Source organism: Microcoleus sp. FACHB-SPT15 (assembly GCF_014849525.1).
Lineage (GTDB): Bacteria > Cyanobacteriota > Cyanobacteriia > Cyanobacteriales > Coleofasciculaceae > Symplocastrum > Symplocastrum torsivum.
Genome location: NZ_JACJNU010000053.1, coordinates 173015 through 288357, shown reverse-complemented (window position 1 = coordinate 288357; position 115343 = coordinate 173015). Strand labels below are relative to the sequence as shown.

Below are 115343 nucleotides of genomic sequence, written 5' to 3'. Positions count from 1 at the left end.
CTAAATCTGAAGCAAACTGAGCAAAGGCTTGCAAATCATCAAACTGCGCCAGTTCCAGCTTCAATTTACCCGCAACCTTCTTCATGGCTTTGGTTTGCGCGGCAGAACCCACTCGTGATACAGAAATACCAGGATTAACGGCTGGACGCAAGCCAGAGTTGAATAGGTCTGAAGTTAGGAAGATCTGACCATCCGTAATCGAAATCACGTTGGTGGGGATGTATGCCGAAACGTCACCCGCTTGGGTTTCAATAATTGGAAGAGCAGTCATGCTGCCTCCACCCAGTTCATCACTCAGCTTCGCCGCCCGTTCCAGCAAGCGTGAGTGGATGTAGAAAACGTCTCCAGGATAAGCTTCGCGACCGGGTGGGCGACGCAGTAGTAGAGACATCTGGCGATAAGCTTGTGCTTGCTTGGAGAGGTCGTCGTAAATGATTAGGGTTGCCTTACCCTTGTACATGAAGTATTCGGCAATTGTCGCCCCTGTGTAAGGAGCTAAGTACTGAAGGGTAGCTGGGTCGTTGGCATTCGCGGCAACCACAATTGTGTAATCTAATGCGCCTCGTTCCTGAAGCACATCCACCACCTGGGCAACGGTAGATGCCTTCTGACCAATCGCGACGTAAACACAAATAACGTCTTCCTCTTTCTGGTTGAGGATGGTGTCAACGGCAATGGACGTTTTTCCAGTTTGGCGGTCACCAATAATCAGTTCTCGCTGTCCTCGTCCGATTGGAATCATTGCGTCGATAGCGGTGATTCCCGTTTGCATTGGTTCATGAACTGAACGCCGTGCAATAATCCCTGGAGCCATGGATTCGATTAGACGCGATTCACTTGTCTGAATGTCTCCCTTCCCATCTATCGGACGAGCAAGGGCATCGACTACGCGACCAATCAAGGCTTCTCCCACTGGCACCTGGGCAATCTTACCTGTAGCCGTAACGGGGCTACCCTCTTGGATGCCGCGACCATCGCCCATCAATACAGCACCGACATTGTCTTCTTCCAAGTTGAGGGCAAGACCAACCTCACCATCTTCAAACTCGACCAATTCCCCAGACATGCACTTGTCCAAGCCATAAATCCGAGCAATGCCGTCACCAACTTGTAAGACGGTACCAACGTTAGTGGGCTTAACGTCTTGGTCGTATTGTTCAATTTGCTGCCGAATAATACTGCTGATTTCGTCGGGTCTAATGCTAATCATGTCAGTTGTTCGTTATTTGTTGTTTGTTGTTTGTTGGAGACGAGAGGTAGTATTTCTTATTTTCTTCTAGTCTCTAGGTACTACTGCTCAGGCGCAGACCAATACGACGTAGTTGTCCCCGCAAGCTGGCATCAATTACCTGAGACCCTACTGTGATGATGACACCACCAATTAACTCTGGGTCAATTTTTGTATCCAGTTCTACCTGCTGGGCACCCGTCATGGCGGTGACTTTCTCTCGAACCGACTGCTGCTGAGATTCTGATAGTTCTACGGCTGAAGTGACCTCCGCGAGAACTGTCTGCTTCAACTGTCGTAGAAGAGTCTGATACTGCTTGCAGATTCCTTCTAGAAAAATGATGCGCCGCCGATCAATCAAAATATTCACAAAATTCTTGGTGTAGGGGTCAAATTGATCCCCACTAATTCGTTGCAGTACGGCTTTCTTGTCTTCAGCTTTCACAATTGGACTGCTTAGAAACTCGTCCAACTCCGGTGATTCTTTCAACAGATTCAGTAAGGCTGCAACATCCTCACCAATACGCTCTACCTTATCACTGGACTGAGCCAGAGACATTAACGCATCTGCGTAAGGCTCTAGTATCTCACCACTCACCATACTTCCTTTCACGATCCACCTCCCAGTAGAGCAATGCTGCGGTCAATTAATTGTTGTTGAGCCGAGTCGTCTAAGTGATCTTGAAGCTGCGACTCGACTCGCTGCATTGCCATCGCTGCTACTCGCTCTCGAAGTTCTGCGATCGCACGTTCTCTGTCTGCGTTCAAATCCTGAGTCGCGGTTTTTCTAACGGCTTCAACATCTTTAGCTGCCTTCTCTAGAATCGCCGCTCTTGCTGCCTGGGCATTTTCTTCACCCTTGGCTCGGATTCTCTCCGCCTCGGCTTGGGCTTGTGCTAATTTCTGCTGAGCATCTGCTAGAGAAGCAGCAGCCTCTTTCTGCCGTTTTTCGGCATCTTGAATCGCTTGTTCAATGTTTGAGCGTCTTTCTGATAGGGTTTTACCTAAAAATTTACGCCCAAAGAAAAATAGTACCCCGATAATGATTACGAGGTTAATCAAGTTGGTTTCTAGAAGGTCAAAGTTTAGACCCAAACCTCCTTCTGAACCGCCTTCCGCTGCGACTTCTGCCGCTGCGGTAGCCAGGAATGAGAAAGTACTCATAATATCCATATACAACTCTTGAAGATTGAGTATTGCAAATACTTTTGAAGGATACACGGAAGGCAAAAATAACGTTGCGATTAACGTTTCTAGGAAACATAACTGTCCTACTACCGCAACGGGCAATCTGATGAGAAACGGTTTAGTAATCTAGGGGGGCGTGTGAAGCAAAGCTATTCTTTAGGAAGTCGCTTACTTTTATTGCCTATTTAGAGCCTCGTTTATAGCAATGCCACTTTCACACCGCCACAGGCTTGTATCACACCCACTGCTAAAACGCTTCCACAAGATAATGCCAGCCATCACTTGCTTTACTTAACCAACTCTCGTCCCAAGAGTTTTTCGAGAATCTGGCGACTCAAGGCATCCACTTCTTGTTCAAGGGACGTTAGTGCCTCAGCTTTTTGCTGTTCAATCTCTCGTTGGGCTTGCTCTCGTTGTGCCTGAGCCTCAGCTTGAGCTTGAGCTATTTTTTGAGCCGCAACTTTCTGGGCATCTGCTTGTGCTGCCGCGATTGTCGCTTGCGACTTCCGGCGAGTTTCTCCTAGCTCTTGCTCATACTGCTTGGCTAGATTCTCTGCCTTGGCTAAACGTTCACGCGACTCCAACAAATTCTTGCGGATATAGTCATCCCGTCCATCAATTGACTTGCTCAATGGTTTGTAGAACACTACATTCAACACCACCACCAAAAGCAAAAACTGTAGTGCCATTATCGGCAGGGTGGCATCAAAATCAAACAACCCCCCTTCTTTGGCAGCTTCGGTCGCAGCTTCAGCTGTTTCGACAGCTAGTAAAATTGTCCAATGTGTCATCATTATTTTCAGATCCCACGGCTTAAAAAAGGTCAGCTACTCAGTTGGGATGGGGATACTTTTGGTATAAATTGTGTCAACTTTTCCAGCGCTCAGACTCCATTATTTTGGTAAGCTGAGCGCTGAAAAAGAACCCTACTATTACGAGAAGGGGTTAGCAAACAGCAGGACGAGGGCGACGACCAGACCGTAAATTGTTAGCGCTTCCATGAAGGCTAAGCTCAACAGCAGCGTACCGCGAATTTTTCCTTCGGCTTCTGGCTGGCGTGCAATTCCTTCTACTGCCTGACCCGCTGCATTTCCCTGACCAATGCCAGGACCAATAGCAGCAAGACCAACAGCCAGAGCAGCAGCGATAACGGAAGCAGCAGCAATTAATGGGTCCATCTTGATTTTCCTTAAATTAACTAAACAACTACAGGTTAGACTCCTACCTCGAAAAATCCGCTTCTAAGGCGGACTAATGATAGGAGGTGAGCCAAAACTGAAACATCTTGATAAGTGAGGCGAACTTCACTCATGATGCTCTTCGCCATGATCCTCCATTGCCTCTCCGATGTAAGCGGCTGCCAAAGTGGCGAAGATGAGCGCTTGAATGGCGCTGGTAAATAAGCCCAGTGCCATCACCGGTAGAGGAACAAACAAAGGAACTAGAAACACCAGCACTCCCACTACCAGTTCATCTGCCAGAATGTTGCCGAACAGACGGAAACTCAGGGAAAGAGGTTTGGTGAAATCTTCCAAAATCTTGAAAGGTACCATGATTGGTATCGGTTGGGCGTAACCAGCAAAGTATCCTAAACCCTTTTTGCTCAAGCCAGCGTAGAAATACGCTAAGGAAGTCAGTAGGGCAAAGGCAACTGTTGTGTTGATGTCGCTTGTTGGAGCTGCTAACTCCCCTTCTGGCAGCTTAATCAGCTTCCAAGGAACAAGCGCCCCAGACCAATTTGCCACAAAAATGAACAAGAATAGAGTACCGACAAAAGGTACCCAAGGGCGATACTCTTTCTCACCAATCTGAGTTTTTGCCAAATCCCGCAGAAATTCCAGAGCATACTCCATAAAATTTTGGATGCCGCTAGGAATTCTCTGGATATTTCGAGTTGCTGCAATTGAAGCCGTGACGAGAATGGCAATCACAACCCAAGAGGTAATGAGAACCTGCCCGTGTACTTTCAAATTGCCGAGGTGCCAGTACAAATGCTGACCAACTTCTAATTCAGCAAGTGGCAAAGAATTCAAAAGCGAAAAACCATTTATCATTTCCATTCCGGAGATTTCCCCAGATAGCTGTCATAAGTGGAACGGGCTTAGCTGACTAACAACTTAACCTACTTAGAAGTAGGAAGCAGTGTGCTTTGCAGTACATAGACGATGAGTGCGGCTTTGTAAGTCAGAAATCCTAAAAATATGGGCAAAATCTGCAACTTTTGCCATTGAGTGGCAACGATAAATAGCCCAATAAAAATTGCGAACCGGGCAGGACTCGGACGCCTTTTTTGTTGGCCTAGCCGCTCAACGTCTTTAGCCAACATTCTCAAGTAAACCACACCTGTGCACGCCCCGATCAAATAATTCAAGGCAATGTCAAGCGAGTAAAAAATCCAAACAGAGATAAAGATGATTCCTGCCAATGCAAGTGTGACCAACAACAACGTTTGTTTGAGTTGGTAGAACTCCTGCATGGAGGAACTCATTGGGGAGGGTGGGGAACTCGCTTGAGAAAGTTCCTCTGTTGCCGATGTCGGTTGAGGAGAGTCGTCTGACAAGTTCACAGGTAGCAGCAAAAGCAATTCCACAAAGTTGGCTTGTATTCAACAAGTCCTAGGTAATCATACCACGCAGTAGTAACAATACTTAAAAAATAGTTAATGTTCGGTATTTTTTTCCCAATCAAAGCGACTAACCTAAATTGACACAATCAGTTACTGATAAGGCGATCGCATATTTTTAAGTTTCAGTTTCATCACCATTACTTTCAAATAGTATGCCGTTTGATAGAGACGTATAAGAGCAACCTCACGTAGATTGATTCTGTGGCTTTACAAAACGTAGCATTTAGGAGCTATTGGTTCATGAAAAGTCGAACTCAGTTGCTAGTTGGCATCCTTGGAATGAGTGCCTTCATCAGTCTCCCTGCATTCGCTACACAAAACAATCAACTTGAGCGCTCATCCAGTGGCACCTCTGTCTACACCGCAGATGCTACTCCGGCTTCACCCGCCCCAGAAGCCCAAACTGGTACAACGCCAAATTCTTCCCTAGAACCTGCACCACAAGTTGCACCACCCGCTACAGCGCCAGCCTCACCAGAAGCGTCATCAGCAAGCAACAACATCGTAGAAGCGGCGACTGACCAATTCAAAACTCTTGCCAAAGCGATTGAGGCAGCAGATTTAGCAGAAACCTTATCCTCAGAAGGACCTTACACCGTTTTTGCTCCTACCGATGAAGCCTTCGCTGCATTGCCAGAAGGAGTATTAGAACAGCTACTACTGCCAGAAAACAAAGAAATACTTGTACAACTGCTGAGCTATCATGTGGTTCCCGGTGCAGTGACAAGTTCTCAAATCCAGTCAGGAGAAGTTGAAACTCTTGCTGGAGAGTCGTTAGCTGTACAACTTGGTACAGATGGTACAGTCGCTATCAACAATGCAAAAGTCACTCAAGCTGATATTCAGGCAAGCAACGGCGTTATTCATGCGGTTGACCAAGTGATTCTACCCCGACAAGCTCTACTGGAATTGGGAGTACCACAGCAAGTTACTCAGAACAAAAATTAAGCCTACGAATCTCTTCGTTTCGCTACAACTAGAGTGTTGATTTCTAAGCCTCCAGAGTTTTAAGGAGGCTTATTTTTTAGTCATGCGGTCGTTGAATAATCTTCTCTAGAACCCGCCGCTTCGCTTTGGTGTCAATGCCGATCAAGCGAACATACTCACCCCTATGCTCACCTAAGCTTTCTGCTAAAGTAATGATTGCTTCTGATGCTTCATTACCTTGGAACGAAGTACCACTTTGCCAAGCATTAGTGCGGACTCGACGCTCATTGGCGTACTCGATACTAAGTCGGTAACCTTGAGCCAAAAGCTCACGAATTTGCTCTTGGGTTTCTAGATCTAATGGAATACTCGGTACCTGTTTACTGCTGTTACTAGAATCGCTAAAGCCATTAGAAGCGCTAGTACTTGTTGACTCGTCCCCTAAATTATTAGAAGCGATCGCATTCCCATTTTCCGGCTTTGTCGGGGCAGGACGACTGGAACCTCTTGGTTCTTGAGGAGTTACCCGTAATCCGAGACCTTGATTGTACTCCCTGACTAGTCGCATATCCTCTATCTGCTTCTGTTCACCAGTCAACAGATTGCCAAACTCGATTAAGCGAGGTAGTTGAAAATTCGGCTTGGGAAACTTTGGTGGTTCTTCTGCACTGTTTACTATTCGTGAGGAGACTCTGTCAATTCCAATCTTGTGAATGAACTCACGGATTTGTTCATCGTAAACACGCGATCGCAACGCACTAAAGAAATCAATCGCTTGATTCGAGAACGTCTCAACTAACTGTTCGATCTCGCGGCGAGGTAGTCCATCTTCAGAAAAGATACCTTCAACAACACCGATTTTGTCTTCTCGATTAGGTTCCCAGAAGAACTTCTCCATCCGACCATCCCGAATTAATGGGGCATACAGTGTGGAAAAGTCATTCCCGGTGACAATGATTGGCACACGAGGGAGAGGTGTTGAGTCGTAACTGCCTGGGAGTTGTACATCTGTCGGGTTATCGGCAATGTTCATCAAGGTGCCGTTCACCAACTGAGTATTGACCGTATATTGAGTGCCTTGATCAAAGCGCCCAGCCCCAGCATCTAAATCATTAATCATCAGTACAGCCATCTTGCCTCGTACCTTGATCAATTCTGCCGCTTCCCGATAGCGTAAGCGAATCAAACGTGAAGGATCGCCAGCATCTGGGCTTTCGAGTTCACCCGCTGACATGTGGACAGCTTCAACACCCATGCGCTCAAACACGAGTTCACACTGAAAGGATTTTCCCTCTCCTTTGCGACCATGAATCCCTAAAATGAGAGGAACTCGGACTCCAGGTAAGTCAAGATAATTTTTGGTGATGTGAACAGCGAGTTTGTCAAGGAATCGGGGAGAAATGTAATAGCTCATCGGTGTAGATGTAAATAAGGCATCGCCAAAACTTAATCATACATAAGCGATCGCAGGGGAAGGCGGGGAAGGTAGGGCAGAAATTCTCCCTCATCACCCTGATTCATCTATGGCTGTAGACCTCTTTGTGAGTAATATTGCTTAACTTAGCTGCTCAACGCTTTGCGATCGCCGCTAATATTAGACTAAAGTAAACAAGTGTAAAGAAAATCTTACTTTTACCTGCTCCCTGATTTAAAGCCTCCTTTGGTGTCCACGCTAAAAACTTGGATAAAAACTCACAATGCAGCATCTTTTTCCAAAACGAATACTGGTATCTCTAGCGGCGTTTTTCCTTGCCCTCTCGGTTTGGGCGATCGCGCCTGTAGCACAAGCCTACGACAACCCCGATCTCTTGCCTAATACTCAAACACCAGTAATTGACCTAGCCAACTTCCTCCCAACGCTTCAGGAACAAGCACTCATTAAAGATTTAGAAAATTTCGAGGCGGAAACTGGCTGGAAATTGCGAGTTTTGACTCAGTATGACCGCACACCGGGTCGAGCCGTCAAAGAGTTCTGGGGACTTAACGATAAAAGTGTACTACTGATCGCTGACTCACGCGGTGGTAATCTACTTGGGTTTAATGTGGGTGATGCCCTTTATCCATTCCTTCCACGCACGTTCTGGGTTGAGTTGCAGACGCGCTTCGGCAATCTCTACTATGTCCGTGACAATGGTGAAAACCAATCAATTGTTGACTCCCTAGAGACAATTAAGACCTGTCTGCGTCAGGGGGGCTGTAGGGTTGTCCCCGGTTTGCCAAGGGAACAGTGGCTTCTCACCCTTATTACTTCAACCTTGGGTGGTGTAATTTGCGGGTTTGCTGCTATCCCCCGTAAAGAAGGACAAGTCTTTGCTTGGCAATGGGCATTAATTTTCTCACCTCTGTGGGGTATTCTATTTATTGCTTTTGGGATTGGGCCTGTCATTACACGAACCTCGGATTGGTTACCGCTATTTCGTAACGTTATCGGCTTTGTCCTTGGGGCATTAGTCGCTTACTTATCACCGATCATTAATCAATCCTCCACATCTGAAACCTAAACCGTCGAATACAGTAGATAATTAATTGTTGGTGGCGTCTAGCTTTTTGCGAGAGCTTCACAGCTAGATGCCTTTAGCCCTATGTGAGACAAACCCTTAAAAAAACTCAGAATAATTAACACTATTTGTATAGTGAATTACAGTAAAATAATTAACCTTCTCACACAAGGGCTTAAAAACAGCAAATCAGATTGGGATTGAAAAAGTCATGGAATGGCATGCAACGGATGCCCAAAGTTTGGCAATTATTGACCGAGAAATGGGCGAGCACGTCTTTTCACCAGCAGAATATGAGATTGTGCGCCGAGTGATTTATGCAACTGCTGACTTTGAATATCAGTCTCTAATTCATTTTTCTGAGCGAGCTTTACAAGCGGGAGCAGCAGCGCTAGCGGCTCGTAGCACGATTGTGGTTGATGTCCCAATGGTACAAGTTGGCATTACTCCCCATATCCAAAACACCTTTGCCAATCCCGTGTATTGCAGCATGGAAGCGCTAACGCGACCCCAAAAAGAAAAGACACGAGCGGCTTGGGGTATACAAACGTTAGCCAGACGCTACCCGGAAGGGATTTTTGTTGTTGGTCAGGCTCAGACGGCACTGACAGCACTAGTTGAGTTAATCGAGGCAGAGGAAATTCGACCAGCCTTGGTCATTGGCACACCTTCGGGATTTGTTGAAGTGGATGTCGCCAAAGATCGACTAAAAGACTCGTTTATCCCCCATATTCGGATTGAAGGTCGTAAGGGTAGCGCAGTGGTTGCGGCTGCAATTGTCAACGGTTTAGTAGATTTGGCTTGGCAAGCGTATGGTCAGGACACTAATGGTGTTAGCTGACAGGACTGGTTATTAATAACGATTGGGTCAATTAGAGAGAAAGCTCTAGAAGATTCTGGGAGAACCATTGCAGCAACCACAAAGCGTGATGGTAGAGGAAGGAGGCGATCGCAAATGGTAAAAACACCGACAAAAACACTCACCCTAGATGAGTTTCTGAAACTACCAGAAACGAAGCCAGCGAGTGAATACATTAACGATCAAATCATCCAAAAGCCAATGCCTCAGGGGAAGCACAGCCAGTTACAGGGTAAGCTACTCACTGCCATTAACGAGGTTTTCGAGGCTCAGCAGATTGCCCTTGCCTTTCCAGAACTGCGATGTACCTTTGGGGGACGCTCAATCGTACCCGATGTAGCGATGTTTGCCTGGGAGAGGATACCCCTTGATGAGAATGGGGATGTTGCCAATGTATTTGAGGCTGCTCCTGATTGGACGATTGAAATTCTCTCTCCTGACCAAAGCTAAACCAAAGTTACAGAACAACGAGCAAAGCCCACCTCATTCATGGGTGGGATGTAGCGTTAGCGCTTTTAAGCGCCGTCAGTTTTTTCCTTGAGCTTCAATATACTTTTGAATTGTTGAACTAGCTACATTGCCAGCGGTAGACACAAAGTATGCCCTAGTCCACATACTAGGAAGCTTCATTAACTCAGGAAACTCTTTTCTCAAGAATCTAGCCGTCCGTCCTTTGATTCGATGCATCAACTCTGATGGAGCAATATTGGGTGGGGAGTTGATAAACAAGTGGACGTGTTCGGGTTCTATGGCAAGACTTAAAACCTCGCACTCTAGCGCACTCGCTGCATCATGAATAAGTATGTCTAGTCGCTGTTTGATGCTCCCAGTTAGTACTCTTCGCCTTCTACGGACAATCCAGCAGAAGTGGTAGTTCACCAGTGAAACCGATGTGTGTTTATGTCGATACTCTTGAGCCATGTGTCTATCGCAATAAGTCTATAGACATCGTACAATAGACAACATGAAAACTTTGAAGTTCAAGCTATACAGTCACAAGCGCAATCGGTATCTTAAGCGGTCAATCAATGCTGCTGGAGTTATCTATAACCATGCGATTGCACTTCACAAACGGTACTACCGGATGTGGGGAAAGCGCTTGAACTGTGCGCGACTTCAGAAGCATATTGCCAAGTTGCGCAAGCGTAACCCGTTTTGGCAGTTGGTAGGTTCTCAAGCTGTTCAGGATATCTGCCAGCGGATTGATAAAGCCTACCAACTCTTCTTCAAGCATCACAAGAAAGAAGTTAGACCACCAGGGTTTAAGAAGGTCAAGAAATATAAGTCATTCACCCTTAAGCAAGCTGGCTATAAGTTCTTGGGTGGTAACCGAATCAAGATAGGTAGCAGAGTTTATCAATACTGGAACTCAAGGAAAATCGAAGGGACGGTCAAGACGCTGACCATTAAGCGGACACCTCTAGGTGAGTTGTTTATGGTGGTCGTTGTTGACAGTGTTCTGGAGCCAGAACTCAAAATCATGACTGGTAAAATAGCGGGTTTTGATTTCGGCTTAAAGACATTCCTCACTTGTTCTGAAGGGTTTGGTGTTGACTCGCCTCAGTTTCTGAAGGTTTCACTCAATGCTATTGGCAAGGCATCGCGCCAACACTCTCTTAAACAGAAGGGGTCAAACAATCGAGAGCAAGCAAGAAAGCACTTAGTCCGTCAACATGAGGCTGTCTCTAGCCGAAGACGTGATTGGTTCTGGAAGCTGGCACACGATTTGACCAACAAGTTTGATGTGTTGTGCTTTGAGACTCTAAACCTCAAGGGAATGCAACGCCTGTGGGGACGCAAGATTGGGGATTTAGCATTAGGTGAATTCCTGGCGATTCTAGAATGGGTAGCTAAAAAGAAGGGCAAGCAGGTTGTCTACATTGACCCCTGGTATCCCTCTAGTAAAACCTGTTGTTGTTGTAGCCATGTCTTAGAATCCCTGGATTTATCGGTCAGGCGTTGGCGTTGCCCGTCTTGTCATTCGGTTAATGACCGAGACAGGAACGCTGCGTTAAATATCAAAAGAGTTGGGAGTCCGACTCTAGGCGTAGAGGATGTTAGACAGGATTTAATCCTGCAATCCTTGCTAGATGCCTGAATCCCATCGACTTCTAGCCGTGGGAGTGGCTCAATGGGAATATCCTGCACTGCCTCAAGCACGGTAGTCGGTTAGGTTGGCTGATTGACCCAGATGAACGCTCTGTGCTGGTATACCCACTGGGACAGCAGCCGGAACTGTTTCGAGAACCAAAAGACGTGCTACCTGTCCCAGACCTTGTAGCAGACTGGCAAATCACTGTGGGAGATTTGTTTGGTTGGTTGAGGTTAGGAGGCAATTCTTTTACATAGATGCTACGCGATCAATAGAATAACTTAACGATCGCATGGCAATTCCTTTAGCGAATGCGACGCTTCGTCTTGGCGGCACGTTTTTTTGGAGAAGTTGCCTCTCTAGATTCGCCCAACTGACGGCTAACCTGATCAAAAACATCTCGTTGCACATAGGGATAGTCACTGACCCAAAGATTCAGGCTAGGAATATAGACATCAGATGTCTTAGCGATGCGTCCTAGGTCAGATTGATTGGACATCACTAGCATTTCAGCAATTTGACCAGGAGCAATTCCTTTATGAGTACGACGTAGCGGCACTTGTAGCTGGGTTTCAAATCCTGTCTCATCACCCACATCTAAGTTGAGGCGTCGCTCTCGATTTTCAACAATCAATAATTCACCTCGGTTATTGACATTTTCCTCGGTACCAATCAACTCTTCTGTTACAAAAACATCCAAGACTTCACCACGCCAGAAGCCGCTATATTTGTAGCGTCGTATCTCAAGGTTACGCCTGGTTGCCCAGTAAATAGGTGCCCACAGCCAGTAAAGTGCAGCAATGATACCGAGTAACAAGCGTACAGGATTGAAACCTTCTCCTAATGCTAGTCCCAAAATTAGAACAACGACGACTGCTATCACAGAAATCAGCAGTCGTTTTATAAAAACAGGGAATTTTCCCCAACAGTAGGCGTATTGAGGCCCTGTCGCAAGGATAGGAATGACTTGTTCAAACTTCTGGCGTGTGATGGGAACTAGCATAGTTGTTGTTTGTTGTTTGTTGTTTGTTGTTGGGGATTTGCTAAAAACAAATAACCAACAACGAGTTAGAGGATTTTTTCTAATCCGTAGAGAAGGGATTTAAGCTGGGTGACTTTACGAATTGCCAGCAGTACTCCTGGCATATAGCAGGAGCGATCTGTAGTATCGTGACGTAGAGTGTAGATTTGACCAGGCGCACCGAAGATGACTTCCTGGTGAGCGATAAGACCTGGTAAGCGAACGCTGTGGATACGAATATTGTCATCCGCAACACTGCCCCTTGCCCCTGCTAATTTTTCTGTTTCTTTAACAACAGCCTGATTGTAAGTTTTTCCCAGCCCTGATAGCTGTTGAGCCGTTTGAATAGCCGTGCCGCTAGGGGCATCGGCTTTTTGATTGTGGTGCAGCTCAATAATTTCAACGTGGTCAAAGTATTGAGAGGCTTGAACGGCTGCCTGCTGAAGCAACACCATGCCAATGGAGAAGTTGGGAATAATTAAGGCACCCGTGCTGGCTTTTTCGGCAAAGTCTGCGAGTTCTTGAATTTGCTCTGAACTGAGTCCTGTCGTGCCAACAACAGGTCGAACGCCATATGCGATCGCACTCCGCACATTTTCATAAACACCGCTGGGGTGAGTAAAATCTACCATGACACCCTGCACTTTTTCCTGGGTCGCCATTACTAGTGTCGCTTGTAAGTCATTCAAGATGGGAATCTCAACAGGACCACACCCAGCGACTTCACCCGCATCTTGACCCAGGTAATTTGGGTTACGGTCAATAGCACCCAGCAAGGTCATATCTTCGGCTTCGGTAACAGCCTTAATGACCTCACGACCCATTTTGCCACCAGCACCATTGACCACGACGGGGATGGGAGATTGATTAGACATAATTCCAGGATATCCTTGGGAACGATCAAGCGAATTTTAGACCAAGACGTGGGAACGAAGCGAGTTGGCTGAAAAACAATGCCTTACACGAAGTTGTTGACAGTTGACTGCTGATTGTTCACGGTCGATTACAGGACAAGGTTACCTTTAACTGATGCGGCTTGGTAATAGCTCATCTTGAGTACTGACTGGAAAACTTAGATACAGTTGCAGTACAGTGAAATTTAGGCGAAAAAATGTTTGTGGAGAACAGCACTTTTGGAACGATTTGAGGTAGCTGAAACTGTACCCCTCCCTGTGGCATCAGTTTGGAAAGCCCATGAAGATGTGCAGCTTTTGGAGCGTGTTGCTCCACCTTTTCCCCTAGTCCGGCTTAAAGAATCGAACATTGTTTGTACTCTGGGCACTCAATTTACAGTGCGAGTCGAGTTGTTCGGCATTGGGATTGACTGGCAAGCCAAAATTACTCATTGGGACCCCCCAGTTTGTTTCGTAGACGAACAAGTCAGTGGTCCTTTCCGCATCTGGGAGCATACTCATCAGTTTATGGCAATTACCTCTGAATCAACCCGCATCGTTGATTCGGTGAAATTTGAACTCAATCCCCTGGTGGATGGTACATTGATTCGCCTAGGGTTGGAGACAATGTTTAAGCTGCGGATGCAAAACCTTAAGCAGACGCTTATGTATAGCTAAGTAGCCCTGTGTCTTGGTTAAGCTGAAGTTTTTTTTCAAAAAGCGCCCAAAAGCCTTGTAGCTACAAGGAAAACTGCTATTTTGCCCTGTGCAGTTACTGGGTACATTAGAGGGAGATACCCAATAGCTCAAACGCTTTGTGCTGCAAGGGTGAATGGGTCGAACTTGCAGGTCAACTGACTCTTCATATTCAACCCTGCCTAAATAGTAGCTCTATTCCCGCCGAGGTCTACTAGCCAAATCTGCCTAGCTATACTTGGGTAGCTGAATTTTTGGTGCAAATAAACTTTGCAGACGATGTTGTTGAGCACCACCTTGGTAAAGTAAATCTCCTTTCCCCAACAAATAAGCTGCTGCCGTGAGTTTTCCGCCTAGAACAATGCTTGAATCTGCCTCGCTAGCGGTACGCAGGGCAACTCGTCCTGGTAAATTGGAGCGGATGATTGGTGTGACAACGCTAGCTTCTGGGCGTTGAGTTGCAATAATAAGGTGAATTCCAGCCGCCCTTGCCATAGCACCGAGGCGTTTGATACTCAGTTCCAAAGCTTTGCGGGTGTCTTTTTCTGCCATGAAATCAGCATATTCATCAAAGATACAGACAATACGAGGCAAAGGTTGGGCAACGTGTTGATTATAGGTAGTCAAGTCGGCACAACCAGCAGCTTCAAACAACTGATAACGATGCTCCATTTGTGCTACCAACTCATCCATTAGTTCAATTGCACTATCGCTATCTTTGACAATTGGTGACAATAACCAGGGCATCTGTTCAAATTCTGGAAAGGTAACACGCTTAGGGTCTACCAACGCAATTTTTAGTTGGGATGGGGAATGACGGTAAAGTAGGGAGAGGAGAAGCGATCGCAAAAACTCACTCTTGCCACTGCCAGTTGTGCCTCCTACTAAAAAGTGACAAGTATTTGGATCAGATAAATCAGCCTCTTTCAACTGCCCATCCAAATCCACCCCGATTGCAATTCGTACTCGTACCTCAGCAGAAGATTTTTGGGGCTGAATGTACTGCTCAAAGCTAGCAACTTGCCTGTCTGGACGGGGCAAATCAACACTGACATACCCTGCTTGAGGAGCAATTAGTGGAGGATTTTCTATCCCCAACTGCACTTGCAAATCAGCAGACAATTTCAGGAGAGAGTTTACCTTAACACCCAGATGAGGTTTGAGCTTCACCCGAATGAAAGCAGGGCCAACAGCCGCCCCACAATAATCGACTCCAATATTAAAGGATTGAAGAGTCGCTACCAAGTTTTTCCCAATTGCCTCAGCATCAACTGGCGATAGCGGCGGTGGTAGCTGGGTAGGTACTGATACTGTTGGCGAGTCAATGGAGAACTCCTCTTCTAAAGGGAGAGAGAAGTCTTTCTCCCCCTTCCCTGGCAGGGAAGGGGGTTGGGGGGTTAGGTTTTTTAATTCGCTAGCAACATTAGATACTTCACCACCCACATCAAAATAGGTTTGGCACTTTTTTCGCTGAGGGCAAATATCACAGAATAAGTGTGGATGAGGTGTAGGTGGTGGTGGATTGGGTTCAGGCGGTTCCCAATCGATCCATTGGCGCATCTGTTGTAATTTCTGGGGAATCAACTGATGCACCGTGTTTTCGAGTTCGTGCCAAGTGAAGGTAAGTTCGTCCCAGTTGGGCAAAACACTGTAGACGGCTGAGTCTATAGGTACTCCAAGCTTTTCCCGTAGCATATAGCTGTAGAGGGCAACTTGAGCTAGCTGAGCCGATTTATCTGGTGACTGATAGGTTTTATACTCCACCACGCAGAGGCGGTGGTGTTCAAAGTCATAAACCAGGCTATCAAATCTCCCCTGCACTAATTGCTGCGTACCATCGGACAGTTGGAAGTAATGCTTAACGCTGGGTTTAAAATCGATCAGCGTTTTGCTAAGGACATCCGATGCATTGCAATAGCGCCGATTTTGCACCAACAATTGTGCCCAGCGTCGGATTAGTCCTTTCAATCCTTCCCAAAGCTGGAACAAAGCAGGTGCTTTCCCTGGATCAGTTTGGCTAGCCGCTTGCAGATGGGGATAAAAGGCTAATTCGTAAAATAGCTGCTGTAAGTCTTGAGCGATCGCATCTACATTTAGTTCATCTGCCTCTGGCTCAAGCAAGGCTTGGAACCTCGGTTCCTGTTTAGCCATAAACGCAAAATGGTCAGCTAATTGATGAAATTCCGTACCAACTTTAGGGGGATTACCTGATGGCTGAAACACCGTCTTTCCACCAAAGCGATGTCCCAGATAAAACAAGCGAGGACACTCAAAGGCAACTCGAACTTTGGTAACGCTCAAAGAGTGGTGTTCAGAATGGGAAATCTTAGCCACTGGCTCTGGTTTAATTGGGTTAGTTAGTTCTACTAAACAGCGATGAACATGAGCCAGATAAACCGTGTCCATCTTTGCATACTGTAGCTGCTTTTCGCTCAGAGGTCGCCGTCCCCAGTCGCTTCCCTGTTCTTCTTCATCTACATTGGAGAACTGGCAAATTTCTACTGCTAAGGTTTTGAGTTTCTTGTTGGATACTTTCAGGGGATTGGGGCGACTCGGTTTGGTCAAATTTTTGACCATTTTAAAGGTACAAGTTACATTTTTTGATTGCTCTTTACCTCCTAGATACTTTACATCGAAGCTAGCGTTGTGAAAGACTTTTTCAATATTGGGATTTCCCATGATTTGGTTAACAAAATATTTCACCAAATCAGGCTTATCTAAAACATCCAGAATGTAAGCGGCATCGCCAGTCAAATCTTTAGCATCGGCTAACACCTGAATCAAGGACAGTCTTGGGTTTGTAGTATGCCAGTCAGCGACTTCGGTATCTAACCAGAGAGTTTTTGCAGAAGCAATTTGGTTGATGAGCGCCTGGATATCTGCGACTTGTGTTAGGTAGGACATTGGCTAAGATAGCCTAATTATTTTTAAAGTAAACTTCAGACAATTGACAGCATTAACTAGCTTTCGGTACTAAACAGACTAACTGTGCTTTTGGTTTCGCACGAGGGTCAAGAATTTGAATTTTATCTTCCTGACACAGTTGGTCAATTAATTGGTCAATTTGAGATTCATCAACATCAGGAAACTGGCTGCTAGCATTTTGAATTAATGTTTGTCGCCCTAGAAATTGCTGGGTTATGACAAAATTCAACAAGAAATCTTTGACAGGCTCAAGGGATGGAGGTTTAATAGGGCTACCCGGAACAATTTCTAAATCTTGCAATAAAGGACAATCCTGCAAAACTTCAGATTCACGGATGAGGGCTTGTAAATTTTTCAAGCCAATAGTTTCGCCTCTAATAACGAAGTCTCCCTCACGCGCATCCTTCACCAAGTCGTAATAGGTAACTAAATATTGAACAGAGAGTGGGTTTGGGGTAATTCGGTGATGAGGAGAACCTGTGAAGATTTTCGTATAAAGTTTATAACCCTTATTATTGGGTTTGCCCAGTCCTTCTGCGCGAACCAAGTACAGAGTTTGGCACAAATTTTTCTCAACTGCCTTCCGACAAGCTTCCATTACATGGAAAAAAGTACCCATGTTTTGGTCTTCTGTCCAAACAACTCCTATTCGTTCCGGCTTGCCAGACATTTTATAGCTAAGTGAATGACTAGCAAATTTTGTTCCGGTTAGGAGTGGAGTCTTTACTTCTTCTGCTTGCAATGCAGTTAATCCTTCTTGCAGCATCTGAATTAATTCGGGTGAGGATTCCTGACGAACTTTAGTAATTCTCTGCTGAACTTTATTAAAATCCTCAATCCATTTCAATTTAAAGTTGGCTAGTAGCTCTTCGCGATCGCTTTCATCTGTTTTCTTTTTCTTCGTAGGTTTGAATGAGCCTTGTTGCCCGCCAGCAAGCCATTTTTTATAATCCTGAACTACATCCCGACCAAACATGAGTGCTTCTCTAGGATTAGTTTTACCCCGCTTAAACTCCTCTCCTAAAACTTGCTGAGTTAAAGGATAAATAGGAGAATTGGGTCTGGAATTCGCTTGATGATGCAGTGGGGAGAGACGAGTAGCCAGCAGGAATTCTGCATCCTTCAGGCTAATAGGTTTTAGATAAGCTTCTGTATCAATACGAGCTTTGTGAGATTGGTCAATACGACTCTCATTCTGTCTCCAGGTATCAGTAGTGATACTGATAATAATCAAAAAGTTATTGTTTTCGTCGTGAATTTTAGTTTTAACGCTGAATAAGGTTTGTAAATCAGGAGAGCCATTAAGCAAACGGGCAATACTTTCTAGTTGGTCGAAGCACAATACAATTGGCTGGGTTTCGGCAGAAATTCTACCAAAGTTGGCTAAGGTTTCACTTGCGGCTTCTTCTGTATCAATAGAGCCTTTAACTCCCAGTTCCTTTAGAGACTCTTCACTTAAATCATCTCCTTGTAGCCATTGGCAGGCTGAAGTGTACAATTCTGGATTGGTGAGATCGTGCAGTACTCCAAAAAAGTTGTCTGCATTGTAGATACCTGCTTGTTTGTAAGTGTTTTTGAGGTGATTGATGAAATGTTTCCGATCGCTTGTGAATAATTCCCAAAAGTTATCCTTCAGGACTCTCGCTCCTAGGCTGTGTTTTGTGAAAGCAGATAGACTCTTGAGCCAGAGCATTAACTGAGAATCTTTCTGTCCCTCTGGGACTTGTATCATACTATCTACGGTGTAGCGCAAGATATGCCGCCAGATACGATCGCTCTGTGGAAATGGCTTGATGTAGACAAAAAAGGCTTTATGATTTAGCTTCTTCTTGAGCCGTCCCAATAGATAAGTTTTACCAGAACCCGGATCGCCTTGAAGCATCACAGTGCGAGTGCAATGATCTTGGACAACTTGATCGAGGGTTTCTTCTATAGTAGCGATCGCATCTTGATGAATCGATTCAACTACAGGTTCTGGCTGTTTTTGCGGCTGCCAAAAGTTAACAGAGCGGTAGTTATCAAAAGGGTTGGTACTTTTGAGAATGACGTTATCAATGGATGTCATGTTGCTGATATCTTTGTTGGGCTGATTGCTTTAGAGTGCTAAGAATTGAGATGCTAATTTTTACTTCGTTGTAACCTTAATAAAAAACAGCGGACTACCTGAACGCTGCTTGATTCCTGCACTAATTTGCTCTTGAGAGTAGCGGCTTGCTTCTACCAAGGCACTTAGTTCAATCTGATCATTTCCTTCCAGACGGTAGAGTGCTTCATCGAAACCATCCCTGGACAGCAGTGGTTCTAACTTTTGGCGCAAATGAAAAATCGGCAGATAATTTCCCGTCCCCAGTTCTTGATCTAAATCCCGAATCATCTGCAAAATCTGTTCGTCACTAGGTTGACTCATCGGTGCAGTTGCCGATGGCGTCTGTGGAAGTTCCTGCTGTTTTTCCATCTGAATGCTCAGAGATTTCCGCAAAAAGCGCAGGTAACTGTTCAGCATATCTAGGCTAAGAACAGGTTGAGAGCCTTTGGAGGTGTACTCATCTCGAAGGCACTGTTGTCCTCGCTCAGAAAGTGAGACTTCTTTGACTTTAGTCTCTAGCTCAATTAGTCCCCTGTCTGCCAAGCGCTGAATAATTGCCTCTCGTTCCGCAACTGGAACCCCCGTCTTCCCAGGACTAATCTTTTCCTTTTCACTAGCCCGAAGCACTTTGAGTTCTTTGTCTGTCACTGGCACCCCAGTTGAGTCTGACTTGAGCAGTGCTTTACCTGGAGAAGTAAGCTTGAGTTTGGTCACTTCGTAGGAACACTCAACTAACTCGCGAGTCAGCAGTTTGCGACAAATCCGTTCTCGCTCAGTCGCTGACGTTTTAGAATTTGGCGTAATCTTGGATAAAGGTGCCCGGTAATCGGGAAAACCCAGCAACTTCAAGAGAAACTTCAGCTCATTCGTATCCATTCACCTACCCTCACCTATTTGTAACAACACCTCAGAAGCTACATAAACACCCGAAACCTGACCTGTAGTTATTGTTACGGCAGGTTGACAAAATAGCTTCCGAGAATATACGGAGGTTGGCAGTTGCACTCGCCGCAACTACTAAGTACCCATCTTCTGCTACCCTAACAAATCCTATTTCAAGGTGACAAAAAATAGTGGGCTACCTGCACGTTGGGGGATTCCTGCATCAAATTCCTCTACAGACTGGCACCATGCTCTTGGTAGCCTAAACCTACGTTCCGCTTATAGAAGAGAGCAATATGACAATCCCCTCAGGACTTAACCTGAAGGGATTTTTGGTAGGATGCGATCGCTTGAAGCGCCTTCATAAAGATTGGTAACCCTTGCTACTCTCTTTGTCCCTGATTAGTTTGTTTAGCTAATTGTTCCAACCTAATGATAAGGCGATCGCGCTTTTTCAACGGCTAAGAAAGAGAGTTACTTTGAGTTATACTTTCCTCTCAAGAAAACCTCTTTATGATTCACTTAGGACTCACACTGGGGATTAGGATTATTTAAACACATCCAAGTTCCCGGCTTGAGTCGATCTGAATCCCTAGAATACTGAGTATTCATATTATCATTAGTTTCAGTAGCAGAGGATGGCTCATTCATTTGCATTTGATTATTTTCTTCAGTAATCGGGTCTCCAGGCACTACCCGATCGACGCTTGGGTCACTTGGAGAAGGAGCTGTGGGAACATTTTGATCGCCTTCTGGTCTAGGAGATCCATTGGTATCCATTCCAGCCTGTGCTAAAAATTCTTGGTTCTTCCCATTTGATTCAGCCGAGGAAGTAGGAATTAATGCAAAAGCTGGAAAACTCAGTAAAAGACTAGCAGTAGCAAGTCCTGCTACGCTGAAAAGTTTACTGATTGAATTTTTATTCGACTGTGTACTCATCGGTATTTTCCTTATTGTTAGCTAAAAGAGGTTTAGGATTTCTGTTGTCTTGTTGAATTTCAAAAGCTCTTATTCGCTTCATTCAAACCTGACTAAGTTACCTCAATTCAGTCCAAAGAACTGAAAGGTAAAACTTGTTACTAATATTAATACCCTTAATCACTCAGTTTATCTATCTAAAGAGTTGTATCTCAATATTTTTTTATATCTAAAGTAGGTCAAATTTTTTACATCTATCTACAGCAATAATCAAGTGAAGAGATAAAGTAGAAATTAGATTATATTCAACCTTAAAATAAAGCTTTCAGCCCTTAATACCAATTTTCTAAACTCTTTCTCGACTAGCAAAGTGCGATCGCATTTCACAAAGAATCAACGAGATCGCATACCTTGATCACAACACTTCAGCTTCTTTAGCCTTTTATCACTGAAGAGCTGATGTAATCTATCTTCGCAGCTGAAGTCTGTAACTACCACCCAAAAGTTGAACTACGCGGTAGCGGTTGCGGAACAGAGGTGAGAGTGTTTGTGAACCGCAGCTTAAGCAAAACTTATTTCCATTCGGATTGAAGGGGTTTGAGCAGTTAGGATTGGAACAATAGAGCATATTTGGGAAAGCATCAGCAGATTGTGTCTATACCTAAAGTTTTCCCAAAACTCAGGTGAATAGTGAGCCTCATGCCAACAACTCATCTACCGCTACACTAAAACCCAGCAGTATCTTTTGAGTGCTAACTACCTCACCCGATTTAAACCCTAATATCTGAGTTTGAGTCATCACCAAGACTAAACGACTCTTAGGGAACACTAACCAAACTTCCTCACAACCTGATTGTAGATATTCCTGTGCTTTGATAAATACGTCCTCAGCCACATCAGTAGGCGAAACAATTTCAGCAATTAGCGGGAAACTTTGTGGCAATATATCTGCCTTACTAAACTGCGTGACTAGTTCAGGCGTAAGATAGGCAACATCTGGACGCCGCACTTGCTTAGTCGTGCGACAAGGTACATCAGTATAGACTTTTCCCCCTTGTCCACTGGAGATTGTGTAACTCCTCCAGTAAAAGTACAAATTTCCCTGAATTTCACTATGCTGTAATGTCATCCCATCTTTCTCTATAAATTGCCCATCCACCCACTCCATGTGTTCCGGGAGATTGAACATCAAGTCATCTAAAGAGACATTTTCCGATACAACCGCAGTCGCTACCATAGCTATAACTCCTTTGCAGTCTTGATTCAGAGGAATAGTTCTGCTGCTGTCAGCTTAGCGCTTCACACCCTCTTGCAGCTAACGCCCTAAAATGGAAAGAAAGACTGTTTAGATTTGTGTAGCCTTTCCTGGCGGAAAAATATTTATGGTAGCTGCTGTTTTAATCCAGAACCTCCAGAAGCGCTATGGCTCAGTGGAAGCCGTTAAGGATATTTCCTTTCAAGTGGAACCTGGAGAAATCTTTGGGTTACTGGGTCCCAATGGTGCAGGTAAAACCACGACAATTCGCTGTCTTTGTACTTTAACGACACCCGATGCAGGTAAGGTTGAGATATCGGGGATTTCTGTTATTGCTCAGCCGAGGTTAGCGAGACGACGTTTAGGTTATGTGGCTCAAGAAGTTGCCTTAGATAAGGTACTCACCGGACGAGAACTTTTGCAACTGCAAGCAGCCCTTTATCACCTCCCTAATGCGGCTGCTAAAAAACGGATTGAAGAAGTGATCAATCTGTTGGGCTTAGAAGAATATGCTGATAAAAAGACTGGCACCTATTCTGGGGGCTTGCAAAGACGCATCGACTTAGCCGCAGGATTGCTGCATCAACCGGATGTTTTGGTGCTAGATGAACCAACGGTTGGGTTAGATATCGAAAGCCGCTTCGTCGTGTGGGATTTGTTGCGTAAGCTGCGAGAAACGGGAACCACGGTTTTGATTACCAGCCACTATTTAGAAGAGATTGATGCACTAGCTAACCGAGTGGCGATTATTGATCGGGGAGTTGTGATTGCAGAGGGGACACCTTCCCAATTGAAAGATCAGGTAGGAGGCGATCGCATTACACTTCGCCTCCGTGAGTTTTCTCCCATTGAGGAAGCCCAAAAAGCTAAAGATATGCTTCAAACTCTACCCTTTGTGCAAGAAATCATTATTAATAACGCTCAGGGTAACTCTCTAAATCTTGTCGTGAAACCCCAAAGTGATGCGTTAATGAGCATTCAACAATCGTTGAAAGACGCTGACTTACCAACGTTTGGAATTGCTCAAGCACGACCGAGTTTGGATGATGTCTATCTTGCGGCTACTGGTCGAACCTTACTAGATGCTGAACTCGCCGCTGCCGGGAAACGCGACCCTAAAGCCGAGAAAAAGCAAAATATGCGGTAGTTTAGGCGGTTTTGTAGGAGAGGCACAGCAGCCTACCTTATGTGACACTAGCCGCCAAATTAACGACTCTCCAAAAGACAAAGAAATTCATTTGAAACAAAGAAAAAATTAAGATGAGCGGAACTATTACTCCTTCTAAACCTGACATCAAATTGCAGTCAGAACTATCTAGTCAAATCCCAGCTAATGATACTCCTAGCCTCGGTGAATTTGTCCAAGAAACTTTTGCTTTAACCAAGCGTCTATTCATTCAGCTACAACGGCGTCCTTCCACATTAATTGCTGGAATTATTCAACCTGTTATGTGGCTGGTTCTATTTGGGGCACTATTTCAAAACGCGCCTCAAGGACTATTTGGCAATGAACTCTCCTATGGGCGATTTCTCGGTGCTGGTGTGATTGTTTTCACCGCTTTTGCTGGTGCGCTGAATGCTGGGTTGCCAGTGATGTTTGATCGGGAATTTGGTTTTTTGAACCGTTTACTGGTTGCCCCTCTCGCCTCTCGCTTCTCAATTGTTGCCGCGAGTGCGATTTACATTATTGTCCTCAGCTTGCTTCAGGCTGGGGCAATTGTTGCCGTGAGTGCCTTTTTAGGCGCAGGTTTACCGGATCTTTTGGGTTTGGGAATCATTGCCCTGATTGTCTTTTTGCTGGTTGTGGGTGTCACAGCCTTGAGTTTGGGACTCGCTTTTGCACTACCGGGGCACATTGAGCTAATTGCGGTAATTTTTGTGACGAACTTGCCTCTACTGTTTGCTAGTACTGCCCTTGCACCTCTTTCCTTTATGCCGAGATGGTTGCAGGTTGTGGCAAGTCTCAATCCGTTGAGTTATGCGATCGAGCCAATCCGTTATCTTTATACTCATTCTGGATGGTCGCTCGGTAGTATTGTCATGCAAGCACCTTGGGTATCCATTACGTTTGGTGGCGCACTTCTTGTCCTTTTAGCCTTTGATGCTGTAGTACTAGTGGCAATTCAGCCCCTACTGCGTCGTCGTTTTTCGTAGCCTAGAATCGTTAAAATCAGTCTATTGAGCTGTAAACTGCCATGAAAATAAGCAACCCATTGGTTTCTGGATTTGCCTTAACGTTGCTAGTTCGTCTTGCTTTAGGTGTTGGACTCTCAGCTACCCTAGCCGCAATCTCGTCGGCTATACTACCCCAAACGGCGTTGGCACAACCAGCCGACAGAGTTCAACCCCTACAAGACTTCAACACTCAGCAAAATGAGGTAGATCCTTTCACAGGTAGCGCTGGTGGTGGTGGTTTTAGCGTTTTTGACTTGATTCACAACTCCAGACTGTACAATTCGCGTGACATGAATGACTTCACGACTGAAAGCCGCGAAAACATAGATGATGCGGCTGCACAGTTTCGTCAGCAACAGTTACAGAGATTAGGTAATCCAGTGTCTCCTATGACTCCAGAGACAACGCCGCAGGTAGAAAGCGTACAGTAGACGTTTTGGTTGCAGCCAATTTTCGCCCCCCTAGGGCGTGTTTTCTGGCTTTCCCCGTCAGATTCAGATCCCCCAAAATCCCCCTTTTTAAGGGGGACTTTGACTGAATTCTTCCCCTTTTTTTAAGTGGGGCAGGGGGGATCGAAGGGTTTAAAAACACACCCTTGCCCCTCAATTCAGGGGAAATCAAAATTCAAAGTCCCCCAGAATTGGGGGATTTAGGGCGCATTCCGGGATTTATGCAAGATGTCTAGTTAACTCAGTAAAAGACTTAACACAAATAGGGGCACAGCATCATGCCGTGCCCCTCGTTTATGCAATCTCTCGTTTATTTTCTAAGTGGCTTAGCCCGCAGCAGCCAGAATATCTTGGGCATGGCTAGCGGTGTTGACACTGGCATCAACATGGGTAATTTTGCCATTGCCGTCAATGATGTAGGTGACACGCTTAGCATAACCGCCACCATCAACATCGTAAGCTTTGGTAATGGTTCCATCGACATCTGCTAGCAACTGAAAGGGCAAACCATACTTCTCTTGAAAGAGTTTATGGGATGCCTCGTCATCCCGACTCACACCCAGTACAACCATGTCTTTGCCTTGATATTCGGCGTAGTTGTCCCGAAAACTTTGAGCTTGCTTGGTGCAGCCAGGGGTGTCGTCTTTAGGATAAAAATATAAAACAACAGTTTTACCAGCAAAGTCTGATAGGGAAACGGTCTTTCCCTCGCTATCTTTGGCAGTAAATGCAGGTGCATCCGTACCAACTGCTAAAGCCATAAATCTTATATTCCTGTTGGTTTAAGTGATCGTCCAACTTTAGATATTACAATAAATTAAAATTTTTCCGGCTTTAACTCAGAAGTGGTTGAAAGAAATGGCTAAGTCCTGAACGCTTCTATACCGCCCGTGAGGAATGCGCTTGTTGAAACCGCTTAAGATAGAAAAAATGATTCGCTAATCAGCGTTGTGTTAATATATCAGCCGTTGCAATGACTTTAATTCAGCCTTTAGAGAGCCAATCTATTCAATATCCTGCCCGTACTGTTAAACGAGCAGAACTGGCGATGCGTTGTTTACCATTCCTGCTTCCTCTATTTGTCGCAATGCGCTCAAAGAGTGTTCCCTTACAGGCGATCGCAGGACAAGAGGCTGTCAAACAGCATTATACAAAACGCCCAATGTCAGAGTTGGCAGTAGAAAGCGGATTAATGTGGCTAATCCAAGTCGGTGTTTTGCGGCGAGAAGTTGATGGTCAAGGCATCACTGATAGTTTTCGCTTAACCCCATTAGGACGCCAACTGATAAAAACCTGGGAAGCTCAGGGAGGGACGTTGCCTCCCCCATCTTTTATGGATCGGCTTTATAATGCGTTGAGCCGATGGTTGCGATTACCTATCTAAGCAACATTTTAAGGGTACCTTCTACAAGTCTTGCCTCACCTATCCCCTACCCGTAACCCTGATTTATGAAAGCTATTATGGTCGTGGGGACAACGTCCCATGCAGGAAAATCATTAGTTGCAACAGCATTGTGCCGCATTCTTTCGCGGCGTGGTTGGCGCGTTTCGCCTTTCAAGGGGCAAAATATGGCGCTAAATGCTTATGTAACACCGACTGGGGGAGAAATTGGTCATGCACAGGCAGTACAAGCTTGGGCGGCGGGTGTGATGCCTTGTGTAGAAATGAACCCGATTCTCCTTAAACCTCAAGGAGATATGACTTCCCAAGTCATTCTCATGGGTAGGGCAGTCGGTCAGGTTAGCGCCTCTGATTATTACGAACAGTATTTTGCTAAAGGTTGGCAGGCAATAGAAGAATCCCTACGGCGTCTGGGCAATGAGTTTGATTTGATTGTTTGCGAGGGCGCTGGTAGTCCAGCAGAGATTAACCTCAAGCACCGCGACTTAACGAATATGCGAGTTGCGATGCATTTAAATGCTCCCACATTGCTAGTCGTTGATATTGATCGGGGTGGGGCATTTGCTCATGTTGTTGGGACTCTGGAACTCTTGGAACCAGAGGAACGCGCCTTGATTAAGGGTGTGGTGATTAACAAGTTTCGGGGACAGCGATCGCTTTTGGAACCAGGAATCAAGTGGTTAGAAGAACGCACTGGTATTCCTGTTGTCGGTGTCATTCCCTGGATGGAACAGTTGTTCCCTGCTGAAGATTCTCTAGATTTGCTTGAGCGCAACTTCAAGAAAAAGCAAAATAGTGAACTAACAATCGCTGTAATTCGGCTTCCCCGAATTTCTAACTTTACTGACTTTGACCCCCTCGAAGCTGAACCTAGCGTTACTGTAAGATACATTTCCCCCAATCAATCGTTGGGACATCCCGATGCCGTAATTCTTCCAGGCACTAAGACAACAATCGCAGACTTGATGCTACTGCAAAAAACGGGCATGGCGGCAGAAATTCAAAGCTATGCCGCCGCAGGTGGTACAGTTCTTGGCATTTGTGGGGGATTCCAAATGCTGGGGAAAATGCTAGCTGACCCAGAAGGTGTAGAAGGTCAAGAGGGACGCTATCAGGGGTTAGATTTATTGCCCTTAAAAACAGTCATTACAGGTAACAAAGTTGCACGTCAGCGACTTGTATCGTCCAATTATCCCCAGGTAGGTTTACCTGTTGCAGGATATGAAATTCATCAAGGGCGGTCGCGACTCATCGAATCGGAAAATGCAGACAAACAGTCTTCCTATAAACCTCTTTTTGATGACCCAGGTTTAGGAATTGTTGATGTGAGTCAATCTATTTGGGGCAGTTATCTCCACGGTCTTTTTGACAATGGACCTTGGCGACGCGCTTGGTTGAATTACCTTCGACAGCAACGGGGACTACCCTCCCTCCCTACAGGTGTCGCGAACTACCGCGAACAACGGGAGACAGTTTTAAACTCACTTGCCGATATTGTGGAAGCTCATTTAGATTTAAGTCCGATTTTACCGTCCCAAAAAGCATGAGTATTAGCATTCGATTTTTGCCAGACAATGTGAAAATTGACGCCGAAGCGGGAGAACCGATGCTTCAGGTCGCTGAACGGGCTGGCGTTTTCATTCCTACGGGTTGCCTAATGGGGACTTGTCATGCCTGTGAGGTCGAAATTGAGGATGGTGCAACCATTTGTGCCTGTATCAGTGCTGTACCAGCAGGTCATGAAGAGTTGACGATTAATCTCTACAGTGACCCTACTTGGTAAAATAAGCGCTCAGCTATCAGTGGCTAGCTTTTGAAACATCCTTAGCGATGTGTTTGTTGTAGTCCTTTATTAAGCTTTTGGCTGAAAGCTGAGCGCTGATAGCTACTTCATGAATCAGCTCTAATTGTTTTAGATGATTTACCGTGAAAATGAATTCCTAAAAACACGTCGTATAAAAAACTCCAAAAGTTTTTTGGTTTTAGAAGTCCCAATGTTTGCTCACAACCTTTTTCATCTAAAAGAGGCTTAGTTGCATAGTAAGCAGGTTGATAGTTATACCAGGGAATAGATGGCCATAGATGATGAATCAAATGGTAATTCTGTCCCATGATTAATACATTGAGAATCGCATTAGGATAAACCCTGGCATTTTTCCAGCGATCGCGTTCTTGATGAGGGCGATGAGGCAAGTAATCAAAAAATAATCCCAACGCTAGCCCGACTATTGCAGTTGGGATAAACCAGAAGTTGAGAACGTAACCTAAAAAGTCATACTTGCAGGAAGCATAGACAATACTTATGACAATTAATCGGCTGATAAACCACTCCAACAACTCATACTTTCGCCACAGCCGTCGTTTGAAAAAGAAGATTTCATGATACAGAAAACGCACAAAAATTAGCCAGAGAGGGCCACCTGTTGAAACATAATGGTCAGGGTCATTCTCTGGGTCGTTGACATGAGCATGGTGCTGCAAATGGACTCGCGTGAACACTGGAAACGCAAAACCCAGCATCAGCGCACTGCCATGCCCCATCACGGCATTCATTATCCGATTGCGATGAGCAGCATTGTGGCAAGCATCGTGAATCACTGTTCCTGCCATGTGTATAGCGAGAACATTTATACAAAAGCAGCACCAATCAACCCAGTGCCAGAGCCAGTAACCACAATTAGAGATGACGAGTAACGCGATCGCTACTAGAAACATGAGTAGCGTTGGATTGAACTCATCGGGAGGCCCCAGAAACTCCTTGGGAACTGTTAGCGGCTTCTCTGCCTCCAACATTGTTGTCTTTGCTCCTTCTTCAATCAATGTTATTTGTAGTATACTATACAATCACTGAATTATAAAGTTTTGTGAATATGAATGCGTTTAATCATAAAATCACTAATTAATAAACAAAAGATTTTGAGGCAAAGGCGGCTTATTTCTGGGCTAGCTAGCCTTTAATGAAATGCTTTATTGTGGTTACTGAAGTTTTGCGATCGCACCCCTCTCTACTAATATCTGTCCCGTCAACAAATCTTTCACCGTCACTAATAATACCCGCTGTTCTGATACCGTAAACATTACCTTAATTCGGTCTACGCCTGTTTCCCCCGGTGGTTCTAGATGCGCCACACAAACTTCACTTTGAGTCCCACCCATTGAGCGAAAGCAAGATTGTTGATTGAGGAAACTACTCGTCATCCTACCTTGAGCATCGTAGGTTACCTCAGCGGCTGAGACATCTGCCACTTCCCCAATATCCAAACGTATCTCCCGTTGTCCATTGATAGCTACTTGCAGCGTTAGGGGTTCAGCGCGAGAACAAGGATAGCGCCTTCCTTTTTCAAATAGCGTGAAATAGGAATATTGTCGGGTATAAGGTTCCCACAAACGAATGGCATAACTGTGTCGTAGATAGTCCTCTACTTCAACTAACTCTCCTAAAGCTAAGGCTCCGTAAGCAACAGCTTCAAAAGGCTTGTTTAACTTAACTTTATTCCGTCCAAAGTAAGTATTCACCAACTGCTGAACAGCCGGAATCTGACAACTCCCTCCCACAAGAAGTACCTGTTCAATATCCACTTTACTAATACCCTTTGAGATGGCACGAGCTAAGACTTCATCTATTGCTTGTCGTAGTTCTTCTAATAACTGACTTTCTTCCAGAATTTCTGCTAATTCATGTTGTGTGAGATGCAAATCGTGAGCAAAAAAGTTCTCATCGTCAAACCAGCTTTCAGTTGCTTCGATTGCATTTGAAAGTCGGATTTTTAGCTTTTCTGCTAGTTCTAGCAAATTCTGCCAACCTATTTCTTTTACCTCTTCCCGTGAAGAATTGATTTGCCTTAGGTAATGCTCGACAATCCAGACATCAATATCCACGCCACCGATATAAGCATCAGACTTCGCTAGCACTTCAGCGCGTAAAACCTTCTTTGTATTATCAGCAGCCACCGTCCGAATTAGACTTAGATCCAGCGTCCCGCCGCCAAAATCTACGACCAAAACAACAGAACCAGGACGTTTTACTGCATAACCTAAAGCTGCTGCTGTAGACTCATCCACCAGTTGAACATTTGGCAGACCCAATGAATCTGCGAAGTCACGGAACCAATCAAGATATCGCTCAAAAGCACCAACAGGTACAGTAAAAATGGTGCGAGTGACTGGTGCTTGTTGTAGTACCTGTTGCCAAATCTGTTTTAAAAAGAGTTCACAAATTGTTTCGGCTGTGTAGAGTGTGCCATCTAGTTGACGTGGGGGTGGGCGGTAATCGGCAACTAAGTCCCGTTTAAAAGCTTGAAACAATCGCTCAGGCTGAGTAAATCCGAGACGTTGCGATCGCACTTGTTCGCCAATTACTAATTGATTGGGTTCCTGAACAAATACCAAACTCGGCACGACATTCACCTGATCTGCCCCTGTTTCAAATCGGCGTGATTGATTAAACTTCAGAGTTCTTGGTATCTTCGTCACAGGGTCAGTGGTACAAACAACAGTGTTGCTCGTTCCGAAGTCGATCGCAATAACTGTCATTTGACGCCTCCTGGTAGCGTCCGACTGACTTTCGCAGGACAGAGTATCCGTTCTCCTTCCTTGTATCCGATAAACCGAATATAAACTAACTCTCCAACTTCAATATCACTAACATCTGCTTGATGTAATTGAGGATTGTAGGGAACTTGCTCCCAAGCTTGACCAATCCGTTCATAACCCCAAGTTTCGATGAGATTATCGAGAGGCGTGAATAGCGAAACGATGTTTTTAGCAGGGAGATCGGGTTTCACGTTTATAGAAGCGCGAAGACTGGGATAGTTGGTGAGTAAAGTCTGCAATTGAGAGAATATTGAGTGTTGAAACTCGGTGGTTAATTCACGGCTTAGGTTTTGCAACTCTTGGCGTAGTTGCAAACACTCACGCCGCAGGAGTTCCGTTTCTGACACCTGTTTCCTGGAATTCGTCTTGAATCCACCCAATTCCAAGAGTTCTTCTATCGTCCAGTCCAAAGCAGTGGCAAGCTTAGTCAGATCTTTGAGCTTGAGTAATGATAGCTCTCCACGCCGGACTTGGCGTAGGTGTGTGGACGTTAAACCAGATTTTTGCTGTAAATCTAGAAAGCTACTGATTCCCAGCTGCTTGAGTCGCTCTTTGAGGAGTTGGTCATATTTCAGAGGAGACACTTGAGCGTTTTCTGAGAGTGAATAAATGTACAGCAGCACCAAAAAAAGACCCCCTAAAACCAGTAACGTTCCAAAGCTGGGCACTGGTACCTTGAGGCTGTCAATCATTGTGTTACCTGCTACATCTGGTTAAGAGAAATATCTTCTGATGTGGTGAGGTTTTCTTCCTCTGCGTAATACTCTGGCAATAGCTCTTGATTGGATACTTCCCCTAACGCCTGTTCAATGCCCTTTGTGGTATCGGTACAACTCGCGCCTGTGGCGTTAATGACAGTTTCAAGGATTTTGCCGTCTTTTCCGATACGATACTCAACTTGTTGGTACTCAGCCATAAAGTTACTAGAGAAGTTCAATGCAATGGTTAATCTGATGGTAACTGTTTGAGGGGATTATAAAAGGTCAGAAGGTTTCTCAGTTCCATGAAATAGGCGATTCTCTATGGGGTAGCTGCGCTTCACGTTTTTTGGTTGTGCCAACCGCAACTGAAGCTAAGTGCCACACTGCTTTACTGAAGCTGGGTTACAGCTTGCCGAAATAACTCTGCGCGGTAAGACTCGTGACTTCTGCCGAAAGAGTGTTGTTAAACTGAGATTGCCTAAGGCGAGGCTGTTTTAAATGACTATTAGCAAAAGTCAATTTTACATCTCAAGAGAAGATTATCTAGAGGGAGAACGAGTCAGCCCCATCAAACATGAGTATAGGCGTGGACAAGTCTATGCAATGGTAGGGGCAAAGAAACCTCATATTGTTATTGCTGGCAACTTAGTCACCCTGTTTAATAATCATCTGGATAACACCCCCTGCCTCGTTCTCAGTTCCGATATTAAAATCAGACTTGAGGAAGCCGACTGCTATTACTATCCTGATCTCGCGGTAACGTGTGATGAGCGAGATACAAACTCTATAGAGGATTTCATTCTCTATCCCATTTTGGTAATTGAGATGCTATCTCCCTCAACAGCAGCGTTTGACAGAGGGGAAAAATTTGCTGACTATCAAACGTCGCCATCCTTACGGGAATATGTATTAATTAATCAATCTCAGATGAGCCTTGAGTGTTTTCGCCTTTCTGAGTCAGGGAGTTGGGTTTCTCAAACCTATGGACAAGGAGAGGAAGTCTACTTCGCTAGCATAGATTTTCGCTGCGATATTGCCTCTATCTATCGCAAAGTCCCTGGTATTCAGAATGCTGATGCCTGAAGGTATAAGGAATATTGCTTGCACAGTAAGCTTTTTAACCTTTTTTAACTGGATAGTTATTTCCGCCGTGCTGCACTAGTGATGAAGAAAATTAATGAGAGTTCATACAAATGTATACATCTCACCTTTATGAAACAGATTTTTATGGCTGGACTCAAGAGCAGGTAACGCTGCTCAAAGCTCAGCAGTGGGATCGATTAGACACGATCAACCTGATTGAGGAGATTGAATCGTTGGGCAGGAAAGAGCGACAAGAACTGAGAAATCGACTAGGAGTGTTGTTAGGACACCTTCTGAAGTGGCAATTTCAACCTGACAAACGTAGCAATAGCTGGTTGAGTACAATTCGAGAGCAACGGGTTCAGATTCGGTTACTTTTGCAGGATAGCCCTAGTTTGAAGCCTTATCTCGATGAGGTTTTCCTCGCCACTTACGAACTCGGCTTAGCTCTGGGGATTCGAGAGACTCAGTTGGGCGAACAGGTTTTTCCAGAAGAATGTCCCTACACTCCAGAGCAAGTTATGAATCCTGAATTCCTACCGGAATCGAATCAGGTTGATGATTAAGGAGCGCGATCGCTCTTTACTGATGCCAATCATAAATACTCCTCTAATTTTTATTCATTGTTTGCTTACTAAAAAAAAGCTAGTCATTATTTGCCACCTCTTCTTTATTAGTGAAGATAATTTTCCTAACACCAAAACCCTTTATAGTCTTATAGCCTGAAGAAATTTCTTCTTTAGTAAACGGGATAATAAATTCGGATATAATCTGAATCTTAGGGGTTGTTACGGCTGCAAAATCATTCCAATGATTAACATATGTAAAATCTTCCGGATATTGAAGCTGAACCTCTGAGACTCCATGCATCAACTTCAAAGTTGATTGAATGTTTGAAATAGAAATTGATGCTAGCATTAGCCGTAAGGCAATATCTTTTGGATTCCAGTTTCGGCAATGTTCTTTAAAATAGATGTGATGTTTCTCGCTCCCAATCTTTTCGTTAACTAGGAAGCTTGAACCAAATTGACTATCAGACACTACCTCCATTTTGTCTGCTGGTGGAGGTACGTCTGGTTTATCTAAAAGACCAACACTAAACTTGAAGCCCCCTGAGCGCACCCTTAGCCCGTGCTTTATGCTGTTGTACTCTTGACTATGTTCCTTATCTAGAAAATCCTGAGCAAAATTAGACCAGAGTTGAGCAAAACCTGCCTCCACTGAGGATTTTTGTGCCTCGTTTTCAAAAGGACACTGCTGAAATATAAATGCACAAATAGAAGACCAAGAGGGTGATTCACCCCCTAACAAGGAACGTATCGGCTTTTTGGTGTGAATCTTTTCAACGAGTTGACGAAGCTCATCATTCTTATAGGCATTAATCCAAGCCGGTACACACCAAGGAGCTTGAATAGCAGCACAGATAAGAGCAAACAGAGTTTCAAGAGCTTGAGAATAGGCTGTCCGAAGTGCGAGAGCAGCATATTGTGACTCTTTATCAGTAGATTTGTCTCCCTGGTTTAGAGTCTGCAAATGGACATTCACTATGTAATCAAAATAGCCTGAGTCAATATTTTCAAGAAATTTTAATGTTTTTTGTCTTATATCCTTATCCCAAATACAAAGCGGTCGTTCATCTACAAGAAAGAACCGATGTTGAAGGTTTAAGACATTTGAAGCCAATTCGTTTGGTTCGGGAATGCGCCATTTTGCCTTGGCAAAAAACTCCTCTGATAACGGTGCAATATCAGAGGTATCAATATCCTCATCGGTCATGGCATCGACCCTAGCCCAATCGGTTTTTGAGGTATTGCTCATAGCGTTTTCGTTCATGAGATAGTGCCTTTCGCAGTGAGATGATGCGAATTGTTTCGTCATCAGGCTCAGTGTATACAACAACTACGACTCGTCCATTTAGTAGCCCAATGCCAATCCATCGATCTTCGCCATAGTCTTCTCGCTCATCAAGGGCGACCAGCATTGGTAGATCGAAGATACGAGGGGCATCAGCGAAATTAAAACCATGTTTAGCAATGTTAATCTCGTTCTTTCGCTCGTCCCACTCAAAATTCGTCGCCTCAATCTAACATACCTCATGACTTAGTATCCCCTCTAATCGAAACTGCTTACTATCGGCGTGGCGATGGCAGTAAATTAAGTATTTGTCTGCTAGTCTTGCGAGTGATTTCATTAATATCAGTTCGTTGGTCTTCTGAAAGATTCTGAACCTCGTTTAATCCCTCAACTATTCCAGCACCTCTACGTCTAGCAGACTTGTATTGATTCTGTTGTTCTGGACTAAGCAAGGCTTCGATCTGAGCCACTGCTGCTGCTTGAATTTGATTGATTCGAGCCTGTTGTTGCTGAAGCGGAGATGGAGGTTGTGGGGGACGTGGGGGTTGAGGTAGTTGAGCTAAAGCAGTGCTTGGAGTTGCCAAGAGGATGGCAGCGACAACGAGCCGGGTGCAATTTCGTTTCAGCATAGGTTTCTTGAAGTAAGGCTGTTGAAATCTATCCTACCCAAGAGGTGACGATTATCTTAGCTCGTTAATGTGCGATCGCCTTTGATACTGGGTTCACGCGATCGCTACATCAACCATTCCGACCCTCTGCGCTGTTCTCTATTTCACGACGAATTTGCTCCAATGACCAGCCACAGAAGCCAAGGGAGGGAACCTAAGTGGTTTAGGAAGCTTGGTTCGATTGGCTCTGTGTTGGACTAAACTCTGTGCAAACCCCGGCTGGATCGACTTGAAGATTAAACAAAGCGCTATCTTCACACTGACAGCTTCCCTGACCGAAAAACTGGCATACAGCACAACAATCTTGTCCTGATGCGATCGCTTGTTGTCTTGCTTTTTGTCTGACTAGACTTTGTTGTGTTAGAGGAATCAGTCTGAGCGCTATCCCATCCCACTTGGCGAGGACTGTACCACTCGCTGCAAATATCTGCCAACGAGGGTCAGTCTCTACAATATCTTCTGGAATGCGTAACCACGCTCCCTCTACTTCCGCTTCTATTTCAACTTCAAACTCTTGTGGCTGTTCAATCTTAGTAATTTGCGTCGCACTTAAATGATTCGGTGCTTGACCATATTCCACTTCTTCTCCCACACAGGGGATATGAATGTAGTGCTTAGACCGTAAATCCCCACTTTTGGCAAGTTCATGCAAGGCTTGACCACTACCATGAACTAAAATCAAGTGCTTGGGATTGACCTTGTTAATCACTTGGGTCAAACCTATTTTGTCAGCATGAGCTGAAAGATTAAAGCGCTCAATCCGTGCTTTTACGGTAATCTCTTTACCATCTAATTCAACAGTATCGCCAGTTTGGAGACCTTGTAGCATTCGCCCAGGAGACTCTTCATCGGTGTAACCCGAAATAAAGATTGCTGCATTTTCTCTCTCTAGCAGCACTCCCGCATAATACACACTAGGGCCACCTGTGAGCATTCCTGAACTCGCAACTATCACACTTGGATGGGCAAGTGCTAAGGGTCTTTCTTTATGAGAGCCAATTGGAATAATTGGCGGATTAGGATTTTCATTAAAGAATGGTTCCTCTTGTTTTGCAAAGTTTTGTACTGAAAATGGTAGCAGTTCTAAATTATCTCGAAACGTATCCGTAATTGCCCGTACTAAACCATCGACATAGATAGGAATTTTGAGTTTTTTGAATAAAGCACTCGTCCGAATTGCGAGTAAGATTTCTTGGGCGCGTCCCAAGGCAAAACTGGGTAAAAGAACATTTCCTCCAGCTTCAACAACAGATGCGATCGCATTCATCAATGCTGTTTCTTGATTCCTTCTTGCTGGGTGTGTATCTGCCCCATAAGTAGACTCAGTAATTAGCATCTGCGCTTGAGGCAAATCCGCAAGTTTTAATCCTTCAGTCGTCCTACTAGAGGTTGTATTGTAGTCCCCGGTATACAACAGACTCCTCTCTCCATACTGGAGATAAATACAAGCCGCTCCCACAATATGACCTGCATTGATAAATTGCACCTTTAACCCCGGCAAGGGTTCAAAGTAGGAGCCAATCGGTTTTGTCTCCAAACGAAACAGCGTTCGTTGCAGCTCATTCTCATTAAATAACTCATTTGCATCCTCATTTCTCTGTTGAACTTTCAGACAGTCAGTTAACATTACATGAGCAATTTCACGAGTACCAGGAGTACAAATCATTGGCACTGCTGGATAGCGGCTGTGAAAGACTGGAACAGCCCCTAAATGGTCTTGATGAGCATGAGTAATGAGGAGAAGATCTGGATTTTTGAGGTGTTCTAGTGCTGGTAATGGGTCATAGCCTTTTGGTCTTGTACCGCAGTCCAGAACAACTTCATAAGGTCCGATGAAAACTTGAAAACAACTTGCGCCAATGCCACGAGCAGCACCTAACGGTTTAACAATTAAACGTTCTGTTACATCGTTACTAATCGGTGTGTTACTAGACAACTCATGGCTTTGGTTTTCTATATGTAATGGGTACTGGTAAACACTAGTCTGTAAGCTGAAGTGCCTAACAGTAACTCTTGCTCGATGTCCACTCTCACTTGCCGCTTCCCACTCCCAACCCTTTGAGCGACGTTTAGGTGCGAGAAGTTTCCAGCTATCTACACCTGTTTCTTGCTGTAAGGCGAAAAGAGCTTCTTTTGTTGGCAAGGAGATGTTCGGTAAAACTGTAGTAACAACACTTTGAGGGGGAATATTCTGGTTGTTTGAGGGAACCTTATGCTCTTTTACTGCTTTGGCAGGTGCTTGGTTAGCAGTGACACTGACTTGACTAGGCTCAATAGGATTATTAGCAGTGGCACTGACTTGACTAGCCTCAATAGGATTAGCTGTTTTAACTTTGAGAGTATTTCCGTCTCGTGTAAACACGATTTGCCATAACTGACCAATCTTCATCCGAGGGTCAGGTGATAGCAGGTTGACTTTTAGAGTTTTTTCTCCGGGACGGGGGATTTTGAGTTGCAGGTGACGTTTACCTACTTGCACAACTCTCCCAAGCGCCTCGCCTATTTCGGAATCTTCACTCGCTTCATCTAGCAAGCTGAGGTTTGCAATTACTCCTGTAGAATCTGTACTCGGAATAACTGACCAGAGTCCTTGACTCGCTGGTGGATTGGCTTGAGTTTTTACAATTAATTTTGTTGAGTCAGAACAAATAAGGTAGGTAACATCTTCTACTTTTTCTATAGAGCCATTTATTGTTAATTTAAAATAAAAAGTTACGGTGTCATCCATTGGAACTTTCAGGAATTATAGTTAGCAATATGGTATCGCACTCAATACCTATACAAAGCTATAGCACCAGAAGCCTTGCGATCGCATCTCAAGAGAAAAAGAGATAGCGGTCTCCTGGAGAGATGAGATGCAGCGCCAGCGGTGTGGAAACTAGACCAAAGCAAGGAAAATAAACAAGCTGATAGCTGATAGCTGACAGCTTTCTGCTCTTAAACACGTCTGATTTGACACCAAAATCGGCAAAATAGGGAATCATTAGACTCAGGAGATATACGCGATCGCACTTGACTGGGATGGATTCTACTGCCGATTTGCCTGCTGAACTGACGACTGTTGACCGGATACCTGTGGTGCAGACTGTTGACCTAAGAAAGGTCTATCGCACTGGATTTTGGCTCAATCAAAAAATTGAGTCCCTGAAAAATTGTACCCTTACCGTCTATCAGGGAGAAACCTTCGGCTTACTCGGCCCCAACGGAGCTGGAAAAACAACGCTACTGAAGACACTTCTCGGAATAGTACGCCCAACATCAGGACGAGCCTGGTTACTAGGGAGTCCAATCGGCAACATTAAAGTCAAACAACGAATCGGCTACTTGCCAGAAAACCCCTACTTTTACGACTATCTCACGGGCTGGGAGTTTTTGCAGTTTATCGCTGGGCTATTTGAAATCCCATCTGAAGTACAAAAGCAGCGTATCCCGATGCTGTTTGATTTAGTGGGGTTATCCCAATCAGCGGCTCGTAAAAAGCAGATGCGACAGTATTCTAAAGGGATGCTTCAGAGGGTTGGGATGGCACAAGCCTTGATTAATGACCCGGAAGTCGTGTTTTTCGATGAGCCGATGTCAGGGCTTGACCCGATGGGACGCTACCAGATTCGGGAGATTATTCTCTCACTCAAAGCGCAAGGCAAGACGATTTTCTTCAATAGTCATGTGCTGTCGGATGTCGAGAAAATCTGCGATCGCGTTGCTATCCTTGCTGAGGGAGAATTAATTTGTATCGGCTCCCTCGATGAACTACTTGGCACTTCTGAGATTTACTATGTCAAAGGTCAAGGTGGCAACTTAGAGATTATCAAACGCTGGGTAAAAGACTTCAACTTTGATTCAGGTTACTGGTACGGTAAGCTGCAAGGCGACCCCCAAGAGTTTCTTGCAACACTCCGCCTCACGGGTGGTCAAATCATTGCCATGAACCTCACACGTACTTCGTTAGAAGAGTTTTTTGTGCAGCAGTTGCGGCAACGGGGAATCACATCCAGCCATTAACTACAACTCCAACCTTTGAAAGATGCTTGTTAAATCTTCTATTTGTAACTCTTAACAAGACACACATTTTCAAAGAGACAAAACCCTATGGCTGATATCGTTGAGACTGCCATCAATGCAGGTTCATTCAACACACTGGTCAAGGCGGTTGAGGCTGCCGATTTAGTTGATTTCTTAAAAACTCCTGGTCCCTATACTGTCTTTGCACCTGTTGATGAGGCATTTGAAAGACTGCCAGAAGGCACATTAGATGAATTGTTACAGGACATCCCAAAGCTCAAGAAGATTTTGACGTATCACGTTGTCTTTGGTGATGTCAGAAGTGATAACCTGCTTGAAATTGAGGAAGCCGAAACCGTTGAAGGTTCAATTATTGCCGTTGATACCTCCAACGGCTACAAGGTAAATCAAGCCTTAGTTATTACACCAGATATCCTCACCGACAATGGTGTAATCCACGTTATTGATTCGATCCTGATGCCAGCCGTGCTGGAATTCCAAACACTCTAAACGTCTAGTTGCACTCTTCTTTAGGGTAATCGGAGGTATCAAGATAATTGATGCCTCCGATTTTTTTGCTAAGGTATCAATTAGCTGAACCAAGGATGCAACCTGAGCGCGGTGGCAGTTCTAGGGACAAGTAGTTGGATTCTCCTTCTGTCTTCCACTCTGCCGCTGCGCTACCATACAACATCTGGCTCGGCTGAGACTGTAGACCCGTTACCTGAAAGTTCACAGGCACGGCTGCTGTCCCGATGTTGACGGCAACTATCAGTTCCTCACCGCCTAAAATTCGAGCAAAGACATAAACCGTTCCTTCTGCAAACAGAACTTGGTAACGACCTGTCCGAAGTGCGGGGTAAGCATGACGTAAGGCAATCAGCTTGCGGTGGTACTCTAGGACATCACGCTCCCAGTTAGCTTCCATGGGAAAGCCGCGACGGGAGTCTGGATCGAGGCGACCCGGTAAGCCTACCTCATCGCCATAGTAGATGCTGGGCGCACCGGGAAAGGTTAAGAGTAGCAGCGTTGCTAACTCGACACTGGCTTTATCACCTCCAGCAATTGAAAGCAGCCGCGCTGTGTCGTGACTAGCGAGGAGGTTTAGCTGGGTTAGCTGAATTTCCCAAAGGTAGAGATCCAACAAGTACTGGATTTTTGCCCCATACTCAGCCGCAAATAGGGGTGGATAGGGTTGATAGGAGCGGTCTTGCACTTGTTCCATATCTACCCTGTCGCCTGCGGTAAATGCGATCGTTGGTGCGGTAAAGAGATAATTCATCACCCCATCAAACTGGGTACCATCCAACCACTCTCGCGAATCTTCCCAAACTTCCCCAACAATGTAAGCTTCGGGGTTGATGGCTTTAACGCGATCGCGAAACTCCTGCCAAAACCCTGGCGTTCTAATCTCAAACGGCACATCCAAACGCCAACCATCAATACCAAATTTAATCCAGTGTTCGGCAATCTCCATAATGTATTCCCGCACTTCTGGATTGTCATGATTAAATACGGGCAACGCTCGATTATCCGCCCAGCCAACATAGTTAGCAGGAAAATCTCCGTTGTACGCAGACAGCGGCCAGCCTTCAATTTTGAACCAATCTACCCAAGGTGAATGGGGACCGTTTTCCAGCACATCATGGAAAAAGAAGAAGCCGCGACTGGAATGGTTAAACACTCCATCCAAGACAACTTTGATGTCCCGTTCGTGACACGCCTCTAGCAAATCCCTAAAAGCCGCATTCCCGCCCAACATCGGATCGACTTGGTAGTAATCGTGAGTGTGATAGCGGTGATTGCTGGCGGATTGAAAAATGGGAGTGAAGTAAATCGCATTAACTCCCAACTCCTGCAAGTAATCTAGCTGCTCCACTACACCCCACAAATCGCCGCCTTTGTAGCCTTGGAGCGTTGGCATTTCATCCCAAGCTTCCCAGGAAGCATTCTTTAAAAGTAGCTTTCGTGGCTGCTGGCTGCGAGCAAAGCGATCTGGAAAAATTTGATAAAAAACAGCGTGCTTAACCCAATCTGGAGTTTGAATCTGCATAGATGAGTCCCTAGCTTTCCCTCACTAAGGTACAGATACGAGAAGTTTTCTGACTCAAACTTCTGGTAGAAAATCCTCGTTGAGGTATGGCTGATTCAATTCAAACCAACTTACTTATCTAGGACTTACGCACAAGCACAATATTTTGTAGGGGCGCACAGCTGTGCGCCCCTACAATTGGTGGTTCAAAGGTAGATTTGTCTAAGTCCTGTTATCTAGATGTTCCATAGGAAGAGTACCCATCAGGGTAATGTCAAGGCTTACCCAATTTTCCAAAATAATATAGAACAGATAGAAACTTAGGTCAATCACTTACTAATTAACTCAGTTTCGATCGCATCAGCTTTCTAGCTTGGTTGGTGAATAAAATCTGAGAAGATAAAATTAAGCGTCATTAGAGATACAGTATTCAATCAAATCCTGTGCAGTCTGTTGAACGAATAGGCGCAATATTGTTTTTGCACAGAATTACAAGGGAGGTCAGATATGCAACATGAAAAAATTTCTGCGGGACTGCTAGTTGCCCTACAAGACTACGAAGCAGAAGGACGAGTCGGGATAATTCCCCATACGCGATCGCTAGGGCTAATCTCCACCGTAGGTAGTCCGAAGCCAGCGCGAACTGTAGTCTTTATCTACTGTGATGAAGATGCAGACCTTGGTCATCTGGAACAGCATGGTATCCACGTCAACCAGTCTACAGGCAGAATCCGCACAGCAATTTTGCCAATCCAGAGTTTAGACCCCTTATCAGAAGACCCTGCTGTGCAACGCATTAAGCCATCGCGCTACTTGCAGAAGCGGATGGACGTTGCACCAGAGAAAGTCAATCTACCGCAGTTTCGGGAAGCAAGCGGACTGACGGGACAGGGAGTCGTCATCGGGATTGTCGATACTGGCATTGACCCCAACTACCCTGGATTCCAAGGACGGATTTTGCGAATTTGGGATCAAGCGCTACCGGGTTCAGGTGTGCTGGAGGGAGACTACGGCATTGAATTAACAGGAACGCAACTCACAACCTCTCGCGATACAGACGGTCACGGCACCCACGTTGCGGGGATTGCGGGTGCTGCCGATCCTACCTATGGTGGAGTTGCACCACAGGCAGAATATGTCATCGTCAAGACCGACTTTCAGGACGCTCACATTGCCGACGGGGTTCGCTATATCTTCCGAGTCGCTAGTGAATTGGGACGACCAGCCGTTGTGAATCTTAGCCTAGGTGGACACGCCGATGCTCATGATGGCAGCGATTCACTCTCACAAATTATTGATGCTGAGTCTGGGCCAGGACGAATTGTGTGCTGTGCAGCAGGCAACGAAGGCAACGACAATATTCATGCTCAAACTACCGTATCTAGCGGAATGCGTACTATACGCTTTCGTGTGCCAGATAATTTGGTCGGAATCGCTTGGTTAAATGGTTGGTACTCCGGAGATAACTCCTTTGAAGTGTCAGTGCGTAGTCCTGGCGGCTTCGTGACACCGTTTCAAGGGGTAATCACTGAAGGCAATCCAGCACAAGAGTATACTCTGGCAGATGCACGAGTGCAAATTGTGACACCAGGTCCTGACCCAGCCAATGGCGACCATAACTTCTTTGTTCAAATCCGGGGTACTGGACGGCAATCAGTTAAGGGAGGCGTGTGGCAACTGCGAGTCCGTAATGCTTCTTCAAATGAGGGACGGCTGGACGTGTGGACACTGGACGATCGCTCTGCTGTATTCTTCACTGGCGTAAGTGTACAAGACTCAGTGAAAATTGGTTCACCTGGAGCCTCGAACACTGCCATTACTGTTGCATCCTACACAACAAAAGTGAAGTGGACGGATATCGATGGTAATCCTCAAGAAGTTGGGTTGGAGTTGGATAACATTTCTGACTTCAGCAGCGAAGGCCCTCTGCGTAATGATGTCCAGAAGCCGGATGTCGCTGCACCTGGGGCGATGATTGTTTCTGCGTTGAGTGCTGATTCGGTTCCAGATCCCTCAAATCGGGTGGATGAACAGTATCTGGTTTTAGCGGGTACAAGTATGGCTTCGCCATTCATCGCTGGTCTTGTTGCACTGCTGCTAGAACGTGACCCGAACCTCGATCCTGATACAGTGAAGGCATTGCTGCGGGAAAATAGTTTGATTCCCGATCAGCCAGCCGGAACCTTCGACATAAAATGGGGCTTTGGGTTGATTAATACGGCTGGGTTATAAATTTATAGATTACTTGGTTGAGAGCTTTTCTGAAAGCCTTTCCCCATAGGTCTATACAAGCATTGAGGGCGCAAGGTTTTGCGCCCCTACTGTATTCTGAGGCGAAAATTTCGCGATGAATTATCAGAAACTAGATGCCGCACTGGCAATGGCGCTGAATGACGTTCAAAATCCTGAAGAACGGTGTTTGGTCGTCTTCATTCACACGGAACCAGTGCCAGATGCGATCGCAACCGCTTTTTTAGAAAGTTTAGGTGTTAGGGTTACGAGTGGGCGAGATATCTTTACAGCCACGTTGTCTGTTAATGCAATATCAGAGTTGTCTGATCAACCTTGGGTGCAGTACCTTAAGCTATCTCAGAGGTTGCGTCCGTTGGAACGGAGGTGAGGAACAGGAAATTTATATTAATTGGAACAGGCAAGATGCCCGTTCCACAATAACTAGAGCAAGCATCAATTGGTTAATTGAGATGCACAAAAGGCTATTGATTTGTTGGAAGCTTGCACTTTACCTGTATTTCTAAATTACTTTCAGCCGTGCCTTCAGTGATGTAAGGAATTCCCGCTTTACCACCTAGCTTTAACCCAAATTTAAGCGTTACTTCTTCAATTTCTGCTGCACCAAAATCCTTAAAAGCGTTGAGGGCATACTTGGTATACCCTCGAATCATGTGTCGAGCTTGCTGCATTTTTATAATTGCATCGTTGGATGGAAATCCGTAAGACTCATCATCGTCATCATCTTGAGGACTTTGCGCTACTGGCGGCATTGTCGGAGTCGATTTTGATTCGACGTAAACCTCGTAACTTTCACCGTCCTCTTCTAGCAATAGCCGTTGTACTTCTGCCATAATCGCTGCCTTAGTTAAGTTTTTCGTGTGTTTTGCGTAATATTCCAGGCAATCCCGGAAATCTTTAGATATCCTAGTGTTTGCCTAAAATGGCTAGGGTGCCAATCATCAAGGTTTCGCAATAGTAATATCAATTCTCATAAATGGCTCGTTACGCTCTCGTTGTTGGCATCTCCCAGTATTGCAGTCCCCTGAAAAGTTTAGAGAAGACAGCTACAGATGCGGAAGCTGTCGCACAGGTTTTGGAAGAATATGGCGACTTTGTGGAGGTGAAACGTCTTCCCTCACGGCGCAACCCACAGACTCAGAAACGCGAAATGGTGGCGAAGGCAGTTACGGGGGCTGAACTTGGACAAGCCTTACAAACACTACTACTAGAGCAAGCGTGTCAGAACGAGGCGCTAATCTACTTTACAGGGCATGGTATTACTGTGCCAGGTAACTTGGGTCAGCCGAGGGGGTATTTAGCGACTTCTGATTGTGAGATTGAAGCGGAAGGACAGCAGATAATTAACCAAAAGCACGGAATTGCCTTTGATGATCTCAATGATCTGATTAGTAAGTCTGAGCTGAGCAGTCTAGTTGTTTTATTAGATTGCTGCCACAGTGGTCATTTTCTGGAACGTAATCTGATTGAGCGCACCTTCAGAACCTTCAGTACACAAAAAGATTACTATTTGATTACAGCAGGTCGAAGTTTTCAACCTGTTTATGCTCGAAGAAATGAGCCACACAGCGTTTTCACTGGCGCACTGCTACAGGGACTCGCGGCAGAAAATGCTGATAGCGAACGGCGAGTGAGTGGCGATCGCTTATTTGATCATATTAGTCGAGAACTCCGAGGCAGTGAGCAAGAACCACTGCGTTTGGGATGGGGAAAGTCCCTTACCTTAGTTACTCATCCTCCCTTGGTAGTTCCTCCTACCGCTGACGTTCCTGGAACTACTGCCGTTAATCGAGAAAATCCTTATCTAGGATTACGTGCTTTTGACTCTGGACAAGCAGATTATTTCTTCGGACGAATTTTAGCAGTCCGAGCGTTGTTAGATCGGCTAAACAGTAGTCGTTTCTTGGGGGTGATTGGTTCTTCTGGTTGTGGTAAGTCTTCTTTAGTGAAAGCAGGATTACTGCCAGCACTGAAATGTAATTACATTCCGGGTAGTAGTCAGTGGATTGTTGAGTCGTTCACTCCTGGTACACGTCCTCTTGAATCACTACAGAAAGCTCTAGAACGACAGCGACAAAATCAACCACTTGTAGTGTTTATCGACCAGTTTGAGGAAGTCTTTACTCTCTGCGAAGATGAGACAGAACGGCGAGAGTTTATCTGTCGAATAACACAGGAAGCTACAAATTCTGACCGACTTACGCGAGTAATTGTAGCGATGCGAGGAGATTTTTTAGATCGTTGCGCGGCTTATCAAGAAGCCGCAGTCCTAATAAACCGGACGCAACCTACAACCTACTTTGTAACGCCGTTCACGCTTCCCGAATTAGAGGAAGTGATTGAAAAGCCAGCAGAGAAGCATGGTGTTACGCTTGAGCGAGGATTGGTGCCACAGATTATTGCAGATGTAATGAACCAACCGGGGGGCTTACCACTACTGCAATATGCTCTCGCTGAGTTATGGCGAGTCTGCATTACAGAATCTCCTCCCAACTCTCAACTTACCTGCAAAGGTTATGAACAGATTCGTGGTGTCAAGGGTGCGTTAGAAAAACGAGCGAATGATCTTTATCAAAATCTTGCTCCGGCAGACAAAGTATTTGTACGTCGTCTGTTTCTTGCACTAGTGCAACTTGGTGAAGCTAAAGAAGTGACGCGCCGCCGTGCTACTTGGCAAGAGTTGGAAGTAAGCGCTGATTCCCAAGAACAACTAATACGGGTAACGCGGCAACTAGCGAGTCAAGAGCAACGCTTGATTATCACGGATGAAAAAACGGTAGAAGTTGCTCATGAAGCACTGCTATTAGAGTGGGGGCAACTGAAAGAGTGGATTGAGCAAGATCGGGAAAATCTTCGTCTCAGTCGCCGCTTAGAGGCGGAGTGTAAGGAATGGCAAAGGAATGATTGCTCAGATGGGTTGCTACTAACAGATGCATGGCTGGCTGCGATCGCGGATTGGGTAAAAAAGACTCAACCTAGACTTTCCCCGTTGGAGCAAGAGTTCTTAGGGAAAAGTTTGGAAAAGCGCGATCAGAAGAAACAAGCCGAATTAGACCAAGAACGCCAACTGCGAAAAGCAGCAGAAGCTAAAGCTCGATTTACGCTTGCAGCAGGGATACTTGCAACCCTCACTTTTGGCTTTGGATTCGTAGCCAAACTACAGGAAGAACGAGCAATTAGGGGAGAAGCTTTTGCGGCTGGTGCCTTGGTTTCAAATGCAGTAAACCTTTATGAAAGTCAGAATCAGCTTGACTCACTAATAGAAAGTATAAAAGCACTCACTGCTTTGGGAAAAATTGGTGAAGCAACTCCCGAACAAATAAAAGAACTTCAATCAGTAATCTATAAAATACAAGAGAGAAATCGAGTTAAACATGATAGCAAAGTTTATGGAATAAGTTTTGGTGATAGTGGAGAAACTTTTGTTTCTGCTGGTGACAACAAAATTATTAAATTATGGAGTTTAGAAGGAAAGCTTCTAGATACAAGCAGTATTCAACAAGACAAAATTTATGATGTTAGATTTGGGACTGATGGTAAATTAGCTTCCGCCAGTTTTGATGGAACTGTAAAAATTTGGAAAGTTGAGCAGAATAAACTGATAGACACTCAACTTTCCACAAAAGTCTCAGAATCTGCTTATGGCATTGCTTTTAATCCTAAAAATTCTAATATTCTTGCTATTTCTGATGCTAAAGGAATGGTGAAAATATGGGATACAAATAAGACGGGTATGAATATCGTTGAAGAGATTGATGCCAGAAAATATATAAAAAAAGAGAATCTTAAAAATCTTAAAGGCTATGGAGTTTATAGTTTAGATTTTAGTCCAGATGGAGAAATAATTGCTTATGGTTATGAAGAGGGCGGAGTCTATATTTGGAATTGGAAAACTGGCAAACCTCCTCGCCTAATTGGTGAACATAAAACAGTTATCAATAAAGTTAGATTTAGTCCTGATGGACTCACTCTTGCTTCTGCCAGTCACGATGGCACGATACAGCTATGGAACGCAGAAAAAAACTACGCACTCAAAGGGCAAATTAAAGCTTATGAAAAATATATATTAGGGTTAGCATTTAGCCATAATAGCCAGAAATTGGCTTCTTCTAGCCTTAATGAACCAATTAAAGTCTGGGATTTGAGGCAAACTGAAGAACGTTATAAAATAGGTCAGCCGTTTCTAAGCAATGACCCAATGACTATTGCAGGATATAATTTATCAGTTAGACAAATAGAGTTTCATCCCAAAAATCAGAACCTAATTTTGTCTGCAAGTGATGATACAACGGCAAGGCTTTGGGATTGGAACTATAACAACTCGAATGATAAAGCCTCTCAAGATAGTGAAACCTTGTTAAGGGATAGTTGCAAAGCCGTATGGGATTACGCGAAAACCAATTCTAATCTAAAAGAAGTAAAGGATACTTGTTATAAATACAATAACTCTATGTGATATCGCATTTCTCCGAGTCATGAGGTACACATGATTTTACTATCCAATTTTAAATACGAGAAGAGGGATATAGACTTTATTACTAATAGGAGTTTGACATTTTCAACCCCTTTAAGGGGTTGAAAAGCTCTCTAGGCAGGGAAAAGACATCAATGGTCTAAAAATGCCTAAAACCATTGTGACTATTAGAAATATTAGATTGATGCACATTCGAGTTGAAAGGACTTCTCTATCTGAGTTTGAAGCTATTTTTGCGTCATTTTTTTGTCTAAGTCTCACTAGAGGTATTAGGAGTGCAGTCACAACCCCTTGTTCCAGGCGTACAATCGCAAGCTTCTAAAAGACCATCAGAACTGACTGCCAAACCAAAGCTTTCTGAAGCAACCCACTCACTCTTAACCAGTGACCACCAATCAATAGCTAAACGGTTCAATACATAATCATAGGGAAGCCAGCCATAACCGTCTTTGCCCCATTTTTGTCCCCAAGAATTTCTGATGCGGAAAGCACCTGGAGTTCTGGAACCTCTAATCAGTTTTTTATCGTCATAACCAACCGCAACAACGGCATGACCACCTACCATTTTCTCATCCTTAGCCGGGTAGGGAATTTTACCTGATTTTTCTGTCTTTTCAGAGAACAGCGAACTGTAAGCTGTAAAGCCAAACATCGGAGGGAAGCCAGCCGCCAAAGCGATTCTAATCCGAACTAGTATTTGCTCAGGTGAAAGATTAAATCGGTCAATATTAAAGTAGTTAATGGCTTGATAATTTTGGGCGTAAGCATAGGAGAAGTTTGAAGGCTCTTCGTCAAATGCATCAACATTATAAGGAAAGGCTTCCTCTGGAGGTATCCCAAAAAGTACCATTGCCCTCATTGTGTAACGAATAGATGCGCCACTATCTCCTGTTAGCTGCATCAATCTTCGGGTAGTTTTATAAAGAAAAAGCGGAGAGGCATCAATATATTCTCCAAATGCTCGCCGCTGAAAATATTCCACTAATGCAACACCTGCGTGTGCTGTGCATGAATTAAGTCTTCCTTGCTTCTCAACGGGGGAAAAAAATCCCCTTAAATCCACAGACTTTGGGAGATATAAATCATCTGAAATTTCTGAATCGCCGAAAGGTTGGTAATATTGGTTGGAGTTTGCAGAAGCTTTTAGAGGTAATACTAAATAGGGTTCCTGACGGCTTATTTTTCGTTGATTTTTATGTGTAGGTGTTTGTAATAATTGGATTGCTCTGTTCAATATTGGTGAGTTGTCATCCTCTGCAAAAGTTGCTCTTTTGAGTTGGATTACTTCTTGAGTTGATGGTGTTCCCTGATTTTGCAGTTTTTGAACTGCGGTTTCTATGGAGTAATCTCTAAAGTCAGGACGACTTGGCAACCACCCCATCTGATGCTTTTGCATTCCTATCTCACTATCTTCTATTTATAAAATTTAATCGAGTAAGTTCTCTTGAAGTAAGGTAATCTACTGATTGCCAAACACTACAAGGGAAGGGCTATCTGTTCCGGATAGCTTAGCAAGTCTTTAGAATGACGAGTTTTGCCATGCCATAAATATGAGCTACATTCATATAGCAGCTTTTCACAATAAGAGAATTGAAAAATGCGATCGCACAACTTTCCCAACTCAATAAAGCACTAATCGCCTAATCAAGCCTAAGTGCCAAAATTAGCTGTTGATGATTTGTATGCATAAATCACAACAGCTATAAGAATTCTTAAGAAAAGTTTTATATTTCAGTAATTCTGCTCTGCCTCTTGTGGCTTAGTCCAGAGCATCTTTATACTAAAGGTTTCACTCGAACGGTAGAGGGAGCAACGACTTCTTACCAAGTAAACTGTGGAATCAAACGATAATATACCGTTTACTAACGTCGCATCATGTTGTCCTGTCAGAACCCTGTTTTACGTGTTCTTGTTGTTGATGACCACGAATTAACACGCTTCAGTCTTAAGTTAGCGCTTTCTAACCAGAGGGACATTGAGCTGGTTGGTCTGGCAAGCAACGGGAAAGAAGCGATCGCAATGGTTGAGCGCTATCGTCCTGATGTCGTCATCCTCGATTTACAAATGCCTGTAATGGATGGCTTAAGCGCTTCTACTCACATCAAAGGCATTAACCCAAATACTCAAATCATTGCCTACTCTTCAGTGGATGACCCCCAGATTGAGGTCATGAGCCAAACGGCTAGGGTTGATTTCTTCTGTAAGAAAGACACTGCCACCAAAGATTTAATCAACATCGTCAAGGAAGTAGGTAGCCGCAGTCCTCAATCCCTTGACGGAAATAACAACCAAAGCTACACCGGACAATAAAAATTGCCGCTCTAGCAAAAGAAGTGTAAGAGCGGCAATTTTGAGCAGCTACAGTTAGCTAGCTCCTGTTGTTTCCGGGAAAGTACGCTTGAATTCCTCAATTAGGTCATCTAGCTCTTCCAGCGCCTGATTGACATCAATTCTTAGTGTGCCTAAATCTGGCTTTTCCAAAAGCTGCACTAGAGATTCCCGATGGCTTTCGATCAGGGCAATCCGTTCTTTAAGTGTTTGTGGGTCCATCATTGGCTTACGTTACCTTTCTTTATATCTAGATACTGACAAGACTAGCGCAGGAAAGGCGGACGTTTCGGGTTTGTAGGCTTGTTTTTGATAACTTCTGAGATAAATCGCTTCAGTGCTTTATCACGATTTTTCATAAAAGCAGCCCAGAAGCCTGGTTGAAACTCATCCATGGTCTTGGCTAACGCCCAAACATCTACAGCCAAAATGTTATACAGAGTTTCATCCTCCTGCTTCAGAGAATTGAGCTGGTCGAGGATGGTGCTACTTTTTTCTGTAGCGTGCTGGCGTTCTTCCTTAATCATATTGAAGACTGGGCTAGGGATAAAGGATGGCAGATAAATACAACTATAGGCTAGACACTTCAGAAGTCACCCACAGCCAACGATAATGAATCTGAAGTAGATGCTAGTTGGACAATCAGTGTGAAAATATTACCTCAAACTTCTCTAGGAACATTGGGTTTGTGGGTCGGTGGTGTTCTCACCATCACAGGCTTCATCGCCTATGCTACCGCCAATGCAACGTTAAATCTCGCAGGATTCTTCTACGGAATTCCCCTTTTACTCGGAGGTCTTGCCCTCAAAGCCTCGGAACTAAAGCCGATACCCTTCAGTCAGCCAACCACACCTGAAGTGCTGAAACTGCGATCGCTTAAAGCCACTTCCACTCAAAACCAGATTCGTGATGATGTTACGCGGTATCGTTATGGTCAAGAAGCCCATCTAGATAGTTCCCTTGAAGCTCTCAAGCTATCACCCACCGATGAGGAAAGACCTGTTTTGATCGGCTTACGAGAAACTGAAGTGGATGGTGAGTATGCTTTAGTGTTGGAGTTTAACTCTCCGCTTATTTCCTTTGAGACTTGGCAGCAAAAACGGGAAAAAGTAGAGAAATTTTTTGGTCCTGGTGTTCGAGTTGAGATCACACAGCCAGAAAGCGATCGCGCAGATCGCATTGATGTCGCCTTAATTACCACTCCTCAAGAAGCAACCAGCGTCTAGAGACATTCCCTGTAACCTCTCTACTTTTCCAGCCGCACAACGTACCACTGTAAGTACTGCCCAGGTTCAACATCAAGATCGCAAGACGTTTCCATTAAATACTGAGCTTGTTCCTCTACAGAAGCGAACTTCTGCAAATCTCGCGGCAAGTCATCCTGACGAGTCGCTAAAATTGCCTTGAGTTTTTCTAGTAATTCTTCTGGTGTCAGCAATTGCTCTGGTTGATTGGGTTCCAGAACAACAAAAGCGTCTTCCTGAAACATGATCGAGTCTGGCATTTTTAACTCCTAGCTTGCATGAAACTTAAGTGAACCCTTTCCCTAGAGAGGTTATCTAAGGGTAGGAAATCGCTATCGTCAAGTGTACTGCTATCAACCGATGACCTGAATATGTTCCTCTCCCTCAACTACGAACCCGCCTTGGAATCCTTGGGAACTGACTACTTTGACAAAGTAGCAGCAGCAGAATTTCCTCAGCATATCTTGAGGTTTCGCAATGACCACCTGTTACCCCTACTGGGACTCGACCCCAAAGAAGTCACCGACGCTGATTTTATCCAAGCCTTTGGCAAATTCGAGGGCGTGCGACCCTTTTTGGCACTACGGTACCACGGCTATCAGTTTGGCGAATATAACCCCAGGCTAGGGGATGGTAGAGGCTTTCTCTACGGTCAAGTGCGAGGAACCGATGGCGAACTCTACGACTTTGGGACAAAGGGTTCTGGAACAACCCCCTACTCTAGAGGTGGGGACGGGAAACTCACGCTTAAAGGTGGTGTTCGGGAAGTGCTTGCAGCAGAAGCGCTATACAGCCTCGGTGTTCGCACGTCCCGATGTCTAAGTTTGATTGAGACAGGTGAAGATTTGTGGCGGGGAGATGAACCCTCTCCTACCCGTTCTTCTGTGATGATACGTTTTAGTCGTTCTCACATCCGGTTTGGCACTTTTGAACGGTTGCACTATTTCAAGCGCCCGGATTTAATCAAAAAGCTGTTAAACCATGTGATCGAGCAGTATTACCCGAAGATTACCCCCTTAGCCCCCCTTACTAAGGGAATAAGAGATGAGGAGATTAAGGGGGGGGCAAGAGATGAGGAGCAATATATACAGTTTTATGCCGAGTTAGTAGAACGTGTTGCTCAACTGGTGGCACAGTGGATGGCTGCTGGTTTCTGTCATGCTGTTTTGAACACGGACAATATGTCAATCACGGGGGAAAGTTTTGATTATGGGCCTTATGCCTTTATCCCAACTTATAACCCAGAGTTTACGGCTGCTTATTTTGACTATTACGGGCGCTACAGTTACAGCAATCAACCAGGGATTTGTAAGTTGAACTTAGAGATGCTTCAGCTACCCTTAGGGGCGGTAATTCCCCAACCGGATATGGAAGCGGCGTTAGCAACGTTCGATGATCATTTTTACAACGCTTATGGGCAGTTAATGCTCAATAAGTTAGGGTTTGACGTGCTGCCAGAACCACAAACCGACGCGGTAGTGGGGGAGACAATTCAATTTCTCAAAGATAGTCAAGTCGGCTATCACGCTTTTTTTGCGGAACTCGCGCAACAGTTTAACTCTAGCTGGCGAGATGATAGGGCACAGATTTTCAGTAGTGCATCGTTTTTGGAAACAGATGAGCAGCGTACACTTTTGGACAAATGGCGACAGACATACCATCACGCATTACAGAGTTTATCAGCGGTTGAGTTGGAGAATATTGCTACGCGATTACGGCATCATAACCCTAAAACGGCGTTACTTCGACCTGTGATTGAAGAAGTTTGGGATGCGATCGCACAGGACAATAATTGGCAGCCTTTTTCCGATCTAGTGAAGCGATTACAAACCAAGGATTGATAGTTTTAACTAAAGAATTTAGTATCACTAGCCGTCGCTAAGTGTTTCACTCTCAGGTTTTTGAGCAACTGCACGTCGTTCCTGCCAGACTTGCAAACTAAAAATACAGGTAATTAACCAAACTAAGCCTGCGGCGTACCCAGCAATGATATCAGTCGGCCAGTGAACACCAAGATACAGCCGACTTAAGCCAATCCCTGTTACTAACAGAATCGTTAAGCTGATAATCCCTATCCGCCACAAGGGAAACTTGGAACTCACTAAGTAGCCAATTATCCCAAAAATTACCATTGAAATCATGGCATGACCACTGGGGAAGCTGTACTGTCCGACATCGACAACTCGTTCCCAGAGCATTGGTCTTGCCCGACCAAATAGTACTTTGAGCAAAGTGTTTAACGCAACGGCACCACTGGCGGCAATTATGAGAATTGTAGCTTGCGATCGCTGTCCTCGCGTCAGTAACCAAGTGCCGATAACCAGACACACTATCAGTAAAATCACAGGTTCCCCCAGGAAGGTAAAACCTAGCATGACTTTATCCAGCACCGGGGTATGCAATTCTCTAAGGGTCAGTAAAATTTCCTTATCAAACGTAAAGCTTTCTTTATCGAGGATTTCATCAGCGATCGCACTAAATAACCACAAACCTAGGGCAGCTAGCAAAAATCCAGCCACCCGAATCGTCAATAGTAGTGGCAGCAGGTGTTCTCGCACCCTAGACGGCAAAGCTAAAATTAACTCTCGGCTGAGCTTAGGCATTATTGTGATCTCACAACTGGCGGCAGACTTTCCCAGGCTTGCGCCACAATATCACTGAGCCAGCGTCTTTGCGCCTGGTCAAGCAAAGTATCTTCCGCTAGCACTTCGGCGGTTAAATCGTCTAGAGACTGCCCCTGTTGGCGAGCAATCTGTATAACACCCGCGATCGCTGCCGCCACCAATTCTTCATCGACGGGTTTTTGACGTAGAGCCACAATTTCTTGAGGGCTAACTGGGATGGGATAATTCATGGCTAGTTAACAACGGCACCCCTTACATTAACAAAATGAGAAACGTGTAAACTTTTTTTTCTAATCTTAAACAAATCAGTATCCGGAAGCTTAGCGTATTTTGTCCGCTTTTGACCTCCGTCTTCTTTCGTAATTGACTACCCGATGAGATCACCAAGATGAAAGAACTTTTCTACGTAGAATTACCTACCCCGGATACAGATGCCGTCTGCACCTGGTTACAACAGGAATGGCAGCCTGAGCGTGGGAAGAAAATTATTACTCGTGACGGTATCCGTTTGCAATTCGAGGGTGTAACTTCCAGCAATCAAAATCCTACAGCGGCGACGGAAACGATTCCGGAAATATCCGTATTTGTTTGGTCAGTGCAGCGAACGACCTACCTTAAAGCCTTTCGCTGGGCTGTTGAGTCTATTAGAGGTGAGCATCAAATCTTACAACAGCTTGAGCGTAGTCTGAGACGTCAATTTCCCTACCAATATCCTGAACCACCAGCCGTTGATTTATCCAAGCAATCAATCTTTGAAGCCTTAGCGCCGTATTATCCTCAGACTGTCCATTTCTTTCAAAAAATGCCGAATGGGGAATATGACCTCAACCGCGTCTACTGGTGGGAGAAGCAATGGCGTGAGGGAGTCCGTAATCCCCAAAAGCCTAAGCAAGTCATATTTTCTCAGAAGGGTAAATCGGGAGATGGGGAGAACTTACCTGAACATCCCAGTTACGACTTAATCTATATCGGCGGTGCTTTGGGAGTCATCCATGCTGCTGTTATGGCACGACTGGGTTATCGAGTGTTGCTCATTGAGCGACTACCCTTTGGACGGATGAACCGGGAATGGAATATTTCACGGGATGAGTTCCAAAGCTTGATTGAGCTAGGTTTATTTACGAGCGCAGAGTTTGAGAGCCTCATTGCTAGAGAATACGTTGATGGCTTTAATAAATTCTTTGATGGCAACAATCCACCTCATCTCAAAGCCGCTGTTTTGCATACGCCTACAGTACTCAATATTGCATTGGATTCTGAGAAACTTTTACAGCTATGTAGCGAAAAGCTTAAAAAGGCTGGTGGAGAAATTTGGGATGAGACAGAGTTTATCCGGGCAGATATTCATCCCAATCAAGTCGTCGTTGAACTGCAACACCTACCAACTCAAGCGCATCGACAAGCTAGGGGGCATCTGTTAATTGATGCGATGGGAACCGCTTCACCGATCGCATGGCAATTGAATGGTGGTCGTGCTTTTGATAGTGTTTGCCCAACTGTAGGGGCTGTGGTTGCGAAGGGGTTTGAGCGGGGAGTGTGGGATTCTGATTACGGCGATGTTCTTTATAGCCATGGAGATGTCTCACGAGGGCGCCAGCTAATTTGGGAGTTATTCCCCGGTGCGGGTGAAGAACTCACCATTTATTTATTTCATTACCATCAGGTGAATCCGAGGAATCCTGGCTCACTGCTGGAGATGTATGAAGACTTTTTCACGATTCTCCCAGAGTACCGTCGCTGTGACATGGAAAAGCTGGTGTGGAAGAAGCCGACGTTTGGCTACATTCCAGGACATTTTAGTGTAGGAAGTCGCGATCGCATTGTTGCATTTGATCGCCTTGTGTCCGTCGGTGATGCTGCCTCACTCCAGTCTCCCCTGGTTTTCACGGGCTTTGGCTCCCTGATTCGCAATCTTTACCGCCTTACTAACCTTTTGGACACTGCGCTACGGCATAACCTTCTTAGTGCCCAAGACTTGAATCAGATTCGCGCCTATCAAAGCAATGTCTCAGTCACCTGGCTATTTTCCAAAGGCATGATGGTGCCTACAGGCCGCCACCTGCCACCTCAGCGGCTTAATTCAATGCTCAACACCTTCTTCGGGCTGTTAGCAGACGAACCCCCAGTTGTTGCCGACAACTTCATCAAAGACCGCGCCGACTGGTTCACCTTCAACAGACTGGCACTGAAGGCAGCAGGGAGAAACCCTGCACTCTTACCTTGGATTTGGGAACTGGCGGGTTCAAAAGATATCTTTCGCTGGCTAGGCAGTTACTTCAATTTCACAGCTTACGCCTTAGTTAGCTGGTTACTCAGAGGTTGGTTCCCTAGTTTCATCCGGCGTATACAGCCTTGGGTAGAAAATCGTTATCCTGCTCTCTGGCTCAGACTGTTGGCTCAAAGCTATGCGATTACTGCTGGTTTAGGTCGTCCTGAAAGAGTGAAGATTAAGGAAGTTCAAGTGACCAGTGAAACGCTTAATGAACTGCCCCGTCCTCAATAGGCAGGGGAAGTAGGGGAAGCAGGGGGAGCGAGTTTTTGCTCAAATTCTTCCTTGTCTCTCTTGTCCTAAGCTGAATGGCACTGACTTAAGAAAATTCATCACACCGATCACCATTTGTGCAGGGGGTCTGGGGGAGGCACTCCGTCCCCCAGTGGGGGGTTTGGGGGGAAGCCCCCCAATCCGGGTTTTTCCAACGAACAATTACTTTTCGCTAAGCTAGTGACATTCCATTTTCGCAGAAATAATTATTTATTGCGGGGTGGGCATTCTGCCCGCCCTATAGCTTTGACAGGCTTTCCAGCCTGTCCCACAAGAAAATGTATTTGCACAATTAGGATGCTCCCGAACAAAGTAGCTCTATTTCATCCCAATAAAGGCTGATACAGATAGGGCAGCCAAGCACGTCCGTCTTCCGGAAGAGACGGCAAGTACTCCTAAGGATTACGGTTGTGCCCACTGAGCAAAGTCCACCTTAGAGGGATACATTGTATTTACGAAGTACATAAAACTTTATATAGGGGTGATGTTCAGTTCACCCACTTATTAAACCGCTCGGTAAGGTGAACCCACCATGTTTGAACATTTCACAGATAGAGCCATCAAAGCCATCATGCTCGCTCAGGAAGAAGCACGTCGCCTGGGACACAATCTTGTGGGAACCGAGCAGATTCTCTTGGGGTTGATTGAAGAAGGAACGGGTGTTGCGGCGATTGTGCTGGCTGAGTTGGGCATTAACCTAGAAAACGCACGGGAAGAAGTTGAGAGAACTATTGGTCGTGGCTCTCGCTATGTTCAGTCTGAACTTCCCTTCACCCCGAAAGCCAAACGTATTTTCGAGCAAGCCTTCAAAGAGGCTCGTCAACTTGGACATGACTATATTGGTACAGAACACCTGTTGTTGGCAATTACTCAGGATAAAGAAGGTGTTGCTGCCAAAGTAATTGAAAATCTTGACGTTGACTTAGCGAAAGTCCGCACACAAGTCATTAGGGCATTAGGAGAAGTAGCTGCCGCCTCCACATCGACTAGACAAGACCCTTCAATGATGGGCGGTACCTCAAGGGCTAAAGCCACTTTGGATGAGTTTGGTACCAATCTGACGCAACTTGCCGCAGAAGGGAAGCTTGACCCAGTTGTCGGTCGCGCTAAGGAAATTGAACGTGTAATCCAGATTTTGGGTCGTCGTACCAAGAATAACCCTGTGTTAATCGGGGAGCCAGGAGTTGGTAAAACAGCGATCGCAGAGGGCTTAGCTCAACGCATTGTCAGCAAAAATGTCCCTGACCTTTTAGAAGATAAGCAGGTATTTACTCTGGACATGGGTTCAGTAGTGGCAGGTACTCGCTATCGGGGTGATTTTGAAGAGCGCATTAAGCAAATCATGGCGGAAGTGCGTCAATCTGGGAACATCATCTTGTTCATTGACGAAATCCACACCCTAGTTGGTGCAGGTTCACTGGAAGGCGGTATGGATGCCGCAAATATTCTTAAGCCTGCTCTAGCACGAGGTGAAATGCAGTGCTTAGGAGCGACCACGCTGGATGAATACCGCAAGCACATTGAGCGCGATGCGGCTCTAGAGCGTCGTTTCCAGCCAGTAATGGTCGGAGAACCTTCGGTGGATGACACCATTGAAATCCTGCACGGTCTGCGCGACGCTTACGAGCAGTACCACAAGGTTGAAATCTCTAATGATGCCCTAGAAGCGGCTGCGAAGCTCTCAGACCGTTACATCTCAGATCGCTTCCTACCTGATAAAGCAATTGACTTGATTGATGAAGCTGGAAGCCGTGTTCATTTGAGGCACTTCCAATCGTCTCCTGCAACCAAGGAACTGAAGAAGGAACTGCGTTGCTGCACGAAAGAGAAAGATGAGGCAGTCAAAGCTCAGGATTTTGATAAAGCGGGACAGTTACGCGATCGCGAATTGGAACTTGAAGCTCAACTCAAAGTACTTGTTGAGAACACAGAGGAACAAAACAATTCCCTCACGCCAATTGTTGACGAAGAAGATATCGCCCATATCGTCGCCTCTTGGACTGGAGTGCCTGTAAGCAAGCTGACTGAATCCGAATCAGAACTGCTGATGCACATAGAAGACACCCTACATCAGCGACTGATTGGTCAAGAGGAAGCTGTTACTGCTGTCTCTCGTGCGATTCGTCGGGCGCGGGTAGGCTTAAAGAGTCCTAATCGCCCAATCGCTAGCTTTATCTTTTCTGGCCCGACTGGAGTCGGTAAGACGGAACTCGCCAAATCCCTAGCGGCATACTTCTTCGGTTCAGAAGAGGCAATGATCAGGTTCGATATGTCCGAGTTCATGGAACGCCACACAGTCAGTAAGCTGATTGGTTCGCCTCCAGGATTTGTTGGGTATGACGAAGGCGGTCAACTCACCGAGGCTGTCCGACGCAAGCCCTACACAGTGCTGCTATTCGACGAAATCGAAAAAGCCCATCCTGATGTATTCAACGTGCTACTGCAACTTTTGGATGACGGTCGCTTAACCGATGCTCAAGGTCGCACCGTAGACTTCAAGAACACGTTGATCATCATGACTTCTAATATCGGTTCTAAGGCAATCGAAAAAGGTGGTAGTGGTTTCGGCTTTGACTACTCCGACAACGAAAATGAGGCACGGTACAACCGTATCCGTGAACAGGTGAATGAAAACCTTAAATCATTCTTCCGCCCTGAGTTTCTCAATCGCCTTGACGAGATTATCGTCTTCCGTCAGCTAACCAGAGATGAAGTTAAGCAAATCTCTGACATCATGCTCCGTGAAATCTCAATACGCTTACTTGAGCAGGGAATCACGCTGGAAGTCACTGAACGGTTTAAAGACCACTTGGTGGAACAAGGTTATGATGTCAACTACGGTGCAAGACCGTTACGTCGCGCCATCATGCGCCTCCTGGAAGATAGCTTAGCTGAGGCAATGCTCTCTGGTCAGGTAAACGATGGAGACACAGCATTGGTTGATGTTGATGCTGATGGTCAAGTGAAGGTATTGCCTAGCAAGCGCCAAGAGTTGTTGCTTCAAGCTGTTGGCTAAGATTACCCCCTCTATCTGCTAGTTAGGCAATAAAGACAATTCAACTCATCCGCTCTTGATGCTATGTAGCTAATACAAGAGCGGATTTTTTTGACAATTTCAAAGAAACATTTCAATCAGAAAAGAAACATTGCAGTCAGAGAAAATCATTGGCAAGACTTGCTAATGTGGAATTGAACCTTGAGACTGGCAACTTCCGTAGCTTTTAGACAATCTCTTCTGTCTAGGAAGATTCCAGGAAAAATTAAGTTAAATAGCATTAAGAGGGTTTTAATCGTGGCACAAACCTATGGGTTAGAGCGTGTTTCTGACAAACTGCAACAGATACTGAACCAAGAATCACGTAACCCTTCAGCGGATAGGAGAGATGAGGTGGCAACCCTAATAAATTCTGAGCATTCTATATCTTCCTACAATGCCTGTGTTTGGTGGGATGGCTGCTACTACTGTCAGGATGAGAGTAAGAATTGGTACTGCGTTAAATGCTGCTTCTTTTAGCGATCGCATAGATTAAACACCCAATAAATCTGTCTTGTTGTTGCATTTTAAGTGGCATAGTTGGGGTGTAGGGGAGAAGGAAGAGTTTTCGGTCTACGGCTTGCTTCTCACCTATTTCATGCCCATACATGGAAGCATTAAGTTTAGCGTCTTCCCTGATTTGGGTTCTTGACAAACGCCGAATCTTATCCTATATTTTAATTATTCTTTTTCCAGTGGGTAGCCTAATTTTTATCTGGCAAACGTAATCGTTTCAGAACGCCAGATAAAGAGCGGAGGAACCAAATCGTGGGGCTAATCTTGTAACCAAGAGAGACACCTTCCAGTCTTAGCCCGTCAGCTAACTCCGTCGGCAATGGGAGGAGCACCATAGGCATAAGCTTTTACAAGCCGTAGTCCTTGGGTCTCCTAAGCAGATATCTGTAACATCAGTTGCAGGGATATTCTGCTGCCTGACCCACCTCGTAAACCGCTACAAACTAATGGAGGTTAGGGCAATGATGAGTTACAAGGAATGGAATCTAGTCACGAGCGAAGAATTAAACGGTATCGCTATTGACTATATTGACCCAGAAGGACATTCTTACAGTGCGCCGTTCTGCTTTTACACGCTTGAAGAAGCCTTGAATTACGGTAAACTTTGCATCGACCAATCAATTCGATCCAAGACTTCGGTAAGCGATCGCATTGAGACCGCTAAAGAAGCAATGAGCAATTAGGTTGTATTACGCTATAATTGTTCTTTCGGTAAAAGAGTATGTCTCTTTTCATAGAAGCACTACTCCTGGTCTAAGGGTGTTGTAAGAAAAAACAAAGCTTACTTTGGGTGTATCTGCAAAGTGACTGAGTTTACTTTGCATAAGTAGGCTGAACACAACTAGCCAAGCTATTGTCATAGCTTTACTCCTGGTTTGGGTAGATTGGGAAACGACTGGTACTGTGTCAGCCTATATTTTTGCAAAATCTACAAATAGGCTCATAGAGCTATAAGTCAAAAGCCTCGGTGTAAGTACCGAGGTTTTTTGTTGTCAATATGCATCCCTTCTGCCCTCTGCCTTCTGCTATAGCTACTTGCCTGACTCACTTGAAAGGTTGTTCATGCACAGACTGTTTCAATTACTCCTCAAATTCTGCATAGCTTTTATTCTTGTTTTTTGTGTTACGTCTGCCTGTCAAGCACCGTTGAGCGAAGTTACCGAACATGAAACTCCTCCTTATGGTTCTTCTAGAGGCAATGAGGGAAAAGTTTCTAGTGCTGACGTAATTTATCAAGCGTTTGATATGCGGCTACGGGAGGTCAAAAAACAACTTCCTGAGCTTCAAAAGCAAGGCTTTACCTACATCCAAGTTTCGCCACCTCAGAAGAGTAATCCAGCATCCGATTGGTGGGCGCGATACCAACCGATTGACCATACTGTACTTGAAAGCCCTTTAGGGAATGAAAAAGACCTCAAAGCACTCATTGATTCTGCCCATAGTCGGAAGATGAAGATAATTGTCGATGTGGTTCTCAATCACATGGCGAACTATGGTGAATATGTCAAAACATTGAAGTATCCTCGCTTCTCATCCCAGGATTTTCATCCCAAAAATTGCATCGACTACAGTAACCGCGCTTCCGTTACACAAGGTTGGATTAATTGTAATCTTCCTGATTTGAATACCAATTTGCCTCATGTTCGACAAGAAGCCAAAAATTACCTGAAGAAACTCTTGGCACTTGGTGCTGATGGTTTCCGGTTTGATGCCGCAAAGCATATTGAACCTGACTACTTTCGTGATGTACTGACAGTAGTACCAGCCGATAAATTCGTTTATGGTGAAGTGATTGGACAAACACTTGAAGAAAGCAACGAATATACAGGCGTATTTTCAGTAACAGACTTTCATCTAGTGAGTGCAATGATTGAGGCTTTTAGTTTAGGCGGTGATTTGCGATCGCTTATCAATCCAGCAAGTTCGGGAAAAGCCCTACCGGGAACAAAAGCTGTCACGTTTGCCCAAAACCATGACATAGCAACCAATCAAATCGGCTTCAAATTTTCTAGCCAAGAAGATGCGATGTTAGCCAATGCTTTTGTCCTTGCTCGTCAGGAAGGATTCCCGATTGTCTACCGTGATGATGTACAGAATTCGATTACCAAATCCGGTGTTTACTTCCACCATAAAATGATGGGTGAGGCGCAATACTTTCGTAATGGTAATGAAATCGCACCAGGTGCCGATAATCCCAATATGCTTTTTATTGAACGTGGTGATAAGGGTTTTGCAATCATCAATAAAGCTGGCACATTTTTTGATGTGAAGGCGGCAAAAATGCCAGGTTTAGAAGTTGGCTGTTACCAAGAACTGCGCTATAACTTTACGATGGCAGTTGGTAAAGGTGGTGATGGTCAAAAATACATCACAAGATGGGGGACAAAACAAAGGGGAGGCATTCAAGTTAGCCCCAGAGATGTACTCTTTTTTGTGCCAACCTCTACAAGTAAATGCCAATGATATTTAATACTTCTTCAACTTTCCTAGAAGCGATTAAAGTTCAAGGCTAACATGGGTGAAACTGCCACTTGGAACCGTGGCAACGGTTAGCATTCTAATTGTTGGGGGAAATGCTTATGCCCGCTAATGCTCCGTTACACTCCAAGCCGTCGCTAGGAGGCTTATATGTCAAAACTGGCGAAAAACAGTTAGTCTTCCCGCTGAAACATACGAAAGTTCTTAGCAAAATTGCCGGAAATCTGTCACGAGTAGAGGTGACGCAGACCTTTGAAAATCCCTTCACTGAACCATTAGAAGCCATCTATGTATTTCCGTTGCCAGATGAAGCGGCAGTGGATGACATGGAAATTAAAATTGGTGAGCGTGTTATCAAAGGCAACATCAAAAAGCGGGAAGAAGCCAAAGAAATTTATGAACAAGCGCGACGAGAGGGGCGAACGGCTGGGCTTTTAGAGCAAGAGCGAGACAATATTTTCACCCAATCGCTAGCGAACATCAAACCCGGTGAAGCAATAGACGTTACCATCCGCTACACCGACAGCCTGAAATTCACAGGTGGCGACTATGAATTTGTCTTCCCGATGGTTGTTGGACCCCGATTCATTCCTGGTACACCGATTGATGAAAGTGGTGATACTGACCAAGTTCCCGATGCTTCGCGCATCACTCCGCCTGTGATACCTCCTGAAACTCGTTCTGGGCATGACATCGGTGTGACAGTGGAGATTGATGCGGGTGTGCCAGTTCGTAATGTTCGCTCCACTTCCCACCAACTCACAATTGAACAGGATGGACAAATTGTGCGGGTGAAACTGGGTAAGGAAGACACCATTCCCAACAAAGACCTGATTGTGCGTTATCAGGTGAGTAGTGACAACACTCAAGCAACGGTACTTAGCCAGTCAGATCAACGAGGCGGTCACTTCGCGGTTTATCTTATCCCGGCATTGGACTACCGCAGCAATGAGATTGTACCCAAGGATGTCGTGTTCCTGATGGATACTTCTGGTTCTCAACATGGTGACCCCTTACTGAAATCTCAGGAATTGATGCGTCGGTTTATCAATGGGCTAAATCCTGACGACACGTTCACGATTATTGATTTTTCTGATACCACGACTCAGTTATCGACCCACCCTTTGCCTAATACAGCGCAGAACCGTACTAAGGCAATTAACTACATCAATCAATTGCAAGCGAATGGGGGCACCTACTTACTCAATGGCATTCGTGCAGTCCTGAATTTCCCTGCCGCACCAGCAGGGCGTTTGCGGAGTATTGTGCTGCTAACAGATGGCTACATTGGCAATGACAACGAAATTCTTGCCGAGGTACAACAAAAGCTGCAACCGGGAAATCGCCTTTATAGCTTTGGTGTCGGCAGTTCACCGAACCGATTTTTGCTCAATCGCATTGCAGAGATTGGTCGAGGAACGTCTCAAATTGTCCGCCATAATGAACCGATAGAGGATGTTGCCGAGAAGTTCTTCCGCCAAATCAATAATCCTGTACTGACGAATATTCAAGTTGCGTTTGAAGGTACAGGGGAGGCAGTAATTTATCCTTCTGCGCCTCCTGACTTGTTTACCCAAGAACCGTTAGTTTTGTTTGGGCGAGTTTCCCCTTTACCAGAAGACGATTCGGTTGGTACGCTCCGCGTTACAGGGACGGCGGCACGTGGAACTCGTTACGAAAAGACATTTAACCTGAATTTTGAGAAAGCTGGCAATCCTGCCATTGCCCAGTTGTGGGGACGGGCGCGGATTAAATACTTGATGCAGCAAATGTTCGGCTATGAAACGAAGACTGGGGTTGAGGCAGTTACGAATACAGCTTTGATGTATCAGTTGTTATCACAATATACAGCCTTTGTTGCTGTGAGTGATGATGTGCGTGTCGATCCAGAACGCGAATCTATCTCAATGCAAGTTCCTGTTGAGATGCCCCAAGGCGTTAGCTATCAGGGAATTTTTGGCAGCGCTAATGTTTCTGGTATTCAGCTCCAGAGGGCGAAGCTTCGTGCTTATGGCTTAGCCGCACCGAAGTTTGAGAGTTTCGCGGCTCCAGAACAAGAGTGTCTAGATGCATTGGATACTACCTTAATTGATCCTGGGATGATTGATGATGAGGAAGTTACCTTAATCGGTCAAATGATTGATGATGAGGATTTGTCTTCTTCAAGATCAGTGAGAAGTAATGCCCAACTGCAAGTCGTCATCGTCACGGGATTGGATCAAGCAGCAGTGGCAGATCTAACGCGACATCTACAACAACTAAATTTACCTTCTGGATTCAGTGGTGAAATTGTCTTCGAGTTTGTAGTGAATAAAGGTCGTGTTGGACGAATTGTGTTGGATGAGGAGGCTTCAACGCTCACAGAGTTAGCCGTAATTGAGAGGATTAAGCGATCGCTTATCTCCTGGCGAGTCCCCCAATCTGCTACGGGTACAGTTTGCCTAACGTTGCGTATCCAAACTTAGGAACGCAACCGGAAAGCACTAGAACTCTTCAATTGTGACCAATCCATAACTAGCGGTGGTCTGGGGGTGGATAAGTCTCCCACGATAAATGAGTACAGACGACAGTCAAGGCGATCGCTTCATCGAATCGGCTAACGAGGGCAAAGGCTTTGCAAAAAAAATAAGAGAGTCACTTTAGGCGGCTCTCTCAGTCATCAGGGTGCATCTACTAACCTTATTATTACCTTTAGGAATGAGGGGTGTCACCCCCCCATTCATGAAGAATTAATGAAGTGTAAACAGGCACTCGCCCCCTGTCTTCTGACTCTTCTCTGGAAGCACTTAGATGAAGTTTCAAAGGAGCCAATATATTTGAGAATTAATTCAAGTATCTGTGCCCTGCCTCCACAAGAGCGTCGCCTCCTTTATTGAGGCGTGTCAACCTTGGGTTTAGGCTTAGGCTTAGGCTTAGGCTTGGAGGTAGCACCAGGGTTGGGTTGGGCAGCGTTGTTGCCTGAAACTGGCTTAGAAAAAGGCTTCCGAGCTTTTGATGCCGCAAGTTTTGTCCTCGCTGCCTCTTGCTTATCCTTCTTACCAGCTTTTAGGTAATTAGGTGGCGACTCAGAAGGGATTCCTAAAAGCGATACAAACTCAAAGTTGTCGCTTGCGCTGTTGAACCGGGCTTTGATCTGCACAAAGGACGCTTTGCCCTGAGTCTCTTTATCCAGGTTTTTGTTGAACCGGAATGGGGGCACAGGGGCATCTCGCCAGAGTACCGGAATGTGAGATGCCTTCATGAAGTTTACTTTTTTGTCCAAGGGTGCCGATTTGATGTACTCAAGCCGTTGCTTATCAAAGTTTTTAAATACTGAGATGCACGGCACCCGACAAACCGGAATGAACTGCCATAAACCACAGATTTTGAACTCGTTTTCTTCCAGAACACTCTCAATTCCCTCTCCAGACACAGAGTGACCGACAAACCCTGCCAGTTGGAAGGCTAGGCGGTAGGGCTGTTTTCCTCCAGGGAAGTGAGTAATCCTGGGATAGACGATTAACTTTTGCTGGGTAATCCCGGTACAAGTAATCTCTTTTTTAAGCGCCTCATAAGCCCGCTTGTGGGTGCTGGCATAATAGAGTGCATAGGACTTTTCACCGATTGTCACAAAGGTTTTGTCCTCCTCGCTGGTTATGTTACCGAAGATTATGCCAACCGCTTGAAATAAGACCGCCTCAGCGGGGTCAGAGGCGACTGGGTCGGGTACTGGCGACTGGGTCGATTCTGGGTCAGAGGCGATGGAGTCGGGCACTGGCTCCGGGTTCTGTTCTGGGTCAGAGGTGACTGGGTCGGGGATTGGCGACTGGGTCGATTCTGGGTCAGAGGCGATCGCATTACTCTCAGGGGAAGAGGTGGAAATGGAAGAAGAGGCAGGAGCAAGCTCATCCACTGGGTTGTGTGCCTCTGGCTCCGGGGTAGAGACCGCATCTATTTCAGGCTTTTCAATTTCTACCGTTGTTGGTTGTTCCTGTGACGGCTCGACTTGGGAAGCTGAACGCTTAAGTGCAAGAATATTCAATCCCTTGGTTGGGGGTGTTACTTGTTGTTGTGGACGTTTCTTTTTCATATTTGTGGTTCAACAGAGGATGCTTATCTCAGCCTAAACACTTAGCTGTACCAACTTACTTAATATTGAACTCATTGTGCCGAAAGAAGTCGAGGCGAAACCCTAAAAGTTAGGTTGAGGTAGAGCTAGGTCGGGCGTGTCAGTAGTCGGGACGAGGAAGTTTGTCAAGACAGACTTTTGAATAGGCATTGACAAGAAGCGGCAAAACATCTGTAGCCACCTTAAGTGAAATCCAGACTTGATTTGACATCCTCCCCAACAATCAAGGTGCGGGGATTCCAAAGATCACTCCTTGGGTTTCCTCTTTCCACGAGTTGATTTGCTTGAAGGAGTTTCCCCACTCAAGTATTGATCAGTCTCTCCAGAGGCGTTAGTTCCGACGTGACCCGCCGTACTTAGTCCTTTTTCTAATATGTTCCGCGCCGCGTTCCAGTCCCGGTCTTGGGTATGCCCACAATGAGGACAAATATGAGTTCTGGTGCTAAGAGTCTTTTTGACAACCTCACCACAGTTAGAGCAATTTTGACTGGTGAAATGGGGCGGAACTGCCACAGTTACCACACCAAACACCTTGCCAAAATATTCAACCCACTGTCGAAACAGCGACCACGACGCATCAGTAATCGACTTAGCCAAGCAATGATTCTTGACCATATTTCGCACCTGCAAATCTTCATACGCCACGAGGTCGTTAGACCTCACTACGCACCTTGCTGTCTTAACAGCAAAGTCTTTACGCTGGCGACTTACTTTGAGGTGTTTACGAGCAAGTTTATTTCTAAACTTGACTCTATTGTTGGAACCCTTTTTAGTCTTAGACAAACGGCGTTGCAGTCTTTTCAAAGACTTCTCGGATTTTCGCAGATGCTTGGGATTAGCAACTGTTTCCCCATTACTATCTGTATAGAAGTGGCTCAACCCTACATCAATACCGATGGTTTTACCCGTTGGTTCTCGCCTTTCTACTCGTTCTTGGTCAATGCAAAACTGGGCATAATACCCGTCAGCACGGCGCACAACCCGCACCCTTTTGAATTGCTTAAGTTGGTAGAAGTGCAAATCACGGGTTCCCCAAAGTTTAAAGGTTCCCGCCTTAAATCCGTCAGTGAAAGTGATGTATCTGCGGTCATCAGAAAGTCGCCATCCACAGGTTTTGTACTCAACGCTCCCGTGTGTTTGCTCTTTCTTAAAACGCGGGTATCCTTTCTTTCCTGGTAAGGATTTCTTGCAGTTATCAAAGAATCGAGCAATCGCAGACCACGCCTTTTCAGCGCTAGCTTGACGAGCCATTGAGTTCAGCTTGGCTACCCAAGGAAACTCAGTATTAGCAGCAAGCACAGCACAGAATTTACTCAGGTCATATCGCCCAATTCCCTTGTTATCCATCCAGTATCTCAGGCAAGCATTCCGAACGAAACGAGCAGTTCTAATTGCTTCATCCAGCGCTTGATACTGCTCATCGAGTCCTTCCAGTTTTGCCTCAAATACCAGCATGTTTACGTTATGTTCACTGACGTAATCATACCATGTTACGACCGAATCAATTCGGTTATTCGCTTATATCCCCCGGAGTAGAGCGCGGGGGCTTTACGCATCACGACTCGTAAATTTGAGGCACTGAGCGGGGTCTTACATACACTACATTTTGTGGGAGAACCAGCCTCTACTGTTGCTCCTACAGGAAGCTTATACCATTTATAATGATGGAGGTTTTTCTGGCTCAATGAAGTCAGTCAAAACTTCGTCCGGTTCATCTTCCAATTCATCAAAGCTATTACATCCAAACGTTACCGTAGTCGGCTGTACTAGGTTACGGATATGAGCCTCTTCATTACTTAAAGTAGATAGATCAAGAGCCGCTTGGGTCAGCATAGAACTCGCGATACTCTGGCGAAGTTGTGCGACTTGCTCACTCAAGCGAGTAACTTTTCCCTCAAGTCCTTCCACCTGCGCTAAAGCTGCATAACGCTTCGCCTGATTGCCCCTCTCAAAAAACTGAGTCAGGATTTCGCTGAGTGCGCTTGAAGTCTCCTCCAACCCTTTTTGCTCTTGATAGGACATGAGGGCTTCATAAAGCTCCTCCGGTAGGTAGATGCTAACTAGCTTTTTGTACGTGGTCATGAGCAATGTTTTCAGAACAACTTGGTTGTAGGAGGAAGCAACAATCTCTCAAATTTTAGCCCTGGTCAATTGAACATCCGAAAGTAAGGTTTTCTCATCCTCGCTAGAATGTTGAGTTGGAGATTAATTGAGCCGTCACACATCTCAAGAGTAATTCATGTCTAATTGGGTTTGGTTATCCAGAGTAACGTTACTGAGCTTTGTTGGGACAGGTGCCTTTGCCGTTTTATTGTTCTCAGGACGGGGTTTCAATCAATCAGCAAGTACGCCTAGCGATCGCATTCCATCTACAGTTACCTCTCCAGGGAAGATTGAAGCGGTGGATTTGTCCACATTTCCTCTGCCGACTTCGATGACTGGACGCGATCGCTCAATGAAATTTGCAGGTGACTCAAAAGTCCCCACTCGTCCTTTTGACCTTCAGCAAAGCCTAACAAGCTATTCTCCCCTGTTTGCCGCTCCGACATCATTAGGAATGGTAGCGATTGGTGTGGCAGAGGGAAATTATCGCTTACTTGTAAAAGACGGTACCCTCTATGTGCAGCAGACACCGTTCTACTTTGGACACACCGACCCCGGAAACTTAAGTTGGGGTGATGTCGTGAGTAACTATGGTCCCTGTAGCGACCAAGGACGTAGCAAGGGAGATATTGCCTTAGCAGAGCGGATATGCTTAGAACGAGCGCTCAATGGTCTGCCAACCCAGCTATTTGACTTAAACGCGGCGGGAATCGACCCAAATCTCGACTTAGAAGCAGTACTGAACACAGCAGACTTATACAATCAAGCTAGTCCAATTCACTCCCGCTACTTCCCAAAAGCCTTAGCGATTGCCCGAAATGGAGGATTGAAAGGAATTGAAGCGCTTGCTTGGGCAAGGACTGCGTCCTTCTACCTCAACTTCAATAATGAGATGGATATAGAAGGGGGTTCAAACAAGGCAACAGGACTGATAGGCATCTGTGCCAGAGAAAATCGTCCGACAACCGAGTGGCAATGTGTCTATGACGACCAAATGCGACGAGTAAAAGCGATCACTAACGTCTTAGAGAAATATCGCAGTCTCATCCCACAAGGAAAAACAAAGCCAAACTAGACTCAAAGAAACACACTACACACTCAACTCATGGTTCATCAGGAGCAAATTTCCCTTTCCACAGATAGTCATGGCGATATGCATGACATCACTGAGAAGGTGAATTCCATCGTCAAGAAGTCCGGCATCAAAACGGGAATGGCTCACATCTTCAATATTGGTAGTACGGGAGCAATTGGTACGATTGAGTTTGAGCCGGGACTACAACGTGATTTACCTGAGATTTTAAATAAGCTCATTCCACCAAGTCGGGACTACGGACACGAGCAGATGTGGCACGATGGCAATGGACACTCCCACCTGCAAGCGACTTGGCTTGGTCCTTCCCTAACTGTGCCTATCCAGAACGGCAAGCTAGAGTTAGGAACTTGGCAACAAATCTTCCACCTCGAATGTGACATCAAACCACGCCAACGCAAAGTCGTTGTAACGATTTATGGAGAGTAGTGACGTTAGTGCTATTCGTGGAATAGCTAGAGAGATTCCAACGGCTCAATTTATCATTGGGATACGCTCACTTAACTTCTGGGGAAAAAGAGCGATCGCTTTTTTCACCACAAATTTTTGTCTGACAGATAGCGCTACTCTATTTAAAATTAACTGCATCTAACTAAATCTGAACTTCGCCATGAAGCTAATTCGTCGCTCGTTTGTTCTGCTTGTACTTGCCTTGCTGACGACTCTCACAGTAATTGCGTGTGGGAGTGGTGGAAGTGGTGGAACCGTCAAAGTCGGCTCAAAAGATTTCACCGAGCAATTCATTTTGGGCGAAATGTATGCTCTAGTCCTAGAAAACAATGACATCAAAGTTGAACGTAAGTTGAACTTAGGAGGTACACCCGTCGCCCAAGCGGGTCTTGAAAGTGGTCAAATTGATTTGTACCCAGAGTACACTGGCACAGGTTTATTAACGGTTTTGAAGCAACCTGCCAATAGTGACCAAAAGCAGGTATTTGACACAGTTTCCAAAGCTTATAAAGAAAAATACAACTTAGTCTGGCTAGAGCCTGCGCCGATGAACAACACTCAAGCCTTGGCGATGAGTCAGGAAGATGCGGCAAAATATGGCATCAAGACAATCTCCGACATGGTGAAGAAGGCAAATCAACTCACAATCGCCAGCACAGCCGAGTTTCAGGAACGTGAGGATGGATTGCCTGGTCTTAAAAAAGTCTATGGTAACTTTGAATTCAAAAAACTGATTCCTCTCGATCCAGGATTGAGGTATCAAGCTTTAAAAAATGGTGAAGCCGATGTCGTTGAAGCGTTTGGCACAGATGGAGAGATTAGTGCCTTGAAGCTAGTTGTCCTAGAAGATGACAAAAAGTTATTCCCACCCTACCAAGTTGCGCCAGTTGTGCGTCAGGAAGTGTTGGATAAGAATCCAGGTATTCGTGATACTCTCAATACCCTTTCTCCTAAACTGACAGATGCGACAATGCAACGCCTAAACTATGAGGTAAGCGGTAAACAGCGTGAACCAGCAGAAGTAGCAAAAGAATTTCTGACTCAGGAAGGATTGTTAAAGTCTTGAGGAAATTGTTGGTAGATAGTGCAAGAAGGCAGAAGTTAGGAGGCAGAAGGCGATAAAGCTTGTATAGTAAGCTTTTTAACCTTTTTCAACTGGATAGTTATTTCTGCCGAACTGCACTAGTAGTTTGTTTAATCCTTAACTACTAACTATTCAAAGTTACGGCTGAATTCAGGAGTGATAAACGTAGTGAAAATTGTTGGTTGTAAATCATTAGGGATTCAACCCGTTTATGACATTGGTGTAGAGCGTGACCATAACTTTATTTTGGCAAATGGGAAAGTGGCATCAAATTGCTTCAACAAATCCCATTCAACAGCTTATGGTTATGTTACTTATCAAACCGCTTACCTAAAAGCGAATTATCCCGTTGAATATATGGCGGCACTACTCACGGCTAGTAGTGGAACCCAAGACAAGGTGCAGAAATATATCGGTACCTGCTCAAGCATGGGAATTGATGTATTGCAACCTGATATCAATCGTTCTGAGATTGATTTCACGCCTGTGGCTGGCAAAATCTTGTTTGGGTTATCAGCAGTACGAAATTTGGGACAAGGGGCGATTGAGTGTATTTTAAATGCCCGTAATACTGATGGTGCATTTAAGTCACTTGCCGATTTATGCGATCGCGTTGATTTACGTGCTGTTAACCGTAGAGCCTTGGAAGCCTTAATTTACTCTGGTGCTTTTGATAGTATCTCACCGAATCGTAAGCAACTGATTGAAAATCTAGAAGCATTAATTAGTTGGGCGCAAGATCGGGCGAAAGATCGAGATAGTGGACAGACTAATATTTTCGATATTTTAGGAAGCACGAATGGAACCAAAAACACTAATGATGCGGCATTAGAATCTGCCCCTCAGCCTCCTAATATTCCTGATTTTTCCGCGCAGGAAAAGCTACGCTTAGAAAAAGAACTGCTAGGTTTCTATGTATCTGACCATCCTCTAAAATCAGTGGGACAAGTCGCTAAACTTATGTCTCCAATTAACCTTTCGGACTTAGCTGAGCAAAATCAAAGAGCGACTCTTAGCGCAATCGTGATGCTGACGGATGTCAAGCCCATCATCACAAAAAAAGGTGAACCTATGGCAATTGTGCAGATGGAAGACCTGAGTGGTCAAGCCGAGGGTGTCGTCTTTCCTAAAAGTTATAAGCAAATCGAACAATTCATCAAAGCTGATGCCCGCATCATTGTTTGGGGCAAAGTAGATCGGAAAGATGAGCAAATTCAGATGATTATTGAGGATGCTGAGTTTATTGAAACTGTACAAATGGTAGTTGTTGAACTACCACCCGAGCGAGTCACTAAAGATGGACTGACCCATTTAAGAACTATTCTGAAAGAATACTCCGGGCAAAAAAATCATGCGAAAAGACCAGTCTTAGCAACAGTAGCCACATCACAGCAACACCAATTTGTTCGCTTTGATTCTAAATATTGGGTACAAGACTATAAGGCAGCAATTAACGCTCTCAACAATGCTGGATTTCCTGCTCGTGCGTCTTCGCTTAATCGATAACAGTTAAGCTGCAGTTACTACAAGTTCAGAAAGCTGCAAGCTTCAGGGTACTCTTGGAGAGGATTAATGCGATCGCATCTCCCCATTCCTCGTTAAGATCCTTTTCCCGTTCGTCCTGCCAGATTTGCAACTATCGCAACTAACTCTTCTGGATTGACAGGCTTAGGCATATGTAACTGAAAACCTGATGCAAGGGCACGGATTCGATCCTCCGCTCTAGCATATGCCGTCAACGCCACAGCCGGAATCTCTCCACCTTGCTCGGCATCCAATGCCCTCACTTTCCGAATTAGGGCATAGCCGTCTTCTCCTGGCATCCCAATATCGCTTACCAGTACACTCGGCTTTAACCGTGGCAGTGCCTCTAGTACCTCACTTGCTGTTGCAACAGTAGTCACTTCAACGCCGTACTGTCCAAGTATAGTAGTCAGCAAGTCACGGGCATCGGCTTCATCATCAACCACGAGAACCCGCAACCCATTCAAGTCGGGCAGGTTGTCAAGCGGCACATTATGCTCAATCGTTGAGTCAACGGGTGATTGATTGCTGCCTTCTGTAAGCCTCGATACCAGTGGTAGCTGCACTGAAAAGGTTGCTCCCTGCCCTTCACCTGGACTATCGGCATGAACAGTCCCTCCGTGCAGTTCCACTAAATGACGGACAATTGCCAAGCCTAACCCCAATCCTCCATAAGCTCTAGTGGTGGAGCTATTTTCTTGGCGGAAGCGGTCAAAAACATGGGGTAAAAATTCAGCAGCAATCCCCTTACCTGTGTCGCTCACCTGAATTTGGACATATTTATCCGTTGTCTGTTGTCGATTATCCGTTGTCCATGCCAACTGACCACTGACTATTGATAGTTGCACCTCAACTCGCCCACCTTTGGGGGTGAACTTAATAGCATTAGAGAGGAGATTCCAGACAACTTGCTGTAAGCGGTTGCCATCCCCTAAGATTGGTGCAATTGAGCAATCTAATCTCGACTCAATCTGAATATCCTTCGCCTGCGCTGCCGGACGTACTGTATCAATTGCTGCCTCAATCATAGAAGTCAGTTCGACTGGACGGGTATTGAGGTGGAGTTTGCCCCGAATAATCCGGGAAACGTCTAAAACGTCTTCAATGAGTGCAGCCAATGACTTTGTATTACGGTCGATTGTCTCTAGGGCACGAGCGGCGGTAGCCTCGTTAAACTTCCGGGTACGGAGTAGCTGAGTCCACCCCAACATGGCATTTAGCGGAGTACGCAATTCATGGGAGAGTGTCGCGAGAAATTCATCCTTCATGCGGTTGGCGGATTCCGCCTCACTACGGGCTGCCTGTTCACTCGCTAGCAACTGTTCGCGTTCTGCCTCTACCCGCTTGCGTTCAGTGATGTCAATCATGAATCCACGCAGTACAGAAGGCTTATCCTCACTCCGAACGACATTGACGATATCGTACAGCCACACAACTCGTCCATCAGCTGCCAACATTCTGTATTCAAATTCGTAGTTTTCAAGGGTAGCTGCAGAGTCTAAGCAATATTGAATCACCCAGTCTCGATCTTCTGGATGGATGTGTTCAGACCAGAAATTGTCAGTGTACCAATCTGATAAAGGATAACCAAGAATTTGTAGGCTCTGTGGGCCGACATAGGTAAAGCTCCCTGTTGTTGCGTCAGCCTCCCAAGGAATGACACAAACCTTTTCTGCCAGTTTCCGAAACCGTTCTTCGCTCTCTTTGAGTGCTGCCTCGGTATGTTTGCGATCGCTAATATCGGCAACAATCGACATACAGCTAACATTGCCTTTTGCATCACGTAGAGGGGCAGCCCAAACGTTGATATCAATGGCTCTACCCCCCTTCTTCTGACGACGAGTTTCCATACCTGTTAAGGTATTGCCTTGCCGAATAAAATCCAGATTTGCCAAGAATTCCGCTTGTTTGTCTTCAGGAACAGAGGGGAGAAAATGCCCTACTGCTTCCTGTTCACTCCAGCCGAAGATTTGCTCAGCGGCTGGATTCCACATCTTCACAAGCCCATCATCAAGACTAAAAACTGTAATCGCCAAGGGACAAGCTTGAATCAGCGCTTGCAGGGTTTGGTTGGTTTCGCTAAGCGCTTCCTCAGTCCGTTTACGCTCGGTGATGTCCTCAACCATCCCTAATCCAAAACAGACTGTCCCATCCTGATCAGAAACCATTGTCGAAGTCAGATTAACCCATAAACTTTCGCCATTCTTCTTGATGTAGCGTTTCTCAAGCTGATAGCTCGGTATCTCACCTTTAAATAGCTGTTCTACATAGGCAACATCGGTTTGAACATCGTCAGGGTGGGTAATTGCCGCAAAGGTAAGTTGATGCAATTCTGGTGCAGAGTATCCCAACATCTCACAGTAGGTTTTATTTACTGTCAGAAACCGACCGCTTAAGTCAACAACAGAGATGCCAATGGGTGCTTCTTCAAAAAACGTTCGGAATCGCTCCTCACTTTCTCGCAACGCCGACTCCGCTCGTTGACGTGCGATCGCAATTCCTGCTAAATGAGTAGATACCTCCACCAGTTTCCGGTCTTGAGGACTGGGTTCTTTCGGTGTTCGATAATACATCGCAAAGGTACCCAAAACCTCCTCATCCTTACCAAAAATCGGCATTGACCAGCAAGCTTGTAAACCATGAGCTAAAGGCAAATCTCGCCACTCTGCCCAAAGTGGATCGTTGGCAATATCCGATACAATTACAGGCTCCTGACGATAAACGGCTGTGCCGCAACTTCCGGCACAAACTCCAACAGCAACACCCTGGTTGATAATTTCTTTGTAGCTTTCTGGAATACTAGGAGCGATACACTCACCTAGCACTGTGCCATCTTGATTCAGTAGCAGAATAGAACAGAGAGCATTATCAGACTGTTCCTCAATGGATCGAGCTAGAACATCCAGCACATCAGGGAGTGCGGCACCCGTGGCAATTAGTTCTAGAATACGAGTTTGTGCAGCAAGTAACGCTTGGCTTCGCTTGTGTTCAGTTAAGTCTAGATAGAAGGCGACTAGTTCCTGTTGCTCATCATAAGGCTCTTGCAACATTGCCCCACCGATCAGAACAGGAACTCGCGTTCCGTCTTTTCGGATGTATTCTTTTTCAAAGGGAGTTGCAACACCTTGCCTCTTTAATTCTTCTGCTGCTTGTGCATCCAAGTGCAGAAATTCGGGCGGTGTCATCTGTGTCCAGTGGATTTGCCCTGAAAGCACTTCCTCCCGTGTATAACCCGTCATTTCCAAGAAGTAGTCGTTGGTGTAGTTGATTTTGCCGATAAAGTCACCGAAGGCAACCCCAAAAATGTTTGACTCAACCAGCCGTCGTAATCGCTTCTCACTCTCTTGGAGAGCGGCTTCGGCTTGTTTACGTTCTGTGATGTCACGCAGCGCCGACACTCGTACCGGACGACCTTGGTACAGAGAGCTTTTTCCTTCTACTTCTAAGGAAAAGGTTGTTCCGTCTTTCCTTAAACCCGTTAGCTCATAAGGCTTTTCATCACCTAATTGAATTTTTTCTAATGCGATCGCATAAGATTCAGGAGTCAAAAACTCAGATGCTGATAGCTGTATGACTTCTTTCAGTTCGTAGCCAAACATTCTCGCAAAGGCGAGGTTGGCATCCAGAACTTTTCCAGCTTCATGAATCAAAATGCCTTCAATTGTAGAATTTGCCAAGGCACGAAACCTTTCTTGGCTTTCACGCAACGACTGCTTGGCGCTTGAGCGATCGCGATCAATTCGATCTAATGTCTGGGCAATTTGCCAAATCCAAACGGCAAACACAACAATCGTCACTATAACCAGCAGCGATAACCCAAAGGAGGCGCTGTAAAGATTAGCGCGATAACCCTGGAGGACAACGTAACCGACAACGGAGGGAATCACAAGTGCCGCTACTAATAGACGACGTGCAATGAATCCGCCAAGGCTATCGCTTGTAACGACTTTCATTACTCCTTGTTGGGGATAGGTAAATAAAATACCAACACACAGAATAATGAACGTTACTACCGTGTGTATTGCCATTTGCGTATGGGAAGCGATGCCGTAGAGAAATTTAAATTGATAAGCATAGCCCAGTAGTGGTTGCCAGGACACTAAAGCCGCGACTAGAGCAAGAAACTGAGCCAATCCGTGGTAGCGACGACTTCTCTGGCTCAAAAGCAGCAAAGCAAAACCCAGTAAAGTCAAGTTCAAGGCTGTATTCGGAGCCATCCTACCTGGATGAGAGGTTCCGACGGCTTCCGGCAACTCACGAAACAGCAATTGATCAATCCCAAGGTTCCAGTTGAATAAATATTGACTCAGCGTCAGTAAGCCAATCAGCGCTACTGTGAAAGCACAGACTTGGGCAACCTGAGTCCGCGACTGCCTCGAAAAATATTGGTGATACCAACGAGGTATTCGATGCCTAGACGCAAAGATGCGAGTTTGCAAGGTACTATTTCGACTAGTAGCAGTCTCTGGATTTTCTTCCTGTATTCCCGTGTCCTCTTTTCGTACCTTGTTACTCTTGTCTGCTTCTTGCAACAACCACAGTGATACCCCAGACAGCAAAAAGGCCAATGCCGTATTCGCTTTCATGGTGACTAAGTTGGGAAGGACACTCTTCAAGATTGAGACATTGAACAACCAGCCAATGAGGACAATCAAGCCAACAAAAAACGCGATCGCACCTGAGGCTTGTGCAATCCGCTTTATCAAAGAGATTAGGGGAGAATCGGGAAGTGGAGAGCGATTCACTTTTACAATTATCGGGGGATTGAGAAGTTAAAACTAATGGTGCGTACCCCTACATTATCTTTTGACCGGGGAACTCTGGTCTTGCATCCACCCCCTAAAGGCAAAGCCTGGGTTGATTATGCCACTTGGGATGACCGGGTAGAAAAGTTTCGTATCCCTGGAATTCATTACCGCCAGTTAGTAGAAGCCTTGCAAGCAGAAGGAACTACCTTTAGTGATGACGCGAAGGAGTTTTCTCCGCTAGATTTGGTTCCCAGTTTTGAGATGGAACCTTACTCTCACCAAAGTGAGGCACTTTTAGCCTGGAAGCAAACAGGACGGCGAGGAGTAGTCGTGTTACCGACAGCGGCAGGAAAGACTTACTTAGCTCAGCTAGCGATGCAATCAACACCTCGCAGTACCCTGATTGTAGTGCCAACTCTGGATTTGATGCACCAGTGGTATGCTCAGCTAGAGGCGGCATTTCCCGATGTGGAGTTGGGGTTACTAGGGGGCGGTTCACGCGATCGCACTCCTTTACTCATTGCTACCTATGACAGTGCGGCTATCCATGCCGAAGCACTAGGAAACCTCTATGGATTGTTAATTTTTGATGAGTGTCACCACTTGCCGACAGACTTTTATAAAGTGATTGCGGAATATGCGATCGCACCCTACCGACTGGGACTGACGGCAACCCCAGAACGCTCGGATGGGCGTCATAATGACCTCAATGCTCTAATTGGGCCAGAAGTCTATCGCAAAACGCCTGAAGAACTTTCTGGTTCAGCACTAGCAGAGCATAAGGTTGTTCAGATTAAAGTCAAGCTCTCGCAAAAAGAACGCGATCGCTACAATGAGTGCGTTAAACTTCGCAATGACTTTTTGAAGGAATCAAATATCTACCTCGGTAGTCTACAAGGCTGGCAACAATTTGTCATGGCAAGTGCGCGATCGCCAGCCGGACGCAGAGCAATGCTTGCCCATCGAGAAGCCAAGGAAATTGCTTCTGGCACCGACGGCAAACTCCGGATTCTGATAGACTTACTTGCTCAACATTACCCAGAGCGTGTTCTAATTTTCACCAACGATAATGCCACTGTCTACCGCATCTCCCAAGAGTTACTGGTTCCATCAATTACTCATCAGACACCCGTAAAGGAACGCCATGATATCCTAACGCGCTTCCGAGAGGGAGAATACAAAACCTTAGCAGCGTCCCACGTTTTGAATGAAGGCGTAGATGTCCCAGATGCGCGTGTAGCGATTATCCTATCGGGTACAGGTTCAGCACGCGAGTATGTTCAGCGATTGGGGAGAGTGTTGCGTAAAGGTACAGACGATAACAAACTTGCCATTCTCTATGAAGTCGTGGCAGAAGATACTAGCGAAGAAGGAACATCCCAGCGTCGGCACGGTTCAGAATTCAAAAACGAACCTGCCAAGAAACGAAAAGAAGTCGAAAAGCCGAAATTGAAGCATCGACAGCTAGAAATTCTCCCGTCTTCAACGTATGAAGTAAATCGTTCTACAATTCCTAAAGCTGCTGAGTCACCTGCAAAATGGGGAGAAGAGGATACACCAGATAGCTTTTAATCATCACCGTTCTCAAAGTCAACTTAACGTTGATTTGGCGGTTGAAACCAACGAGGGACACTCAGGATTTGACACCTCTCCATTGGGCATTATAGTTTGACACATCAGAGTACTTCTTAAATTTGCGCCACCTAAGTTTGCCCCACTTAAGTCCGCAAAACTCAAATTTGCACAGCTCAAATTTGCACAACTCAAATTCGCATAAGTGAGATTCGCCCCGCACAAGTTTGCCCCAAATAAATTTGCCCCAAACAAATCAGCATCTCTTAGGTAAGCGTTATACAGCTCAGCATTTTTTAAGAGGGCACCGTTCAAGTAAGCATGATACAGGTCAGCGTGTCTGAGGAGCGCACCTCTTAAATTGGCATGATACAAATCAGCACCACTTAGGAAAGCACCAATCAAGATTGCACCACTCATCGTTGCACCACTCATAATTGCGCCACTCAGGTTGGCTCGACTCATAATGGTTCCACTCAGGACTGCGCGACTCATAAACGAATGACTCAGATTGGCTCGACTCATGATGGCTCGACTCAAGTTTGCATCACTTAAGTCAGCGTTACTCAAGTCGGCACGAATTAGTTTGACATCAAACAGCTCGGCACTTTTGAGACTCATGCCACTCAAGTTAATACCTTCCAGATTAGGAAAATAGAAACCTCGCTCTCCTGCTGAATAGCGCTCTAGAAGCTCACTAGCATCCATCGTAATGAGTCACTTTATAAATAACGGTTGCTTCCCATAAATCCCCTTTGCCTCCAGTAGTTTCTCTCCCCTCCCCGTCATCACAACCGTTAGTATTCCCTTTTCCCTCTACAGTTAAGCTACCACGCCTAACTTTCAGAGCATTTTGCCCAAGCTATTTACTTCCAAAATTCCTGTTATGTCGAAGGTTAACAACTGACCAAGGAGAAAAGGCGATCGCATAATGTTTCTTTTGCTACAATCTACCACTAAAAAAGTACCCGGCATGGGTACTGTTAGGCTGCTAAGAATTTCGCACAATTGAACCAGTAGAGCGTCACTTATCCTCCCCCACTTAAGAACGGCTACCACTAGGAATCAACTGTATGTTCACAATTCGGTTCAAAACAGCGAATTATACTCCAGATTGGCTAATTACCCTTCGGAACAATGTAGACGGATGGGAGAAAGATATTCCGGGCGAATATCAGAATGACGAATGGCGCTTTGAATTGTCTGAATCCAACTATCAGCAGGGTTTCTTCTTCAAGTTTGTACTCGAAGAAACTTACTGGATGGAAGGACTGAATATTAATCTCCAACCTGTAGCGGGTGGTGATTATGTTTATGAAGAAGGCGCAATCAAGTTTCCTCCAATCACAGAAGCGATTGTTGAAAACGGCTATGTACAACATCTCTTCTTCAAGCCGAATCTAGATGAAGACCACTTGTTTGATGTCATCGTTATTGGTTCAGGCATTGGTGGCGGAATTTTAGCTGACCAATTATCAGATCTGGGTGTTGATGTACTCATCCTAGAAGCTGGTAGCTATTTGTTTCCTACTCATGTCGCTAATCTCCCTCGTCAGCACAAAATTGGGCAATTTGACAAGCATGTCTGGGGATTATTTGATGAGTTTAAAATCCAGAACTACGTCAAGCCTAATGACTCTCAATATAAAGGGGCACAAGCCTTTAATTTGGGTGGTCGGTCAGTTTTTTGGGGTGGTTTGATTCCCCGGATGTCCTCTTGGGAAATGGATGCTTGGCCGACTCCAATCAAATGGTACTTAGAAGATAGTGGCTATCAGCTAGCAGAAGATTTGATGCGGTTGGCGCTACCCTCATCAACTTATCAGCAAAGTGTCAAGAAATTCCTGAAAGAGCAACTGCCTGAGTTCAATCATATTGATGCTCCAGTTGCCGTTAAGCACAGTAATGTTGACCTAAACACAATTCCTACGGGAATGTTTTCCACGGCTGATTTGCTGATGGAATCCCAACTCACTAATGGTGCAAGCGGCAATCAAAATCTATCAATTAATCTCAATCATCCTGTCGTTGAGCTAGAAACCACAGGTACCTCAGTTACTAAAGTCGTTGCCTATGACTTAATTGCTAAGAAATACCGAAAATTTCAAGCAAAGCAGGTTGTCCTTTCAGCAGGAACAATTGAGAGTGCAAAGCTAGCTAAGCTTAGTCAGCTTTTAGACCCGAATGGCAAAATTGGCGTTGGTATTACCGATCATCCCATCTTCTTCACCCATTTTGCTGTTCCCGCTACCTCCCCGTTTTACAACGTTGCGGCTGCTAGCAAAGTTCTCTCCTGGCATAAGCAGGCATCAGAAACTCAGCACCCCTACAATATTGTTTTGGAGTTGGGAGCTGACTTTAATCAGGGACGCTATCTTGACTCTGATATTGTCAATGCACACCGCCAGCAGAAAGGCAATGCAATGCTCTGTGAGATTGTCTTTCTATTCAATGCGCCCCTAATGGATCAGAATGGGGTTGATCACAATGGTGCCTCTTTTGTGAAGCCCTCTGTACGGATGCAGCCTAGCCCTAGTGCTAATGCTTTCTTTGGGGAAGTGAACGCGATTAAAGATAAGATTATTCAGCAGTTGGGCGGTGAGGCGCTAATGGGTGAAAATCTTGACCTCAAAGTGGGTGATTTAGGGGGAGTTGCCCACGAAGTTGGAACGTTACGGATGGGTGCGGAGAATGATGGCGTGGTTGATACAAACTTGAAATTCTTAAGTTACGACAACCTCTATGCTTGTGACTTGTCTGTATTTCCCACTTCTCCTGCTGCTAACCCAACATTAACGCTTGCAGCACTAGCGATGCGTTTGGCAGAGCATTTGAAGAACGTGCTGTAGTAGGTGCGATCGCTTTTCTATGAATGAGTAGGGGCGTATTCTTATATGTCCCTACATTTGTAATCTGGGATTCTAAATACAAAAGTAAGGTGCGATCGCTCATCCTACAATCAGCCTTCGCTTAAGCTGAACCTAGATATCATCTGGGTTTACTCCCATCTCACGTAGTCTAGCCGCTAATCGTTCGGCTCGTTGCCGCTCCTCATCAGCCCGTTGTCGCTCCTCATCAACCTGTTGCTCAAGCTGTCGTCGTTGCGCTTGTTCTTCCCTAATTAAGTCCTCTACTAATGGAGGAGAAAGAATTGTATCGACTGATAAAACTAATCCAGGAAACTGCACAAATTTCAATTCTTGCCCACGAGTGAACTCTTCCCGTTGATAACCTTCTTCACCCTCAGGATGATTTAAGACCCAGATTCGCTCTTTATTGGAGTCTACAATCAAATATTCAGGAATATCGATGAGAGCATACTCCGCCCTTTTACGAATGTAGTCCTCTCGCCAATTGTCACTGGTAACTTCCACTACCAACGTCGGTACTTCACCAAGGTCAAGAATTCCAGAACCAGGTCTGGTACAGGCTTGCTCCCAGAGCGCTGAAGTGCAAACAACAACATCTGGAATGCGGGAAGAATCAACTTCTGTTCTGACTCCAGTAGTAGTTATTGCAATCAGGGGTAGGTTTTGATCAGCAAAGTAAAACTTCAGCTTGTAGACTAGAAAATCACAAATTCTTGTATGTAAGGCTGTTGGCGTTGCCATCGGTATTAAATGTCCCCGAAATAGTTCATAGAGGACATCCGGCTCTCCCTGGTAGAACCGATATTCTTCAAATGTTAGGGTTTCTGTTGATGCAACAGACCGAGACATATCAATTCTCCCCATGATGATTGCGGCTTCTACTCCTCAGTATGGCGGATGTCTAGCAAGTGCATTGCATTTTGCATCTCTTTTGCAGGCAATGAAAGAGCATGGTGATATTGACTTTTATTTTAGTTTGTGTATGGAGATGAGCAATTTATCAACCCTTGTTGCTTCTTTCTGAGCCAAGCATTCTTATCAAACAGGAGAGTGAAGCTTGTGCGATCGCTTTCTTCAGCAGAAAGTTGGATAGTAAGGGTTTTGGATTCACTCTCATGTTTCCCGTGTAGGGGTTGGGTTGAGATGGGAGTGAAGCGTGCGATCGCACCTTTAACGGCTCAAGCAACTAACCTAAAAGTAGGAATACAAGCATCAAGAGATTAACTCATGGTTCAGCAACCTTTGATAGGTGATGATTACTATGTACCAGACGCTAACACCTTAGTTACCGAAGACGATACCCCTGTGGATAATTTCGCTTCTGCCAAACAACAACGCTTGTTAGTTGGCGCTCTCTACAGTTCTGCACAGGAACAAACTTTTTTGGCTGAAGCTAATGTTGGTATTTTCTATAAAGCTAATCAGCCTGCAATTATGCCAGATGTATTCCTTAGCCTTGATGTCGAGGTGCCTGAAAGTTGGTGGGATAAGCAAAACCGTTCTTACCTGGTTTGGCAGTTTGGTAAACCTCCAGAAGTTGTGATTGAAATTGTCTCCAACAAAATAGGGGAAGAACTAGGGAAGAAACTGAAAATTTATGAACAGGTTCGGGTGAGTTACTACATCGTATATGACCCTGGTCAGCATTTAGGACAGCAAGTACTGCGTGTTCATGAACTGAAGGGAAGGCGCTATACAGAAAGCCAAGAAAGCTGGTTAGAGCAAGTAGGGCTGGGTTTGAGGCTATGGGAAGGTGAATTTGAAGGTAGACAGGATATCTGGCTGCGCTGGTGCTACCGAGATGGAAATATTGTTTTGACTGGGGATGAACGTGCTGAACAAGCCGAACACCGTGCTGAACAAGCTGAACACCGCGCTCAACTCCTGGCAGAACAACTACGAGCTATGGGTATTGATCCAGAGACGCTTACTTAAGATGACTGGCACTGACTTAAGCGAAAAGTAATCGTTTGTTGGAAAACCCGGATTGGGGGACGTTGCCCCCCAATCCCCACTGGGGGAGACGCTTGTCCCCCAGTCCCCCCGCGCAAGGGTTGATCTGTCGTGATGAATTTTCTTAAGTCAGTGACATTTCACTTAAGATTATTGACAAACTCCTGTACTCGTTGCCACACCTTCTCTAGCAAATCAAGATTATCTGCATCAAACCATTCAATTTCTGGATAAGCGCGGAACCAGGTGCGTTGTCGCTTGGCAAATTGCCGAGTGTGCAAAACTGTGAGTTCTTTCGCTTGGGCAAGGGAAATATCACCTGCGAGATACTGCTTCATTTCTCGATAACCCAGTGTATCTAGCAGAGGCAAATCAATACCGTATTTCTGACAAAGGGCTTTTACTTCTGCTTCCCAACCAGAGGCTAACATTTGCTCAGTACGCTGTTCAATACGGCGAGTAAGAGTGTTAGAGTCGCTACAGTCCAAACCAATCTGGATAATGGGGTAACTCGGAGGATTCTCGCCTTGTTGCTTTGAAATTGGGCATCCGGTGACATAAAATACTTCTAATGCCCGTAATGTCCTCACTTCATCATTAGGGTGAATCTTTTGGGCGGCAATTGGGTCAACTTGTTGGAGGAAGGCGTAAAGCTGGGTTTGACCAAGAGAGGAAAGTTGCGATCGCAATTCACTTTGAGGCGCAACTCTCGGTATTTTTAACCCCTGTACGATTGAACGAATGTATAAACCAGTACCTCCTACTAGTAAGGGAAGAGGGAAACGGTTAATCAAAACCTGTGCTTGCTGCTGATAGTCTGCCAGCGTCAGCGTCTCTGTTGGATCACAGATATCTATTAAATAATGTGGTACTAATTGTCGTTCAGCCATTGAAGGCTTGGCTGTACCGATATTAAACTCCCGATAAACCTGACGAGAATCAGCACTGAGAATCACAGAACCCAGACGTTGCGTCAATTCTAAAGCCAGCCCTGACTTGCCAGTAGCCGTTGCCCCGCAAATCACAATTAATCCTGAGGGAGTGCAAGAGTCAGGGGAACAAGGGAGAGTTTGCGGGAAAACTTGTCCTTGTCCTCCTTGTCTGCTATTCATCTCTTCTACTTTGCCTTGATCAGATAGGTTCATCCCCTCTATAAATCACCCGTGAAACTGCGCTGTGGTCGCCAGCAAGCCTTTTGTGTTAGAATTTGTGAGTGTTTTGCCATTTTAAACGCATTACAACGGCTCAAAGCTTTTAATGGAGAATCCCTTACATGACGAGTAGTTACAGTGCCGATCAGATTCAAGTTCTGGAAGGTCTCGAACCGGTGCGTAAACGCCCAGGGATGTACATCGGTTCTACTGGCCCAAGGGGACTCCATCATCTAGTGTACGAGGTAGTAGACAACTCTATTGATGAGGCTCTGGCTGGCTATTGCACCCATATAGAAATTGACATCAATGCTGATGGTTCCGTCACCGTTACAGACGACGGACGAGGCATTCCGACTGATACTCATCCCACGACTGGGAAATCGGCACTGGAAACAGTAATGACGGTGCTTCACGCTGGGGGAAAATTTGGTGGCGGTGGATACAAGGTGTCTGGAGGCTTACACGGCGTTGGGATTTCCGTCGTTAATGCACTTTCTGAATGGGTAGAGGTGACGGTTTGGAGGGAGGAAAAAGTACATACCCAACGCTTTGAACGGGGTATCGCTGTGACTCAACTGATCGCAAAGCCTCATAAAGAGGCAAGAACTGGCACATCAGTCTCCTTTATGCCGGACACGCAAATCTTCGCCAATGGCATTGAGTTTGATTACACAACCTTGGCAGGGCGTCTGCGGGAGTTAGCCTACCTCAATGCCAGTGTCCGGATTACGTTTACCGACAGCCGACTGGCAGAACCACGGGTAGAAACCTATTACTACGAGGGTGGCATTCAGGAATATGTCACCTACATGAACCGTGAGAAAGAGCCTCTCCACGAGGAAGTTATATTTATACAAGGAGAACGCAACGGTGTTCAAATAGAAGTATCGTTGCAGTGGTGTGTCGATGCCTACAGTGACAACCTCTTGGGCTTTGCCAATAACATCCGCACGATTGACGGTGGTACTCATTTAGAGGGGCTGAAGACAGTATTAACACGGACGATGAATGCGATCGCCCGTAAGCGCAACAAAATCAAAGACAATGAAGCTAATCTCGGTGGCGAGAATGTCCGAGAAGGCTTGACGGGTGTTATTTCTGTCAAAGTACCCGATCCAGAATTTGAAGGTCAAACGAAAACGAAACTGGGTAATACAGAAGTCAGAGGGATTGTTGATTCTCTCGTGGGCGAGGTACTGACGGAGTATTTGGAGTTCCGTCCCCACGTTGCAGACTCGATCTTAGACAAAGCGATTCAAGCCTTTAAAGCCGCTGAAGCTGCCCGTCGTGCGCGTGATTTGGTGCGTCGTAAGTCAGTTTTGGAGTCATCTCCTTTACCTGGTAAGTTAGCAGATTGTAGTTCCAGAGACCCCTCAGAATCCGAAATTTTCATCGTAGAAGGGGATTCAGCGGGTGGTTCAGCTAAGCAAGGAAGAGACAGACAGTTCCAAGCCATTCTGCCTCTACGTGGTAAAATCCTCAACATTGAGAAGACAGATGATGCCAAAATCTACAAGAACACTGAAATTCAGTCCTTGATTACAGCCCTTGGCTTGGGAATTAAGGGAGAGGAGTTCGATGCCTCTGGGTTGCGTTATCATCGCATCGTGATTATGACTGATGCTGATGTGGATGGAGCGCATATCAGAACGCTATTGTTGACGTTCTTCTATCGCTATCAACGAGCGCTTGTCGATCAGGGCTACATCTATATTGCTTGCCCTCCACTTTATAAAGTAGAGCGGGGACGCAATCACTATTATTGCTATAGCGATCGCGAAATGACCAACCTCGTTCAGCATGAGTTCCCAGCAAATGCCAACTACACTATCCAACGCTTCAAAGGTTTGGGTGAGATGATGCCTACTCAGTTGTGGGACACTACGATGAATCCCCAAACTCGCACGTTGAAGCGGGTAGAGATCGAAGACGCGGCTGAAGCCGATCGCATCTTTACGGTACTAATGGGCGATCGTGTTGCACCACGCCGTGAATTTATCGAAACCTATGGTTCTCGGTTGAACTTCACTGATTTGGATATCTAATTCGGTTTGCACCTAAAGTGAATTTGTTGAAAGTACGGTTTAGCTACTGTAGCTAACCGTACTTTTACTTTATGAATAAACACGACTTTATTTGTAGATATCCTTCCCTCACGATTTGTCAATACTAACTAGTCCAACAACGCCGAATCGCTTCAAATTCATCCAGAATTAAGAAGACTCCTTTAACATAATCCTCCCCAGTCCATTGGCTTGCTCGTGCTAAGCCACGTTCTACAAGAGTCTGACGCAAAGCTTTATCATCCGAAAGTGACTTGATAGCTAAAGCAATCTCTTCTGGTTTTTTTGGGTTGACTAACAAGGCTGCATCCCCTATCTGCTCCTTAGCTCCTGAAACCTCTGAATACACTACAGGACAACCCAAAGCAAATGCTTCTAAGGGAGGTAAGTTATCAGGACCAAAAAATGACACAAAGGTAAGGGCAAAGGCATTGCGGTAGAGAGAAATTAAGTCTTCTTGAGGTACAAACCCTAGAAAAGTTACGTGTTCAGTGAGATCGAGTTCAGCCACTAGCTGCTTGATATATGGCTGATTCCCCTTGTCAGAACCAACAAAGACAACTGGAAAAACAAGCTCATACTTATCGCGTAACCATTTAACAGCTAGGAGTAAATTAACGTGGTTTTTGTGTGACCAGAACTGAGCTGGATAAAATAAATAATTGTTAGGAATGTTGTATTTCTCAAGAAATTTACTTTCTTTGCATAAAGGTGCATTTAAGGCAAATTGAGGAGTGGGAAGAGGCAAAAGCTTAATCCGTTCAGTAGGCACTTGGTAAAAACGCTCAATTTCAGACTTTCCTGCCTCTGTTCCAGCAATGATGAATGAGGCTCTTTTTAAGAGTGTTGTATAAAACTGTTCTCGTTTATTCCATTGCTCTTGTGTGCCTACTTCTGGAAAATAAGGTTGTAGGCGATGTTGTAAATCCCAAACTGTGGTGATAAATGGTAGTTCCATGGTTAGACAACCTGGTGTTAAAGACCAGGTAATTTCGATACCACGGCTGACAAGAGAATCTAGGATAAAATTTTGATATAAATCTTCTTTTTGAAAGTTAATTCTAGGATTTTGCAGCTTTTGCAAGAGTCTAGCCCTAGTTCGAGAAAGCTTAGCGCGGAAACGTTCTTTCAAACTGCGATGAAGAGATACAAATTGAATATGTTGGACTGATGAGAGTTCTGGAGGTGGTTGTTGATTCCAACTGTATAAGACAAAAGTATGACCGCTTCCTGCTCCACAGTTGACTAATGAATGAAATAATTCGCTTTCAAACGTGTAGCTTCCACCGCTTTCTGGTAATTCTCCTACAAAAATACCAACTTTCATTTAGCCTCGCCCGACACAGTAGACTCCCCAAGTATCAAACCCTGGCTCACGCTTGGTCATCCACTCCCGACATTCGATCAACTTCAACTGAGAGTCTGCAAATAGTAAATCGACTTCTGGTTTAAATAAATAACGCATTTGGTGAGTTTCCTGAAGTTCCTCAACCGAACCTGTGTTTTTCTCTTTGATGAAGACTTGATAATTAACATCCACTAGGTTCTGATTAGGATGCATCACGGGTTCGGCAATCCGGGTGATACTAATTTCTTCATCTTCCAAACGCTTGACGCGGGTAGAAGGGCGATCGCTTAATACAGCAGGCCCATACCAATAATCAAAGATAAAGACCCCATGGGGTTTAAGATGGGCTTTTACTGTAGCAAAAGCAGCTCGTAAGCCCTCATTCGTAGTCTGGTAGCTGAACACATGAAACAGAGAGATAATTGCATCAAACTGCTGATTGATACGGATTTCTCGAATATCTCCCTGATAAAATGCCAATCTCGATGCTAATTCTTGGGGGAGTTGGGAAACGCGATCGCTAGCTTGCTGTAGCATTTCCGTACTTAGATCAACACCGTGAACGTTGTACCCCTCTTTAGCCAGTAGCTGTGCATGAGTGCCAGTGCCACACCCCAACTCTAGAAGGGATTGGGTGTTAGGAGCATGAGTCTGTAGCAGTTGATGAATAAACTGTGCTTCTCCTGCATAGTCCTTGTCGCGGTAAAGCAAGTTATAGTAGCGGGCGTAGTTGCCGAAAACCTTCATACTCAATCAAGACCTTATTTCAATATCTCGACAACGGCTTGTGCGACTTGTTCAATTTGTTCATCACTCAGTGCTAGTCCACTTGGGATATAGAAACCACGGCGAGCGATTCTTTCGGCTACAGGACAAGATTCTCCATCAAATAAGCCTATGTTTCGCAAGACAGGCTGCTCATGCATGGGATAAAAGAAAGGTCGCGTCCCAATTTTGTATTGGCTTAAACGGCGCATTGCTTCTTTAGCATCAAAGGGCACCTCATCCTTGAGAACAATCCCATATACCCAATAAATATTCGCAGCATAATCCGTTTGTGGCACAGGTAGTTGTAGTTCAGGAATATCTGAAAGTAGCTCTGTGTACAATTGCCCCATCCGGCGTTTACGAGCGACAAATTCATCAAGTCGCTCTAGTTGGGCAACACCCAATGCCGCTTGCAGGTTACTCATGCGGAAGTTCCAGCCCAACTCTTCATGAACAAAGCGGTTCTGAGGCTGGAAGCACAAGTTTCGGAGCGATTGACAGCGTTCGGCTAGCTGTTCATCATCAGTGACAATCATCCCTCCTTCACCCGTCGTAATATGCTTGTTAGGATAAAAACTGAAGGTACTCAGTGCGCCAAAACTGCCGCATGGACGACCTTTGTAGGTTTGACCGTGCATTTCAGCGGCATCTTCAATGATTTGCAGTCCATATTTATCTGCTAATGCGAGTACGGGTTCCATATCTACAGGCAATCCATAGATATGGACAACCATAATTGCTTTTGTCCTCGGTGTGATTTTCGCCTCAATCTGGCTGACATCCATATTCCAGGTATAGGCATCAGAGTCCACAACAACAGGTACAGCACCTGCCCGAACAATTGCTGCGGCACAGGACATTATCGTGAATGCGGGCAAAATTACCTCATCCCCTTGACCTAAACCTAAGGCAGCAACGGCAGTATCGAGAGCGACGGAACCATTACAAACAGCGATACCGTATTGGCGTTCCACACGAGTTGCCAACTGCTGTTCAAATTGCTTAACAAACGGGCCTTCTGAGGAAATCCAGCCTGTATCAATGCATTCGTTCAGGTACTTCTTTTCATTACCGTCAAGTAATGGCTCGTTGACTGGGATTGGGTTCATCACTGACTCGATAATTTCTGGGGATGCGATCACCTTGTAATTTATCCTTTAACCAAATGAACACAAGCTACAGCACGGGCAGCGGCGGCTAAGTCTGCCTCTACAGGAATTGGACTTGGCAATTGTGGGTGCTGCCATGCGTTTGCAACCCATTCGACATACTCACACTCTGCACAATCCTCTGCCGTAGTTAGCTGCCAACCATTAGTGGTATATCGGTAGAAGGTTTCCGTTACTTCGCTAGCTGAGCCAAACGCGTCTACAGCACGAGAGAGTAATTCGCGATCGAACTGCTGAAACATACCAAAGTGGCGATGAACTCCGAAGGGAACACTCAAAAATAAAGCACCACCTAGCTTGAGTACCCGACGCAGCTCCTTCATGGCAAGAACAAAATCGTCTGATTGATTCTCTCGGTAGCTTTCATCCTGAGTGTAAAGGATATTGTCACAACCGATGTGTTCTAGTGTAGACAGACAAACAATCGCGTCATAATAATCATCTCGGATAGGAATGTCGCGCAAGTCATCATACAAATAGGAAACTCCCTTCTGCCAGAAACAGTTTCCCTCTGGAGCCAGTGTCAGGATGTGCAGCTTCTTGTTGTCAAATATTGGATGGTTGAGAATAAAGTCATAATTTAAGACAGAACCAGCATCTAAAACACACTCCGCCTCAACTGGTAGATGAGAGACTAACCAGGGATACTCAATGCAGCGTTCATCAATCCCAATTCCATAATCATCAGGAAGGGGTTGGCTATTACGAAAACCTTCTAGCAAAGAGTCGTCTGATAGAATCTGAGCCATCAACTCAGTATGATAAAGCCCATAGCCGGATGACCAAGGAATTCTGCCATTTTTAAAATACTCCTGTAATATCTGCTCGTTAGTTTTTGGTAGCCTTCCTGTCGAATACCTGGCAGCATTAATAACAACTGGCGGCAGCAGACTCTTAGCAAGTTTTTTGATGGTAATGGTATTTTTTTTCATTGCCCTCAAGCCGTGGCTCAGTAATAAGAAGTTGGTTCAGCACTTAGAGGATGTCTAAAAAGTTACTGTTGGCACGCTTACAAATAACGATCCCCCTAAATCCCCGTTAAAAAGGGGGACTTTAAGAGTTTTCTCGTCCTTTTTTAAGGGGGGCTGGGAGAATCGAATACTCTTTGTTTGATACTTCTCAGACATCCTCTTATTCAACAATTTTCGCTTGCTGTGCCGTAATGCCAATAAACCGAGTTTTATCCTGCTCACCCACATAGGGACCTTGTTTAACTTCAATCATCTCAATTTCTTCTAGCACCTCAAACCCATGACCCCCAGTAACTAAAAGAATTACATCACCCGCTTCAAGGATACGGCTTTCTAGATATTCCTGTTGGTCGTTGTAAAAGTCTATCCGCAACTTTCCCTTTTTGATAAAGAGGACTTCTTGGGTATATTGCACTTCCCGAACAACAGGGTTATGAACGTGGGGTTCAATAACTTTGCCCGTTGGATGACGCATATAGGCAAGCTGTTGAGACAGTTCATTTGGGGTGAAAAAGTGAATCCCTGGCTCATTGAACTGATGCCAGATGATGATTGCTAACAACTGACCGTGATAGATTATGGATTCGGGCTGCACCTTAGATACTCCAAGATATAATGGCTCTATTTAATCAAGTGCGAAAACAGTTCTAAAATTGGTAGCAAATAAGCTTTGGGGTTAATTCCCATGAGTAAAGTCATGAATCAACAACGAGATAATTACTGCTTTTGAAAGACTAAATATAAGGACTTCCCTTCCCCAAATTTTCTAAAAAACTCTCCTAGATAACGAAATCCATTTTTCCCGAAAAAATCTTTAACATATTCTTTCGGTAAAATGCAGGGATAAGTATGGGAGTACATGAGCCAGGATTTTAAATTTTCATTATCAAAACATTCCTCTGAAAAAATATCAAATACAGCAAAGCCATCTTTCTTAGTGACTCTAGAGATTTCTAAAAAATATTTACAAGTTGTGAGAAATGGTGTATATACAAATACACCATTTCCATGAACGAGGTCAATAGAGTTGGAGCTTGTTTTATTTAAACTTTCTCCTGTTGTTGGATGAGAAACTAGGTTGTATGTCTTTGCTAGCCATTCAGCCCAATCCTGATCAATTTCATAGCTTTCGTAGGAATCTATATCAAAGCTTTTGAGAATGGTATCTGCAAACATACCCGTTCCAGTTCCAATTTCACAAATCCTTCTCGTTGCTGGAGTCAAAGCGCCAAATTCTTTAAACTTATCAATAACTTGCTGCGATATACCTTGTTCTTGCCACTGGTTCTCAACATACTCAGTGACAGTCTGATTGTTGGCTGCTGCTGCTTCTATGGTTTCTTGAGCTACTATATATCCACTGGGTTTTGGTGAAATCCGAGTCAGTCTTAACCCTCTTGTTTCAAGGATTTTGTTTGCGGATTTGCCAATACTCACAATTAATTGATTCATGTCTATTCTCTGGGTTAATTGAGCGATCGCTAATAGAACTCTTTAGAATTCTTGACAAGAATTAGTTGTTATGAATACTAGATGAATTGCATAGACTACCCATAACCCGTTAATTTACTAAACTTTAGTCCAGAATCCACACAAAACTTAATCATGGCTTTCCGAAAGAGCAGAAAAATTACGGTCGTTATACCGACTTACAATCGAGGCTCCTATATTATTGATACGATCGACAGCTTTCTTAATCAAGATTATCAGGATTTTGAAATTATTGTTTGCAACAATAATTCAACTGATAATACACAGGAAGTTTTGGAAGCCTACCAGGGTAATAATAAAGTACACTTACTTTTTGAAAAAAGACAAGGAGTGCATTTTGCCCGTAACACTGCTGCTAAATACGCTAGCGGTGATGTCCTTTACTTTACAGATGATGATATGGTGGCAACGCCGAATCTTCTTTCCGAGATTGTTAAGGTGTTTGAGTTAGGTTACAACGTTGGTAGTGCCACGGGACGAGTTTTGCCGAAATGGGAAGTTGACCCTCCACAATGGGTTGAAAACCTTTTATTTAATCATGTGTTAAGTCTCAATAACCCACCTGAAGACTTAATTATATCAAGTTACGATTGCAATGTTTTCAGTTGTCACCAAGCGATATTGAAGGAAGCCTTTTTTCAAACAGGGGGGTTTAATCCAGAAAATGTAGCAGGTTTTTGGATTGGCGATGGTGAGACAGGCTTAAATATAAAAATTAAGGAACTTGGCTATAAGTTTGCTTACATTGGTTCATCCGTTATCTACCACAGAATACCGCCCCATAGGTTCACTCAAAAACACTTAAGTAATCGATTTGAAAACCACGGACGTTGCGATGCTTACACCACTATCCGAGCGAACAAAGGAATGATTAATCTGCCTAAAGAAACCCTCAGCGAATTAGGGTACTTCTTGAGCAAATTAAGGTTCAATTTGAGTAATAGTAGAAGGGATATTAATTATTTGAGGTTTATTGCACTTAATTTTATGTATATGTTTGGCAAGTTGTCTTACTACAAGAAGGCAAGCCACAATCCAGATTTGATGGAGATGATTCTTAAAGAAAACTGGTTGGAAGAATGATTTTTAAGGCTTCATTTTATTGTAGAAAAAATGAAGTTTTTGAATTAGCCCATTCACTGCAGGATTTGTCAGGTTATTGAAGGCAAAAGTTAATCTCTTTATCGAACGTCGTAAAATATTTTTATATGAAAAAAATGCTAGCTTACGAGCCTCTTGTGCGTAATGAATAGCCCCAAAACCTCGATATAGTATTTCCATATACATCCAGGCTAGAAAAACCTCATTCTCATCTTGATAGTTTAGGTTTGGGAAGAAATTATCTAATGTTAATTCATTGTGAATAAAATCACAAAAAGCTAATGAGTCTTTTTTGTGACGCTCAGACATTGTATATGAGCCTCGATTTAAATGCTCTCTTTTGAAGGTTACTGTATTACTGTTTAAATAAAATGGGGCTATTGTCACTAAGCGAAAACCCATTTCAACATCTTGCATAGTTAGATTTGATTCCTTGAAAACCCCTGTTTTTCCAAAACAAGATTTGTGGATAGTTAGGGTACACATATCTACCCCACCTAATAACACAGCTTCACGACAATTGGTTACTTTTTGAATAGGATAATTCACATCTTCAATAAAATTTCCTTCAGAGTCAATTGTCTTGATTTTGCAAAAAATAACCTTTGCTTCTGGATTGCTCTCTAAGAACTTAAGGTCTTCTTCTATTCGGCTAGGGGCAAAGAGATCGTCATGACTTAACCAGGCAAACCATTCTCCCTTCATGTTCTTGATGCCTAAGTTAAGCGCCGAAGCAACTCCGCCATTTTCCTTATAAAAATAGCGAATTTTATCTCCATAAGATTTGGCGATCGCTTCGGTTTTACCTCCGTCATTAGACCCATCATTCACTACAATTACTTCAAAATCTTTCGAGGTTTGCCCCAAAGCGCTATCAATGGCTTCTTTGAGATAATCAGAGCCATTGTATACAGGGATAACAATAGAGACTTTCGGGTTCGATGTCATTTTGCTAAAAGCAAATTACTATATGCCGATATTCGTTGTACTAACCTTTTTGAACAAACGCTCCTGCCGTTGGCAAGTAGCCGATTAAGCTCTTTACAACTGTATTGCTTACCTGCTCCACTAGATATTCAGGTGGTATTGTCCATTGGCAAGTTGACTGAGTTACCGTGCGAACACATTGGAGAATCATCTCTGGATCTGCACCACTGAGGATATTGCTGCCACATTCGATTGTCTCCGGACGCTCTGTAACATCTCTGATGGTGACATTAGGAACTTGAAAGATACAACACTCTTCCTGTACCGTACCGCTATCACTCAGTACACAAAAAGCATTCTGCTCTAAAGCAATAAAATCAAAGAACCCGAAGGGAGCAAGAAACCGAATTTGTTCATTGTTCAGACTGACACCATAGCGTTGCAGCTTGTTCTGGGTGCGGGGGTGCAAACTGCAAATGAGGGGCAGTTGGTATTCTTTTTGTAGTCGTTCTAGTGCTTGAGTTAAGGCAATGAGGCGTTCTTCAACATCGACGTTTTCTTGCCGATGCATGGTAACTAGGAAGTATTTACCGGGTTCTATGCCGAGACTGGATAATATGTTTGATTTCGCGATCGCATCCTGATAATGCTGGAGTACCTCATAAATTGGGTTGCCGATCACATAGATGCGCCGTCCCTCAATTCCCTCACGAAGCAGATTAGCTCGACTACGCTCCGTATAAGGCATCAAGATATCGCTACTGTGGTCAATAATCCGGCGATTCACCTCTTCCGGTACGCGATCGTCATAGCATCGGTTTCCTGCTTCCATGTGATAGACAGGAATGCCCATGCGTTTGGCAACAATTGCAGCAAGAGCACTATTCGTATCACCAAGTAGTAGCAGCTTATCGGGTTTTTCAGCAGCAAGAATGCGATCGCTTTCGGCAATAATCTTGCCAATCTGTTCACCAAACGTGTCGCCACGAACCCCCAAGAAATAATCAGGTTTTCGGACACCGAGTTGCTGGAAGAAAATGTCGCTGAGGTTGGGGTCGAAGTTCTGTCCCGTGTGTACTAATACGTGGTGACATAAGCGATCGAGCTTCTCAATGATTCGACTCAGGCGGATAATCTCTGGACGTGTGCCCAGAATTGTCATAACTTTCATGCAACCAGAGCGTCCTCAAATGCCGGTTGGTCTTCTACCAAAAGATGGTTCTGTCCTAGTAACTTTGCCAACTCAGACTTCGACATCACATTATCTGCTGAACTATATTCCTTGGTCAGTGGACTTTCAACACTTGCCGTGCCTCTCAGTTCGGGTAGCATTGGCAGAATCGCATAATAATCCCCTCGCTCGATGGTGCGATAGGCTTCCTCTTCAGATACCAGAATTTCATGGACTTTTTCACCGGGTCGAATGCCACTAATCAAGGTTTGGATTGGGCGATCGCCTATTAGCACTTCCGCAACATCAACGACTCTGGCTGATGGCACTCGTGGGATATAAGTTTCTCCTCGTTCCCCATATTTCACAGCCGCGAAAATAGTATCTACAGCTTGTTCGAGACTCAGGAGAAATCGTGTCATTTCCCTTGTTGTAACCGTAACGGGACCACCACGGCGAATCTGGTAGTGGAACAAGGGAATTACAGAACCACGGGAAGCAAGGACATTCCCATAACGAACACAAATGAAGCGAGTATTCGGACAATCCAAGTTAGCTCGAATGATGATGCGTTCTTGAATTGCCTTGGTCATTCCCATCACATTAACGGGTTTGCAGGCTTTGTCTGTAGATACCCCGACAACCGTTTCAACTGGCAGTTGATGTTCGCGAATCACACGGACGATATTTTCGGCACCGCTAATGTTCGTTTGCACTGCCTCGTAGGGAAAGTATTCGCAGGTTGGAACTTGCTTGAGTGCAGCCGCGTTAAACACAACATCCGCATTGCGGAGTACGGTACTAACACTGTGATAGTTGCGGATATCCCCAATCTGAAACTGCAAAAGTTCCTCAAAATTGTGATAAATCACTTCATCGGTAGCCGTTTCCCGCCGTTGATAGGCAAGCCGCATGGTATGTTGCTTGGCTTCGTCACGGGAGAACACAACAATTTTACTCGGTCTACCCAGTTCCCCTGACAGCAAGCGCCGTACTAAAACCTTACCCAAGGAGCCAGTGCCGCCTGTAACGACAATTCTTTTACCTGATAGCATAATCACCTCGGAGCTTGGAATACGGCGTTGGGTCTTGATACATCTGCTCGATCATGTCTTGCCAAGAGGGAGGAACGAATTCAGTTGCTTGTCTGAAGCGATCGCTATTTAAACTGCGATCGCATAGGAATACCTCATCCGGTTCGATCTGGATATTCAGTCTATATACTTCTTTCACTAGCGATAAAAGCTCAAACTTATTGATCGGTTCGGCGGCAACGTGCCAAATTCCCTGCAAATCTGAGTGCTGGGTGATAATTTGAGCAATAATCTCGGCAAGGGCATGAGTCGTGAATCCGCTGAATATAGCTTTCTTGTATCCACGGATAGATTTCCCTTCTTGACTCAAAAACCAATCAATTAAGCCGTATGAAGTTCCAAACTCTCGTCCGATAATTGATGTCCGCAGTGTGAGACAACCTTCGCCACCCACCTCACCCAGTAACTTAGTTCTCCCGTACAAGTCTTCTGCATCAGCCACATCACTTTCTAGATAGTTTCCTTTGTGTCCTGAAAAAACGCAATCTGTGCTGATGTGAATTAGGCGAATACCGGCAGCTTGGCAGACTTGAGCTAAACGGTGTGGGAAAAGAGCATTGACTGAGATGCTCGGTAATGGATCTTTTGCGGCAAGCTGTTGTTTAACAATGCCAATGCAGTTGACTACATATTGGGGTTTGGCAAGTGCGATCGCACGCACAATACTGTCAAAATTCTCAACCGATACATTTCCCAACAACTGTTCTTGAGCAAGTACTGGATGTCCAGCAAAAGTATCTGTACTAGAGCGCACCGTGGCGAGTACCTCAAATTGTTGAGAAAAAACTTGGGTCAACTTGTGACCCAACATACCATTAGCACCCAGAATGAGAATACGCACTAGCTTATAACCTCTTAAAGCCTATCTAATTTTTTTAGCTAATAAATATCTGTAATTTAAGCTCTCTCCTCGACATTCTTAGACAATTTATTAATCTTAAAAGGGTTTAAAATTTGTTTCGCTTTTCTTGTTGTGCGCCTCCACAATGCTAAGGCTAGCTCATCAGTTGCTACCTCTTCAAATGAGTCCATTTTCTTTGTTTTCTCTAGACTTTCTCCAAAATTACGAAACGCCCAGATGGCACCAAAAGGTTTTTCCAAAGGTTGCTCATCTTCATCAATAAAATGATACTCTTTACAGCAAATTAGCTCCCAACCCTCACCAAAATCTTCTGGAGACCATCCCGAACGATGGGTTTGCCAATAACCACCACCCATACCCCAGCGGTCTGATTTATTTGGGTCGTCGTAAGTTTGAGGATAGAAGCCCAACGGGGTATAAATCATAACCTGCTGACGGGCAACTCGTTCAGCTTCTTTGAGAAACTTTAAGCCATCTTCCTTTTCCATGTGTTCAATTACATCAAGGGCAAATACTGAGTCCACTGACTTATCCGGCAAAATTTTCATTGCCCCATCCCAAGGACAATTAAGAAATACATATCTGGACTCATCTACACCCGATTGCTGTAACTTTTCAATATAGGGAAGGTAAGGTTCAACGCAGATATGTATCTTTGGTTTAACGAAGTATTGAGGACAAATCCCAGAACCAATGTCAAGGACAACATTTGTCTGAAGACATCTCTTCATTACTGCTTCATCGACTTCCTCTTTTGTTAACCAAGTTAAATTCATAAAAGTTATTTTCTCCTACTCCCGACTTTCAACAGAGATGTGAATTTAACGTTATTTTTTCTCCTCTAGATAATCGGTCTTCCAGTCTAGCAAGACTCGTACTGCACCACCCCAATCATCATCACTTGAGAAATAGTCGCCACGTACTCCTCCTGATGATTCGTGTACCTTAAAGTGCAAAACTTCATCTTCATGTGTAGAGGCAACATAGTTATCTTTCCATAACAGCACCGAAACGCTGTGACGACCGTTATTCAATAAATTTCCAGGAAATTGGCAAACACTTTTGAATAAACCATGAGGTCGTGTTTTCCCGTGCCAGTTTGGCTCATGATTGCTTAGAGAACTAAGAATCAATGTTCTCTCATGGTTCCAGATCAAAATAGTTGCTCCCGCTTTGATTCCTGGTTGAAGTACCCAGTACTCAACCTCGATACTGAAAGGATGCTGTATATCTATATCTGGTGTAGTAACTCCAGTGCGATCGCAAATGCTCACTCTATGTAAGCGTAAACTCTGACAACCAGGAGCATAATTTGGAGAAATCCAGACACGTTCGGCTAAATTTTCAAAGTCGCCACTAAGATATTGACTGATTACAGTTTTTGGTGAACCCGTTATTTTTACTTGCCCGTGTTCTAGAAGAATAGCCCTCTGACAGAGAACTTGAACGGTCGTCATATTATGACTCACAAACAACACCGTTCGTCCTTCTTTCTCTGCGACATCCTCCATCTTCCCCAGACACTTCTTCTGAAATTCAGCATCCCCCACTGCAAGCACTTCATCTACAATCAAAATCTCAGGCTCTAAGTGTGCAGCGACGGCAAACGCTAAGCGAACATACATCCCAGAAGAGTAGTGCTTGACTGGGGTATCTAAAAACTTTTCTACCTCTGCAAAGGCAACAATTTCATCAAACTTCTTTTTGATTTCAAATCGGCTCATCCCCAGAATCGCACCATTGAGAAAGATATTCTCTCTCCCGGTTAGTTCAGGATGAAATCCGGTACCCACTTCTAAGAGGCTAGCAACTCGTCCTTTAACAGTAATGCGGCCGCTAGTTGGTTCGGTGATGCGGCTCAAAATTTTGAGGAGTGTCGATTTTCCTGCACCGTTGCGTCCAATAATGCCGACGCGATCGCCTTTTTTTATCTCAAACGATACATCTTTCAGTGCCCAAAACTCCTCAACATCTGGGTCAGGAATCCTTTTGCCAAACGGCTTGAGCAAGGTGCGTCCCAAAGACTTGGTTCCATTAGCAATAACATCCCGCAACGCAGTATAACGCTCCCGTTGCTGGTGACCAATGATATATTTCTTACCTAGGTTCTCAACTCTAATGACCCTATCTGACATGCTTTTGATTTGTGGCTATCGCGTCTACCAACCTGCTTTGACGCATACAGCTTCACTCCTGAGGGTTCTTAGCCGTTAAGAAATTAAAAGTCTTATGCGTGCCGTTCCAGTATTCATTAAGCAAAGTAGCTTCAGGTTGTGATTGCTTGCAACAAACAAAGACCGCGCGATCGATGTAAGGTTCTTCTGGCTTTAAAAAACGAAAACGAGATTTAATCGTCGATAAAAAATCCCGATTATTTAACCTATCTTTAGTATGTAACAATTCAGTTTCTTGAGTAACTAATTCCAGGCTAGATAGGGAATCAGTTAATCCTTTCATATTAAAGAACGTACAACTTGTTTCTTCATAAGGACTTTCAGAACCAATAGGACAAAAGAGTATTGCCCGTTTATTGTCATCCATATACATTGCTGTTTCTAGGATTAATGTACCCCCTTCCTGCAAAACGTCTTTAACCAACTTTAATGCCCATAAAGGATACCTGAGATGATAGAAGACTCCCGGAAATATAACGACATCAAACAGACCAAAAGTTTCGGGTTTTAAATCTAGGACATTTAATTCATACATCTTAATGTTTGATTTTAAATAAGGTATTAATAGATTTACCGCTCCAGGTGATAAATCGTTGTCTATACCAATCACCTCTTTGGCACCAAGCTTTTCTGCCTCAAAACAAAACAGACCATCTCGACAACCGATATCAAGAACTCTCTTATTTTTAAGGTCGAGTGACCTTAAAGCTCTAAGTGCCATATTCTGGATTGGCACGTAATCTTCATATCCTGAAGTAGAAATATTTTCTGTTAATTTAATAATGTGATAAAAATCATATTTTTTAAGCTCTTCTCTAAGTTGATTGTCATCCATACTTAACACCTTTTTGTTTAAAAACGTATCTAATACACTTCGATTTGTGCCTTAGAGCGGGTCGATAGAGGAGCGTTGATGCACCTAACTTTATTTCAGAGGCTCCTTAAAGGTATTATGTGTACTGTTCCAATATTCATTGAGGATAGTTGCTTCATTTTGTGATTGCTTGGAGCAAACTAAAGTTATACGATCTACATATGGCTTTATATAGGGCTTGACTAGGTTTAAAGACTTTATTCGAGTTTTAATAGTCGATAAAAAGTTTGTAGAGTTGGACAATTTTGGAGTGTACAGTAGTTCTGTTTCGTGAGTAACTAACTCCATGCTAGAGAGAGTATCAACTAGCCCTTTTACATTGAAAAATGTGCAATTTGTTACGCCATAAGGGCTATCAGAAGCTAGAGGACAAAATAGCATAGCACGGCTGTTATCATCAATGTTGATAGCTGTCTCTACAATTAATTTACCTCCTTCATATAAGACATCCTTAATCCGTTTTAATGCCCAAAATGGATATCTTAGGTGATATAAGACACCCGGAAATATTACTACATCAAACATTCCAAATGTTTCGGGTGTTAAATCCATAAGATTTAATTCATACATCTTAACGTTTGACTTTAAATAAGGAATTAATAAATTCACTGCCCCAAGAGATAGATCATTATCTATGCCAATAACCTCTCTAGCACCAAGCTTTTCCGCCTCGAATGAAAACAAGCCATCTCTACAGCCTATATCAAGCACTCGCTTGTCTTTGAGATCAATTGTCCTTAAAGCTCTAAGCGCCACATCCTGTATTGGCACAGCATCTGGATCTCCTGCTGTAGAAATGTTTTCTGTTAACTTGATAATGTGAAAGAAGTTATACTTCTTTAACTCGTCTATCAGTTGCTTTTCATCCATAATTAACACCCACTTATTAAATAATTAACAAAAGAGATTGGGGATTACAGGTTGTTCATTTTAGAGCTTATATTTTTTCTGGTTTATCAACCTATATCGGTTCTAACCAATCTTAGCTTTGTGGCTTAAATCACGTCAGCGAATGTGCGTTCAGTTTTGCGAAAGTACCAGATGCCACTGATAAATAATAGGGCAACTAATCCAAGCGATAGTGTAAATCCTGACCAATAAAGGTTTGACTCACCACCTAAAATTGCCCAACGGAAACCATCAATAACGCCTACCATAGGATTTAGAGAATAAAGGAGACGCCACTTCTGGGGGACAATACTACTGCTAAAACCGACAGGTGAGATATACAGACCAAACTGCACTAAGAAAGGTACCACATAGCGGAAATCACGATATTTTACATTCAGCGCTGACAACCACAACCCTACGCCCATTGACGCAGCAAACGCAATCAAAATAAATACTGGCAGTGTCAGAATACGCCAATTTGGGACAAAGTTGTACCACGCCATCAGCCCCAACATGATCATTCCAGAAATCAGGAAATCCACAAAACTGACAATCACTGAACTAGTAGGCACAATCAAGCGAGGGAAGTAAACCTTAGAAATTAAATTCGCATTACTTACCAAACTGTTGCTACATTCACTCAGCGCACTAGAAAAGAACTGCCAGGGAAGCATAGCGGAAAAGACGAGAATCGGGTAAGGTACACCCTCAGACGGTAACTTTGCCAGTTCCCCAAACACTATAGTGAAGACAACCATTGTTAAGAAGGGTCGAATCAGTGCCCAGGCAATGCCAATTACAGTTTGCTTGTAACGGACGAGAATATCGCGCCAAGCTAGGAAGTAAAACAATTCTCGGTAGCGCCAGAGGTCTTTCCAATACTGGCTTTCTGTGCGCCCCGCTTCGATAATTAATTCTTTGGTATGCATTAACTTGACTTTACCCTGGATGCCTTTCCCTCACGGGTTCAGGTGTCTCTTTGATTACTGACATTATCGTCTGAACACATTAGTACCTTTCTCCAGGCAATCAAGTCTAGCACCAATTCAAAAGGCGATCGCCTTTTTCACCAACTCCATAGAACATTTTTGCAACAGTAGCGTTCTTTAAGAGTGTCTACCCAGTAGCTGCACGAACCCCATAGCCATGACTAACTTTAGCAACCTGATAGAAACCAACAACCTAGATTTGCTTGAACGCGAGATACCCGTGACGATTATCACCGGATTTCTCGGAAGTGGCAAGACAACTCTACTCAACCACATTCTGCAAAATCGTCAGAACTTAAAAGTGGCGGTTTTAGTGAACGAGTTTGGTGAGATTAATATTGATTCGCAACTATTGCTCAGTGTAGATGAAAACATGATGGCATTGAGCAATGGCTGTATCTGCTGCACAATCAATGCTGGCTTAGTTGATGCCGTGCATCGGGTTCTGGAACGTCAAGAACACATTGACTACTTAGTGATTGAAACCACTGGCATTGCTGACCCCTTACCGATTCTGATGACCTTTCTCACCTCAGAATTACGTGATGTCACGCGAATTGACTCAATTTTAACCGTTGTAGATGCTGAAACTTTCACACCAGAGCATTTTGACAGCTCAGCCGCTTTTAATCAAATTGCCTACGGAGACATCATTCTGCTCAACAAGATTGACCTGGTTCCACAAAAAACGGTTGACCAGTTGGAAGACTATATCCGCACGGTGAAAGCGGAAGCAAAGGTACTGCGGTGTGAACAGGGTAAAGTTCCACTGCCTCTTATTCTCGATGTTGGGCTTTCCCAATCCAATACCTACCTAAATCCTGAAAGTGAATCCCACCACGACCACGAACATCATCACGCTAATTGCGATCATTTAGAAAATGATGGCTTTATGTCCGTATCGTTCATTAGTGATCGCCCTTTTATCCTAGAAAAATTTCAAGCCTTCATTGACAGGTTACCTGATAACATTTTTCGGGCAAAAGGTCTACTCTGGTTTAAAGAAAGCAAACTACGCCACATTTTCCAGCTCAGTGGCAAACGCTCTGACTTTCAAACCACTCAGTGGCAACATTCACCTAGCAATCAGTTAGTATTCATCGGGCGTGACTTAAAAACCGAGCAACTGCAAGAACAGTTAGCCAGTTGTTTGGAACCCGCAACAGCAATACAACATTAGCGAAATTACAGACTATCACCTAACGTCCCAAGCCCTAAAATAATAATCATTATTAGCACGTTGGATAATAATGACTGTTAGCAATCAAGACGCTACTACGTCTTTCACAAAATCAACTTCAACACCCGCCTCTACAGCGACTGGCATCGGAGGCGTTATTCAAAACTACCGCTGGACTTGGAACGAACAGCCAATCCAGGTAGTTTATGAAACCCTTGGTGAGGGAACACCTGTGTTACTGCTGCCAGCTTTTAGTACCGTCTCCACACGAGGCGAAATGCGGGGTATTGCACAAAGCTTATCCTCTCAGTTTCAGGTTATAGCTTTAGATTGGCCAGGTTTTGGGGATTCGGATCGTTTACCTCTAGAGTATCAATCCGCTTTGTACCACCAGTTTTTGCAAGATTTTGCCAGGGATATCTTGAATACTCCCACGGCTATAGTTGCGGCTGGTCATGCGGCAGGATATGCGATGCAGTTGGCGAAAAATACGCCAGACTCCTGTTCAAAAATTGTCTTAGTTGCTCCGACATGGCGCGGCCCACTACCGACAATGGGGGCAACGCCGCAGGTTGCTGGTGGTGTGAGAGGGTTGGTGCGATCGCCTTTCTTCGGTCAAGTTCTCTACCAGATGAACACGACTTCCTCATTTCTACGCCTGATGTATGGGCGTCATGTTTATGTGGATAAATCCCAGTTAACCCCAGAGTTTATTGCCAACAAGCGACAAGTTACTCAGCAACCGGGGGCAAGGTATGCTCCTGCCGCATTTGTGACAGGTGCGATTGACCCGGTACAGGAACGCAGTGACTTTCTCGCCTACTTTCAACCGTTACCCGCACCTGTGATGGTAATCATTGGTGAAAAGGTGCCACCTAAGTCAAGGGAAGAAATGGATGCGATCGCTAAATTACCTGGTGTCCAATCCACTACACTCCCTGGTTCCTTGGGAATGAATGAAGAGTATGCCAGCCTCATTGCACCAATCATTAAGGATTTTCTGGGAACTGTTAGTTAAGGCAGACAGACATAGATAATCAATTCGGCATTAGCAACAGTTGCAAATTGTTAGCAATGTCTGATAATGATTATCATTACAGGAAAATAATCAAACTATGGTTACTGCCACCTCATCAAGTTCTGTACCAGTTACCGTTCTGACAGGTTACCTAGGAGCGGGGAAAACAACACTCCTCAACCGCATCCTTACCCACGAACACGGGCTTAAGGTTGCTGTGATTGTCAACGAGTTCGGTGAAGTCGGTATCGATAACCAACTGGTCATTGACACCGATGAAGAAATCTTTGAGATGAACAACGGTTGCATCTGCTGCACTGTGCGGGGGGATTTGATTCGGATTATCAGCAATCTGATGCGGCGGCGCAATAAATTCGACCATTTGGTAATTGAAACTACGGGTTTAGCTGACCCCGCACCCGTGATTCAAACCTTTTTTGTCGATGAGGATATGCGCGAACAGATGCAGCTTGATGCTGTAGTGACGGTGGTGGATGCCAAGCATATCTGGGAACATTGGGACAGCAGCGAGGCACAAGAGCAGATTGCTTTTGCCGATGTGATTTTGCTCAACAAAACTGACTTGGTGACAGCAGAACAGCTAGATGAGTTGGAGAAGCGGATTCGAGGGATGAATGCGATGGCGAAAGTTTACCGCACCCGCAACTCAGAGTTAGAGATGGATGCTCTTTTGGGGGTCAATGCCTTTGACTTGAATCGCGCTTTGGAAATTGACCCGCAATTTTTGAGTGAAGATGCTCATGAACATGATGAATCGGTGTATTCTGTGGCACTGGTAGAGTCGGGTGAACTGGATGGAGAAAAGTTGCAACAGTGGATGAGCAAGCTGTTGCAAACTCAGGGACCCGATATTTTCCGGATGAAGGGTATTCTCAATCTTTCAGGGGAAGACCATCGCTTTGTCTTTCAAGGCGTTCATATGCTGTTTGAGGGTACACGCGATCGCCTTTGGAAGCCTGAGGAAACCCGTAATAATCAACTTGTCTTCATTGGTCGTAATCTAGACGAAGCAAAACTCAGAGAAGATTTCAGAGCCTGCTTTGTTTAACCACAGTATCAATGAGCGAGGGGTCACTGATGCATTGCTGTTGATTGGGTAGCTGAGTGCTTATCCAACCGCGCTTGCACCTGAGGATCATACAACCGTAAGTAATTCCAGTAGTTGCCAAAAACTTGCTTGACGTAATCTCTCGTCTCATCAAACGGGATAGTTTCAACAAATTCATCTGGATCTTTGGGTTGCTTCTCCCTAATCCATCGGGAGATGTTACTCTGACCTGCGTTGTAACTTGCGATCGCAAATAAAGAGTTATCTTTGTGGGCTTGATGAGTCTCATCAAGCAACCACGTCCCTAACTTAATGTTGTCGTTGGGATTATCAAGAGCATAGTTCTTCAACTTGATTCGTTTAGCCACCAAGGCACCAATATTGGGCATCATCTGCATCAAGCCAACAGCACCCGCCTTGGAACGAATCTCTGGATCGAATCGAGACTCCTGTCGAATTACAGCCGTCACCAACAGAGGATTAACACCAAACTCTTGTGACTGCTCTTCGATGAGTTCTAGAAATGGAGTTGGATATAAGGCTTGCCAGTAGGTTAGTTGTTGCTGGAGAGCCTGATACTGGGCTTGCTCTTCAGGTTTTTCGCGATCCTCCAGACTCGAAATCTTAGCAATTCCTCCTAAATAGTCGCCTACACCCATACGCAGTAAACCATCAGTGAATTGCTCCATAACAGTTGGGTGGAGTCGGTTTTGAAATTCAGCTTGCCAGAGTATCCAGGCATCCCGTTCTTGACCAAGTTGGTAAAGTTCTTTCAATGCGGGAGAACCCATAGGTAGAGGTGGTCGTGTAGCAGGCAAAATGACTTGAGGATTTAGCTTACGCACGGTTGTGAAGTCTCCCACATCCCAGCCGAGTTGCACTGCCGACCGCCACGCATAGTAAGACTGCGAGTGATTAGCGACTACCTGTTCAAACGCGGCTTTTGCTTCCTGCTGATACCCTAACTTATTCGCCCATTTGCCGACCCAAAAGCCTGCCTGACGAGCCAGATGACTGTCGGGGTTGTTTGTCGCAATCGGCTTCGCCCATTTGAACGCCGCTTCTAAATCTCCTGCTTTTGCCTTTGATTGAGCCACCTGCCAGCGATAATCTGCTGCTGCCTCAGAATTGCCATACTTAGTTAACAACAATTGACGAGTTTGAGCGGCGGCTTTGTCGTTTCCAAGGCTATCAAGGGTTACGGCTTTGGCGTAGAGTGCCTCACCAGCATGGTCAGGGAATTGATTAACGATTTTGTCAAGTAATGGTAGTACCTCTGTAGTTGGCTTCAATTGAGCAACTTGGAGTAGAGCAGTCGGTGTTTCCTCAGCATGAGGGAAGTCGCGCCCCATTTTTTTGTAAGCAAGCATCGCGTCTTGTGGATGCTCAGCATACTGAAGTCCCAGTGCGACCAAGTAGGCATTACGGGGTGTGCGTGGAGCTTTGGTGTATGCGGTACTCGCTTGACCATATTTTCGCTCGTTCCAATAGCCGAGAGCGATCGCTTCCCAATCTTCTGGCTGGATCAGGGGCTTGTCGTTGCGCCCTTCTGCCTCACCGTATCGGCTTACTAGTTTGTCGAGTACCAAGCTAATATCTGGTGTATCAAAGGCATACCTTGCCAATAACAACATCAGTTGTGGCTGACGAGGATTTTCCTTGAGCCGATCACGGGCTATTTGTAGAATTCGAGGATGTGAAGGGAATTGAGTAATAGCTATATCCCAGTATTGTGGATCATCGGCTGAGAAGGAGTACCAGTGTCGCACTGGATCTGAGATTGGGTGAGGGCGAAATTCCACACCTGCTGTTTTCCAGTACTGCGGATCGCTTGAAGAGATTTGATACAACGCTTCGGCAGCTTGTGGCTCATTAGGGTAGCGTTTGAGCAAATCTTGCCAAGCTTCTAGCGCTTTAGCCTTGTTACCCGTAAGTTCATAAGCGCGTGCGCGCTTGAGGAGAATTTGTGCTGCCAATACAGGATAGTCCCACTCTAATCCTTCTAACCAACGAAGCGCCTTTTCTCCCTGCTCCTGCTCAATTAAATCAGCCGCCAATAAGTAACGGGCGCGAGAGCGATCTAGGGGTTCTAGCTCAAGGGAGATGGAGGTGACAGCGTTTTGCTGCGGACTAAAAACACTTCGCTCTCCCGACGCTAACACTTCTAGTTGCTCTGTCCGCTGTTTCTTCGGGAGTGACACAAGTTGAAGCACTGATGTATTGACTTTTTTCCCTTGCATCAAAGGGTTTTGTTCCTGAAAGGGGAGCCAGACACTCCATTGCTTGATCTGGCTACTGTGGTTGGTTACCAATAGGGTTGTGCCTATTAGCAGCGCAGACACTCCAGCACTAGAAGCAACTGCAAGTAGTTTTCTCCGTCGTTCACGTTTTAAGGGATTATACCGGGAGAAAATCAGACGTGGCTTATTCATAGAACCTCTTAGTGATGCACTGCCGTTTCAGCTCTAAATGAATGGTTGCTTTCAGATTATGCAAGTTATATTTTAGGCAGTACCAAGTAATGCGAGAATCCACCGTTGCAGGTAGAACTGGCATACTATTATCTATTAAGCAACCCCAAAAATTGCATCAATCGTAGGGCAGATTGACCTGAAATTGATTAAGTTGATGGGGGTTTATTTCTACTCAATCGCCTAGAAATATATCTCCATTGTCTATTATCCAACGTTGTCTCACTTGTGATCCCCCAATCTTCTATATAGGCTCCTGTAAGGCAAGGGAGCAGCCCCGGAGATTTTGACCGAAGAAGTTGTGGTCGTTGTTCAGTAGCACGTTCTCTGTGGCAGAGTTTGATATAGGGATACCACAAAAACTTTGTTTAGAGAAAACAGATGGATCGTTCAAAACTAGTTGCAATTATTACTGGGGCGATTTCAATCCTTTTAGCGATCGCTTATCTCCTCCTTGTCCAATTCTTGGACTTCCGAGGCGAGATGATACCCGCGCCTGTCAGTCAGCTTCCCCAAGGGGTTGAAGTAGTCGAGGGCTACTTGATGCAGGAGGTTCCTCTTCTCCGTTGATTGGAGAGGAATCAGGAGTGAGGGTGTCCAGGAACAAGCAAGACAGGAGGAATTTGAGATGAACTCAACATCTAATCGCACTTACGCCATCCTTGGCACAGGTGCCTTGGGTGGTTACTATGGTGCATGTCTACAACGAGCAGGCTTGGATGTTCATTTCTTGTTGCGTAGCGACTATGAACATGTTAAGGAACATGGTCTGATTGTTGAATCTCCAGACGGCGATTTTATTCTCCCTCACGTCAATGCTTATCAGGATGTTGCGAAAATGCCAGCTTGTGACGTTGTGGTTGTTGCCCTCAAGACAACGCAAAACCACCTGCTGCCTGAGATGCTACCCAGTGTGGTTAAGGATAAGGGTGTAGTCTTGGTATTGCAAAACGGTCTAAATATCGAAGAGGACGTTGCCCAAATTGTTGGAACACAACGGGTAATTGGGGGCTTGTGTTTCTTGTGTTCCAATAAAGTGGAACCGGGGCATATCCGCCACCTCGACTACAAGGAAATTAAGCTTGGCGAATATACTCCTAACTATCAACCGGGTGGCATTACTGAACGAATGCGTCAAATTGCTGGTGACTTTGAACGTTCTGCTATCCCCATCCAGTTAGCAGAAGACCTGTTGCTTGTTCGCTGGCAGAAACTAGTCTGGAACATCCCCTACAATGGGCTTTCTGTAGTTCTGGATGCCACAACGGATGAATTAATGGCTGATGAAGATGCTCGGTTATTAGTTGAGCAGTTGATGAGTGAAGTGGTTGCTGGTGCAGCAGCGGCTGGCCGTATGATTAGCGATCGCGTTATCCAACAAATGCTCGACCATACAGAAAAGATGACACCATACCGCACCAGCATGAAGATTGACTATGATGAAAAGCGTCCTTTGGAAGTAGAAGCAATTGTCGGTAATCCATTGCGTTCTGCTAGTGCTGCTGGTGCTAATGTGGCATTGATTTCAATGCTTTACCACCAGTTGAAGTTTCTTGATGCCAAGAATCGCTGTTCAAAGGGTTGGATTGTCAATGGATAACAGGTGTGGATACTCCCAAAGGCCCGCGAGTTACGCCAAGCTGATTTTGCAGCTTCAGCTTTTTCCAGAGTTGAGAACCTGTAATCTCTCCCTGTAGCAGTTGGTTGTAGCGATGAATCGTCTGCTTTACCTGATCAGGTGTTTCGTTGACAAATTCAATTCGGAAGTAGCGCACACCCAGTTCTATCAAACGTTGCACATATTCTGCTCCGGTTTGGGCGGTGCCATTGAATATGGTGTTCCGACAGCCAGCATCCGCTTGGAGGATATGTTCTGTACCAACGCGATCGCGTAACTTCACCTCATGCTTCTCACAGGGTCGTCCACAGTTGGTGTAGTCCGTCCCCGTTGATAGAAAGGCACAGAATACACAATGTTCCATGTGAAACATGGGCATATGCTGATGAACTGTTACCTCAAACCAATGAGATGGGCAACTAGTAAGCAACTCTTCCAATTGGTTGATGTTCAAGTCGTAAGATGGTGTAAGTCGTTCCAGCCCAAATTGCTGCTTAAAGTAGTCTGCTGTCAAAGGATTGGCAACGTTGAGGGCGAAATCCCCAAGGCAACGCTCTGCTGCAAAGAACTGTAACTGGTCAAAGTTACGCACCAGATAGCCGTCCGCTTCACAGGATCGTACTTGCTGCAAGATATAGTTCTCCCCTGGTTTGGTAATCCGAGGTGGCGCAACCCAGATGGTTTGGTTTGAAATTTGATTCTGTCGAACTAACTGCACGGCTTCTCGGTAAGCACGGGGGTCTTCAAATTCACAATAGAGTGTCTCAATTCCTGCTTGGAGTGCCGCTTGCAGTTGCTTCAAGTTTCGCACCAGCACAATCAGGGATGGCGAGATGGAGAGATCGGGAGATGAGGAGATCGGGAGTAAATCTTGAAGGGAATCGTTTGAGTTGAGTTGCCAGTATTTGGGTAGCGATCGCAATTCCTCCAACTGTGTCACAACCTCGCGCCGCAGATGGTTCAACTCGCTTACAGGTAGCATAACTGCACCAATGAGGTGATTAGTCAATGCTTTTAAACAGAAAGGCGTATTCCCCAGACGACCTAACTGTTCTTGTAAACGCTCTATTGTTAGGGGTTTCGTATGCGCTTCGACTAGGGGCATTGAGGACTCGACCTGAACAACATGACCGAGTTCGTCACGGGCAATTACGGTTAATGGTTGAGCATTTTCTCCATGAATTTCCAGGTCAATCGGACGCTGAAATTGCGGATTATCTCCAGCAAAACTCTGGCGCAGTTGCTTATCTAGTTCTGGGTCACTGGTTTTCCAGACTTTATTGCCGATGTCTATCCGTCGCCAATCTAAGTCACGTCGCCCAAATGTCAGTATGGTTTCTTGACCTCGCTGTTCCACGGCATAGACTCGCCCCCCTTCTTCCTTTGCTTCTGGATGACCACTGTCAAAGACAACACCATCTCCCGGTTTGACTGGCGCTTGCAACCGCAGTATCACTTGTTCATTGCGGATACGGGTGACTTCACCCAAGTAAACCCCACGCTTTTTGCCAAAGCGGGCATGAACCAGTTCCTGATTATTAATTCCTCGAAACCAACCTGTATGGACTCCACGCGAGAAAGCCATCTCTAGGTTGTAGCGTTCTTGGTTCTTTACCTGGTATTGGTTGGGTTCACCCCACCCCGGCACGGAGAGAGGAGCTTGAGTTCCCCCTTCCCTTGCAGGGAAGGGGGTTAGGGGGTTAGGTCTTTCTGTCTCCGCCATCACCCGATCCAGCGCTTGTCGATAAACGCGAGTGACATTGGCAACATATTCTGGTGTTTTCAAGCGACCTTCAATTTTCAGGCAACTCACCCCTGTTCTGACTAACTCTGGCAGAACCTCTAACCCCGCTAAGTCTTGGGGACTGAGCAGGTATTTGCGATCGCCCAAATCCACCGCTTTGCCATCAGCAATTAGCTCATAAGGCATTCGGCAAGCTTGGGCACACTCTCCCCGATTAGCAGAACGCCCCCCTAACGCTTCACTCGTCAAGCATTGACCAGAATAGGCAACACACAAAGCACCATGCACAAAAACTTCTAGCGGCAGTGAGGCATCCCGTTGTGCAAGCTGCTTCTGAATTTTGTTGATTTCCTTGAGAGAACATTCACGCGCCAAGACAACCAACTGGCAGCCAAGTGATTTAGCAAATTCCACCCCAGTCGCACTGGTAATGGTCATCTGAGTAGAGGCATGAATGGGAAAATCGGGCGAGAGATGGCGAATAAGACGACAAATCCCAACATCTTGAACGATAACAGCATCGACACCCGCCGCAATAATTGTACGAAGATACTGCTCTGCCTTTACCAATTCCTTAGGAAAGACCAGCGTGTTGAGGGTGACATAACCTTTCACTCCCCGACGATGCAGGAATGCCATCAAGCGGGGCAAGTCTGCCTCTGTGAAGTTTTGCGCCCGCATTCGCGCATTAAACCGCTCCAACCCGAAATAGATGGCATCTGCCCCGTTTTCCACAGCAGCTTTGGCACAGTCCCAATTCCCTGCTGGGGCAAGCAGTTCTGGTCGTTGAAAACTAGGTTGGGTAGCTTCGGGGAGTTGTGTGCGATCGGCGTTCATCAGCTTTGTAGCGGGTTAGATGGCACTAACCAACAGTTAGAGGTTCATTTGCCATGATACCGCTGCTGATTTGGGGAGAGAGCGATCGCTTTCCTCAGTTGCAGTATAGTTTTCCTTAAAGGCAACGGAAGAATATCCATTGCAGCTTAAAGATTAAATACAAGCGAGTTCAAGTTATGAATTTTGAATTCAAGAACGGTCATCCGGTAAGTTGGGTTCCTCTTCCTCAGTAGATCGGGCTTCTAAAGGTCTGACAACCCGTGCGATCGCTTCGGCAATGAAAGCCTTAACAAATTCATCTTTGCGATTCAACTGAAACTGCCGTTGTACCACCTCAGTAATCCCACCATCTCCCCAGTCTTGATCATGACGGAAATACTCAATAAAGCTCTTACCCGCAATACGTGTCAGATAAGCTGCACTAACTCCCTGAATCGCTTTACCAACAAGATAGGTGGCAACATTGAGCTGAAGCGCCCTTGAGACTAATTCGATCGCCCCTCTAACAATCCCCAAACTTGCAAGCGTTTTGCCCAAAGAAAGCGCTAGCTCCCGTCCTCGCTCCATATTCAGTTCACAGCCGTATATTCTGCCAATTTCAATGACCATTTGGGCATTAACAGCAGCCGTTGCCAACAAATCCACCACAGGTAAAGGAGTCACGGCGATGACACCTGCACCAATCCACTGAAAGCGTTCCACCACCTTTTCCGCCTGTCGTCTGCGCTGGTTGTCGATCAAACGTCGAGCTTCTTCTCCTAAGCGCTGGGATTGTAGGAGGATGTTGTCAGCTACCAAGTCTTCCCCTTCGGCTCTCAAAACGGCAGCAAGGCGTTTGATGAGTGGCATGATGTCTGGATCGGGTTGGAGAGTTTCGCCTGTCTCTAGCTGTGCAGGTTGAGGATTGGCTGCGATCGCAACTACATCTATTGCCGCAATAAATCCTCGCACTCGCTGCCGCAACCGTGCCAAAATCGTTTCCTTGTCAGCTTCCGAATAAAGGTCAGTTTTATTCAGGACAAGGAGACTACGCTTCCCAATCTCTGCTAAGCGACGTAGTGGTTCATATTCCGACTGCCGTAAATCATTATCGACAACAAACAACAACAAATCAGCTTCCGTTGCCAACTGCCGCGCCATTTGCTCCCGTTCTGTCCCTGCTACTCCCGCCTCTAAAATCCCTGGTGTATCGGTAATTAGAATCTGACGGTTTAATCCCTTCAACTTCAGGCTATACGTCTCCCCTACCTCTGTTGTCCCCATCGGCGCACCGACTTGCCCCACCATCCGCCCAATGAGCGCGTTTACAAGCGATGTTTTCCCGGCTGAACCTGTACCAAAAACAACAACTAGTAATTCTCCACGGGCTAAAATGGCTTCAATCTCTCGTGAACGACTGAGTAATTCTTGTCGTGCCACTTCATCTTGAATCTGTGTTACTTGCTGCCGTATTGCTTTGAGCGTTTCCTCGGCTGCCTCTGTTTTCTCAACGGGTACTTTTGGAGTTAAGCGACGTCTGCGGGATTCTTTGCGCGATCGCTGAAATAGCCCTACATAGTAAATAAAGGCAACAATTAACATCCCAATTAGGCAAATCAGCAGCAAGAGCAGCAAATTCGCTAGCAAGGGAGTTGTAAACGAAATTTGGATATACAGCCGATATAAAGAATTAATCAGCCAAAGCATTAACCCCAGAATTAGGCTAAGACCGAGAATCAGCGTTAATAGGCGTGAGAGGGGCATGTAATGAATTGGGCTTTTTGTTCACATTTTAAAACGGCAAAGTCTGAGTAGCTATTTTCATCACAAAGCCATCAGCACTCAGCAGGTTTGATGCTCCTACGCAATCCTCGGAAGTATAACTTTTGGTAAAAGTTTAAATCTCCTTCAAGTTTCCTTCAAGTCTTAGCTGAAAGCTATTTACTTTGATGAATGCTGAGGTAAATACACGAATTACATCAATCTGAGCTTGGAGTTAATATAATTCAGATGAGTAGGAAAGGGTATTGTAGAACCTTGCTTCTAGCATCTATCTCAGGGAGGAAGGATAATTTTAATGAGGGGTGGCTTTGGGAAGTCACCCTTAGGCAACTGAGAATAAATATTTTTCTACCACTTTAAGGAGCTTTCATTTATAGTGAACCCTCAATCTCTCCCAAATCAGCTTCAGTTGCCTTCCAAAAACGCGATAGGCTGGGTATCTCAACGTTTAAGCATTCGTCAAAAGATCGCTTTTGGCTATGCGCTAGCACTCGGTATTGCCGTTTTAGGGACGACTGTTGGACTTGCGATCGCCAATCACTACGAGCAA

At 45.0% G+C, this 115343-nt stretch carries 104 protein-coding genes, 1 pseudogene and 1 riboswitch (2 of these 106 running past the window's edge); of the genes and pseudogenes, 45 read left to right on the top strand and 60 right to left on the bottom strand.

Going from position 1 to position 115343, the window contains the following annotated elements; genetic code table 11:
- The 7 genes from atpA to H6F98_RS20310 form a co-directional block, all read right to left on the bottom strand.
- Positions 1 to 1210, bottom strand: the 5' portion of a protein-coding gene (atpA, locus tag H6F98_RS20340; RefSeq protein ID WP_192220509.1) for a F0F1 ATP synthase subunit alpha. The gene continues 308 nt to the left of window position 1, outside the view; the window shows 1210 of its 1518 coding nt (coding positions 1-1210); it begins with the start codon at positions 1208 to 1210; its stop codon lies off the left edge, out of view.
- 73 nt (positions 1211 to 1283) lie between these two features.
- Positions 1284 to 1829 carry an ATP synthase F1 subunit delta gene (atpH, locus tag H6F98_RS20335; RefSeq protein WP_199348751.1) on the bottom strand — a complete coding sequence of 182 codons (546 nt, stop codon included), beginning with the start codon at positions 1827 to 1829 and terminating at the stop codon, positions 1284 to 1286.
- A gap of 8 nt (positions 1830 to 1837) precedes the next feature.
- A complete protein-coding gene (locus H6F98_RS20330) occupies positions 1838 to 2392 on the bottom strand; it encodes a F0F1 ATP synthase subunit B (RefSeq protein ID WP_242058613.1) in 555 nt (184 codons plus the stop codon).
- A 311-nt stretch (positions 2393 to 2703) separates the two neighbouring features.
- Positions 2704 to 3207 carry a F0F1 ATP synthase subunit B' gene (locus tag H6F98_RS20325; RefSeq protein WP_192220707.1) on the bottom strand — a complete coding sequence of 168 codons (504 nt, stop codon included), beginning with the start codon at positions 3205 to 3207 and terminating at the stop codon, positions 2704 to 2706.
- Between the two features lie 141 nt (positions 3208 to 3348).
- Positions 3349 to 3594 (bottom strand): ATP synthase F0 subunit C, encoded by a 246-nt coding sequence (gene atpE, locus H6F98_RS20320; RefSeq protein WP_190641179.1) that lies wholly within the window; start codon positions 3592 to 3594, stop codon positions 3349 to 3351.
- Positions 3595 to 3720: 126 nt separating this feature from the next.
- Complete coding sequence (atpB, locus tag H6F98_RS20315; protein WP_192220506.1) at positions 3721 to 4476, bottom strand: F0F1 ATP synthase subunit A; 756 nt, start codon at positions 4474 to 4476, stop codon at positions 3721 to 3723.
- Between the two features lie 62 nt (positions 4477 to 4538).
- On the bottom strand, positions 4539 to 5006 hold the full coding sequence (locus tag H6F98_RS20310; RefSeq protein WP_313929904.1) for an ATP synthase subunit I: 468 nt from the start codon (positions 5004 to 5006) through the stop codon (positions 4539 to 4541).
- A gap of 276 nt (positions 5007 to 5282) precedes the next feature.
- Between H6F98_RS20310 and H6F98_RS20305 the strand changes: the two genes are divergently transcribed.
- A complete protein-coding gene (locus H6F98_RS20305) occupies positions 5283 to 5990 on the top strand; it encodes a fasciclin domain-containing protein (RefSeq protein WP_192220505.1) in 708 nt (235 codons plus the stop codon).
- A gap of 76 nt (positions 5991 to 6066) precedes the next feature.
- Here H6F98_RS20305 and H6F98_RS20300 read toward each other — a convergent pair whose 3' ends face one another.
- Positions 6067 to 7383 carry a ribulose bisphosphate carboxylase small subunit gene (locus H6F98_RS20300; RefSeq protein ID WP_192220504.1) on the bottom strand — a complete coding sequence of 439 codons (1317 nt, stop codon included), beginning with the start codon at positions 7381 to 7383 and terminating at the stop codon, positions 6067 to 6069.
- Positions 7384 to 7666: 283 nt separating this feature from the next.
- Here H6F98_RS20300 and H6F98_RS20295 point away from each other — a divergent pair, with 283 nt between their 5' ends.
- The 3 genes and pseudogenes from H6F98_RS20295 to H6F98_RS20285 all read left to right on the top strand — a co-directional run.
- Entirely contained in the window at positions 7667 to 8470 is an 804-nt protein-coding gene (locus H6F98_RS20295; RefSeq protein WP_192220503.1) for a TPM domain-containing protein, read from the top strand.
- Between the two features lie 208 nt (positions 8471 to 8678).
- Entirely contained in the window at positions 8679 to 9308 is a 630-nt protein-coding gene (locus H6F98_RS20290; RefSeq protein ID WP_192220502.1) for a precorrin-8X methylmutase, read from the top strand.
- A gap of 114 nt (positions 9309 to 9422) precedes the next feature.
- Positions 9423 to 9773, top strand: a pseudogene (locus H6F98_RS20285) (Uma2 family endonuclease); the annotation flags it as partial.
- A 78-nt stretch (positions 9774 to 9851) separates the two neighbouring features.
- Here the strand turns inward: H6F98_RS20285 and tnpA are convergent.
- Positions 9852 to 10247, bottom strand: a complete 396-nt coding sequence (gene tnpA, locus H6F98_RS20280; protein WP_192220501.1) for an IS200/IS605 family transposase — start codon at positions 10245 to 10247, stop codon at positions 9852 to 9854.
- 43 nt (positions 10248 to 10290) lie between these two features.
- On the opposite strand from tnpA, the gene H6F98_RS20275 reads away from it, so the two are divergent.
- Both H6F98_RS20275 and H6F98_RS20270 read left to right on the top strand, forming a co-directional pair.
- Entirely contained in the window at positions 10291 to 11424 is a 1134-nt protein-coding gene (locus tag H6F98_RS20275; protein WP_192220500.1) for an RNA-guided endonuclease TnpB family protein, read from the top strand.
- 41 nt (positions 11425 to 11465) lie between these two features.
- Positions 11466 to 11675: a Uma2 family endonuclease gene (locus tag H6F98_RS20270; protein ID WP_192220705.1), complete on the top strand. Its 210-nt coding sequence runs from the start codon at positions 11466 to 11468 to the stop codon at positions 11673 to 11675.
- 47 nt (positions 11676 to 11722) lie between these two features.
- Here the strand turns inward: H6F98_RS20270 and H6F98_RS20265 are convergent, their stop codons facing one another.
- Together H6F98_RS20265 and dapB are read right to left on the bottom strand one after the other, a co-directional pair.
- Positions 11723 to 12421: a phosphate ABC transporter permease gene (locus H6F98_RS20265; protein ID WP_192220499.1), complete on the bottom strand. Its 699-nt coding sequence runs from the start codon at positions 12419 to 12421 to the stop codon at positions 11723 to 11725.
- Between the two features lie 65 nt (positions 12422 to 12486).
- The gene (gene dapB / locus H6F98_RS20260) at positions 12487 to 13314 is read right to left on the bottom strand and encodes a 4-hydroxy-tetrahydrodipicolinate reductase (protein WP_192220498.1); all 828 of its coding nucleotides are present in this window, start codon (positions 13312 to 13314) and stop codon (positions 12487 to 12489) included.
- Positions 13315 to 13572: 258 nt separating this feature from the next.
- On the opposite strand from dapB, the gene H6F98_RS20255 reads away from it, so the two are divergent.
- Positions 13573 to 14010 (top strand): SRPBCC family protein, encoded by a 438-nt coding sequence (locus H6F98_RS20255; protein ID WP_192220497.1) that lies wholly within the window; start codon positions 13573 to 13575, stop codon positions 14008 to 14010.
- Between the two features lie 246 nt (positions 14011 to 14256).
- Here H6F98_RS20255 and H6F98_RS20250 read toward each other — a convergent pair whose 3' ends face one another.
- From H6F98_RS20250 to H6F98_RS20230, 6 genes are all read right to left on the bottom strand, one after another.
- Complete coding sequence (locus H6F98_RS20250) at positions 14257 to 16932, bottom strand: DNA translocase FtsK (RefSeq protein WP_192220496.1); 2676 nt, start codon at positions 16930 to 16932, stop codon at positions 14257 to 14259.
- Positions 16933 to 16984: 52 nt separating this feature from the next.
- Entirely contained in the window at positions 16985 to 19018 is a 2034-nt protein-coding gene (locus tag H6F98_RS20245) for an ATP-binding protein (protein ID WP_192220495.1), read from the bottom strand.
- 60 nt (positions 19019 to 19078) lie between these two features.
- Positions 19079 to 19915 carry a hypothetical protein gene (locus H6F98_RS20240; RefSeq protein WP_192220494.1) on the bottom strand — a complete coding sequence of 279 codons (837 nt, stop codon included), beginning with the start codon at positions 19913 to 19915 and terminating at the stop codon, positions 19079 to 19081.
- A 528-nt stretch (positions 19916 to 20443) separates the two neighbouring features.
- Complete coding sequence (locus tag H6F98_RS20235) at positions 20444 to 20860, bottom strand: hypothetical protein (protein WP_192220493.1); 417 nt, start codon at positions 20858 to 20860, stop codon at positions 20444 to 20446.
- Positions 20861 to 21305: 445 nt separating this feature from the next.
- Entirely contained in the window at positions 21306 to 21467 is a 162-nt protein-coding gene (locus H6F98_RS34640) for a 4-Cys prefix domain-containing protein (RefSeq protein ID WP_396812689.1), read from the bottom strand.
- 69 nt (positions 21468 to 21536) lie between these two features.
- Positions 21537 to 22076, bottom strand: a complete 540-nt coding sequence (locus tag H6F98_RS20230) for a Uma2 family endonuclease (RefSeq protein ID WP_192220492.1) — start codon at positions 22074 to 22076, stop codon at positions 21537 to 21539.
- Positions 22077 to 22221: 145 nt separating this feature from the next.
- Here H6F98_RS20230 and H6F98_RS20225 point away from each other — a divergent pair, with 145 nt between their 5' ends.
- From H6F98_RS20225 to H6F98_RS20215, 3 genes are all read left to right on the top strand, one after another.
- Positions 22222 to 23241 (top strand): ABC transporter ATP-binding protein, encoded by a 1020-nt coding sequence (locus H6F98_RS20225; RefSeq protein ID WP_192220491.1) that lies wholly within the window; start codon positions 22222 to 22224, stop codon positions 23239 to 23241.
- 113 nt (positions 23242 to 23354) lie between these two features.
- Positions 23355 to 24248, top strand: a complete 894-nt coding sequence (locus H6F98_RS20220) for an ABC transporter permease (RefSeq protein WP_192220490.1) — start codon at positions 23355 to 23357, stop codon at positions 24246 to 24248.
- Positions 24249 to 24289: 41 nt separating this feature from the next.
- Positions 24290 to 24700: a hypothetical protein gene (locus H6F98_RS20215; RefSeq protein ID WP_192220489.1), complete on the top strand. Its 411-nt coding sequence runs from the start codon at positions 24290 to 24292 to the stop codon at positions 24698 to 24700.
- A 344-nt stretch (positions 24701 to 25044) separates the two neighbouring features.
- On the opposite strand, the gene H6F98_RS20210 is transcribed toward H6F98_RS20215, so the two are convergent.
- Positions 25045 to 25479: a peroxiredoxin gene (locus H6F98_RS20210; RefSeq protein ID WP_192220488.1), complete on the bottom strand. Its 435-nt coding sequence runs from the start codon at positions 25477 to 25479 to the stop codon at positions 25045 to 25047.
- 212 nt (positions 25480 to 25691) lie between these two features.
- On the opposite strand from H6F98_RS20210, the gene H6F98_RS20205 reads away from it, so the two are divergent.
- The 3 genes from H6F98_RS20205 to H6F98_RS20195 all read left to right on the top strand — a co-directional run bounded on the left by H6F98_RS20205 (position 25692) and on the right by H6F98_RS20195 (position 27903).
- Entirely contained in the window at positions 25692 to 26102 is a 411-nt protein-coding gene (locus H6F98_RS20205) for an Npun_F0494 family protein (protein WP_192220487.1), read from the top strand.
- Positions 26103 to 26167: 65 nt separating this feature from the next.
- On the top strand, positions 26168 to 27667 hold the full coding sequence (gene cobQ / locus H6F98_RS20200; RefSeq protein WP_192220486.1) for a cobyric acid synthase CobQ: 1500 nt from the start codon (positions 26168 to 26170) through the stop codon (positions 27665 to 27667).
- Positions 27664 to 27903, top strand: a complete 240-nt coding sequence (locus tag H6F98_RS20195) for a 2Fe-2S iron-sulfur cluster-binding protein (RefSeq protein ID WP_192220485.1) — start codon at positions 27664 to 27666, stop codon at positions 27901 to 27903. The genes cobQ and H6F98_RS20195 overlap by 4 nt, the downstream gene beginning before the upstream one ends.
- A gap of 107 nt (positions 27904 to 28010) precedes the next feature.
- Here the strand turns inward: H6F98_RS20195 and crtR are convergent, their stop codons facing one another.
- From crtR to H6F98_RS20175, 4 genes are all read right to left on the bottom strand, one after another.
- A complete protein-coding gene (crtR, locus tag H6F98_RS20190) occupies positions 28011 to 28913 on the bottom strand; it encodes a beta-carotene hydroxylase (RefSeq protein WP_192220484.1) in 903 nt (300 codons plus the stop codon).
- 183 nt (positions 28914 to 29096) lie between these two features.
- On the bottom strand, positions 29097 to 30653 hold the full coding sequence (locus tag H6F98_RS20185) for an Hsp70 family protein (RefSeq protein WP_192220483.1): 1557 nt from the start codon (positions 30651 to 30653) through the stop codon (positions 29097 to 29099).
- Positions 30650 to 31405, bottom strand: a complete 756-nt coding sequence (locus H6F98_RS20180; protein WP_192220482.1) for a nucleotide exchange factor GrpE — start codon at positions 31403 to 31405, stop codon at positions 30650 to 30652. The genes H6F98_RS20185 and H6F98_RS20180 overlap by 4 nt, the downstream gene beginning before the upstream one ends.
- Before the next feature lie 11 nt (positions 31406 to 31416).
- Positions 31417 to 31629: a DUF2997 domain-containing protein gene (locus H6F98_RS20175; protein WP_192220481.1), complete on the bottom strand. Its 213-nt coding sequence runs from the start codon at positions 31627 to 31629 to the stop codon at positions 31417 to 31419.
- Positions 31630 to 31912: 283 nt separating this feature from the next.
- Here H6F98_RS20175 and H6F98_RS20170 point away from each other — a divergent pair, with 283 nt between their 5' ends.
- A complete protein-coding gene (locus tag H6F98_RS20170) occupies positions 31913 to 32497 on the top strand; it encodes a Uma2 family endonuclease (RefSeq protein WP_192220480.1) in 585 nt (194 codons plus the stop codon).
- 110 nt (positions 32498 to 32607) lie between these two features.
- Positions 32608 to 33063 carry a DUF29 domain-containing protein gene (locus H6F98_RS20165; RefSeq protein WP_192220479.1) on the top strand — a complete coding sequence of 152 codons (456 nt, stop codon included), beginning with the start codon at positions 32608 to 32610 and terminating at the stop codon, positions 33061 to 33063.
- 79 nt (positions 33064 to 33142) lie between these two features.
- Here the strand turns inward: H6F98_RS20165 and H6F98_RS20160 are convergent, their stop codons facing one another.
- From H6F98_RS20160 to H6F98_RS20145, 4 genes are all read right to left on the bottom strand, one after another.
- Positions 33143 to 34330: a hypothetical protein gene (locus H6F98_RS20160; RefSeq protein ID WP_192220719.1), complete on the bottom strand. Its 1188-nt coding sequence runs from the start codon at positions 34328 to 34330 to the stop codon at positions 33143 to 33145.
- A complete protein-coding gene (locus H6F98_RS20155) occupies positions 34284 to 34532 on the bottom strand; it encodes a BrnT family toxin (protein WP_313929912.1) in 249 nt (82 codons plus the stop codon). Before H6F98_RS20155 ends, H6F98_RS20160 begins: the two co-directional genes overlap by 47 nt.
- A 94-nt stretch (positions 34533 to 34626) precedes the next feature.
- A complete protein-coding gene (locus tag H6F98_RS20150) occupies positions 34627 to 34980 on the bottom strand; it encodes a hypothetical protein (RefSeq protein WP_192220478.1) in 354 nt (117 codons plus the stop codon).
- Positions 34981 to 35182: 202 nt separating this feature from the next.
- On the bottom strand, positions 35183 to 37747 hold the full coding sequence (locus H6F98_RS20145) for an MBL fold metallo-hydrolase (protein WP_192220477.1): 2565 nt from the start codon (positions 37745 to 37747) through the stop codon (positions 35183 to 35185).
- Positions 37748 to 38040: 293 nt separating this feature from the next.
- Here H6F98_RS20145 and H6F98_RS20140 point away from each other — a divergent pair, with 293 nt between their 5' ends.
- Positions 38041 to 39021 carry an ABC transporter ATP-binding protein gene (locus tag H6F98_RS20140; protein WP_192220476.1) on the top strand — a complete coding sequence of 327 codons (981 nt, stop codon included), beginning with the start codon at positions 38041 to 38043 and terminating at the stop codon, positions 39019 to 39021.
- An 87-nt stretch (positions 39022 to 39108) separates the two neighbouring features.
- Positions 39109 to 39531, top strand: coding sequence for a fasciclin domain-containing protein (locus tag H6F98_RS20135; RefSeq protein ID WP_192220475.1), 423 nt, complete (start codon positions 39109 to 39111; stop codon positions 39529 to 39531).
- A gap of 76 nt (positions 39532 to 39607) precedes the next feature.
- On the opposite strand, the gene H6F98_RS20130 is transcribed toward H6F98_RS20135, so the two are convergent.
- Entirely contained in the window at positions 39608 to 41074 is a 1467-nt protein-coding gene (locus H6F98_RS20130) for a glycoside hydrolase family 13 protein (protein ID WP_192220474.1), read from the bottom strand.
- A 486-nt stretch (positions 41075 to 41560) separates the two neighbouring features.
- Between H6F98_RS20130 and H6F98_RS20125 the strand changes: the two genes are divergently transcribed.
- Both H6F98_RS20125 and H6F98_RS20120 read left to right on the top strand, forming a co-directional pair.
- Positions 41561 to 43285, top strand: a complete 1725-nt coding sequence (locus H6F98_RS20125) for a S8 family peptidase (protein WP_192220473.1) — start codon at positions 41561 to 41563, stop codon at positions 43283 to 43285.
- A 115-nt stretch (positions 43286 to 43400) separates the two neighbouring features.
- Complete coding sequence (locus H6F98_RS20120; protein ID WP_192220472.1) at positions 43401 to 43673, top strand: hypothetical protein; 273 nt, start codon at positions 43401 to 43403, stop codon at positions 43671 to 43673.
- Between the two features lie 94 nt (positions 43674 to 43767).
- Here the strand turns inward: H6F98_RS20120 and H6F98_RS20115 are convergent, their stop codons facing one another.
- Complete coding sequence (locus H6F98_RS20115) at positions 43768 to 44136, bottom strand: CU044_2847 family protein (RefSeq protein ID WP_192220471.1); 369 nt, start codon at positions 44134 to 44136, stop codon at positions 43768 to 43770.
- Between the two features lie 143 nt (positions 44137 to 44279).
- Between H6F98_RS20115 and H6F98_RS20110 the strand changes: the two genes are divergently transcribed.
- Positions 44280 to 47759 carry a caspase family protein gene (locus H6F98_RS20110; protein WP_192220470.1) on the top strand — a complete coding sequence of 1160 codons (3480 nt, stop codon included), beginning with the start codon at positions 44280 to 44282 and terminating at the stop codon, positions 47757 to 47759.
- 268 nt (positions 47760 to 48027) lie between these two features.
- Here the strand turns inward: H6F98_RS20110 and H6F98_RS20105 are convergent, their stop codons facing one another.
- Complete coding sequence (locus H6F98_RS20105) at positions 48028 to 49173, bottom strand: C1 family peptidase (protein WP_199348709.1); 1146 nt, start codon at positions 49171 to 49173, stop codon at positions 48028 to 48030.
- 479 nt (positions 49174 to 49652) lie between these two features.
- Here H6F98_RS20105 and H6F98_RS20100 point away from each other — a divergent pair, with 479 nt between their 5' ends.
- A complete protein-coding gene (locus tag H6F98_RS20100; protein WP_192220469.1) occupies positions 49653 to 50087 on the top strand; it encodes a response regulator transcription factor in 435 nt (144 codons plus the stop codon).
- Positions 50088 to 50141: 54 nt separating this feature from the next.
- Here the strand turns inward: H6F98_RS20100 and H6F98_RS20095 are convergent, their stop codons facing one another.
- Both H6F98_RS20095 and H6F98_RS20090 read right to left on the bottom strand, forming a co-directional pair.
- Positions 50142 to 50327: a hypothetical protein gene (locus H6F98_RS20095; protein ID WP_192220702.1), complete on the bottom strand. Its 186-nt coding sequence runs from the start codon at positions 50325 to 50327 to the stop codon at positions 50142 to 50144.
- 44 nt (positions 50328 to 50371) lie between these two features.
- Entirely contained in the window at positions 50372 to 50632 is a 261-nt protein-coding gene (locus H6F98_RS20090) for a hypothetical protein (protein WP_192220468.1), read from the bottom strand.
- A gap of 126 nt (positions 50633 to 50758) precedes the next feature.
- Here H6F98_RS20090 and H6F98_RS20085 point away from each other — a divergent pair, with 126 nt between their 5' ends.
- A complete protein-coding gene (locus H6F98_RS20085) occupies positions 50759 to 51331 on the top strand; it encodes a DUF2854 domain-containing protein (RefSeq protein ID WP_192220701.1) in 573 nt (190 codons plus the stop codon).
- A gap of 20 nt (positions 51332 to 51351) precedes the next feature.
- Here the strand turns inward: H6F98_RS20085 and H6F98_RS20080 are convergent, their stop codons facing one another.
- Positions 51352 to 51609, bottom strand: coding sequence for a chlororespiratory reduction protein 7 (locus H6F98_RS20080; protein WP_192220467.1), 258 nt, complete (start codon positions 51607 to 51609; stop codon positions 51352 to 51354).
- Positions 51610 to 51720: 111 nt separating this feature from the next.
- Between H6F98_RS20080 and H6F98_RS20075 the strand changes: the two genes are divergently transcribed.
- Positions 51721 to 53190, top strand: coding sequence for a YdiU family protein (locus H6F98_RS20075; protein ID WP_192220466.1), 1470 nt, complete (start codon positions 51721 to 51723; stop codon positions 53188 to 53190).
- 27 nt (positions 53191 to 53217) lie between these two features.
- Here the strand turns inward: H6F98_RS20075 and H6F98_RS20070 are convergent, their stop codons facing one another.
- On the bottom strand, positions 53218 to 53952 hold the full coding sequence (locus H6F98_RS20070; RefSeq protein WP_192220465.1) for a phosphatase PAP2 family protein: 735 nt from the start codon (positions 53950 to 53952) through the stop codon (positions 53218 to 53220).
- Positions 53952 to 54203 (bottom strand): hypothetical protein, encoded by a 252-nt coding sequence (locus tag H6F98_RS20065; RefSeq protein ID WP_192220464.1) that lies wholly within the window; start codon positions 54201 to 54203, stop codon positions 53952 to 53954. Before H6F98_RS20065 ends, H6F98_RS20070 begins: the two co-directional genes overlap by 1 nt.
- Positions 54204 to 54361: 158 nt before the next feature.
- Between H6F98_RS20065 and H6F98_RS20060 the strand changes: the two genes are divergently transcribed.
- Both H6F98_RS20060 and H6F98_RS20055 read left to right on the top strand, forming a co-directional pair.
- On the top strand, positions 54362 to 56476 hold the full coding sequence (locus H6F98_RS20060; RefSeq protein ID WP_192220463.1) for an NAD(P)/FAD-dependent oxidoreductase: 2115 nt from the start codon (positions 54362 to 54364) through the stop codon (positions 56474 to 56476).
- 571 nt (positions 56477 to 57047) lie between these two features.
- Positions 57048 to 59531: an ATP-dependent Clp protease ATP-binding subunit gene (locus H6F98_RS20055; protein WP_192220462.1), complete on the top strand. Its 2484-nt coding sequence runs from the start codon at positions 57048 to 57050 to the stop codon at positions 59529 to 59531.
- Between the two features lie 478 nt (positions 59532 to 60009).
- On the opposite strand, the gene H6F98_RS20050 is transcribed toward H6F98_RS20055, so the two are convergent.
- Positions 60010 to 60204, bottom strand: coding sequence for a hypothetical protein (locus tag H6F98_RS20050; protein ID WP_192220461.1), 195 nt, complete (start codon positions 60202 to 60204; stop codon positions 60010 to 60012).
- Positions 60205 to 60278: 74 nt separating this feature from the next.
- A riboswitch (cyclic di-AMP (ydaO/yuaA leader) is annotated at positions 60279 to 60399 on the top strand.
- A gap of 127 nt (positions 60400 to 60526) precedes the next feature.
- On the opposite strand from H6F98_RS20050, the gene H6F98_RS20040 reads away from it, so the two are divergent.
- The 3 genes from H6F98_RS20040 (at position 60527) to H6F98_RS20030 (ending at position 65008) form a co-directional block, all read left to right on the top strand.
- Positions 60527 to 60748, top strand: coding sequence for a hypothetical protein (locus H6F98_RS20040; RefSeq protein WP_242058612.1), 222 nt, complete (start codon positions 60527 to 60529; stop codon positions 60746 to 60748).
- Between the two features lie 379 nt (positions 60749 to 61127).
- On the top strand, positions 61128 to 62528 hold the full coding sequence (locus H6F98_RS20035; RefSeq protein WP_192220458.1) for an alpha-amylase family glycosyl hydrolase: 1401 nt from the start codon (positions 61128 to 61130) through the stop codon (positions 62526 to 62528).
- Between the two features lie 110 nt (positions 62529 to 62638).
- Positions 62639 to 65008, top strand: coding sequence for a VIT domain-containing protein (locus H6F98_RS20030; protein WP_199348707.1), 2370 nt, complete (start codon positions 62639 to 62641; stop codon positions 65006 to 65008).
- A 404-nt stretch (positions 65009 to 65412) separates the two neighbouring features.
- On the opposite strand, the gene H6F98_RS20025 is transcribed toward H6F98_RS20030, so the two are convergent.
- The 3 genes from H6F98_RS20025 to H6F98_RS20015 all read right to left on the bottom strand — a co-directional run bounded on the left by H6F98_RS20025 (position 65413) and on the right by H6F98_RS20015 (position 68733).
- Positions 65413 to 66612 carry a hypothetical protein gene (locus H6F98_RS20025; RefSeq protein WP_192220456.1) on the bottom strand — a complete coding sequence of 400 codons (1200 nt, stop codon included), beginning with the start codon at positions 66610 to 66612 and terminating at the stop codon, positions 65413 to 65415.
- Between the two features lie 285 nt (positions 66613 to 66897).
- Positions 66898 to 68106: an RNA-guided endonuclease TnpB family protein gene (locus tag H6F98_RS20020; RefSeq protein WP_192220455.1), complete on the bottom strand. Its 1209-nt coding sequence runs from the start codon at positions 68104 to 68106 to the stop codon at positions 66898 to 66900.
- A 201-nt stretch (positions 68107 to 68307) separates the two neighbouring features.
- Complete coding sequence (locus tag H6F98_RS20015) at positions 68308 to 68733, bottom strand: hypothetical protein (protein WP_192220454.1); 426 nt, start codon at positions 68731 to 68733, stop codon at positions 68308 to 68310.
- A gap of 157 nt (positions 68734 to 68890) precedes the next feature.
- On the opposite strand from H6F98_RS20015, the gene H6F98_RS20010 reads away from it, so the two are divergent.
- The 5 genes from H6F98_RS20010 to H6F98_RS19990 all read left to right on the top strand — a co-directional run bounded on the left by H6F98_RS20010 (position 68891) and on the right by H6F98_RS19990 (position 72887).
- Complete coding sequence (locus H6F98_RS20010; protein ID WP_192220453.1) at positions 68891 to 69829, top strand: hypothetical protein; 939 nt, start codon at positions 68891 to 68893, stop codon at positions 69827 to 69829.
- A 30-nt stretch (positions 69830 to 69859) separates the two neighbouring features.
- Positions 69860 to 70276 carry a secondary thiamine-phosphate synthase enzyme YjbQ gene (locus H6F98_RS20005; RefSeq protein ID WP_192220452.1) on the top strand — a complete coding sequence of 139 codons (417 nt, stop codon included), beginning with the start codon at positions 69860 to 69862 and terminating at the stop codon, positions 70274 to 70276.
- Positions 70266 to 70439 carry a hypothetical protein gene (locus H6F98_RS20000; protein ID WP_192220451.1) on the top strand — a complete coding sequence of 58 codons (174 nt, stop codon included), beginning with the start codon at positions 70266 to 70268 and terminating at the stop codon, positions 70437 to 70439. Before H6F98_RS20005 ends, H6F98_RS20000 begins: the two co-directional genes overlap by 11 nt.
- Positions 70440 to 70457: 18 nt before the next feature.
- Positions 70458 to 71363 (top strand): glycine betaine ABC transporter substrate-binding protein, encoded by a 906-nt coding sequence (locus H6F98_RS19995; RefSeq protein WP_192220450.1) that lies wholly within the window; start codon positions 70458 to 70460, stop codon positions 71361 to 71363.
- A 186-nt stretch (positions 71364 to 71549) separates the two neighbouring features.
- Complete coding sequence (locus H6F98_RS19990; protein WP_313929902.1) at positions 71550 to 72887, top strand: OB-fold nucleic acid binding domain-containing protein; 1338 nt, start codon at positions 71550 to 71552, stop codon at positions 72885 to 72887.
- A gap of 92 nt (positions 72888 to 72979) precedes the next feature.
- Here the strand turns inward: H6F98_RS19990 and H6F98_RS19985 are convergent, their stop codons facing one another.
- Positions 72980 to 77650, bottom strand: coding sequence for a PAS domain S-box protein (locus tag H6F98_RS19985; RefSeq protein ID WP_192220449.1), 4671 nt, complete (start codon positions 77648 to 77650; stop codon positions 72980 to 72982).
- A gap of 36 nt (positions 77651 to 77686) precedes the next feature.
- Between H6F98_RS19985 and H6F98_RS19980 the strand changes: the two genes are divergently transcribed.
- On the top strand, positions 77687 to 79225 hold the full coding sequence (locus tag H6F98_RS19980; protein WP_192220448.1) for a DEAD/DEAH box helicase family protein: 1539 nt from the start codon (positions 77687 to 77689) through the stop codon (positions 79223 to 79225).
- Positions 79226 to 79243: 18 nt separating this feature from the next.
- Here the strand turns inward: H6F98_RS19980 and H6F98_RS19975 are convergent, their stop codons facing one another.
- Positions 79244 to 79933, bottom strand: coding sequence for a pentapeptide repeat-containing protein (locus tag H6F98_RS19975; protein ID WP_192220447.1), 690 nt, complete (start codon positions 79931 to 79933; stop codon positions 79244 to 79246).
- Between the two features lie 365 nt (positions 79934 to 80298).
- On the opposite strand from H6F98_RS19975, the gene H6F98_RS19970 reads away from it, so the two are divergent.
- The gene (locus H6F98_RS19970) at positions 80299 to 82074 is read left to right on the top strand and encodes a GMC oxidoreductase (RefSeq protein ID WP_192220446.1); all 1776 of its coding nucleotides are present in this window, start codon (positions 80299 to 80301) and stop codon (positions 82072 to 82074) included.
- A 132-nt stretch (positions 82075 to 82206) separates the two neighbouring features.
- Here the strand turns inward: H6F98_RS19970 and H6F98_RS19965 are convergent, their stop codons facing one another.
- The gene (locus H6F98_RS19965) at positions 82207 to 82944 is read right to left on the bottom strand and encodes a Uma2 family endonuclease (protein WP_242058611.1); all 738 of its coding nucleotides are present in this window, start codon (positions 82942 to 82944) and stop codon (positions 82207 to 82209) included.
- 210 nt (positions 82945 to 83154) lie between these two features.
- Here H6F98_RS19965 and H6F98_RS33125 point away from each other — a divergent pair, with 210 nt between their 5' ends.
- Both H6F98_RS33125 and H6F98_RS19960 read left to right on the top strand, forming a co-directional pair.
- On the top strand, positions 83155 to 83319 hold the full coding sequence (locus H6F98_RS33125) for a hypothetical protein (protein ID WP_206759663.1): 165 nt from the start codon (positions 83155 to 83157) through the stop codon (positions 83317 to 83319).
- 3 nt (positions 83320 to 83322) lie between these two features.
- Entirely contained in the window at positions 83323 to 84030 is a 708-nt protein-coding gene (locus H6F98_RS19960) for a Uma2 family endonuclease (RefSeq protein WP_192220444.1), read from the top strand.
- Between the two features lie 158 nt (positions 84031 to 84188).
- Here the strand turns inward: H6F98_RS19960 and miaA are convergent, their stop codons facing one another.
- On the bottom strand, positions 84189 to 85160 hold the full coding sequence (gene miaA, locus H6F98_RS19955; RefSeq protein WP_192220443.1) for a tRNA (adenosine(37)-N6)-dimethylallyltransferase MiaA: 972 nt from the start codon (positions 85158 to 85160) through the stop codon (positions 84189 to 84191).
- Between the two features lie 161 nt (positions 85161 to 85321).
- Here miaA and gyrB point away from each other — a divergent pair, with 161 nt between their 5' ends.
- Positions 85322 to 87247, top strand: coding sequence for a DNA topoisomerase (ATP-hydrolyzing) subunit B (gyrB, locus tag H6F98_RS19950; RefSeq protein ID WP_192220442.1), 1926 nt, complete (start codon positions 85322 to 85324; stop codon positions 87245 to 87247).
- Between the two features lie 124 nt (positions 87248 to 87371).
- On the opposite strand, the gene H6F98_RS19945 is transcribed toward gyrB, so the two are convergent.
- The 6 genes from H6F98_RS19945 to H6F98_RS19920 all read right to left on the bottom strand — a co-directional run bounded on the left by H6F98_RS19945 (position 87372) and on the right by H6F98_RS19920 (position 92973).
- A complete protein-coding gene (locus H6F98_RS19945) occupies positions 87372 to 88592 on the bottom strand; it encodes a glycosyltransferase family 1 protein (protein WP_192220441.1) in 1221 nt (406 codons plus the stop codon).
- A complete protein-coding gene (locus tag H6F98_RS19940) occupies positions 88593 to 89360 on the bottom strand; it encodes a class I SAM-dependent methyltransferase (protein WP_192220440.1) in 768 nt (255 codons plus the stop codon).
- A 14-nt stretch (positions 89361 to 89374) separates the two neighbouring features.
- Positions 89375 to 90523: a DegT/DnrJ/EryC1/StrS family aminotransferase gene (locus H6F98_RS19935; RefSeq protein ID WP_313929901.1), complete on the bottom strand. Its 1149-nt coding sequence runs from the start codon at positions 90521 to 90523 to the stop codon at positions 89375 to 89377.
- A gap of 8 nt (positions 90524 to 90531) precedes the next feature.
- The gene (locus H6F98_RS19930; protein WP_192220439.1) at positions 90532 to 91482 is read right to left on the bottom strand and encodes a bifunctional 2-polyprenyl-6-hydroxyphenol methylase/3-demethylubiquinol 3-O-methyltransferase UbiG; all 951 of its coding nucleotides are present in this window, start codon (positions 91480 to 91482) and stop codon (positions 90532 to 90534) included.
- A gap of 199 nt (positions 91483 to 91681) precedes the next feature.
- Positions 91682 to 92116: a hypothetical protein gene (locus H6F98_RS19925; RefSeq protein ID WP_192220438.1), complete on the bottom strand. Its 435-nt coding sequence runs from the start codon at positions 92114 to 92116 to the stop codon at positions 91682 to 91684.
- 122 nt (positions 92117 to 92238) lie between these two features.
- The gene (locus H6F98_RS19920; protein ID WP_192220437.1) at positions 92239 to 92973 is read right to left on the bottom strand and encodes a methyltransferase domain-containing protein; all 735 of its coding nucleotides are present in this window, start codon (positions 92971 to 92973) and stop codon (positions 92239 to 92241) included.
- A gap of 153 nt (positions 92974 to 93126) precedes the next feature.
- On the opposite strand from H6F98_RS19920, the gene H6F98_RS19915 reads away from it, so the two are divergent.
- Positions 93127 to 94095 (top strand): glycosyltransferase family 2 protein, encoded by a 969-nt coding sequence (locus H6F98_RS19915; RefSeq protein ID WP_192220436.1) that lies wholly within the window; start codon positions 93127 to 93129, stop codon positions 94093 to 94095.
- A 3-nt stretch (positions 94096 to 94098) separates the two neighbouring features.
- Here the strand turns inward: H6F98_RS19915 and H6F98_RS19910 are convergent, their stop codons facing one another.
- The 9 genes from H6F98_RS19910 to H6F98_RS19870 all read right to left on the bottom strand — a co-directional run bounded on the left by H6F98_RS19910 (position 94099) and on the right by H6F98_RS19870 (position 103035).
- The gene (locus tag H6F98_RS19910) at positions 94099 to 95061 is read right to left on the bottom strand and encodes a glycosyltransferase family A protein (RefSeq protein ID WP_192220435.1); all 963 of its coding nucleotides are present in this window, start codon (positions 95059 to 95061) and stop codon (positions 94099 to 94101) included.
- A gap of 40 nt (positions 95062 to 95101) precedes the next feature.
- Positions 95102 to 96202 (bottom strand): non-hydrolyzing UDP-N-acetylglucosamine 2-epimerase, encoded by a 1101-nt coding sequence (gene wecB, locus H6F98_RS19905; protein ID WP_199348705.1) that lies wholly within the window; start codon positions 96200 to 96202, stop codon positions 95102 to 95104.
- Between the two features lie 5 nt (positions 96203 to 96207).
- Positions 96208 to 97266: a polysaccharide biosynthesis protein gene (locus H6F98_RS19900; protein WP_192220433.1), complete on the bottom strand. Its 1059-nt coding sequence runs from the start codon at positions 97264 to 97266 to the stop codon at positions 96208 to 96210.
- The gene (locus H6F98_RS19895) at positions 97253 to 98146 is read right to left on the bottom strand and encodes an SDR family oxidoreductase (RefSeq protein WP_192220432.1); all 894 of its coding nucleotides are present in this window, start codon (positions 98144 to 98146) and stop codon (positions 97253 to 97255) included. Before H6F98_RS19895 ends, H6F98_RS19900 begins: the two co-directional genes overlap by 14 nt.
- Positions 98147 to 98202: 56 nt before the next feature.
- Positions 98203 to 98943, bottom strand: coding sequence for a methyltransferase domain-containing protein (locus tag H6F98_RS19890; RefSeq protein WP_192220431.1), 741 nt, complete (start codon positions 98941 to 98943; stop codon positions 98203 to 98205).
- Positions 98944 to 98994: 51 nt separating this feature from the next.
- Positions 98995 to 100302 (bottom strand): polysaccharide ABC transporter ATP-binding protein, encoded by a 1308-nt coding sequence (locus tag H6F98_RS19885; protein WP_192220430.1) that lies wholly within the window; start codon positions 100300 to 100302, stop codon positions 98995 to 98997.
- Positions 100303 to 100354: 52 nt separating this feature from the next.
- On the bottom strand, positions 100355 to 101176 hold the full coding sequence (locus H6F98_RS19880) for a bifunctional 2-polyprenyl-6-hydroxyphenol methylase/3-demethylubiquinol 3-O-methyltransferase UbiG (protein WP_192220429.1): 822 nt from the start codon (positions 101174 to 101176) through the stop codon (positions 100355 to 100357).
- Positions 101177 to 101266: 90 nt separating this feature from the next.
- Positions 101267 to 102085, bottom strand: a complete 819-nt coding sequence (locus H6F98_RS19875; protein ID WP_192220428.1) for a bifunctional 2-polyprenyl-6-hydroxyphenol methylase/3-demethylubiquinol 3-O-methyltransferase UbiG — start codon at positions 102083 to 102085, stop codon at positions 101267 to 101269.
- Between the two features lie 125 nt (positions 102086 to 102210).
- Entirely contained in the window at positions 102211 to 103035 is an 825-nt protein-coding gene (locus H6F98_RS19870; RefSeq protein ID WP_192220427.1) for an ABC transporter permease, read from the bottom strand.
- A 217-nt stretch (positions 103036 to 103252) separates the two neighbouring features.
- On the opposite strand from H6F98_RS19870, the gene H6F98_RS19865 reads away from it, so the two are divergent.
- The 3 genes from H6F98_RS19865 (at position 103253) to H6F98_RS19855 (ending at position 106362) form a co-directional block, all read left to right on the top strand.
- Positions 103253 to 104275 (top strand): GTP-binding protein, encoded by a 1023-nt coding sequence (locus H6F98_RS19865; RefSeq protein WP_192220426.1) that lies wholly within the window; start codon positions 103253 to 103255, stop codon positions 104273 to 104275.
- A gap of 70 nt (positions 104276 to 104345) precedes the next feature.
- Positions 104346 to 105293 carry an alpha/beta fold hydrolase gene (locus tag H6F98_RS19860; RefSeq protein WP_192220425.1) on the top strand — a complete coding sequence of 316 codons (948 nt, stop codon included), beginning with the start codon at positions 104346 to 104348 and terminating at the stop codon, positions 105291 to 105293.
- Between the two features lie 97 nt (positions 105294 to 105390).
- Positions 105391 to 106362: a GTP-binding protein gene (locus tag H6F98_RS19855; RefSeq protein ID WP_192220424.1), complete on the top strand. Its 972-nt coding sequence runs from the start codon at positions 105391 to 105393 to the stop codon at positions 106360 to 106362.
- A 23-nt stretch (positions 106363 to 106385) separates the two neighbouring features.
- On the opposite strand, the gene H6F98_RS19850 is transcribed toward H6F98_RS19855, so the two are convergent.
- Positions 106386 to 108794, bottom strand: a complete 2409-nt coding sequence (locus tag H6F98_RS19850; RefSeq protein WP_192220423.1) for a transglycosylase SLT domain-containing protein — start codon at positions 108792 to 108794, stop codon at positions 106386 to 106388.
- 420 nt (positions 108795 to 109214) lie between these two features.
- Here H6F98_RS19850 and H6F98_RS19845 point away from each other — a divergent pair, with 420 nt between their 5' ends.
- Together H6F98_RS19845 and H6F98_RS19840 are read left to right on the top strand one after the other, a co-directional pair.
- Positions 109215 to 109403, top strand: a complete 189-nt coding sequence (locus H6F98_RS19845; protein WP_192220422.1) for a hypothetical protein — start codon at positions 109215 to 109217, stop codon at positions 109401 to 109403.
- A gap of 58 nt (positions 109404 to 109461) precedes the next feature.
- Complete coding sequence (locus tag H6F98_RS19840; RefSeq protein WP_192220421.1) at positions 109462 to 110433, top strand: putative 2-dehydropantoate 2-reductase; 972 nt, start codon at positions 109462 to 109464, stop codon at positions 110431 to 110433.
- Here H6F98_RS19840 and H6F98_RS19835 read toward each other — a convergent pair.
- Both H6F98_RS19835 and H6F98_RS19830 read right to left on the bottom strand, forming a co-directional pair.
- Positions 110423 to 113032, bottom strand: a complete 2610-nt coding sequence (locus H6F98_RS19835) for a U32 family peptidase (RefSeq protein WP_192220420.1) — start codon at positions 113030 to 113032, stop codon at positions 110423 to 110425. The two genes, H6F98_RS19840 and H6F98_RS19835, sit on opposite strands and share 11 nt — an antisense overlap.
- A gap of 189 nt (positions 113033 to 113221) precedes the next feature.
- A complete protein-coding gene (locus tag H6F98_RS19830; protein WP_192220419.1) occupies positions 113222 to 114775 on the bottom strand; it encodes a YcjF family protein in 1554 nt (517 codons plus the stop codon).
- A gap of 394 nt (positions 114776 to 115169) precedes the next feature.
- Here H6F98_RS19830 and H6F98_RS34475 point away from each other — a divergent pair, with 394 nt between their 5' ends.
- Positions 115170 to 115343: the beginning of a sensor histidine kinase gene (locus H6F98_RS34475; protein ID WP_199348703.1), read on the top strand. It continues 1632 nt past the right edge of the window; only the first 174 of its 1806 coding nucleotides appear in the window; its start codon is at positions 115170 to 115172; its stop codon lies beyond the right edge, outside the window.

Coding starts and splice junctions, on each gene's coding strand:
- atpH (WP_199348751.1), bottom strand. CDS start 1,829: ATGGTGAGTGGTGAGATACTAGAGCCTTACGCAGATGCGTTAATGTCT.
- H6F98_RS20330 (WP_242058613.1), bottom strand. CDS start 2,392: ATGAGTACTTTCTCATTCCTGGCTACCGCAGCGGCAGAAGTCGCAGCG.
- H6F98_RS20325 (WP_192220707.1), bottom strand. CDS start 3,207: ATGACACATTGGACAATTTTACTAGCTGTCGAAACAGCTGAAGCTGCG.
- atpE (WP_190641179.1), bottom strand. CDS start 3,594: ATGGACCCATTAATTGCTGCTGCTTCCGTTATCGCTGCTGCTCTGGCT.
- atpB (WP_192220506.1), bottom strand. CDS start 4,476: ATGGAAATGATAAATGGTTTTTCGCTTTTGAATTCTTTGCCACTTGCT.
- H6F98_RS20305 (WP_192220505.1), top strand. CDS start 5,283: ATGAAAAGTCGAACTCAGTTGCTAGTTGGCATCCTTGGAATGAGTGCC.
- H6F98_RS20300 (WP_192220504.1), bottom strand. CDS start 7,383: ATGAGCTATTACATTTCTCCCCGATTCCTTGACAAACTCGCTGTTCAC.
- H6F98_RS20295 (WP_192220503.1), top strand. CDS start 7,667: ATGCAGCATCTTTTTCCAAAACGAATACTGGTATCTCTAGCGGCGTTT.
- H6F98_RS20290 (WP_192220502.1), top strand. CDS start 8,679: ATGGAATGGCATGCAACGGATGCCCAAAGTTTGGCAATTATTGACCGA.
- tnpA (WP_192220501.1), bottom strand. CDS start 10,247: ATGGCTCAAGAGTATCGACATAAACACACATCGGTTTCACTGGTGAAC.
- H6F98_RS20275 (WP_192220500.1), top strand. CDS start 10,291: ATGAAAACTTTGAAGTTCAAGCTATACAGTCACAAGCGCAATCGGTAT.
- H6F98_RS20265 (WP_192220499.1), bottom strand. CDS start 12,421: ATGCTAGTTCCCATCACACGCCAGAAGTTTGAACAAGTCATTCCTATC.
- dapB (WP_192220498.1), bottom strand. CDS start 13,314: ATGTCTAATCAATCTCCCATCCCCGTCGTGGTCAATGGTGCTGGTGGC.
- H6F98_RS20250 (WP_192220496.1), bottom strand. CDS start 16,932: ATGTCCTACCTAACACAAGTCGCAGATATCCAGGCGCTCATCAACCAA.
- H6F98_RS20245 (WP_192220495.1), bottom strand. CDS start 19,018: ATGACATCCATTGATAACGTCATTCTCAAAAGTACCAACCCTTTTGAT.
- H6F98_RS20240 (WP_192220494.1), bottom strand. CDS start 19,915: ATGGATACGAATGAGCTGAAGTTTCTCTTGAAGTTGCTGGGTTTTCCC.
- H6F98_RS20235 (WP_192220493.1), bottom strand. CDS start 20,860: ATGAGTACACAGTCGAATAAAAATTCAATCAGTAAACTTTTCAGCGTA.
- H6F98_RS34640 (WP_396812689.1), bottom strand. CDS start 21,467: ATGCTCTATTGTTCCAATCCTAACTGCTCAAACCCCTTCAATCCGAAT.
- H6F98_RS20230 (WP_192220492.1), bottom strand. CDS start 22,076: ATGGTAGCGACTGCGGTTGTATCGGAAAATGTCTCTTTAGATGACTTG.
- H6F98_RS20225 (WP_192220491.1), top strand. CDS start 22,222: ATGGTAGCTGCTGTTTTAATCCAGAACCTCCAGAAGCGCTATGGCTCA.
- H6F98_RS20220 (WP_192220490.1), top strand. CDS start 23,355: ATGAGCGGAACTATTACTCCTTCTAAACCTGACATCAAATTGCAGTCA.
- H6F98_RS20215 (WP_192220489.1), top strand. CDS start 24,290: ATGAAAATAAGCAACCCATTGGTTTCTGGATTTGCCTTAACGTTGCTA.
- H6F98_RS20210 (WP_192220488.1), bottom strand. CDS start 25,479: ATGGCTTTAGCAGTTGGTACGGATGCACCTGCATTTACTGCCAAAGAT.
- H6F98_RS20205 (WP_192220487.1), top strand. CDS start 25,692: ATGACTTTAATTCAGCCTTTAGAGAGCCAATCTATTCAATATCCTGCC.
- cobQ (WP_192220486.1), top strand. CDS start 26,168: ATGAAAGCTATTATGGTCGTGGGGACAACGTCCCATGCAGGAAAATCA.
- H6F98_RS20195 (WP_192220485.1), top strand. CDS start 27,664: ATGAGTATTAGCATTCGATTTTTGCCAGACAATGTGAAAATTGACGCC.
- crtR (WP_192220484.1), bottom strand. CDS start 28,913: ATGTTGGAGGCAGAGAAGCCGCTAACAGTTCCCAAGGAGTTTCTGGGG.
- H6F98_RS20185 (WP_192220483.1), bottom strand. CDS start 30,653: ATGACAGTTATTGCGATCGACTTCGGAACGAGCAACACTGTTGTTTGT.
- H6F98_RS20180 (WP_192220482.1), bottom strand. CDS start 31,405: ATGATTGACAGCCTCAAGGTACCAGTGCCCAGCTTTGGAACGTTACTG.
- H6F98_RS20175 (WP_192220481.1), bottom strand. CDS start 31,629: ATGGCTGAGTACCAACAAGTTGAGTATCGTATCGGAAAAGACGGCAAA.
- H6F98_RS20170 (WP_192220480.1), top strand. CDS start 31,913: ATGACTATTAGCAAAAGTCAATTTTACATCTCAAGAGAAGATTATCTA.
- H6F98_RS20165 (WP_192220479.1), top strand. CDS start 32,608: ATGTATACATCTCACCTTTATGAAACAGATTTTTATGGCTGGACTCAA.
- H6F98_RS20160 (WP_192220719.1), bottom strand. CDS start 34,330: ATGAACGAAAACGCTATGAGCAATACCTCAAAAACCGATTGGGCTAGG.
- H6F98_RS20150 (WP_192220478.1), bottom strand. CDS start 34,980: ATGCTGAAACGAAATTGCACCCGGCTCGTTGTCGCTGCCATCCTCTTG.
- H6F98_RS20145 (WP_192220477.1), bottom strand. CDS start 37,747: ATGGATGACACCGTAACTTTTTATTTTAAATTAACAATAAATGGCTCT.
- H6F98_RS20140 (WP_192220476.1), top strand. CDS start 38,041: ATGGATTCTACTGCCGATTTGCCTGCTGAACTGACGACTGTTGACCGG.
- H6F98_RS20135 (WP_192220475.1), top strand. CDS start 39,109: ATGGCTGATATCGTTGAGACTGCCATCAATGCAGGTTCATTCAACACA.
- H6F98_RS20130 (WP_192220474.1), bottom strand. CDS start 41,074: ATGCAGATTCAAACTCCAGATTGGGTTAAGCACGCTGTTTTTTATCAA.
- H6F98_RS20125 (WP_192220473.1), top strand. CDS start 41,561: ATGCAACATGAAAAAATTTCTGCGGGACTGCTAGTTGCCCTACAAGAC.
- H6F98_RS20120 (WP_192220472.1), top strand. CDS start 43,401: ATGAATTATCAGAAACTAGATGCCGCACTGGCAATGGCGCTGAATGAC.
- H6F98_RS20115 (WP_192220471.1), bottom strand. CDS start 44,136: ATGGCAGAAGTACAACGGCTATTGCTAGAAGAGGACGGTGAAAGTTAC.
- H6F98_RS20110 (WP_192220470.1), top strand. CDS start 44,280: ATGGCTCGTTACGCTCTCGTTGTTGGCATCTCCCAGTATTGCAGTCCC.
- H6F98_RS20105 (WP_199348709.1), bottom strand. CDS start 49,173: ATGCAAAAGCATCAGATGGGGTGGTTGCCAAGTCGTCCTGACTTTAGA.
- H6F98_RS20100 (WP_192220469.1), top strand. CDS start 49,653: ATGTTGTCCTGTCAGAACCCTGTTTTACGTGTTCTTGTTGTTGATGAC.
- H6F98_RS20095 (WP_192220702.1), bottom strand. CDS start 50,327: ATGGACCCACAAACACTTAAAGAACGGATTGCCCTGATCGAAAGCCAT.
- H6F98_RS20090 (WP_192220468.1), bottom strand. CDS start 50,632: ATGATTAAGGAAGAACGCCAGCACGCTACAGAAAAAAGTAGCACCATC.
- H6F98_RS20080 (WP_192220467.1), bottom strand. CDS start 51,609: ATGCCAGACTCGATCATGTTTCAGGAAGACGCTTTTGTTGTTCTGGAA.
- H6F98_RS20075 (WP_192220466.1), top strand. CDS start 51,721: ATGTTCCTCTCCCTCAACTACGAACCCGCCTTGGAATCCTTGGGAACT.
- H6F98_RS20070 (WP_192220465.1), bottom strand. CDS start 53,952: ATGCCTAAGCTCAGCCGAGAGTTAATTTTAGCTTTGCCGTCTAGGGTG.
- H6F98_RS20065 (WP_192220464.1), bottom strand. CDS start 54,203: ATGAATTATCCCATCCCAGTTAGCCCTCAAGAAATTGTGGCTCTACGT.
- H6F98_RS20060 (WP_192220463.1), top strand. CDS start 54,362: ATGAAAGAACTTTTCTACGTAGAATTACCTACCCCGGATACAGATGCC.
- H6F98_RS20055 (WP_192220462.1), top strand. CDS start 57,048: ATGTTTGAACATTTCACAGATAGAGCCATCAAAGCCATCATGCTCGCT.
- H6F98_RS20040 (WP_242058612.1), top strand. CDS start 60,527: ATGATGAGTTACAAGGAATGGAATCTAGTCACGAGCGAAGAATTAAAC.
- H6F98_RS20035 (WP_192220458.1), top strand. CDS start 61,128: ATGCACAGACTGTTTCAATTACTCCTCAAATTCTGCATAGCTTTTATT.
- H6F98_RS20030 (WP_199348707.1), top strand. CDS start 62,639: ATGCTTATGCCCGCTAATGCTCCGTTACACTCCAAGCCGTCGCTAGGA.
- H6F98_RS20025 (WP_192220456.1), bottom strand. CDS start 66,612: ATGAAAAAGAAACGTCCACAACAACAAGTAACACCCCCAACCAAGGGA.
- H6F98_RS20020 (WP_192220455.1), bottom strand. CDS start 68,106: ATGCTGGTATTTGAGGCAAAACTGGAAGGACTCGATGAGCAGTATCAA.
- H6F98_RS20015 (WP_192220454.1), bottom strand. CDS start 68,733: ATGACCACGTACAAAAAGCTAGTTAGCATCTACCTACCGGAGGAGCTT.
- H6F98_RS20010 (WP_192220453.1), top strand. CDS start 68,891: ATGTCTAATTGGGTTTGGTTATCCAGAGTAACGTTACTGAGCTTTGTT.
- H6F98_RS20005 (WP_192220452.1), top strand. CDS start 69,860: ATGGTTCATCAGGAGCAAATTTCCCTTTCCACAGATAGTCATGGCGAT.
- H6F98_RS20000 (WP_192220451.1), top strand. CDS start 70,266: ATGGAGAGTAGTGACGTTAGTGCTATTCGTGGAATAGCTAGAGAGATT.
- H6F98_RS19995 (WP_192220450.1), top strand. CDS start 70,458: ATGAAGCTAATTCGTCGCTCGTTTGTTCTGCTTGTACTTGCCTTGCTG.
- H6F98_RS19980 (WP_192220448.1), top strand. CDS start 77,687: ATGGTGCGTACCCCTACATTATCTTTTGACCGGGGAACTCTGGTCTTG.
- H6F98_RS19975 (WP_192220447.1), bottom strand. CDS start 79,933: ATGGATGCTAGTGAGCTTCTAGAGCGCTATTCAGCAGGAGAGCGAGGT.
- H6F98_RS19970 (WP_192220446.1), top strand. CDS start 80,299: ATGTTCACAATTCGGTTCAAAACAGCGAATTATACTCCAGATTGGCTA.
- H6F98_RS19965 (WP_242058611.1), bottom strand. CDS start 82,944: ATGTCTCGGTCTGTTGCATCAACAGAAACCCTAACATTTGAAGAATAT.
- H6F98_RS19960 (WP_192220444.1), top strand. CDS start 83,323: ATGGTTCAGCAACCTTTGATAGGTGATGATTACTATGTACCAGACGCT.
- miaA (WP_192220443.1), bottom strand. CDS start 85,160: ATGAATAGCAGACAAGGAGGACAAGGACAAGTTTTCCCGCAAACTCTC.
- gyrB (WP_192220442.1), top strand. CDS start 85,322: ATGACGAGTAGTTACAGTGCCGATCAGATTCAAGTTCTGGAAGGTCTC.
- H6F98_RS19945 (WP_192220441.1), bottom strand. CDS start 88,592: ATGAAAGTTGGTATTTTTGTAGGAGAATTACCAGAAAGCGGTGGAAGC.
- H6F98_RS19940 (WP_192220440.1), bottom strand. CDS start 89,360: ATGAAGGTTTTCGGCAACTACGCCCGCTACTATAACTTGCTTTACCGC.
- H6F98_RS19930 (WP_192220439.1), bottom strand. CDS start 91,482: ATGAAAAAAAATACCATTACCATCAAAAAACTTGCTAAGAGTCTGCTG.
- H6F98_RS19920 (WP_192220437.1), bottom strand. CDS start 92,973: ATGAATCAATTAATTGTGAGTATTGGCAAATCCGCAAACAAAATCCTT.
- H6F98_RS19915 (WP_192220436.1), top strand. CDS start 93,127: ATGGCTTTCCGAAAGAGCAGAAAAATTACGGTCGTTATACCGACTTAC.
- H6F98_RS19910 (WP_192220435.1), bottom strand. CDS start 95,061: ATGACATCGAACCCGAAAGTCTCTATTGTTATCCCTGTATACAATGGC.
- wecB (WP_199348705.1), bottom strand. CDS start 96,202: ATGACAATTCTGGGCACACGTCCAGAGATTATCCGCCTGAGTCGAATC.
- H6F98_RS19900 (WP_192220433.1), bottom strand. CDS start 97,266: ATGCTATCAGGTAAAAGAATTGTCGTTACAGGCGGCACTGGCTCCTTG.
- H6F98_RS19890 (WP_192220431.1), bottom strand. CDS start 98,943: ATGAATTTAACTTGGTTAACAAAAGAGGAAGTCGATGAAGCAGTAATG.
- H6F98_RS19885 (WP_192220430.1), bottom strand. CDS start 100,302: ATGTCAGATAGGGTCATTAGAGTTGAGAACCTAGGTAAGAAATATATC.
- H6F98_RS19880 (WP_192220429.1), bottom strand. CDS start 101,176: ATGGATGACAATCAACTTAGAGAAGAGCTTAAAAAATATGATTTTTAT.
- H6F98_RS19875 (WP_192220428.1), bottom strand. CDS start 102,085: ATGGATGAAAAGCAACTGATAGACGAGTTAAAGAAGTATAACTTCTTT.
- H6F98_RS19870 (WP_192220427.1), bottom strand. CDS start 103,035: ATGCATACCAAAGAATTAATTATCGAAGCGGGGCGCACAGAAAGCCAG.
- H6F98_RS19865 (WP_192220426.1), top strand. CDS start 103,253: ATGACTAACTTTAGCAACCTGATAGAAACCAACAACCTAGATTTGCTT.
- H6F98_RS19860 (WP_192220425.1), top strand. CDS start 104,346: ATGACTGTTAGCAATCAAGACGCTACTACGTCTTTCACAAAATCAACT.
- H6F98_RS19855 (WP_192220424.1), top strand. CDS start 105,391: ATGGTTACTGCCACCTCATCAAGTTCTGTACCAGTTACCGTTCTGACA.
- H6F98_RS19850 (WP_192220423.1), bottom strand. CDS start 108,794: ATGAATAAGCCACGTCTGATTTTCTCCCGGTATAATCCCTTAAAACGT.
- H6F98_RS19845 (WP_192220422.1), top strand. CDS start 109,215: ATGGATCGTTCAAAACTAGTTGCAATTATTACTGGGGCGATTTCAATC.
- H6F98_RS19840 (WP_192220421.1), top strand. CDS start 109,462: ATGAACTCAACATCTAATCGCACTTACGCCATCCTTGGCACAGGTGCC.
- H6F98_RS19835 (WP_192220420.1), bottom strand. CDS start 113,032: ATGAACGCCGATCGCACACAACTCCCCGAAGCTACCCAACCTAGTTTT.
- H6F98_RS19830 (WP_192220419.1), bottom strand. CDS start 114,775: ATGCCCCTCTCACGCCTATTAACGCTGATTCTCGGTCTTAGCCTAATT.